The following is a 114978-nucleotide window of genomic DNA, read 5'->3' as shown; positions in this document are numbered from 1 at the left end:
CTTTGGTAAATTAAAAGTTGAAATTGGTAGTTTACAGCAATACGCAAACGCCTCAGAGCTAACCAAAGCAATCAATTCCTGGATTAATTATTCCAATCAAAAGCGAATTCAAATAAAATTAGGCGGTCAATCACCACTCGATTTCGAGCGGCAATTAACTGCCTAATTAACAAAACTATTTAGTTCCAACTTTTTGGGTAAACGTCAGATTACGCTGCGCGGTTGTGGGGCCTTTTTAGTGGCGTGTGTTTATTGATCAATAAACGGATTACTCAGAACAAACACGTTAAGCAAGGGCGCCCATTGGGTCCCATGGTTGTAATTGTTCGGGTGCTTGTTCCTGTGCTGCCTTGAGGTCGTCAGCCATGAAGGCTTTGTTGACAACAACTTGGTAGCAGTATTGGTCCATCCACGCGTCACTCATAACAAAGTAACCTTGATCGCCGACCTTGTCACCCCAGGAATTTTCGACCTTCCACTTAGTGGGTTTGCCATCGACCAAGTCGACACCAGTAAGCACCATGGCGTGCGTCATGAGACTTTCACCGTAGTCGAGGCGTTCTGCCTTACTCATGGAGAAGTCGACGTCAAACAGTTCGTCCTTGGCGTACACCTTGGTGTCCATGATGCCGGCCTTCCGATCAGAACTTTGGCCAACGTCACAACCAAACCAGACACTTTGACCAGCTTCAAGCTGCGTAATGGCAAGTTTCTTGAAGTCAGCCATAGTAACGTTTAAGTGTTTAACTTCCCGGCCGTTTACAACGTTTCCGAGCATTTCAACGGAGTAGGTCTTGTTGTAGGCCTTATCAGCGGTTGGGGCGTTGATGATGGAAACGTACTGAGAAAGGTCCCAGCCAACGTATTTGTCATAGAAGGACTTCGGTGTCAGATCACGGTCAAGGTGGTAAGCCTTTTTCTCGTCACGATACTCAAAGTCGAAGTGTTGAACGGGTTCACCGAAACTGTAAGCCAGCATCCGGTACACTTCTTGAAGTTTGCGATCTTTTAATTCATCCAGTTCGGCACGACTTGCATGTGCAGCAACGAGTTCCCGGAATTCAACGGCGTCTTTCCGTAATTTCAGGTTCAACAACCCGTTGAAGTCACTGGAACTGGTGGCACTGTAAGTTTCTGGCATAACAGACTGGGGCACAACACCATATTTTTCAATGATGGCACAGATCATGTCCCACTGACCACCATCCTGTTGTGGTGTCGTCATAAGGAAGGCAACTTTACGATCCGTTAATGGTTGATCACCGGTTGCGATGACGTTTTCATAGAAGTAATTGGCCTTTTCAAACTTATCCCAGAAGTAAGTGTACGTTTGGGAAAGTTCGAAGTCACCAGGAAGGTTAAAGGTATCCTTCATGGCGTGACGCATGGTGTTCAATGCTGCAAACATCCAACAACGCCCACTTTGCTTTTGGTTGGCCACGTGGCCAGTGTCTAAATCAATCGAAAATACGGGGGTCATGTCAACGTTAGCAGCGTTATCCTGCGCGGTGGCAAGAATCCCGTTCTTTTTAATGGCGCGTTCTAAAATGGCAGCGTCTTTGCGTTCTGATAATTCATCTTGGTAGCGGTGAATTTGATCAGGGGTAATTTCAGTAGTCAAATGACTCACTCCTTTTCTTTTACATGGAGTTAGTATACTGCATTAGAAGTTGATTAGAAAGTGGCGATCACCCGTTTATGAATGAATGCAATAAAAAAACGGCTTCATCAAGGTGATGGCCGCTAATTTGTTGAGCTTATTTAGTTGAGGACCATGTCGTAGGCGACGTTGGTCTCATCAGGCCGACCCCCGACAACTGGGACCAAGCCGATGTAATCAAATCCGTTTGTTTCAATGACATGTTGCATGCCAAAGTTTTCGGGATGTGTATCGATGCGGACGCTTTCGACGTCTGAATCCTGTCGAATTTGTTCAAGCATGAGGTCGAAGAAATCGTGGGTTAGGTGATGGCCACGGGAGGCTTTCGCCATTGCAACACGATGAATGGAAACGTAATTTGTTGGTGTTGCAGGGACCCGCCACTTGCCGTCAACGATGCCTTCGTAAGCGTCGTCGATGCCCTTAACTAGGGAAGCAATGGCAAGAATTGTACCTTCGTCATCCTTTAAGGCAACCGTTTCACCACGGTCAATGTCGGCGGCGATAACGGCATCCTCTGGATAACCATTTTGCCATTGGTCAATGCCTTGGTCGGCTAAAAAGCCGCGGGCATCCGTAATGATTTCCTTGATGGCTGGTAAATCAGTCATTTCTGCGAAGTGTAATGTAACGTTTAAAGTTGATGATGTCATGAGACTCGCTCCTTTTTCGATTGAGTCATGGCACGTTCAGGATGACCCGGTGGAAACGAACTAGTATGCTCTACCGGGTTAATCAGATTAGTTGAACTGTCACGTAAGGATGATCGGTCCAAACGTTAACTGCCATGGCCCTCACACAATGTGCCGCGATTGCGGCCAGGTTGATTCACGAGGAATCATGACAGTGACCATATTATGGGTGGGTAACTCCTCATCAGTTACACTTTTCATTGGCTGGTCACTGCCTGATGAAAAGGTCAGTTGTTGACCACGTGAGAGCATTCTACACGGTTTAAATGAAAATGGCTACTCTTTTCAACATTAATTTTTCTCTCATAAATACGGTAAATAATGGTGATTAAAACATGGCGTTAATGCCGGTTGTGTAATGTTCACATGGTTTCTTAGAAAACTGCCACTTTTGAAAACGCATAATTGTCGCCAGTGGAAACAATTGATCGTCTGATCAATTAAAAAACACGCTGACAAGACCATCATGATGTCCGTCAGTGTGTCATTAACAAAAACTAAATTGGGTTAGGCGGTTGGCTTGGTGAATAAATCGGTCAACCACTCCTGGGCCAGGGTAAACCAGTGGGCAACGTGCGGGAGGTTTGTTCCCGGTTTCCATTCGGTCACCTGGTTGGCAAGGGCCAATCCGTGTGGTCCGTGATTGAAAAGGTGTAATTCTACCGGCTGGTGATGATCGGTCATGGCTTGCACATACTGAAGCGTGTTTTTCACTGGGACTGCCTGATCTTCTGCGGTGACCCAGGCAAACGTCGGTTTATTATGCACCGAAACGTGTTGTTCAGCGGCAAACCGAGCGGGATCATCAGTCCACTGAGCCAGTGTGTGTGCGTCCTTTGGAAAGCCAAGGTTGGGACTAATAACGGGATACCCAAGGATAACACCAGTCGGTTCCAACTGGTCTGGCGTGGATGCTGAAGCCGTCGTTAGCCAGTCAGTGTGCCAGTAATCATTATATAGACTAGTCAAGTTACCACCAACGGACATCCCGAAGATAACGACCTGGTCGTTAGCAACGGGCCACGCCGGCGTGGTCTTTAGCTGATGAACCGTCTGGGCCAGTTCGATCAGTGGCGCAGGAAGGAGCGGAATGATTTCGCCGATGAAGGAATAACGTAGGTACACGGCGTTGTAACCCTGAGCGAAGAAAGCAAGTGCGACACTTTCAGCCTGTGCTTCTGGAATATGCGTGTAAGAGCCGCCGGGGACGATGACCATGGTGGGGAAGGTCGTTTGCCCGTTTTGACCGGGGACATCGTGCATAAAGCCGCGAAAGTAACTGTGATCGTTGATCATGTGTTTGATTGTTTGCATGGCATTCACCTCACTAGGTATGATAGCTCAAATGATGATGCGTGGCGAGGGAGGCGGATTGTGTTTGTCTGGCGCCTGGATTAAACTAGCATCAAATAGAGCGGTGTTTGGTAACAAACCGCTGGAGGGACGAAATGGCAACTAGGATAGAAACAGACCGCTTGGTAATTCGCTCCATGAGTGAGACGGACTTAGCCGACTTTACGGCGATCGTTGAAAATGTGAACGTGGCACAACCAGCGGGGTTTCAAGCAACCAGGACCGAATTTGAAACGCATTTTTTGCTACAACAAACCTTGCACCAGCGATGGATCTGGGGAATTGAATTAGCGGAAACACACCAGTTGATTGGGACGATCGGGCTGTATGGTCGAAGCGATGAAAATGGTCGCCTTGCCCGGGGGGAACGGGACTTGGGCTACATGTTGAACGAAGCGTTTTGGGGACGGGGCTACATGAGTGAAGCAGTCGTTGCCGTGTTGAATTACGGTTTTGATCACGGGTTACAGGCGATTTTGGGCTCGTATTTTGCGGATAATACGCGGTCAGCCGGGATTTTTACAAAGTGTGGTTTTCAGTTCACACATCAGCTTCAGCACGACGAAACGGACTTTTTTGCCCCCGGAAAAGTGGAGCGCTTTTACAAGCTGACCCCGCTTGATTTTTGGCGCGCAACGGGCCCACAGGATTCGGCGAATAACCAGTAGTTTCGGGGGTTGTCGTGAGTGTGTGGTGTGCTATGATAAAAAGACAAACTGAGCGAAATAAAGTTGAAAAATAATTAATTTGATGAGGCCATGATGGCCAGGTGAACATATGCAATTAACAAAGGGCTTCGAGCAGGCAGCCTGCATTTTGGCATTGCTTGCCACCCAAAAACAAAATGTCCCCTTGACGTCCGTTGTGATCCACACACGGTTAGGGGGCTCACAAACGTACCTGCGTAAAATCATGCGTAAACTGGTTGTGGCGGGGCTGATTCAATCTGTTTCTGGCAACCAGGGCGGCTTTACACTGGGGCGGCCAGCGGATGAAATTAGTGTTTGGGACGCTGTTGTGGCAACCGAGATCATTGATTCATATCCAAATAACGGGCTAATTGATCAAGTTTTTGACGACTTAGAACCACTGGCCAACCGGGGTTCACAAGTATTGACAGATTTATTTGCTGAGGCTGATCGGCGGTATGCCTCCGCACTTCAAGCAGTGTCGGTACACCAAGTGTTGGTCAAAATCTTTCAGTCAACAATTATCCCGACGGTGGATTGGAACGATAGCGTTGAGAACGCAACTCGTTTTACGGAGCAGCTTAAACGGTTACTTCGTGGTGGCCACATGGTGTAGGAAGAGCAAAAGAACCGTTAATGAAAGCGATAAATCGTTAATCGACTAAAAGAAGACTTGCAATTTGCAAGTCTTCTTTTTATACTGTCGTTATATCGAATGAAGAGGTTGCGGCAATCACGAGTCGCTGAGACGAGGACAAACAGGTCCACTGACTTTCAGTAAAAGGGTGCGTCGCCGAAATCACAGGTTGCTGTTTCAATCTAGTGGTTGGGCCGTTGGTTAATAGCTAACGGACTGTCGTGGCAAATAGAAACGCCACGGAGCGCTATCAACGATTGACCAGGATAGATTAAAGGTGGTCGGATTGTTTAGCGTGTCGAATTGACACTTTGTTAAGCAAGCCGACCTTTTTTGTTTGTTCAGATTACATCCGGTGCTTCTCTTTGCAAAAAATGGGAGGAACTCGATATGGCAGAAAATGAAAATCGTGCGGTTAACCGGACGTTAAAGACGCGGCATCTTTCGATGATCGCGCTGGGTGGTAGTATTGGAACAGGGTTGTTTGTGGCCTCCGGGTCGGCAATCTCGACAGCCGGGCCTGGTGGGGCATTAGTGGCGTACATTGCCATTGGGCTAATGGTTTACTTCTTGATGACAAGTCTTGGTGAAATGGCGACGTACATGCCACTGACCGGGTCATTTGCGGCGTATTCAACGAAGTTTGTTGATCCCGCATTAGGATTTGCCATGGGGTGGAACTACTGGTTCAACTGGGCCATTACGTTGGCCGTTGATGTTTCCACGGCGGCGTTAGTTATGCAGTTTTGGCTGCCACATGTTCCGGCGTGGATTTTTAGTATCATTGCGTTAGCCATCATTTTTACGATCAACGCATTATCCGTTCGCTCCTTTGGTGAAACGGAATACTGGATGTCCATCGTTAAGGTGGTCACCGTTCTTATTTTCTTAGTGGTTGGGGTCTTCACCATCCTAGGAATTATGGGCGGCCATGCAACCGGCTTTTCTAACCTGACGTACAAGCATGCGCCATTTGTTGGTGGGATTCCGGCGTTACTGTCCGTCTTCGTTGTCGCTGGGTTCTCGTTCCAAGGGACGGAGCTGATCGGAATCGAAGCTGGTGAAAGTGAAACACCAGAAACGAGTATTCCAAAGGCGATCCGGCAGGTGTTCTGGCGGATTTTATTATTCTATATTTTAGCCATTTTTGTTATTGCCTGCATCATTCCCTATACCAGCAAGGATCTTTTGGGATCAAGCGCAACGGATATCGCCATCAGTCCGTTTACGTTAGTCTTCCGCCGTGCCGGGTTGGCCGCTGCGGCTAGTGTCATGAACGCCGTCATCTTGACGTCCGTGATTTCATCCGCTAATTCGGGGTTATACGCCTCAACGCGGATGCTGTATTCACTTGCAAACGAAGGGTACGCGCCAGACTTCTTCGGGAAGACGAACAAGCGTGGCATCCCAATGGCTGCATTGATCGGAACCATGATCATTGGATTACTAACGTTCTTAACCAGTATCTTTGGGCCCCAGTTGTACTTGTACTTGGTGGCGGCGTCTGGGTTGACTGGCTTTATTGCCTGGCTCGGGATCGCCATCAGTCATTATCGTTTCCGGCGGGCATTCGTTAAGCAGGGGCACAAGGTGAGCGAATTGCGCTATCACGCAAAGTGGTTCCCGGTTGGCCCGTTACTCGCGTTTGGCCTTGGAATCATCGTGATTGCAGGCCAGGACCTCAAGTCATTTGCAAACTTTGATTTGCAGGCGATCCTGATCACGTACATGAGTGTGCCACTGTTCTTGATTTTGTGGGGTTACTACAAGATTCGGCATATGACGCACATGATTCCACTGGATCAGGTGAATCTGTCGCCGAAGACACGGTCTGAAAGCTATTCGACCGTTACTGCTGATTCAGAGGTTGCTGGGTCATCAACGGATACGAACACACATACTGATTAAGCTGCAATGCGCATGATGGTCATTGTTAAGGTTTCAAGATAAAGTAATTAAAGCGGCCGCTGTGAGGGGGAACCATTCACAACGGTCGTTTTTTAATGGATGATGATGGCATGAGGCGTTCTCACCTTTTTGTCATGAAATAAATATATTCATGGAAAGGTTGCAAACAATGTAAGCACTCCCCTGCGCTTCATGCCGGGGCTTCTTCGGTTAAACACGGTTATGACAGAACGATTACGATTTATTTTTTTGGCTACAAGATATGCCACTGATTTTTAGACGTGCTACAATATGTAGCAGATATTTAAGGCAAATAATGATTGCGCTAGCTCACGTTGCGTGGTGTCGTGGTGGTGAGCCGTTTAGTGCGCCATTAGCATGTAGGGTAGACAAATTGGCAGCTTAGGACAGAACTTAGGGGAGACAAGACATGATTGTTTTAGCAGGAACGATTGGTGCAGGAAAGACGAGTTTAACGGATCTTCTGGCCACTCATTTGAACACGCAGGCATTTTATGAATCAGTGGAGGACAACCCCATTTTGCCGTTGTTCTATAAGGATCCTAAAAAGTATGCGTTCTTACTGCAGATTTACTTTTTGAACAAACGCATGGATTCCATCAAGGCGTCATTTGCTGATGATGCCAGTGTGATGGACCGGTCAATTTATGAAGACTCACTGTTGTTTCATTTAAACGCCGACTTAGGCCGGTCAACGGAGACAGAAGTGGACATTTACGACTCCCTCATGACAAACATGATGCAAGAATTGCCAGATGCACCACATGCGAAGAACCCCGACTTACTGATTCACATTGATATTTCGTTTGACACAATGTTAGAACGGATTAAAAAACGTGGGCGTGAATACGAACAGATCGATACAGATCCAGACCTGTACGAATACTACAAACAGTTGAATGCACGTTATACGGACTGGTATGAACAGTATAACCATGGTCCAAAGATGAAGATCGATGGTGATCAATTTGACTTCGTTGAAGATCCAACGGCGGCCCAGGCAGTGTTGGCCCAGATTGACGCGAAGTTAGCCGAATTGCAAGTTGCAACGGCATAATTTTTTGAAGCTGATGCTTGCAGGAATGGCGTGAATGGCTTACACTAAAGCCAATTAATGACATAAATAAACACAGTTGTTTTATGCGATGACTTAGAAAGCCGGTGGTTGATGAAAACCGGATCATCGCGCTTCCAGCAACGAATCACGTGGGCGGGTAACTCCCGCACGGCGAAAGTCGTTATCTTGTTTGAGCGCACCAGCGATGGTGAACTTGGGTGGTACCGCGAATTGACGTCATTCGTCCCAATTGATTGGGATGAGTGGCGTCTTTTTTGACTCATTAACCGCATAAAATGGAGGTCAAGCATATGCTAGACATTAAACGAATCCGGACAAATCCGGATGAAGCAAAGGCGCAGTTAGCAACCCGGGCTGTGAAGCCGGAACAAATTGATGACGTGTTAGCGCTGGATGAGAAGCGGCGTGAACTACTTCAACAAACGGAACAATTGAAGGCGAAACGGAACACTGTGTCAGATGCCATCAGTGTTGCTAAACGGAACAAGGAAGACGCAACGGCCCAAATTGCTGAAATGCGAGAAGTGGGAAGCCAAATTAAGGCGCTAGACGTTGAACTGGATGAAGTGCTCACGACGTTTAACGACAAGATGGCGCACTTGCCAAACTTCCCCCATGACACGGACCCCGTTGGCCCAGATGAAAACTACGCCCGTGAAGAACGAAAGGTGGGGGTCATTCCGCACTTTGACTTTGAACCTAAAGCGCACTGGGACATTGGTGAAGACCTTGGAATCTTGGACTTTAAACGGGCTGCAAAGGTCTCTGGTGCCCGGTTCGTTTACTACATGGGGATGGGTGCGAAGCTAGAACGCGCCATTTATAACTTTATGTTGGATCAACATGCCGAGGAAGGCTATGAGGAAGTTATTCCACCTTACATGGTCAACAGCGACTCAATGTACGGGACGGGCCAATTTCCCAAGTTTAAGGAAGACGTGTACCAACTGGCCGATGAAGATTTAACGATGATTCCAACAGCCGAAGTGCCGCTGACAAACTACTACCGCGCTGAAGTGCTGGACGAAGCCCAATTACCGGTGTACCTGACAGCCTTGTCACCAAGTTTCCGGTCAGAAGCCGGTTCTGCTGGACGTGACACACGGGGCTTAATCCGGATGCACCAGTTTAATAAGGTTGAAATGGTGAAGTACGTGAAACCCGAAGAATCTTACAATGAATTGGAAAAGATGACGACGGACGCTGAGGACATCTTACAAAAATTGGGACTGGCTTACCATGTTATTACGTTAGCGACCGGCGACATGAGCTTTACGGCAGCCGAGACCCACGACTTAGAGGTATGGATTCCGCATCAAGAAACTTATCGGGAAATTTCAAGTTGTTCTAACTGTGAAGACTTCCAGGCACGGCGCGCACAAATTCGTTACCGTGACCACGACGGCAAGGTTCACTTGGTTCACACGTTGAATGGTTCTGGTCTTGCTGTTGGTCGGACCGTTGCCGCCATTTTGGAAAACTACCAAAACGAAGACGGTTCTGTCACCATTCCAGAAGCACTGGTTCCTTACATGCACGGGGTAACAAAGATCACTAAAGAAAACGCACGGATGAACTAGGGTTTAACTGACGTTTAAAGTGCACATCGTAAAGGTGAGTTTCCGTTTTGGGAGCTCGCCTTTTTATTATGGCAAACCAATAGGCATGTGATCCTGCAATACGGTGAACTGATTGCTAAACAATGGTGGATGGGGAAGCGCAAGGGGCTCATGAAAACGAAAAAAGTTGAAGAAATAAATGGAACAGTATTGACAGTTTTTCATTGAAAATGATATTATCTAATAGTTGTCTGATGAGGAAGAGAGTCAGATGCTGCGGATGTGGCGGAACTGGCAGACGCGCTAGATTTAGGTTCTAGTATCTTTTGATGTGGGGGTTCGAATCCCTTCATCCGCATCAGTATTTGCCGACTTAGCTCAGCTGGTCAGAGCACCGCTCTAGTAAAGCGGGGGTCGGAGGTTCGAATCCTCTAGTCGGCATTGTTCCAAGTTAATATGCGGAAGTAGTTCAGTGGTAGAACATCACCTTGCCATGGTGGGGGTCGCGGGTTCGAATCCCGTCTTCCGCTTTTCGTAACCTTGTTATGAAAATGCACCCATAGCGCAACTGGATAGAGTGTCTGACTACGAATCAGAAGGTTGTAGGTTCGACTCCTACTGGGTGCATCATTAATCGCCACCACCAATCCTGGTGGCGGCGATTTTTTCGGGATATAGCTCAGCTTGGTAGAGCACTGCGTTCGGGACGCAGGGGTCGCAAGTTCAAATCTTGTTGTCCCGATTACTAGCCATCACCGGTTACGGTGGTGGCTTTTTTTTGTTTCTGATGGGTAGCTGAACGGAGTCCATGATGAAAATGATTGGGCGAAACCTGACTTGCGTTAAAGGATTGGCTCTCCACGAACTTTTATGGCATGATGAACGTAACATTTAAAATGAGGATGGCAGAAAATATGGAAACGACTTCAGTAATTTTAGCGGCAATTCAAGCAGCCGACACGATCATCATTCACCGGCACCAACGGCCTGATCCAGATGCACTTGGTTCACAATTTGGGCTTCGAACGTTGATCAAGGCGGCGTTCCCCACCAAAAAAGTGTACGCCGTTGGTGATGTTCCAACGGATTTGGCGTGGCTCGGCTTGCCAGACCAAGTTGCTGACGCGACGTTTGCCAATGCTTTAGTGATTGTTGTCGATACGGCGAACACGGAACGCATTGATGACGGTCGCTACGTACAGGGCCGTGAGTTGATTAAGATCGATCACCATCCGAATGATGACGCATTTGGCGATCCGCAATGGGTGTTACCAGAAGCTTCCAGTACGTCGGAACTTATTATGGATTTGGTCAATGCTAGTAACGGTCAATTGCCGCTGACGGCAAAAGCAGCGCGGCTGTTATATGCCGGAATTGTTGGGGATACCGGGCGGTTCTTGTACCCAGCCACGAGTGCTCACACGTTACAGATTGCGAGTCAACTCCTGGCAACAGGGATTGATGCTGCGGAAGTGAGTCGCCACGAAACTGAACTCTCCCGCGGTGTTGGTCGGTTGATGGGTGATGTTCTGACTGATCTTGAAATTGATGTAAACGGAGCGGCTTATTTTGTGGCAACTCAAGAACGATTGACAGCGCTAAACGTAACAACGAGTGAAGCACACGCGGTGGTTTCAACACCCGGTCGGTTAGAGGATGTCATTGCGTGGCTCCTTGTTGTTGAAAACGCCGACGGAACGTTCCGGGTCCACTTGCGGTCAAAGGGACCAGTGATCAACGGATTGGCGAAGGGTCACCATGGTGGCGGACACGATTTAGCAAGTGGTGCGAATGCAGCTGATCAAAATGAATTAATGGTAATGAAGACGGAACTTGCGAACCTTGTTCAAAATTGGCGTGCTAATCAGTAATGCAAGCGTTTCACTTGGTTAATGGTTCCTAGTAATGTTACATTGACGGTAACGAACGTTTAAGGGAGTGACGCCATGCTGACACAACGTGAACATGCCGTTGAGGTTTTTGAAAACTGGTTAATACGTGAACACAAAGTGACCCGCGAATTTGAATTGGTCCGTCATTTGGCTCGGTTAGACGCTATCATGACGGGTGATCAAATTGCACCAACCGTTGCCGACCAGGCAGCTGCTCAGGCGGCCAGTCGCTTAAGTAATCATGAATTTTTGAAGTGTCTACTTAAATTACCGTTTCGCCAGCAGGCGTTGACCTCGTCCGGAAAACGGGTGCTTGAATGGTTGCACCAATCGTTGGCTACGGCCCACAGTCATGTGTTTAGCAACGTGGGATTATTACTCGAAATCGTGCTAGATCAAGAGGATAATCATTCAGTGGCACAGTGGGACGACGCAACCATTAAGACGGCGACTAGTTTAGCAAAATTATCGAATGCCCAGCTCCTCACGGTTTTTGCTGAATTGGCTGGGAGTCTTGATGACCCGATGCACTCGCCAGTGCGCCAAATGGTTGGTCGCCGTTATCATTAACGTTGGCTAAAATAGGTGATTAACTGACCTGTCATGAACATCTCGTTCTGACGGGTTCTTTTAACGGTGCGAAAGGGTGAAAATATGTCAAAAAAAGGATTACGGTTAACGGTCCTGGCCTGGGGAATTATGATCGTAGAAATGGTGTTACTCACCATGTGGCCAGCGGCGCATTACATCACGCAACAAAATCTCTGGGGCTGGTGGCTCGCGTTAGGGTGTTTGACGCTGAGCTTGTTACTCGGGATTTGGTGGAAAAAACAACGGCGGGGCTTGGTTATTTTGTCGTTGTCGATTGCGGTGGCCGTGCTGTTTAGCCTGTTTACACTTTTGGTCGGCCTATTTTCAGAAACGGGGCTAACACGGTACGCGGTTGGCTTGCTTGCGCTATTGGGGATAATTTGTGACATTTGGTGGTACGGAACGGTTTATGAACGGCGTAATCGCCTAGTAAAACAGTTTCCGTTTGATAAAACGGATTAATTAATGAAGAAATGTGTTGTGGGGTGTTACAAATGAGGGAGCGAAACGGCCACGTCTTGGTCGGAATTTTATTGGCAAGTGGTGGCGCCATGCTGTGGGGAATCTCTGGCGTTTTTGCCCAAGTGTTATTTACAGGTGCTCATCCAGTGACACCAGCATGGTTGACGGCGGTTCGGATGACGTTTGCGGGCTTATTACTCCTTACTTATAGCGTGGTGACAGGCAAGCATCCGTTTGCCGTGTGGAGGACACCACGGGCAGCAGGGCAGCAAGTTTTATTTGGGTTACTGGGACTGATTCCCATCCAATTCTTTTACTTTTTGGCAATTCGGTATGGAAATGCGGCAGTTGCAACAATTCTGCAATTTTTGGGTCCAATCGTTATCGCGTTGTACTACGTCGTGTTTCACCGGGAATTGCCGTCGCGCGCAGAAGCAATTGGCATGGTGTTAGCGTTGCTGGGGGCCTTTTTTGTCGTGACACATGGGCAGCTGAATCATTTAGCTGTTTCGCCAGCTTTGCTCTTTTGGGGATTGATGTCAGCAGTTGCCGTAGCGACGAGTACGTTACTGCCGCGTCCGTTGTTACCGACGTACGGGTCCGTTAATGTTAATGGGTGGGGGTTGTTTATTGGTGGGATTGCCATGAATTTTATTCAACCCATTTGGGTCGGCGTGCCGCCGTTAACGATGAAAACCGTTCTGTCTGTTAGCGCAGTGGTTTTGTTTGGAACGCTAATTGCGTTTGTTATGTACTCAGTTAGCTTGATGTACATTTCGCCAACCACAGCAAGTTTGCTGGATGCGTTCGAACCACTCGCAGCAACCGTCATTTCGATTACAGTGCTCCACATTCCGTTTGTTTGGGCAGATGGTGTTGGGGGATTGCTGATTATTTTAGCGGTTGTGATGCTATCACTAGGCTATCGAACGCCGAAAAAGGCAGGTTAGTCGATTGTGAGGGCGTCACGTGGAACCGACTTCAAAATTCCCATATTAGTGATATAATTAACATTGATATTAAAAATTGTTGGGGGTAACACACAGTGAAGATTATTGCTTACGGCATCCGCGATGACGAAGAACCTTACGTCGAAGAATGGGCCAAAGAACAAGGAATTGAAGTAAAGGCCGTTAAGGATCTATTAACGGAACAAACGGTTGAACAAGCCGCTGGATTTGACGGCGCCGTTGTGTACCAACAAAAGCCATATACTGGTGCAATTTTGGACCGGTTGGCTGAACTTGGTGTAAAGTACATGTCATTACGGAACGTTGGGGTTGATAATGTCGACGCCGATGCTGTTAAGCGTAACGACATGAAGGTCACAAATGTCCCAGCTTATTCACCAGCAGCCATTGCTGAATTCACAGTAACTGAATTAATGCGGTTGTTACGTCGGACACCACAATACGCACATCGCCAAGCAACGGGTGATTTACGGTGGGCACCAGACATTGCCACTGAATTGAACCAGTTGACAGTTGGTGTGATTGCGACTGGCCGGATCGGCCGCGCAGCCATCCAAATCTACCGTGGTTTTGGTGCGAAGATCGTTGCTTATGACGTCTTCCACAACCCAGAATTAGAAAAAGATGGCATCTACGTCGACACTTTGGATGAATTGTATGCCCAAGCTGACGTGATCTCACTGCACGCCCCAGCAACGAAGGAAAACTTCCACATGCTGAATGCGGAAGCCTTTGGCAAGATGAAGGACAACGTGTACATCTTGAACCCAGCTCGTGGGGACTTGATCGACACTGACGACTTGATTAAGGCCTTGGACGACGGCAAGGTTGCTGGTGCAGCCCTTGACGTTTACGAAAACGAAGTCGGGATTTTCAACGAAGACTTTGGTAGTTTCGATGCCATTCCTGACGAACGGTTGAAGAACTTGATGAGCCGCGAAAATGTGTTGGTTAGCCCACACATTGCCTTCTACACGAAGACAGCGGTGCGGAACATGGTGCAATTTGCATTGAACAACAACCGCCAATTAATTGAAACAGACACTGCCGAAAACTTGGTGTCATTTAAGTAGAAGAGAGCGAAAACTAATGCGATTAGGCCTGCTCATCTAACAGAAAACCCGCACCATGGACTGAACTTTGTCCATGGTGCGGGTTTTCTGTTAGATGAGACGAGGCTTGCATTAGGTTTCGCGTTTGCGGCGGTTAAAGTCTGCGGACGGTTTGCTATAATGATTGTTAAACAAATCGAAATCAGGGGATGTTATTAATGGCGTTTAGTATTCAAGCTAAGGCAGCGGCGTTGCCGTTATGGCAGGCAAGTTTAGACCATCCGTTTATTGAACAGTTAAGTGCGGGGACGTTACCGGAAGCCGTGTTTCGGTACTATTTGATTCAGGATCATCATTATTTACGCGACTTCGCGAAGCTACATGAATTGACCGCGGCGGCAACGACCGATCCGAAAGTGACGGCATTGCTGTTGGAACTCGCCGCTGATTTACGGGCCGGTGAAATGGCGACGCGGGCGACGTACTTTAAGACACTGAAAATCACGGATGATGAAGTCGCTACGACGCCGCTGGCACCAACGACGTATGCGTACACGTCCCATATGTACCGGACGTTGACGGAACAAGGCCCGGAAGCGGCCATTGCCGGATTATTGCCGTGTGCATGGTTATACGCCGACATCGGGGAAACGCTGACTGGTAAACAGTCACCAGTCCCAATTTATCAGGCCTGGTTAGACAGCTATCAAGCTGCGAGCTACACGGATGCGGTGGCGACGCAATTAGCTTTGACGGATCGAGTGGCAGCGCATGCTGACGAGCAAACGCAGCAAGCCATGAACGCCGCCTTTAAACGGAGCACGTTTTACGAATGTTCATTTTGGCAAATGGCTCTCGATCAAGAAACGTGGGCATAATGTTTTAGATGATTCCGAACTGCTAACTAAAAGTTAGCAGTTTGGGATCTTTTTTCTGTCACTTCATCAAAAAAACGTGTATAGTAGTCTTCCCATGAAGACCAGAAACTTTATTATGACAACGTTGAGGAAACTTTTTCATTGCAAAAGCCGCGATTCTTCGTATAATAAAGTCAATATTAGTCAAAGATTGGGGTGAGCGAGGATGGAAGGCTCAACGAACATTTCTGATGTGATTGAGAAGTACTTAAAGAGCATTTTGGAAGGCGCTGACCAGGTGGAAATTCGCCGGTCAGACATTGCTGATCAGTTTAATGTTGTCCCATCACAAATCAACTATGTCATTAAGACACGGTTTAACATGCAGAACGGTTACATTGTCGAAAGTAAGCGGGGCGGCGGTGGCTATATCCGGATTGAAAAGGTTGACCTTTTTGCGGATGCAGACATCCTTGATAACTTGTTGAATGATGTCGTGGGGGATTCAATTAACCAGCACGATGCGTATGCGATTATTAACTCTCTGTTTAACGATGGGGTGCTTAAGGAACGTGAAGCAAACATCATTTTATCAGCCATTGATAAGGATACGCTGAACGTGGGCGATCATGATGTTGAATGTACGCTGCGCGCCCGGATTCTAATTGGGGTGTTGAACCGCCTTCGATTAGAGAATTAGGTTGGTGGACCACACGTTTGTACAAACGACAAACACGGGTCATTAATGAAAGGCAGGACAGAGATGGATAATTTATTCACACCGAGTGCCAAGGACGTTTTAGTGCTGGCACAGGAACAAGCTAAATATTTCAAACACCAGGCTGTGGGTACTGAACACTTATTGCTAGCCTTAACCATTGAACAAAATGGGATTGCTAGCAAAGTCCTGGATCAGTTCAACGTGACCGAAGAAGACGTTCGTGAAGAAATCGAACGGTTTACCGGCTACGGAACCATGACCAACACAACAAAAGATACCTATTTACCATATTCACCAAAAGCCAAGGACATGTTGACATTGGCCGGTGACGAAGCAAAACGGTTGGGTGCCACTAAGATCGGAACGGAACACCTATTGTTGGCGTTGTTATCAGACGAAACAATTCTGTCATCCCGGATCTTGATGACGTTGAACCTGGATCTAGCGCAAACGCGAAAGATCATTCTACACAAGCTGGGCGTTAACGATTCACCGCGGCGGCGTCAACAAATCGCCAAAGCGAACGCGGCTAAGCAGCCAAAGGAAGGCACGCCAACCTTAGACTCACTGGCACGTGACTTAACGGCCCTGGCGGTTGAAAAACAAATGGATCCCGTGGTTGGCCGTGCTAAAGAGGTTAAACGGGTGATTCAAATTTTGAGTCGTCGGACGAAAAATAACCCCGTGTTGATTGGGGAACCTGGTGTCGGGAAGACCGCCATTGCTGAGGGCCTTGCCCAAAAGATCGTCGCCGGTGATGTGCCAGATAACCTTGCTGACAAACGGTTGATGATGTTAGACATGGGATCACTGGTTGCCGGGACCAAGTACCGTGGTGAATTCGAAGACCGGCTCAAGAAAGTCATCGAAGAAATTTACAACGATGGTCACGTGATCTTGTTTATCGACGAACTTCACACCCTTATTGGTGCTGGTGGTGCAGAAGGGGCAATTGATGCCTCGAACATTTTGAAGCCAGCTTTAGCACGTGGTGAACTCCAAACCATCGGGGCAACGACACTCAATGAATATCAAAAGTACATTGAGTCTGACGCTGCGTTGGAACGGCGGTTTGCGACCGTGCAAGTGGACGAACCAACGGAAGCCGAAGCAACCGAGATTTTGATGGGGTTGAAGGGTCGTTATGAAGACCACCACCAAGTTGAAATCACGGATGACGCGGTAACTGAAGCCGTTAAACTATCTTCACGGTACATCACCCAGCGGTTCTTACCGGATAAGGCCATTGATTTAATGGACGAGGCGGCAGCCAAGGTTCGCATTGATGACGCGGGTCACCCAACGAAGCTTGCAAAGCAAGAAGATAAGTTGGCTGAGTTACAGCAACAAAAGGAAGCGGCCATTGAAAACCAGGACTTTGAGGGTGCGGCAGCACTTCGAGAAAAGGAAATGGCGTTACGGAAACGGGTCGACAAATTGGTTGATGAAGCTGATGCTGACAAGCTTGCTGGTAAGCATCAGTATGACTTGAAGGTGACCGGTGAAGATGTCGCCGAGGTTGTTTCTGAGTGGACGGGTGTTCCGTTAACACAGTTACAGAAAAATGAAGAAGCCCGGTTGTTGAACCTTGAAAAGGTGCTTCACAAACGGGTCGTCGGGCAAGATGAAGCCATTTCCGCGGTTTCACGGGCCATCCGGCGGGCACGGTCAGGGTTGAAAGATCCAAACCGGCCAATTGGGTCGTTTATGTTCCTTGGCCCAACTGGTGTCGGAAAGACGGAATTAGCCAAGGCATTAGCCGAAGCAATGTTTGGTTCTGAAGACAACATGATTCGGGTCGACATGTCTGAATATCAAGAACGGTACAGTTCCAGTCGGTTGATTGGGGCAGCACCAGGATATGTTGGTTACGATGAGGGTGGTCAGCTGACCGAACAGGTTCGGAACAAACCATATTCCGTTGTGCTCCTGGATGAAGCGGAAAAAGCTGATACAGAAGTCTTTAATTTGTTATTGCAGGTTCTGGACGATGGCTTTTTGACGGATTCTAAGGGCCGGAAAGTGGACTTTAGAAACACGATTTTGATCATGACCTCGAACCTTGGGGCGACCGCAGTTCGTGACGATAAGGAAGTTGGGTTTGGCGCGGTTAGTGCAACGGATAGTTATAACGCCATGTCTGCGAAAATTCGTCAGGCGTTACGGCAAACATTCCGGCCTGAATTCTTAAACCGGATCGATGAAACGGTGATCTTCCACTCCCTGACAAAGCCAGAACTACACGACATTGTTAAAATCATGGCCACAACGGTCTTGAATCGGGTCGCGGAACAGGGCATCAAGGTTAAGATTACCCCGGCAGCCATTGATGTTGTCGCAGATGCTGGTTTTGATCCTGAATATGGGGCACGGCCAATCCGGCGGGCCCTTCAGACTCAGGTGGAAGACCAGTTGAGTGAAGCCTTGATTGCTGGACAAATTAAAACAAACGATGTGGTGACGGTTGGTGCCAAGGGTGGCAAGATTACGATCACCACCAAAGAACAGCCGACACAAAAAGAGCCAGTTTCTTCAAAATAACAGCGTGTTAATCATGACGTTTCGCCATGGTTAATACGCACCCACAAACAGTCACTTATGGATAATTGCCATGGGTGGCTGTTTGTGTCAGTTGAAAGATCACGCCTGCGATTAAAGTTTTATGAGGGTCAGTCGTTCGTAATTGCTTTTTCCTTAGGGAAAGCAGAAACTAAAGGTGATCTGTGAACTAAATTGAATCTATTAATAAGGAGGCGTTTAAATGAGTCGCGAAGAACAGCTGGCGCACACCCGGCGACGCATTTTGGATGCTGCCCGTGAACTGTTTTTGACAAAGGGCTATGCTGAGACCTCGACCCGAGATATTGCCGGGATTGTTGGTATCTCACAACCAGCACTGTATCATCACTTTAGCGATAAAGAACTTATCTTTTTAGAGGTAATTGAAGAGGTTGGCGGTGAACTGGCCACCACGATGACGACCATCATCACGGCAGACCAGGGAAGCGGGTTAGACGTGCTGACGGATCTCACAGCGGCCATGCTTGCGGTGCACCCGCGAGATGCGTTTTCACTGATTCACGGCAGTTTCCGCTACCTAAAGCCGGAAAATAAACGCCGTTTGGGACAGCTATTCGGCATGGACTACGTGCGACCATTGGCCCAATTCTTTGGTTCAAACAAAGTCACCCTGAAGCCAGGCCTTGATCCGCAAACGGCGGCCAGTTTTTACATGACCAGTTTGGCGCCGTTATTTGCTCAATTTCACCGGCTGGGTGATCCAGAACTGTCGGAACGCGAGCAAATTCAATTCTTGCTGAAGCTGATTTTATTTGGAGTTGCGGATGGTGTGAGCGATACCAGTAGCCCTGAGTAAAACCATTGACAACATTAACAAATCAGCGTATATTACTACCTGTATATTACTGTGAATAAAAATCGGGTTGACGATCTATTGTCCGCTAACCCCCTTATAGAAAAGCAAAAGTAGCCTTTAACTGTTTCATTATGGAAGAGCTTCTTTTGCCTTTTTTATGCTCAAAAATCGATTTACAGGTGATTTGTAATCAACTTGTAACATTGATTGGACGGGCTTATTCACCGGAAAACCTCAATCGAAGGAGTGAAGAACTTGGCAGGGCATTTAGTTAAATACGGTAAACACCGGACCCGTAGAAGTTACGCACGCATCAAGGAAGTTCTTGATCTGCCGAACTTGATTGAAATCCAAACGGATTCTTACCAATGGTTCCTAGACGAGGGACTGCGTGACATGTTCGACGACATCATGCCAATTGATGACTTCCAAGGAAACTTGTCATTGGAATTCGTTGACTACCAGTTACTCGAACCAAAATACACTGTGGATGAAGCACGTGAACATGATGCAAACTACTCTGCACCATTGCACGTGACGTTGCGGTTAACGAACCACGAAACTGGTGAAATCAAGAGCCAGGACGTGTTCTTCGGTGACTTCCCGCTGATGACTGATCAGGGGACGTTTATCATCAACGGAGCAGAGCGGGTTATCGTATCACAATTAGTGCGTTCACCTGGTGTCTACTACAACGAAGATGAAGACAAGAACGGCCGTGAAGTCTTTGGCGCAACCGTTATTCCTAACCGTGGTGCATGGTTAGAATATGAAACGGATGCAAAGCAAATTTCTTACGTTCGGATCGACCGGACACGGAAGATCCCAATGACGGAACTTGTTCGTGCACTGGGCTATGGTTCTGACGATGAAATCATTGACATCTTAGGTGAAAGTGATGCATTGATGAACACCCTTGAAAAGGATATCCACAAGAATTCTGAGGACTCACGTGTTGAAGAATCCTTGAAGGATATCTACGAACGGTTGCGGCCTGGTGAACCAAAGACGGCTGACTCATCACGGAGCTTGTTGACGGCGCGGTTCTTCGATCCAAAGCGTTACGACACAGCCCCTGTTGGTCGTTACAAATTAAACAAGAAGTTGGACTTACACACCCGTTTGCTGGGCTTAACGTTAGCTGAAACATTGGCTGACCCTGAGTCTGGTGAAGTTATTGCTGAAAAGGGTACTGTGATCGATAAGACTGTAATGGCCGAATTATCACCATATCTGGATCAGGAAGACTTTAAGGCTGTAACGTACACACCTTCTGATGAAGCCGTTGTGACAGAACCAATGACTGTTCAAGTGATCAAGGTCTTCTCAAAGAACGACCCTGAACAAGTTTTGAATATGATCGGTAACGGTCACATTGACTTAAAGAACCACACCATTCAACCAGCTGATATCGTGGCTTCAACCAACTACTTCTTGAACTTACAAGAAGGCATTGGCTCAACGGATGATATCGATCACTTGGGTAACCGGCGGATTCGTTCCGTGGGTGAACTGTTACAAAACCAATTCCGGATCGGGTTATCCCGGATGGAACGTGTGGTTCGTGAACGGATGTCCATTCAGGATGCCGCCACAGTAACACCGCAACAATTGATCAACATTCGTCCCGTTGTGGCTTCAATCAAGGAATTCTTCGGAAGTTCCCAACTGTCACAATTCATGGATCAAACCAACCCACTGGGTGAATTAACGCATAAGCGGCGTTTATCTGCTCTTGGACCTGGTGGTTTGACCCGTGACCGTGCCGGTTATGAAGTCCGGGATGTTCACTACACCCACTATGGTCGGATGTGTCCTATCGAAACACCTGAAGGACCGAACATTGGGTTGATCAACTCACTGTCCAGTTACGCGAAGGTTAACCGTTACGGATTCATCGAAACACCATACCGGCGTGTCTCATGGGACACACACAAGGTTACCGACCGAATCGACTACTTAACGGCCGATGAAGAAGATAACTTTGTTATTGCCCAAGCCAACTCACCACTGAACGACGACGGTTCATTCGTTGACGACACAGTGTTGGCTCGTTCAAAAGATGAAAATATTGAAACATCATTAGACAGCGTCGACTACATGGACGTTTCGCCTAAGCAGGTCGTTGCGGTTGCCACAGCATGTATTCCTTTCTTGGAAAACGATGACTCCAACCGTGCCCTGATGGGTGCCAACATGCAACGTCAAGCTGTGCCATTGTTGAACCCCCACGCACCACTCGTTGGGACTGGGATTGAATACAAGGCTGCGCATGACTCTGGAGTTGCATTGATCAGTAAGGCTGCCGGAACGGTTGAATTCGTTGACGCACGGCAAATTCGTGTTCGTCGTGAAGACAGCACGCTCGACACTTACAAATTGATGAAGTTCCGCCGTTCAAATGGTGGTAAGAACTACAACCAACGGCCAATTGTTAGTGTGGGTGACTCAGTTGATGCTGATGAAATCTTAGCTGATGGTCCTTCCATGGAAGGTGGGGAATTAGCCCTTGGGCAAAACCCATTGATCGCCTTCATGACGTGGAATGGTTACAACTTCGAAGATGCCATCGCCATTTCAGAACGGTTGGTTAAGGACGATGTGTACACGTCGATCCATATTGAAGAATATGAATCAGAAGCACGTGACACAAAGCTCGGACCTGAAGAAATGACGCGTGAAATTCCTAACGTTGGTGAAGATTCCTTGAAGGATCTTGACGAACAGGGGATTATCCGGGTCGGTGCTGAAGTTCAAGATGGTGACATCTTGGTTGGTAAGGTTACACCAAAGGGTGTTACTGAACTCTCTGCTGAAGAACGGCTGTTACACGCCATCTTCGGTGAAAAGGCACGCGAAGTTCGTGATACGTCACTCCGTGTTCCTCATGGTGGTGGCGGAATTATCCAGGATGTTAAGATCTTTACCCGTGAAAACGGTGATGAACTGTCTCCTGGTGTTAACATGATGGTTCGGGTCTACATCGCCCAGAAACGTAAGATTCAGGTCGGTGACAAGATGTCTGGTCGTCATGGGAACAAGGGGACCGTTTCAATCGTGATCCCTGAAGAAGACATGCCATACATGCCAGACGGAACACCAATCGACATCATGCTGTCACCAATGGGTGTGCCTTCCCGGATGAACATCGGGCAAGTGCTTGAATTACATTTGGGAATGGCTGCTCGTAAGTTAGGTATTCATGTTGCAACGCCTGTCTTTGATGGTGCGCAAGACGAGGATATCTGGTCAGCCGTTAAGGAAGCCGGAATGCCTGATGACGCTAAGTACATTCTGTACGATGGGCGGACTGGTGAAGCCTTTGATAACCGGATTGCCGTTGGTGTGATGCACTACCTGAAGTTGGCCCACATGGTCGACGACAAGATCCACGCCCGTTCAATCGGACCTTACTCATTAGTTACGCAACAACCACTTGGTGGGAAAGCGCAATTTGGGGGCCAACGGTTTGGTGAAATGGAAGTTTGGGCCTTGGAAGCTTACGGTGCCGCTTACACGTTACAAGAAATTTTAACGTACAAGTCAGATGACGTTGTTGGTCGTGTAAAGACCTATGAAGCCATCGTTAAGGGCGATCCAATTCCAAAGCCTGGTGTGCCAGAATCATTCCGTGTGTTGGTCAAGGAATTACAAGCCTTGGGTCTGGACATGACGGTGCTGGACAGCAACAAACAAGAGATCGAACTGCGTGACATGGATGAAGACGAAGACGATGTTGTCAACGTTGATGCGTTGAGTAAGTACGCTGCTGAACATCCCGTTGACGAAAAGACGGATGATCAACACCCAGCGACAAACGCAACGGAACAACCAGCACCTGTTGAAGAATCTGAACACACAACAAACGAATAGTGTGATCTGTCACCATTGAAAATGAGAGGGAGGTCAATCCTTTGATTGATGTCAACAAATTTGAAAGCATGCAGATTGGGCTTGCATCGCCCGATAAAATCCGCAGCTGGTCATATGGTGAAGTTAAGAAGCCAGAGACCATCAATTACCGGACATTAAAGCCTGAACGTGACGGGCTGTTCGATGAACGGATTTTTGGACCCACGAAGGACTGGGAATGTGCCTGTGGTAAGTACAAACGGATCCGTTATAAGGGTGTTGTTTGTGACCGTTGTGGTGTTGAAGTTACGCGTTCTAAGGTTCGTCGTGAACGCATGGGCCATATCGAATTAGCTGCCCCAGTAACCCACATCTGGTACTTCAAGGGAATCCCAAGCCGGATGGGCTTAGTTCTTGACATGAGCCCACGGGCTTTGGAAGAAGTGATCTACTTCGCTTCTTACGTTGTCTTGGAATCAGGGAACACACCATTAGAACGCAAGCAATTGTTGTCCGAACGTGAATACCGTGAAAAGAAAGCCCAATACGGGAATGAATTCCAGGCTGAAATGGGTGCCGAAGCCATTCGGAAGCTGTTAGCGACCGTTGACTTAGACAAGGAAGCCGTTACTTTGAAGGAAGAACTGAAGGAAGCTTCTGGTCAAAAGCGGACGCGTGCCGTTCGTCGTTTGGACATTTTGGAAGCCTTCCTGCAATCCGGTAACCGTCCTGACTGGATGGTTATGGATGTTGTTCCGGTTATTCCGCCTGACTTACGGCCAATGGTTCAGTTGGAAGGTGGCCGGTTCGCCACTTCTGACCTGAATGATTTGTACCGTCGGGTTATCAACCGTAACAACCGGTTGAAGCGGTTATTGGACTTAAACGCACCAGGAATTATCGTTCAAAACGAAAAGCGGATGTTACAAGAAGCCGTTGACGCCTTGATCGATAACGGTCGTCGTGGCCGTCCTGTCGCTGGTCCTGGTAACCGGCCATTGAAGTCACTGTCACACATGTTGAAGGGTAAGCAAGGACGGTTCCGTCAAAACTTACTTGGGAAACGTGTTGACTACTCCGGCCGTTCCGTTATCGATGTTGGACCAACGCTGAAGATGAACCAAATGGGACTTCCTGTGCCAATGGCCATGGAACTCTTCAAGCCATTCATCATGAAAGAATTGGTTAAGCGTGAACTCGCTTCAAACATCAAGAACGCGCGGCGGAAGATTGATCGTCAAGATAACGATGTTTACGATGTCTTAGAAGACGTTATCAAGGAACATCCAGTGTTACTGAACCGGGCCCCTACCTTGCACAGACTTGGGATTCAAGCATTTGAACCCGTGTTGGTGTCAGGGAAGGCCATGCGGGTTCACCCACTGGTGTGTGAAGCCTACAACGCCGACTTTGATGGTGACCAAATGGCCATCCACGTACCGTTGTCTGACGAAGCGCAAGCTGAAGCACGGTTATTGATGTTAGCTGCTGGTCACATCTTGGCACCTGCCAATGGTCGTCCAGTGGTTACACCATCACAAGATATGGTTATCGGGAACTACTACCTGACAACTGAAGAAGCTGGCCGTGAAGGTGAAGGGATGATCTTTAAGGATCTGAACGAAGCCCGCGTTGCCTACCAAAACGGTTACGTGCACTTGCACAGCCGGATTGGTGTGCAAACGTCATCCATGACGAACAAGCCATTTACTGATGACGAACGTCAGCACATCTTGATTACGACCGTTGGGAAGATGATCTTTAACGCCATCTTGCCAGAAGAATTCCCATACTTGAACGAACCAACGTCAGCAAACCTGACGGATGGTGTGGACGACCGGTTCTTCTTGGAACCAGGCGCTGATTTGAAGGCTGTGTTGAGCAATCAACCACTGAACGATCCGTTTAAGAAGGGCTTCTTGGCCGACATCATTGCCGAAGTTTACAAGCGTTACAAGGTAACAGCAACGTCACTTCTGTTGGACCGGATGAAGGACCTAGGGTACTACGAATCCACGAACTCCGGTCTGACCGTTGGGATTGCTGATATCTCAACGTTGAAGACAAAGAATGACATTGTGCTTGACGCACGTAAACAAGTTTCAACGATTTCAAAGCAGTTCCGTCGTGGGTTGATTACCGATGACGAACGTTACCAACGTGTGATCGACGTTTGGAACACTGCCAAGGATGACATCCAAGAGCAACTGGTTGACTCAATGGAATGGAATAACCCAATCTTCATGATGAGTGATTCTGGTGCCCGTGGGAACATTTCTAACTTTACGCAACTTGCCGGAATGCGTGGTTTGATGGCTGCGCCTAATGGTCAAACGATGGAACTGCCAATCGTCTCAAACTTCCGTGAAGGGCTCTCTGTCTTGGAAATGTTTATTTCCACCCATGGTGCTCGTAAAGGGATGACCGATACGGCCTTGAAGACTGCCCAATCTGGGTACCTGACTCGTCGTTTGGTTGACGTTGCGCAAGACGTTATTATTCGTGAAAAGGATTGTGGTACAGACCGTGGTCTGACCATTCACGCCATCACGAACGGTAATGAAATGATTGAATCATTGTACGAACGGATGCTCGGTCGTTACGCAATGAAGACAATCTACCACCCAGAAACGGGTGAAATCATTGTTAATGCTAACCAAATGCTGGATGAAGACGCTGCGCAAGCAGTTGTTGACGCCGGCGTGACGGAAGTTGTGATTCGTTCAGCCTTCACTTGTAACACCCAGCACGGGGTTTGTGAACGTTGTTATGGACGGAACATGGCAACTGGTGACCGTGTTGAAGTTGGGGAAGCTGTTGGGACAGTTGCCGCTCAATCAATCGGTGAACCAGGGACGCAATTAACAATGCGTAACTTCCATACCGGTGGTGTTGCCGGGGATGATATCACTCAAGGGCTTCCTCGTGTTCAAGAAATTATTGAAGCGCGGAACCCTAAGGGTAAGTCAGAAATTTCCGAAGTTACTGGGACGATTGTTTCAATCGAAGAAAACCCAGCTGAACGGACGAAAGAAGTTACGGTTAAGGGTGAAGCCGAAACACGGTCATACACGTTACCATTACGGGCCCGTATGCGGGTTGCTGAAGGTGACTTTATCCACCGTGGTTCAGCCTTAAACGAAGGGGCCATTGACCCTAAGGAATTACTGAAGGTTCGTGATGTGTTATCGACCGAAAACTACTTACTCCGTGAAGTCCAACGGGTTTACCGGATGCAAGGGGTTGGGATCGCCGATAAGCATATTGAAATCATGGTTCGTCAAATGATGCGGAAGCTCCGTGTTATGGACCCAGGTGACACTGATATGTTACCAGGGACGTTGATGGATATTGCTGACTTCAAGAATGCCAACACGAAGACGCTGATTGCTGGTGGGATTCCTGCCACTAGTCGGCCAGTGATCCTTGGGATTACCAAGGCTGCCCTGGAAACAAACAGTTTCTTATCAGCCGCTTCCTTCCAAGAAACAACGCGTGTCTTAACGGACGCCGCAATTCGTGGAAAGAACGACCCATTAGTTGGGTTGAAGGAAAACGTTATTATCGGGAAGATCATTCCTGCCGGGACTGGGATGCCAGATTACCGGAAGATTCAGCCTAAAGAAGCTGAAGTGACCGGAACGGAAGGCGTTTACTCCATCAGTGATTTAGAAAAGAAGATGCGTGAAGAAGACGCCAGAAACTAATGGGTGACCATTAGTGAGGTACATGTGACTTCATGTGTTAACGAAAACGGGACTCGACCATTACGGTTGAGTCCCGTTTTTTTGTGGGGTGAATAATGGGCAAGCTCTGTCGACCGAATACACAAACGTCGGACTCATGGACATGGAACCGTCCAAATGCTAGTTCTAACTGCCGAAAACGCGAGCCAAACCACAGGCCTCTGTCTCATCTAACATAAAAATGCACTTATGGACATGAACCGTCCATAAGTGCATTTTTATGTTACCTGAGTAGGCCTAACCGTGGTTTGGCTCGCTCTTTCTATCTAAACATTGTCTTTGTTGCCCGCGCCATTACCTTCGGGCTCTTTTCGTAGTGGTGCATTGGTGTCATTTCGGTTTCTGGAATTCCTAAGAACGTGTACACAGCCAGCTGCGCACAACGGAACGAATACTGTTCAGTGAAGACCATGTCAAACGGCATTTCCGCAAACTGACTGATAAAGGCCAGGTTGTGGCTGTGCTTTGGAACAACTAACGGTCTGTCACCGACTGCACGCCGGTTAAAGAGGGCGCTTGCGTAAGGCATGTAAACAGGGATGACATTGACAGTGGTTGCCATTAATTCATCGGTCCGATTAGCAATGCTATCACGGCTATCGTCCACTTCGTTTAGGTGGCCAAGAACTTCCGTTAAGATCTCTCGACCAGTCATCTTGATGTATTCCTTGTCCACATAATCACCATGGCGCCGTGGGTACATGACGTAGCCCCAGAAGACCGTTTCGTTTTCCTTTTGGGCGTGGAAGTGTGGTTGGTGATGCACCACGATGGACATCAGCCCAGTACTATCGACCCAGGTGTTGAGGGCGTTACCAGGTTGTTGTTGTGTAATCCGGGTAATTTCGTTTAGAAGGTCATGGTTGTCATTGGTGACGGTGAAACTCATCCATTCACTTTGTTGACGATCATTGAAGAATTTATCTGGATGACCCAGGTCATAGAAGTGACCGGCAGCTTGCTTCCAGAGTTGAGCACTTGGCGCATATTCATGGTTTTCAACCAGTGGCGTATCCATGTCCCCGTAAGAAGAACTGTCCGTGATGGAACCATTTGTATCAAACACAAAGTCATGTTCATCAACATCTTGATGGCCAGGCTTGTTGGCGTTATCGACTTCTTCGTAATCAAAACCAGTCACAATGATGTCGTCACGTAACGGTGTGTCCTTAAAGGTTAACGCGGTGATTTTACGATTATTAACAAACGTAACACCATGATCACTCAAGAATTTCCGCATTGGTAGAATTAAGCTTTCGTACTGATTGTACGGTGTCCGCGTGACACCCTCCAGTGTGTTGATGCGGCTAAATTCAAGGATCATCCGGTTCATATACCGGCGGAGTTCCATTGCTGAACTTTGACGTTTGAACGCGAACGTTGTTTGCCACATGTACCAGAAGTTTGTGGTAAAGAAGTGTGGGGAGTCAGCAAACCAATCGTCGATCCCGATATCATTTAGCTTAGCTTCCTTACTTTCTGGCATCATCATCAACTTGGTGAGCAAGACTCGGTCGAGGTTGTTAAACTGCATGTGTGAATAATCATTTTGGTCGCCCTTATTACGAATCCCGTTAACCTTGTCCATTAAACGGGCAACGTCGTGGGTTGGGTGCGCATGATCAAAATCAAGGATTTCTTCAGTGACAGATTTTTCAGGATGGTCTAAGGATGGGACAAACCGCATGAGATCCCAGAGATTTTCATACGTCTCTTCATTCAGCATCCGGCCACCCTTAGCAAGGTACCCCTTGGTGTTAGCGAGGGCCTGGTTACTGTATTCATTAGTGTAATCTGCGGTTGGCGCACCATCGTTTGCACCGTGCGTTTCAAGGCCGTACATGGTGATTTGGTCACCATTCCAGCCACCATCGCGAATTAAATAGAGTCCTGCGGCAAGGTTCCCGATCCCAGTTCCAATCATATAAGCATGTTGTGCCATATCTTCACTCACTCCTTTGATTGTTGTGGCGCGTGATTTCCGTTTCGAATCGTAGTTAAAAGGTGTTCGACTTGATCCAGCGCAGCAGTGACAGTTAACCGGTAACGGTGGTGAAGACCATCGCGAGTCGGTTCAACGAGTCCAGCTTGACGCAAGATCTTTAAATGGTGTGACACGGCGGGTTGTGACAGGTTCATCTGTGCGGTGAGTTCTGTCACCGTCAACCCATTTTTTAAATGGGCCCCCAGCAGGATAATTAGCCGTTGCCGGTTTGAATCCGCCAAGGTGTTTAAGAGGTCCAGGTTGGCAATGAACTCGTCCAGTGCCCGCTGTTGGCCAGCCGTTAACTGTGACTCAACCACAAAACCACCGCCTCTCCATTAATATATTTAACTACATGAATATGGTACGGCCGTTGAATCATTTTTGCAACCGTTTACACTTACCTGCCAAATGGGTGCTAGGGGAGAATCATTAACGTTAAACAACTACCGATCCAGAGGGCCGGGAAGAATGGTAGGTGCTGCCTGGAAGCCGTTCTCCAAGCGAATAGCAGAAAGACCCAGCAGGCTAGAAAAATGATTACTAACGTCCGCGTTGTGTCGAACCACAGCCAAAGGATCACCATAAGGTCGAGGTCGCCAGCACCGATCACAGGCCAATACCGACAACATGCTTGTAGAAGTAAATAACCAAGGATAACAAGCATAAGGGGCCACCACGAGCGCTGGGCACAGAGATAGTGTGTCATTGATAGACCAGCTAATTGAGTCAGCCCGCTGGCACTGACAGCTTGGGTGTGGTGGTCTTGAACACTGAGCGCTAATAAACCAAGGCAAAAAAACGCGGTTAGGATGGTTTGCGGCAGTGACTGACGAGTGACGGTCATTGCAAGTGTGCTGCCAGCGAGAATTTCAACGAGTAGGTAGTGTTCACTGATAGGGTGATGACAAAAGTGGCACCGTCCGTGCTGAATAAGCCACCCAATGCAGGGCCACAACTGCCACCAAGTTAGGGGATGATGGCAGTGATCACAGCAAGAACGGGCGACCAGTAAGGGGCGGCTAGTGAGGCAACGCTGCGTGGTGCAAACGATTCCAGACGCAAAGATCGTGCCGTAAATAAAGGTGACAAGCGGGATAAAAGCTGATATCATAAGCGTCATGCTCCCTTTCGTAGGGGTTCCGGTGGTGTTAGTAACGACATACGGTAATAAAGTCGTTTTTAATGAACAAATTTGCTGTTATTTCGCCGCTTTTTCCGCCGGAGCGCTTGACGCCGGTAGGTGAGGATGATATTCTGTTAAAGGTGCTTTTTTGTGAAAGTGTCTGCCATCCATGGCGGCTGGAGCTAAAACAGCAATCATACTGGAAAACAGATTTGGGTTTTCTTTTTTTTAATACCAAAAAAAGAACCGCCTGGATGTGTGGACTTAAACTTAAACCAAAAATTGGAAGGAGGACTTTTAGATGCCAACGATTAACCAACTCGTTCGTAGTGGTCGTAAATCTAAAACGTCAAAATCAGATGCCCCAGCATTAAACTTCGGGTATAACAGCTACAAGAAGGAACAAACTAACAACGCTGCTCCTCAAAAGCGTGGGGTTGCCACTCGTGTCGGAACCATGACACCAAAGAAGCCTAACTCAGCTTTGCGGAAGTACGCCCGTGTTCGTTTGTCTAACTTGATTGAAGTTACGGCTTACATTCCTGGTATCGGTCATAACCTGCAAGAACATAGTGTTGTTCTTATCCGTGGTGGCCGTGTTAAGGATTTACCTGGGGTTCGTTACCACATTATCCGTGGTGCTCTGGATACTGCCGGTGTTACTGACCGGAAACAAAGCCGTTCTAAGTACGGTACTAAGAAGCCTAAGGCTTAATCAAGAAAGGAAGATAAACGATGGCTCGTAAAGGACATATTCCAGCACGTGAAGTGTTGCCAGACCCAATTTATAACTCAAAACTGGTTACCCGTTTAATCAACCGCTTGATGTTAGACGGTAAGCGGGGAACTGCTTCAACGATTTTATACAGTGCCTTTGATCAAATCAAAGAACAAACTGGTAACGAACCGTTAGAAGTATTTGAAGAAGCAATGAACAACATCATGCCTGTAATGGAAGTTAAGGCCCGCCGTGTTGGTGGTTCTAACTACCAAGTGCCAATCGAAGTTCGTCCAGAACGTCGGAGCACATTAGGCTTACGTTGGTTAGTTCAATACTCACGTTTACGTGGGGAACACACCATGACAGAACGTTTAGCACGTGAAATCATGGATGCTGCCAACAACACTGGTGCTTCTGTTAAGAAGCGTGAAGATACGCACCGGATGGCAGAAGCCAACCGTGCCTTCGCACATTACCGTTGGTAAACTAAACTGGCCGAGCACCCCTTGACACCCATCTTGCAATGCGGTGTCATTTTTGGGATTTAGGCAAAACAAGCGAATTAATTTTTAAAGGAGATAACAATGGCTAACAAACGTGAATTTCCACTCGAAAAAACACGTAACATCGGGATCATGGCCCATATCGATGCCGGTAAAACAACGTTAACTGAACGGATTCTTTACTATACTGGTAAGATCCACAAAATTGGTGAAACCCATGATGGTGCTTCACAAATGGACTGGATGGCCCAAGAACAAGAACGTGGGATTACCATTACATCAGCCGCTACAACGGCTGAATGGAACAAGAACCGGATTAACATCATCGATACACCAGGACACGTGGACTTCACAATCGAAGTTGAACGTTCTCTACGTGTGTTGGATGGTGCCATTGCCGTTCTTGACGCCCAAGCTGGTGTTGAACCTCAAACAGAAACTGTTTGGCGTCAAGCATCAACTTACGACGTTCCTCGTATCGTTTTCGTTAACAAGATGGACAAGTTGGGTGCCAACTTCGACTTTTCTGTTGAATCATTAGGCGACCGTTTGGATGCGAACGCACACGCTGTTCAAATGCCAATTGGTGCCGAAGATGACTTCGAAGGGGTTATCGACCTGATCGAAATGAAGGCCGACCTTTACGATGAAGATGCTTTAGGGACTGAATGGGACACTGTTGATATCCCAGAACAGTACGTTGAAGAAGCACAAAAGCGTCGTGACGCATTGGTTGAAGCTGTTGCTGAAGCCGATGAAGCTGTGATGGAAAAGTACTTGAACGGTGAAGAAATCAGCAAGGATGAACTGAAGGCTGGAATTCGTCGCGCAACGTTGACGAATAACTTCTTCCCTGTTCTTGCCGGTTCTGCCTACAAGAACAAGGGTGTTCAGATGTTGATGGATGCCGTTGTTGACTACTTACCATCACCAATCGATGTTAAGCCTTACACGGCCATTGATCCTGAAACTGACGAAGAAGAAGATTTGGTTGCCGGTGATGACAAGGACTTCGCTGCCTTGGCATTTAAGGTTGCCACTGACCCTTACGTTGGTCGGTTAACGTTTATCCGTGTTTACACGGGGACGTTGGAATCAGGTTCTTACGTGCTGAACGCAACAAAGGACAAGCGTGAACGTGCTGGTCGTTTGTTACAAATGCACTCTAACCAACAAAACGAAATTCCTGAAGTCTTCTCTGGTGATATCGCTGCCGTTATCGGTTTGAAGAACACCACAACAGGGGACTCCTTGACTGCCGTTGACCACCCACTGCACCTTGAATCAATGGTCTTCCCTGACCCAGTTATCCAAGTTGCCGTTGAACCTAAGACGAAGGCTGACCAAGACAAGATGAACAACGCCTTGCAAAAGCTTTCTGAAGAAGACCCTTCATTCCGTGCTGAAACGAACCCTGAAACAGGTGAAACGTTGATCTCTGGGATGGGTGAACTTCACTTGGACATCATCGTTGACCGGATGCGTCGTGAATTTAAGGTTGACGCCACTGTTGGTGCACCTCAAGTTGCGTACCGTGAAACGATCACGAAGAGCGTTCAAGTTGAAGGTCGGTTTATCCGTCAGTCCGGTGGTAAAGGTCAATATGGGGATGTTTGGATCGAATTCACACCTAACGAAATGGGTGGGGGTTACGAATTCGAAGATGCCATTGTCGGTGGGGTTGTTCCTCGTGAATACATCCCTTCAGTTGACCAAGGTTTGAAAGAAGCCATGGCTAACGGGATGCTTGCCGGTTACCCAGTTGTTGACGTAAAGGCCAAGCTTTACGATGGTAGTTACCATGATGTCGATTCATCAGAATCTGCATTTAAGATTGCCGCTTCATTGGCATTACGTGAAGCTGCTAAGAAGGCTGCCCCAGTTATCCTTGAACCAATCATGAAGGTCGACATTGTCGCACCTGAAGACAACCTTGGGGATGTTATGGGTCACGTAACCGCTCGTCGTGGAACAATCGATGGGATGGAAGAACGTGGGAACTCACAAGAAGTTCACTCATTCGTACCATTGTCAGAAATGTTTGGCTACGCAACGACACTGCGTTCATCAACGCAAGGTCGTGGCACTTTCACAATGACATTCGACCACTACGCTGCCGTTCCTAAGGCTGTGCAGGAAGAAATCGTTAAGAAAAATGGTGGTAACCACCACGAAGACTAATTTTAATTAGTCGACGATATAAAAACGTGTTGAGAAATTTTCTCAACACGTTTTTTGTTGCTCAAATTTAGAGCTACTTAGTAATTATCCCGGGTGAAAGCACCAGGCACCAAGTTACCGCCCTTACCTACAAGGGTGGCCAGGAGCTTAGCAGTTTCAGCCATGATGTGATCGGCTGTTTCTTGGTTAGCAGCTGTTAGTGCAGTGGTCAAGGTAGTTCCGCTCTGATTGGCCATGACAGCGTCAATTTCGTTAACGCGGTGGTGACCATACCCCAACGTCTTTTCTTGGTAACTTTCGACATCACTGATTAAAGCTTGGAAATGGTCCGCAGTAATTAATGAAATCAACCGGTTAGCCCAGTAGGCGTTGTTACTGTCGAGCACGGCGGTGGTGTCACGGTAGCTTGCCGGGGTATCTGTGACGTTAGTAAAGAATGGCACCAACGTATTGAACGGATTGGCAGCCATGGCAACCCACTGAATGGCAGAGCGTTCAGCTGGAACGTTTGGCCGCAATTGAAGCACGCAAAGTTCTTGGGTCCGGTTAATGCCGATTGGCCGGAACGGGGCCGTTTCCTTTGTGGCACCCACAGCAAACGGATCGTACGGTGTGTCTTGGTAATGTGAACTCAAAACAAACTTGATGTCCTCAATGGTGATTTTACGATCGGCCCGGCAAATAAACGGGAGGTCGTCACTCATTGGTGTTTTATCGGTGACACTGTCAGGACTGAAGTAACGTTGTGCGTACCAAGCCCGCGGCGTGTTATAGTGATGGTCTAACTGTGAGTGGGAACCAAAGATTTCGCGGAAGTTAAAGTGATCACCAAGGTTGAGGTGGTTTTCTTCAGCAAACGTTTCAAGATCGTCGGCAAACATAAAGTTACTTGTGTCGGCAAAGTTGACTTCCTGAATTCCAGTTTGGTTAGGGGCAACGACGTAAGCATCATCGGGCACACGTTGCGCAACCCAGTGATGGCCGCCAGCCGTTTCCATGTACCAAATCTCGTTAAGATCTGAAAAGATAATGCCGTTTGTCTCGTAGGTCCCGTGGTCCTTTAGTAACTGGCCGACCCGTGTTACCCCTTCACGAGCAGAGTGAATGTAGGGGAGGGTGATGGTCAAAAGGTCTTCTTCACCCAAACCATCAGCGACAAGTGGATCAGCGCCGAGCACACGCTCATTAGTCGTAATGGTTTCGGTAGCACTCATGGCAATGTTTTCACTGTTGATCCCGGCTTCACCCCAGATCCCACTATCAGGCACCGCGTTAGGAATGGCGGTGTAGCGAAGGGGATCGTCAGGAAGTGTCAGTGTGAGTTTGCTCAGCTTGGCGTGGTAATCGCGGGGCTGATCATCCGGTTTGACAACAATAAACTTTTTGGGATCGACAGCCGTACCGGCGTCCTCATTACGCGCAATTAAGGTCGAACCGTCATAGCTGGCGTTTTTTCCAACCAGAATGGTCGTACAGGTGCTAAATTCAGATAGTGACATGAACGTAACCTCCAAAATTAGATTAAGTAACTAGTAACGAACCTAACCTCATGGTACCACTAATCAATGCTTGGCGAGTTAACCGTAAAGGAACCCTATATTATAGAAGAAACTAGTCAACAATCGTCGCACCCATGGCGTGTTCAAAGTGGTTCAGTGCCCAGGCGTGCCCGGTAGGATCAAACGATGCAACGGCAGTCCGATGAACGGTTAGGTCGTAATCAAGGTCATAGGCATCAACGGCGGTATGCAGGACACAGATGTCGGTGCAAACGCCGGCTAGATGAAGATCTGTGATCTGTCGTTGACGAAGGTAACTATCTAATCCGGTGTTCGCAAAAGCACTGTACCGATTCTTATCCATAAAGTGAACGTGTGAATCGTTTTGATGGGTCGCATACCAGTCAGCAAGCCGGCCGTAAAGTTCTCGGCCCCGGGTCTTGGCAAGGTTGTGAGGTGGATAGAGCGCGGTTTCTGGATGATACGGATCGTTTGCTTGGTGAAGATCCGTTGGTAAAATCACGGCATCACCATGATCTAAAAAAGAATTTGCAAGGTCAATGATGGGGTGCTCGAGGGCCTGGCCAGCAGAACCAGTCGTTAAGGCCCCGTCTGTTGCAACAAAATCGTTGGTGTAATCAATGATGAGTAACGCACGCATGAGCAAAACCTCCTTGGGTTGATGTGCTTTCATTATATCGGCAATGAGAGAAAAAAACTTCGAAAAACTTTTATTGAAAAAATTAGCCGAATGTCAAAAAGTTACAGATATGTTTCAATGCGGGAAAAGTAAATAAATCCTTGTCATTAAAGGTTTCAGCTGGTATAGTAATTAAGTGCTTGTGCGAGAGAAGGGGTTAAACACCCCTGAAACGCCTGGCAACAAGCGAGCGTTGATGTAAAAGATTGCGACACACCCGGCCGCTTTGCCACGGGGGTGCGTCGGTAACTTTTACGGAGTTAGCCTATTTAATAAAAATAGACGTTAGGAGGGAACAATTATGGCAAGTAAGAAAATTCGGATTCGCTTAAAGGCTTATGAACACCGGATCCTTGATCAGTCAGCTGACAAGATCGTGGAAACGGCAAAACGAACTGGTGCTGAAATCGCAGGACCAATTCCATTGCCTACTGAACGCACACTTTTCACTGTGTTACGTTCACCACATAAGTTTAAGAAGTCACGTGAACAGTTCGAAATTCGGACTCATAAGCGTTTAATCGACATCGTGAACCCAACTGCTAAAACAGTTGATTCATTGACTAAGCTTGAATTGCCAAGTGGTGTTGATATCGAAATCAAGCTTTAATTCTTGGTTTCATCTTGTTCCACGACGAGCGATCGTCGCTAAACTACAAAAATTACATTATATCGGAGGTGTATTCATGACCACTAAAGGAATCTTAGGGAAAAAGGTCGGGATGACGCAGGTCTTCACGGAAAACGGTGAATTAGTTCCCGTTACTGTTATCGACGTTACACCTAACGTAGTGTTGCAAGTTAAGACTGTTGAAAATGACAGTTACAACGCAATCCAGTTAGGTTTCGGCGACAAACGTGAAGCACTGTCTAACAAGCCCGAACAAGGTCATGTAGCAGCAGCAAAAACGGCTCCTAAGCGCTTCGTTCGTGAAATTCGCGATGTTGAGCTTGGAGACATTAAAGTCGGTGACGAGCTTAAAGCAGACGTCTTCGCAGAAGGCGAAGCAGTCGACGTCACGGGAATCACAAAGGGTCATGGGTATCAAGGTAACATCCATAAGGATGGTCAAAGCCGTGGGCCTATGGCGCATGGTTCTCGTTACCACCGTCGCCCAGGTTCATTGGGTGCCGTTATCAACCGTGTTTTCAAGGGCAAATTGCTGCCAGGCCGCATGGGTAACAACAAAGTAACCATGCAAAACCTGAAAGTTGTTCGCGTTGACTTGGAAAACAACGTTCTGTTGATCAAGGGTAACGTTCCTGGTGCCAACAAGTCATTCGTAACAATCAAGAATTCTGTTAAGGCCGGTTTGAAGAAGAACAACCGCCATAGCGAAAAATAGTTTAAGGGAAGGGAGGACAAACAGTTATGACTACCAGCGTTGATTTATTCAAGCAAGATGGTAAGAGTGCCGGAACGGTTGAATTAAACGATGCCGTTTTCGGAATCGAACCAAACAACAATGTCATCACCGATGCCGTATTGATGCAACGCGCTTCATTACGTCAAGGAACTCACGCCGTTAAAAACCGGAGTGCCGTTTCTGGTGGTGGTAGAAAGCCATGGCGCCAAAAGGGTACCGGTCGGGCTCGTCAAGGGTCAATCCGTTCACCACAATGGCGTGGCGGTGGGATCGTCTTCGGACCAACCCCACGTTCATATGCTTACAAGCTGCCTCAAAAGGTTCGCCAATTAGCTATGAAGTCAGTATTATCACAAAAGGTTTTGGACAAAGCCTTAGTTGTTGTTGATGTCTTGGACTTCAAGACACCAAAGACTTCTGAATTTGCCACGGTTTTAAACAACCTGAAAGTTGCTGAAAAGACCCTTGTTGTGGTTGAAGATGACAACGAAAACGCAGCTCTGTCTGCACGTAACTTAGCTAATGTCACTGTATTGACTGCTAAGGGCGTTAACGTTTTAGATGTTGTTAACAACGACAAGATGGTGATTACCCAATCTGCTCTTTCTCAGGTAGAGGAGGTGCTCGCATAATGGAAGCACGTGATGTGATTTTGCGCCCCGTTGTTACTGAGTCATCAATGGCCGACATGGACATGAAGCGTTACACGTTTGATGTTGATACTCGCGCTACCAAGACCCAGATCAAGAGCGCCATCGAAGAAATCTTCGATGTTAAGGTTGTCAAAGTTAACGTTATGAACGTTAAGGGCCACCTTAAGCGCCAAGGACGTTTCAGTGGTTACACAAAGAAACGTCGTAAGGCAATTGTTACTTTGAGTTCAGACTCAAAGGAAATCAAGTTATTTAACGAAGAATAGTCTTCTTCGATCTATGCGCCGATGATGTTATGGCTCCTCACAAGGGACAACCAGTCACGGCACGACAATTTTAGGAGGAAAGCATAGTGGGTATCAAGAGTTATAAACCAACCACTAACGGTCGCCGTAACATGACCGGTTCCGACTTTAGTGAAATCACTAAGACGACTCCAGAAAAGTCCTTATTGGAATCACAAAGTCACCGGGCAGGCCGTAACAACCAAGGTCGCATGACAGTGCGTCACCGTGGTGGTGGTACTAAGCGCGCTTACCGGATTATCGACTTTAAGCGGATTAAAGACGCTTACAAGGCAACGGTTAAGGCAATCGAATACGATCCAAACCGGACTGCTAACATTGCATTATTGGTTTACGAGGATGGAACAAAGTCATACATCTTAGCACCTAAGGGTCTGGAAGTTGGCACTGTTGTTGAATCAGGTCCAGATGCAGATATCAAGGTTGGTAATGCATTGCCATTGACTAACATCCCAGTTGGGACTGTTATCCATAACATTGAATTAAAGCCTGGTAAGGGTGGTCAAATCGCCCGTTCTGCTGGTGCTTCAGCACAATTGTTGGGTAAGGAAGGCAAGTACGCCTTAGTTCGTTTGGCTTCTGGTGAAGTTCGGATGGTTCTGGCTGCAGGCCGTGCAACGGTTGGTGCAGTTGGTAACGAACAACACGAACTGATCAACTTAGGTAAAGCCGGTCGGAAACGTTACTCTGGCCAACGTCCTCACGTTCGTGGTTCTGTAATGAACCCTAACGATCACCCACATGGTGGTGGTGAAGGGAAGGCCCCAGTTGGTCGTCCATCGCCAATGTCACCATGGGGTAAGAAGACTGCTGGTAAGAAGACGCGGAACCACAGTGCTCGTTCAAACAAGCTTATTGTGCGTGACCGTCGGAAGAAGTAATCTTTCTTATTCGATACACATACGACATTTAGTTGTAAAATACTTGAACGCGTTAGCTAATCGCTAACATGAGAGGAGGCCACACGATGGGTCGTAGTCTTAAAAAAGGACCTTTCGCCGATGAACATCTGTTGAAGAAAATCGCTGCTCAAGCGGATTCTGAAAAGAAGACAGTGATCAAGACTTGGTCACGTCGCTCAACGATTTTCCCAAGCTTCATCGGATACACAATCGCTGTTTATGACGGACGGAAGCATGTCCCAGTTTTCATTTCTGATGACATGGTTGGTCATAAGCTCGGCGAATTCGTTCCAACGCGGACATTCCGCGGACACGCCGGTTCTGACAAAGTAACTGGTAAATAATTAGGAGGACTGAACAATGGCTGAACAAGTTACATCTGCAAAAGCAACTGCAAAGACTGTTCGCGTCGCTGCTCGTAAGGTTCGCCTAGTTGTTGACCTTATTCGCGGCAAGAGCGTTAACGAAGCATTTGCCATTTTAAAATTCACGCCACGCGGCGCTGCCGAAGACGTAGAAAAAGTATTGAAGTCCGCTGTAGCCAACGCTGAAAACAACTTCGACTTAGATCGCGCTGATCTGGTCGTTTCTGAAGCGTTCGCAAATGAAGGACCAACCCTTAAGCGGTTCCGTCCTCGGGCTAAGGGTTCCGCATCACCAATCAACAAGCGGACTAGCCACATTACAGTAGTCGTATCTGAAAAGTAGGAGGAAACGAGCGTGGGTCAAAAAGTAAATCCAAACGGATTCCGTGTCGGTGTTATCCGCGACTGGGAAGCCAAGTGGTATGCTGATAAAGATTACTCAACTTGGTTAATCGAAGACGTGAAGATCCGTAAGTTTATCGATCAAAGACTTGCCGACGCATCTGTTTCAACCGTTGAAATCGAACGGGCTGCTGGCCGTGTGGTATTATCAATTCACACTGCTAAGCCTGGGATGGTCATCGGTAAGGGTGGGTCAGAAGTTGAAAAGCTCCGGAAGGAACTGAACAACTTAACTGGCAAGCAAGTACACATTAACATTATTGAAATCAAGAAGCCTGACTTGGATGCTCACTTAGTAGGGGATTCAATTGCCAAGCAATTAGAGCAACGTGTTGCTTTCCGTCGCGCTATGCGTGGTGCTATCCAACGCTCAATGCGTTCTGGTGCACACGGAATCAAAGCAATGGTATCTGGCCGTTTAAACGGTGCTGATATCGCCCGTAAGGAACGTTACTCAGAAGGAACTGTTCCATTGCACACTCTGCGTGCAGACATTGACTATTCTTGGGACGAAGCACGGACGACCTACGGAATGCTGGGTGTTAAAACCTGGATCTACCGTGGTGAAGTTCTTCCCGCCAAGAAGTCAGCAAATACTCAACGAGGAGGGAAATAAACATGCTGGTACCTAAACGTGTAAAGCACCGTCGGGAATTCCGCGGTCACATGCGTGGTGAAGCCAAGGGTGGTAAGTCAGTCGCTTTCGGCGAATTTGGTTTACAAGCTACAACTTCATCATGGATTTCTAACCGCCAGATTGAAGCGGCTCGTATTGCGATGAACCGTTACATGAAGCGTGGTGGTAAAGTTTGGATCAAGATTTTCCCTCATAAGTCCTACACCTCTAAAGGTGTCGGTGTTCGTATGGGTAACGGGAAAGGGACACCAGAAGGTTGGGTATCCCCAGTTAAGCGCGGCAAGGTAATGTTTGAAGTCGGTGGCGTTTCTGAAGAAGTCGCTCGCGAAGCATTGCGTCTTGCTAGTCACAAACTTCCCGTTAAGACGAAAATCGTAACACGTGAAGAAGTAGGTGGCGAATAATTATGAAAATGACTGATGTTAACAAATTAACCACTGCTGAAATGCTTGAAAAAGAAAAGGGCTACAAGGACGAATTGTTCAACCTGCGTTTCCAATTGGCAACTGGCCAATTAGAAAACACAGCTCGGTTGAAGCAAGTTCGTAAGAACATTGCCCGGTTGAAGACGGCTCTCCGTCAACAAGAATTAAGCCAAAGCAAGTAATTATTATACGAAAGGAGAACTTAACCTATGACTGAACGTAACGCACGTAAGGTTTACCAAGGCCACGTGGTTTCAGATAAAAACGATCAAACGATTATCGTTGCCGTTGATACCTACAAAAACCACCCTGTTTATGGTAAGCGGGTTAAATACACCAAGAAATTTGTTGCGCAAGATGACAACAACGAAGCCAAGACTGGCGATGTCGTACGGATTATGGAAACGCGGCCTTTATCTAAGACTAAGCACTTCCGCCTGTTGAATGTCGTTGAAAAGGCTGTTGTCCTGTAATGACCAATTAATTTCTACGTATTCTAATTAGTTGCGGAAGGAGGATATAACCGTGATTCAACAAGAAAGTCGTTTAAAAGTTGCTGATAACTCAGGTGCCCGTGAAATCTTAACTATCAAGATCTTAGGTGGCTCAACTCGTAAGTCAGCCAACATCGGTGACATCATCGTTGCTACTGTTAAACAAGCAACACCAGGTGGCGTTGTAAAAAAGGGTGACGTTGTTAAGGCCGTTATTGTCCGGACTGTATCAGGTATGCACCGTACTGATGGTTCATACATTAAGTTTGATGACAACGCAGCTGTTATCATTTCTGATGACAAGAGCCCTCGTGGCACGCGTATCTTTGGACCAGTTGCTCGTGAACTGCGTGAAGGTAACTACATGCGGATCGTTTCATTAGCACCTGAAGTACTGTAATCAATTAATCAAGCTGAATGCATATATTGAACAGGAGGTGCACAGCAGAATGTTCTTAAAGACTGGAGACCAAGTTCGCGTTATCGCCGGTAAGGACAAGGGTAAGGAAGGCACGATCAAGCAAACCTTAGCTAAGTCAGACCGCGTTGTCGTGGAAGGCATCAACATGGTGAAGAAGCACCAGAAGCCAAACAACGAATTCCCACAAGGTGGCGTCGTTGATGTTGAAGCACCAATCCACGTTTCTAACGTGATGTTAATCGACCCATCAACTAAGGAACCAACTCGTGTTGGCTTCAAAGTTGAAGACGGGAAAAAAGTTCGCGTTGCCAAGAAATCTGGCAAGACGATCGCTTAATTATTAGGGAAAGGAGGACTATCTTAGAATGACTAACCGTTTGAAAGAACGATACGAAAAGGAAATTAAACCTTCCTTGATTGAAAAATTCAACTACAGTTCAAGCATGCAAGCCCCACACATCGACAAGATCGTGTTGAACATGGGGGTTGGTGATGCAACCACTAACTCAAAGAACTTAGACGAAGCTGTTGAAGAACTTGGTTTGATCGCTGGTCAAAAGCCACTGATCACTAAGGCCAAGAAGTCAATTGCCGGCTTCCGTCTTCGTGAAGGCATGTCCATTGGTGCCAAGGTTACCTTGCGCGGTGAACGGATGTATGACTTTTTAGACAAGTTGATCAATGTGTCATTACCACGTGTTCGTGACTTCCATGGTGTTTCTAACCGTTCATTTGACGGTCGCGGAAACTACACATTGGGTGTTCGTGAACAACTGATCTTCCCTGAAATCAATTACGACAACGTTAAGCGGGTTCGTGGTTTAGATATCGTTATCGTAACCACTGCCAACACTGATGAAGAATCCCGTGAGCTTTTAGCTCAAATCGGGATGCCATTTACTAAGTAATAGGAGGTTCCACAAACATGGCTAAGAAATCTATGGTTGTTAAAAGCCAACGCCCAGCTAAGTTCTCGACGCAAGCTTACACGCGTTGTGAACGTTGTGGACGTCCGCACTCAGTTTACCGTAAATTCCACCTTTGCCGTCTTTGCATGCGGGATTTAGCCCACAAGGGTCAAATCCCTGGCATGAAGAAGGCAAGTTGGTAGGCTTCGGTCTTTACTGAGGAAATTCGATTTGGATTCCTTTCAAGTCGTTTCATTATTTTTATCTCGATACTAAAAGGAGGCAAATATCGATGTCTATGACTGACCCGATTGCAGACTTCTTAACTCGGATTCGTAACGCGAACATGGTTCGCCACGATTCAGTTGAAGTGCCTGCATCAAAGATTAAACGCGACATGGCAGAAATCTTGAAAAACGAAGGTTTCATTCGCGATGTTGAATACATTGACGACGACAAGCAAGGCATTATCCGCGTATTCTTGAAGTACGGTAAAGATGGCGAACGCGTCATCTCCGGCTTGAAGCGGATTTCAAAGCCTGGTTTACGTTCATACGTGAAGGCTGATTCAGTTCCTAAGGTTCTGAACGGTTTGGGGATTGCAATCATCTCCACGTCTGAAGGTGTGATCACCGATAAAGATGCACGTCAAAAAGACGTCGGCGGCGAAGTGCTCGCTTACGTTTGGTAATCATTTTAATTCGATCGGAGGTGTAAATCGTGAGTCGTATTGGTTTTAAGATTGTGACTCTTCCCGCAGGGGTTGAAGTTTCACAAAACGGAAACGATGTGACGGTCAAGGGCCCTAAGGGTGAATTAACCCGGACGTTCTCTGACTTGATCACTATGAGCGTTGATGGCACAGAAGTTTCATTTACTCGTGTCAACGACAACAACAAGACAAAGGCTATTCACGGAACTACTCGTGCTAACTTCGCCAACATGGTTGAAGGTGTTACTGACGGTTTCAAGAAGACGCTTAAGTTAATCGGGGTTGGGTACCGTGCACAAATGCAGGGCACTAAGCTGATCATGAGTGTTGGTTACTCAAACCCTGTTGAATTCGACGGCCGTGAAGGCGTTACTGTTGAAGTTCCTGACAACGCAACTGTTGTTTTATCAGGGATCTCAAAGCAACAAGTTGGTGACTACGCTGCGGAAATCCGTGGTATCCGTCCACCAGAGCCTTACAAGGGCAAAGGGATTCGCTATGAAGGCGAATACGTACGTCGTAAGGAAGGTAAAACTGGTAAGTAGTCTTTTGACTACACCGGTTGACTTCTGCTACTGGTTGCGGTGGTTAACACCGCAAATAAAATATGAGGTGAATTGTTGTGATTTCTAAACCAGATAAGAATAAAACACGTCAACGTCGTCATGCACGCGTTCGTGGCAAGATTTCTGGTACTGCGCAACGCCCACGCTTGAACGTTTACCGTTCTAATTCAAACATCTACGCTCAAGTAATTGATGACGTAGCGGGTGTGACGTTGGCAAGTGCCTCAACATTAGATAAAGATGTTAAGGGAACCACGAAGACGGAAAAAGCTGCTTCCGTTGGTGAAATGGTTGCCAAACGCGCTGCTGAAAAGAAGATTACTGATGTTATCTTCGATCGTGGCGGGTACTTATATCATGGACGTGTGGAAGCTTTGGCTGAAGCCGCTCGTGAAAACGGACTTAAATTCTAGAGAAGGAGGAATAACCAAATGGCTTTTATCGACCCAAGTAAGTTAGATTTAGAAGATAACGTCGTTTCAATCAACCGGATCACTAAGGTTGTTAAGGGTGGACGTCGTCTTCGTTTCGCTGCCTTAGTTGTTGTTGGTGACCACAATGGTCACGTTGGTTTTGGTACTGGTAAAGCTCAAGAAGTTCCAGAAGCTATCCGTAAGGCTGTTGAAGCTGCGCACAAGAACTTAATCAAAGTTCCTACTGTTGGTTCAACATTACCTCATGAAGTTTTGGGAATCTACTCAGGCTCAAAGGTTATGCTGAAGCCAGCCGTTGAAGGTTCTGGGGTTGCTGCTGGTGGTGCTGTTCGTGCTGTCATGGAACTCGCCGGAATCGCTGACGTTACTAGTAAGTCTCTTGGTGAAAGCACACCAATCAACGTTGTGCGTGCCACCTTTGAAGGACTTAAGGACTTGAAGCGTGCTGAAGATGTTGCTGCATTACGTGGCGTTTCAGTAGAACACTTAGCTGAATAGGAGGACGAAACTCATGGCTAATCAAGTAAAGATTACTTTAGTGAAAAGTGCCGTTCACCAGAAGCCAAAGGTTCGCAACGTTGCGTACAGCTTGGGCTTAGGTCGGATCAACAGTTCTGTTGTTCGTCCTAACAACGAAGCAACTCGCGGCGCAATCATGAAGATCGCGCACTTAGTAACAGTTGAAGAAGTTAAGTAACACAATTTCTTGTGTAAGGAGGTGCCAACCAAATGAAGTTGAACGAATTACAACCAAGTGAAGGTTCACGTAAAGCTCGCATGCGTCGTGGTCGCGGTACGTCTGCCGGAAACGGTAAGACTTCCGGTCGTGGTCAAAAGGGTCAAAAGGCTCGTAGTAAGACACGTGTCGGTTTTGAAGGGGGCCAAATGCCTCTGTACCGTCGTATTCCAAAGCGCGGTTTTACTAACATTAACCGTAAAGAATACGCAATTGTTAACTTGGCTTCTCTGAACAAGTTCGATGACGGTGCTGACGTAACAGCAGTTGCCTTAATTGAAGCAGGTTTGGTGAAGAACGACAAGAACGGTATCAAGGTTCTTGGTAACGGTGAAGTTACTAAGAAGTTGACTGTTCATGCAAATAAATTCTCAAACGCAGCAGTTGCTGCAATTGAAGCAGCCGGCGGTAAGACTGAGGTGATCTAGTTGATCTCGACGATTTCAAATGCTTTTAAAACGCGTGAAATCCGAAATAAGATCTTCTTCACCTTGTTCGTCTTAATCGTCTACCGATTAGGTTGTTACATTACAGTTCCCGGAGTCGACGCAGGTGCCTTACAGTCAGTTGCTAGCTCCGGGCTTGTTAATGTCTTGAACATCTTTTCTGGTGGCGGTTTAACAAACTATTCCTTGTTCGCGATGGGGGTTTCCCCGTTCGTGACAGCCCAAATCGTGGTGCAATTACTCCAAATGGATATTGTACCGCGTTTTGTGGAATGGAGTAAGCAAGGTGATGTTGGTCGGCGTAAGCTGAACCAAGCAACACGGTACTTAACCATCGTGTTGGCGTTCGTTCAGTCGATCGGGATCACGGCAGGTTTTAATGCGTTAAGCTCTATGCACCTAGTTAAGACACCGAACGCGAAAACGTTCATCATGATTGGGATTCTATTGACAGCCGGAACCATGTTCGCCACTTGGTTGGGGGACATGATCACACAGCGTGGTTTAGGTAACGGGGTGTCAATGTTGATTTTTGCCGGAATCATTGCGCGAATGCCTACGGGGATTCAACAACTCTGGCAGGAAAACATCAGTTCTGCTTCTAAAGGTGAGGCCTGGAAGGGTGCACTCTTTATGTTAGCAATTGCTGTGTTAGTTATTATCATCGTTATCTTTGTGACCTGGGTTCAGCAAGCAGAGCGACGGATTCCAATTCAATACACGCGCCGGGCAACTTCATCAGGTTCTGGTAGTTATCTACCATTAAAGGTGAACGTTGCTGGTGTGATTCCCGTAATCTTTGCCAGTTCATTAATTTCCACACCACAAACGATTCTGATGGCTTTCCAAAAGAATCATGGTGAGGATACCTGGTACCAGGTTATGTCGAAGATTTTCAGCATGCAAACCACACAGGGGGCCATCCTGTACACGGTTTTGATTGTTCTGTTCACGTTCTTCTATGCCTTTGTTCAGGTTAACCCTGAAAAATTGTCAGAGAATTTACAAAAACAGGGGAGTTACATTCCGAGTGTTTGGCCAGGTCATGATACTCAAGAATTCGTGTCACACCTGTTGATGCGCTTGAGTACTGTGGGTTCATTGTTCCTTGGTTTAGTTGCCTTGATTCCATTACTGGCCAGTGATATTTGGGGCCTGAATGAATCTGTTGGTCTTGGAGGAACATCTCTGTTAATCGTTGTTGGGGTTGCCATTGACATTATTCGTCAACTGGATGGCCTGATGATGAAACGGCAGTATGTTGGGTTCATCCGTGATGATGAACTAAATGAGCATCAACGAGAAGAGAAACAGGAGGATTAATCATGGCTTTCAACTTGATTCTGATGGGCTTGCCTGGTGCCGGTAAAGGTACGCAAGCACAAAAGATCGACGAAAAGTATCAAGTACCGCACATTTCGACGGGGGATATTTTTCGTGAAGCAATGGCAAACGAAACCGAAATGGGTTTGGCTGCCAAAGCTTACATTGATAAAGGTGAACTGGTTCCGGACGAAGTCACTAACGGCATCGTTCGCGATCGGTTAAGTCAACCAGACGTCTTAGCAAACGGGTTTATGTTGGATGGTTTTCCACGGAACCTTGATCAGGCTGCGGCCTTGGATCAAATGCTAGCTGACTCTGATCGTCACCTGGATGCCGTGATCAATATCGACGTCGAACCTGCCGTCTTGGTAGATCGACTCTCATCTCGGTTCATTTGCCGGGTTTGTGGGACAACCTACAACCGGTTAAGTAATCCGACGAAGGTTGAAGGGACTTGTGATGTTTGCGGATCACACGACTTTTACCAACGTGACGATGACAAGCCGGAAACGGTTAAGAATCGTTTGGCTGTGAACATTAAGATGAACACGCCACTGGTTGATTACTATAAGAAGCAAGATGTTCTGCACACCATTGATGGTGATCGGGACATCGACGACGTTTTCAAAGACGTAGCGGACGTATTACAATCAGTTGATAACTAGCCAGCCCTGGGGTTTGCAGTCCCAAACGGAATGTGATAAACTCTCTTGGTATGGTTTGCGCAGTGATTGTGCAAAAAAGGGGTGGAAACGGCTGTTTTCGCCGTTTTTCCGTCGATGAGACGCCACCGGATTAGTGAGAGACTAAAATATTGAAGTAAGGGAGGAAACCCTGTTTGGCTAGCGACGTAATTGAAATCGAAGGTACTGTTAAGGAAACGTTGCCTAACGCAATGTTTAAGGTAGAACTTGAAAACGGCCACGAAATTTTGGCGCACGTGTCTGGAAAGATTCGGATGCATTACATTCGAATTCTGCCTGGTGATAAAGTCACGGTTGAAATGTCACCGTATGACTTAACCAAGGGCCGGATCACTTACCGTTTCAAGTAACCGAGGCCTCATAATTTTTGGAGGAAACATCATGAAAGTAAGACCATCAGTAAAGCCTATGTGCGAACACTGCCGTGTCATCAAACGTAACGGTCGTGTTATGGTAATTTGCTCAGCAAACCCTAAGCACAAGCAACGTCAAGGTAAATAATTCAATTAAAAGGAGGTAATTGTTATGGCTCGTATTGCAGGAATTGACCTTCCACGGGACAAACGGATCGTGATCGGTTTAACTTACATTTTCGGAATCGGTAATACTTCAGCACAAAAGATTTTGGCTGAAGCTGGTGTTAGTGAAGACGTTCGTGTACGGGACTTGACTCCAGATGATGAAGACAAGATCCGCGCGATTGTTGATAACTACAAGGTTGAAGGGGATCTTCGCCGTGAAGTTAGCTTAAACATCAAGAACTTACAAGAAATTGGTTCATACCGAGGCATGCGTCACCGTCGTGGTTTGCCAGTGCGTGGACAACACACTAAGAACAACGCTCGGACTCGTAAAGGCCCAGCTAAAGCAATTGCTGGCAAGAAGAAGTAAATCATAAATAAAGGAGGTTAACATTCTCATGGCAGGTAGAAAAACATCGCGTAAGCGTCGTGTTAAAAAGAACATTGAGTCTGGTGTAGCACACATCCACTCAACATTTAACAACACGTTGGTTATGATTACCGACGTACAAGGGAATGCTGTTGCTTGGTCATCAGCTGGTTCACTTGGTTTCCGTGGTAGTCGTAAGTCAACACCATTCGCCGCACAAATGGCAGCTGAAGCAGCCACTAAGGGCGCAATGGATCACGGTATGAAGACCGTTGAAGTTGCTGTTAAGGGACCTGGTTCAGGTCGTGAAGCCGCTATCCGGGCTTTGCAAGCAACTGGTCTTGAAGTTAGCTCAATCCGTGACGTTACACCAGTGCCACATAACGGGTCTCGTCCTCCAAAGCGTCGTCGTGTTTAATTGATGACATCACTTATTTGGAGTGATGGGACGTCATTGATTAAATGTAGACGAGTTTTGAAAGGGGTAAACTAACAAATGATCGAATTTGAAAAGCCAAACATTCACAAAATTGATGAAAGCAACCATTATGGGAAGTTCATCGTGGAACCACTTGAACGTGGTTACGGAACAACCTTAGGTAATTCGCTTCGCCGGATTTTGCTTTCATCTTTGCCTGGTGCAGCTGTCACCAGTATTCAAATTGATGGCGTCCTTCACGAATTCTCAACTGTTGAGGGTGTCGTTGAAGATGTCACTCAGATCATTTTGAATATGAAAAAGGTTTCGTTGAAAATGGCCACCGACGAAGAAAAGGGAATGGATATCGACGTCAAGGGTCCTGCGATTGTTACCGCTGGTGACATTCAAACGGATGCTGACGTTGAAATCATGAACCCGGATCTTTACATCTGTACTGTTGCAGATGGTGCCACTTTCCACATGCACTTAACTGCTAACAAGGGCCGTGGATACGTTTCAGCTGATGAAAACAAAGCTCGTCAGGATGATATGCCAATTGGTGTGTTACCAATCGATTCCATTTATACCCCAATCGAACGTGTTAACTACCAAGTTGAAAACACTCGTGTTGGCCAACGTGATGACTACGATAAGCTGACCTTAGACGTTTGGACTGATGGTTCAATTACGCCTAGTGAAGCAATTAGTCTCGCTGCTAAGATTCTAACTGAACACTTGACGATGTTTGTCGACTTAACCGATACAGCGAAGAATGCTGAGATCATGGTTGAGAAGGAAGAAACACACAAGGAAAAGATGCTCGAAATGACCATCGAAGAGTTAGATCTTTCTGTTCGTTCTTATAACTGTTTGAAGCGTGCTGGAATCAACACGGTTCAAGAGTTAACGGATCGGACTGAAGCCGACATGATGAAGGTTCGCAACCTTGGTCGTAAGTCACTTGAAGAAGTTAAGGCAAAATTAGCTGGCTTAGGTCTGTCCTTAAAACAGGAAGACTAGTCAGACTTACCGTCAAAAGGAGGGTTAAGCATGAGCTACCGCAAATTACAACGTACCAGTTCACAACGTAAAGCCTTGTTACGCGACTTAACGACAAATTTGATCGTTAACGGTCGGATCGAAACGACTGAAGCACGCGCCAAGGAAGTTCGTAAGACCGCTGATCAAATGATCACCTGGGGTAAGCAAGGCGACTTGCATGCTCGTCGTGAAGCAGCAGCTTTCTTACGTAACGTCATTGCTGATGTTAAAGAAGATGGCGATAACGTGACTGCACAAACTGCTTTACAAAAGTTGTTTGAAGAATTAGCACCACGTTTTGCTGAACGTAATGGTGGTTACACACGGATGTACAAGACGATGCCTCGTCGTGGCGATGCCGCACAAATGGTTATCTTGGAATTCGTTGACTAATCAACGTTCGCTTCACCGGTAGTCTGAATAGCTACCCTAAGTTTATCGACGGATCGACTTAGTATTTGAATATTCAAATTAATCACTAGTGCCAATGGTATAAAGCGTTATGATGATGGCGATCGCGTTCGCCCAGTCTAGCTTGAATGAGCTTTTGCTCGAGCCGTGGTGCTAAGTGATTTTTTTGTACATAGAAATAAGCCAAGTGCTGGGTAACCGTCGTTTAATGACGCTTGCACCGGGCCAAAGACTCCGCTAAAATAATGCGGGATTGGTGATTTTAAAGTGAGGTGACAAGTGGTGCAACAACGCCATGCAAAGTTAATGACCGGGCTGGTAGTTGTCTTTTTTGCCATCTTGGCACTTGGCGCAACAGCCAATACAACGCTTAATGCGCAACGGGAGCATGAGGCCCATGAGTCTCAGCTTCGGCGTCTGAGTGAGAAGGCTGCAAAAGTCCTGCCAAAAGAAGCGTTTAAACCAGGGACATATACGTTAACGGAAAAGCATTACGATGACGGTTACCGGGTTACTGCGCAAGCTGTTGTTGATAACAACGGAACGCTGACGCACGTTGAGTATAATCGGTTGGACCATTTCGGGTTGTATGACCCGGCGACTGGTCCAACGATCAGTACGTGGAACGCGGCGCTATTGAAGGATCCGAACACTGGGAAGTTGACCCAGGGCTCGGCAGACAAAACATTGTTCATGACCTATAAAACGTACATGAGTCAGCTGATCCACGCGGCTCATACCGGTGAGAAACACGACCTCACCGTGACAAACTACGTGATGAAGGGAAAAGGAGCTGGCTAGATGAGTGCCATTATTGAAGTAAACGAACTGGCTTACCAGTACCCAGATGCTGAGGGCCAAGCACTAAATAAGGTTTCGTTAACGGTTAATGCAGGGGAGTGGGTTGCCATTGTTGGGCATAATGGTAGTGGCAAAAGCACTCTGGTTCGTGCGGTTGACGGCCTGCTAGACTTTAAACAGGGGGACGTCACCGTGGGTGGGATTCACTTAACCCCCGACACTGTGTGGGATGTTCGTCGTCAAATTGGAATGGTTTTTCAGAACCCTGATAATCAATTTGTGGGGGCGACCGTTGCTGATGACGTGGCGTTTGGTTTAGAAAACGCCGGCGTTCCCCGGGCAGAAATGCAGGAACGGGTTCAGGCGGCCCTTGAGGCCGTTGACATGTGGTCATTTGCTAACCGCGAACCCAGCCGGTTATCTGGTGGGCAAAAACAGCGGGTTGCGTTGGCCGGTGTAATTGCGATGAATCCACAAATTATCATTTTGGACGAAGCAACAAGTATGCTGGACCCACTCGGCCGCCAAACCGTTCTTGCCGTTATGGCCAAGTTACGCCAGGGGCTAGCGGGGACCATGCCAACAGTCATCTCGATCACCCATGACCTTGCGGAAGCAGCCCAGGCTGACCGCTTAATTGTGATGGATAACGGCCAGCTCGTTACGACGGGGGAGCCAGCAACAATTTTTAGCGACCAGGCACTCTTGGAAAAGACGGGACTAGACGAACCGTTTACAACCAAACTGGCGGCGGCATTGACAACCCACGGTGCGGTGGCGCCAACACAGTATCAATCAGCGGCGGAAATGGAGGACTGGTTATGGCAATCACATTCGACCATGTAAACTACACGTACCAGCCAAACACACCGTTTGAAGCAGTTGGTTTAACGGACATTAACTTTACCGTTCCAGATGAATCATTAACGGCCATTATTGGTCATACAGGTAGTGGAAAAAGCACCCTGATTCAGCACCTGAATGGTCTGTTAAAGCCGACGAGTGGGCAGGTAACGGTGGATGACTTCACGTTGACCCATGAGACGACCAACAAACATTTGAAGGCACTCCACCAGCATGTCGGCATGGTGTTTCAGTTTCCTGAAAGCCAGTTGTTTGACCAAACGGTGATCAAAGACATCGCGTTTGGTCCGCTAAACTTTGGTGCTGCTGAGGATGAAGCGGCTGACCGGGCGCGTGAAGCTGCTAAAGCGGTGGGACTAGCAGATAACCTATTGGAACGGTCACCGTTTGAACTATCCGGTGGGCAAATGCGCCGGGTTGCCATTGCTGGCGTACTTGCCAGTCAGCCGCAGGTGCTCGTTTTAGATGAACCCACAGCAGGACTCGATCCGCGGGGCCGTCAGGAAATGATGCATATGTTTGCGCAACTACAGGCGGATCAACATCTAACGGTGGTCTTAGTGACTCACCAGATGGACGATGTGGCGGATTATGCAGACCAGACACTTGTGATGGCTCATAGTCACCTAATGAAGGTGGGAACGCCGCTAGACGTGTTCAGTGACCAGCAGTGGCTGGCCGATCAAGAACTGGCGCTACCAACAGCGGCAGCGTACGCAACACAATTAATGAGCCGTGGCTTTACGTTTGATCAATTACCACTGACAGCGGATGAGTTAGCGGCTCAGTTGGCACCACAGTTACCCGCAACAAAGGGGGGCCAGTAGATGTTAGAACAAATGACACTTGGCCGGTACATTCCCGGACATTCGTGGCTTCACCGCTTGGACCCCCGGGCGAAGCTGCTTTTATCGCTATACTTCATTATTTTGGCCTTTTTAACTAGTAACTGGATGACCTATGTTTTATTGTTTGTGATTGTTGGTGCGACGATTATGCTCACTGGTTTGAGCGTGGGGTACTTTATTCGGGGCATTGGCCCACTGATTTGGCTCATTGTGTTGACCGCTGTTTTACAGCTGTTATTCACGCCGGGAGGAACCGTGTACTGGCACTGGGGGATCTTGATGGTGACGTCCACCGGGATCCAACTCGCCGTTGCTGTCTTCTTGCGGTTCTTACTGATCATCACGATGGCCACAATCTTGACCTTAACGACGGCGCCACTCGCATTAGCTGATGGGGTTGAGGCCATGTTGCAGCCGTTACGGGTGGTTCACTTTCCGGTAGCCCAAACGGCGTTAATGCTCTCCGTGGCCCTTCGGTTTGTTCCAACATTGTTGGATGAGGCGCAAACGATCATGAATGCGCAACGGGCCCGTGGGGTAGAATTTAATAACGGCGGTTTAGTAAAACGACTGCACGCCATTGTTCCCTTATTGATTCCACTGTTTGTGGGAGCAATTGGGCGGGCGGATGATCTGGCTACGGCCATGGAGGCGCGCGGGTATCAGGGCGGCGCCAACCGAACCAAATACCGGGTCCTCCAATGGCATGGTGCGGATACGCTTGCTGTGGTTGTGATGCTCATGGTTAACGTTGCGTTGATCGTGTTACGCCACGTGTAGAGAATGGAGAAGTAATCTATGTCCCAACGTTACAAGGTTGTCATTGCGTATGACGGCACCAATTTTTCCGGGTTTCAGCGACAGCCACACCGTCGCACCGTGGAGTCTGTGCTGACCAAGGTGGTCAATCAGATTGCAAAGAACCCGACACCGGCGATTGAAGTTTTCGGTTCTGGCCGAACGGATGCCGGCGTGCATGCCCACGGCCAGGTGATCCACTTTGATCTGCCCAAGCCACTGCCAGCCAGAAATTTACAGTTGGCGTTAAACAGCATGTTTCCACTGGATATGACCGTGAAGTCCGTTGAGCTGGTGGATGATGACTTTCATTCCCGGTTTTCGACCCACGGCAAGCGGTATCGGTACATTGTGTCGAACACAGCGTTTGTGGACCCGTTTAAGCGTAATTTCACCGGACATTACAAATACCCCCTGGACGTTAGCAAAATGCAACAGGCGGCTCCTGCATTGGTTGGAGAGCATGATTTCACAAGTTTCGTGGCGTCAGGGAGTCAGGCCCAGTCAAATGTCCGGACAATTTACGCGATTACGATTCATGCGGATGAAGCACAACATGAAGTGACGTTCGACTTTTACGGGAGTGGGTTTCTATACAATCAGGTGCGGATCATGGTCGCCGTTCTCCTTGAAGTGGGGAACGGGCGGCGGGCCGTGGACTCATTACCGGCTGTTCTAGCAGGAAAGGATCGCGAGTTAGCCCGTGAAACGGCACCGGCAAGTGGCCTGTACCTTGAGGAAGTTGTGTATGAAAAGCCGCCATTGACATAAATTTGTAATTGACTTATTGGGGTGTGGACAGTACACTGTTACTTGGTATTGTTTGCCCCACGATAAGCCCCGGAAAGTTTTATCGAGTGTCAAACAGACAAGAAATTGGAGGAAAATACCGTGCGTACAACATATTTAGCAAAACCAGGTGAAGTAGACCGTAAATGGTATGTGGTTGATGCCACAGACGTTCCTTTGGGACGTTTAAGCACCGTCGTTGCTTCAATCCTTCGTGGAAAGAACAAGCCAACGTTTACCCCTAATGTGGATACGGGTGACTTTGTCATTGTTCTGAACGCGTCAAAGGTTGCCTTAACTGGTCACAAAGCAACTGATAAGATCTACTACCATCACTCAAACCACCCAGGTGGCTTGAAGTCACGTACTGCAGGAAACTTACGTGACGAAAACCCAATTCGGTTGATTGAAACTTCCGTTAAGGGCATGTTGCCAGCAGGAACGCTTGGTCACAAGCAACTGCTTAAGCTGCACGTTTATGCAGGTGATCAACACGATCAAGCTGCACAACAACCAGAAGTTCTGGATATTACTAATTTAATCTAAGGAGGAAATCACATTGGCTACTGTTCAATATGCCGGCACAGGTCGTCGGAAAAACTCAGTTGCTCGGGTACGTTTAGTTCCCGGGACTGGTAAAATTACCATGAATGGTAAGGATATTACTGAATACATTCCTTTCGCTAACTTGCGTGAAGTGGTTGTTCAACCATTTGCTGCAACAGAAACGACTGGTAACTATGATGTTTTAGTTAACGTCAATGGTGGTGGCTTCTCCGGTCAAGCCGGTGCCACTCGTCATGGGATCGCCCGTGCTTTACTGACGGTTGACCCTGATTTCCGTCCCGCATTGAAGAGCGCCGGGTTATTAACTCGTGACGCCCGGATGAAGGAACGGAAGAAGCCAGGTCTTAAAAAGGCCCGTAAAGCTTCACAATTCTCAAAGCGTTAATCTTTCGATTTTCGATTTGGTGGATATGCAAAACCCCTCGCTGTTATGGCGAGGGGTTTTTGTGTGCGACATTAAATGGTTTGGGGATAGCAAAATGAAAATAAACCGCGGTGTCGATTCTCCCATTAAGAGGATCGACACCGCGGTTTATTTGTATTGTCCCGCATTTTAGCAAAACTACTCAGTTACCTCAGGGGACCAAGGTAACGCTTTGTCACTATCCAACGCATAGTCGTTATGATATTTCTCCAGGACCTGTAACCAGCCGGTCGATAAAGCTGTTAGATCGAAGGAGTCATCCCACATAACGTAAATGTTAAAACGAAACTTCTACAGTGATGCCCGCTGTTCAATCAGCGCCGGAATCTGAATCTTTTCCACCGTCAGTTTTTCGCCGGTGGTTAATGCGACCAATAGCTTGTCTGCGGCGGTTTGACCGATTGCAAGGGGATCTTGGGTGATTGCGGAAACAGCAGGGGTCACTAAATCGGCAAGACCATCGTCATCATAACCAATGAGCCCCACGGTCTCCGGAAACGACACCCCGTGGTTTCGGAGGGCACGGATAACTTTCCACAGGATTTCCCCGTTAAGAGCGTAAAGGACAGTTTCAGGGTGGGTGGTTAATTCGTCAACGGCAAGCTTGTCCCAAGCTGATGTGTGGTCGAGATCAATAATTTTGGTTGAGATGGGTGAACCAGCAATGCTTTCCGTTAAGCCATCAACCCGGTTCTTCCGGCTACTGATGGTCTGAGCACTATTGGTCAGCAAAACAACGTGTTGATAGCCCTTCGCCTTGATCAATTCGCCCACTTCAAAGGACTTTGCAAAGTTATCCGAAACGACGGACGGCCAGATGGCCTGGTTAACGTAACGGTCAACCTGGATCGTGGGAATGTCGGCGTCAATCAGATTTTGATACTGGTGCAAGTCGTTGGTGAGTGGTTGAAGAATAATGGCGTCCACTTCATCAGCAATCAATTTTTGAATGTTGAGGGCTTCCAGTTCGATTGAATTATCGGCGTCCATAATCATGATCTGATAGGGGGTGTCGGCCAGTGCGCTGTTGACCCCCTTTAAGAGACGTGATGTGTAAGGATTCGAAATGTCAGCAACCGAGATCCCGATCAAATGGGAGCGGTGGTTCTTTAAAGATTGCGCCCGGCGGTTTGGACTGTAGTTGAGGTCTTTAATCGTCTGCGCAATCTTTTTTTTAGTGTCGGCAGACATGTTGTCATACTTCTGGTTTAAAAAGCGCGAGACGGTCGTTTTTGAAACCTGAGCAGCCTCGGCTATATCATTAATAGTCGTTTTTTTCATAGTGGATTAAGTATACATCAAAAAAACAAGATTAAAAAAGTTGACAGGCAAACTGGAAGCGATTACACTGTCTTAGTAAACCGGTTTCGGAAAACGGTTCACCAAACTTGCAAGTTGGTGAATCATGCCAATAAAAGGGGTAAAAACTGATGGAAGACAACAGTGTCAAGATTGATCCAGAGCGCTTCGCAATGACGTTTATGAGCACTTTACATGCGGATGATTCGGACAAGGGCATTGAACGGTTGGCCAAGCATGAGCTTGCTGCATACTTAACGGCTTATTTCTTAATTGAAAAGTTCAACAAGTTGGATGCGCAAAACTTTAACGCAGAATCAGATCAGGATTGGCACCAATTGCCGTTTGGTGAATTACTCAGTAAAGTCAGCGAACTTAATCGCTATTAGGGTGAAAGAAAATGAAACGAAATCAAATCGTACTTAATAATCTATTGTTTGATGCAGATCATCAAGCGGGGGAACCCCAATTGGCAATGTTACAGCGCGTGGTGGACTTAAACATTACGAACGCTGAAATTCGCCGGGAATACTTTTTCGATCTGAATGCTGAAATGGCGGGGATCAAATCGTTTGCTGAAGCGCATGATCTAAAACTCTTTTACTCGGTTCCAGATGCCTTGTTAGTTGATGGGGGACTGAATCCGAAACTCGCCATGTACTTTGACGAAGCCGAAAAGATGGGCGTGTCAGTGATTAAGTTTAATGTGAATGAAAATCCGACACTGACTGAGGAACAAGCTGCACAACTGGCTGACTATGCAGCGCGCGTGGACCAAATTAACGTTGAAAACAATCAAATTAAAAGCACTGGGAGCATTGAAGCAATTTTAGCCTTCATGCAGGTCATGGAAAACCATCAGTTACCAATTGGTTATGTCTACGACATGGGTAACTGGCGCTACGTTGACGACGATGAAGTTGAAGCAGCCAAGGCGTTGACCAAGTATGTTCGGTACATTCACGTCAAGGATGATCTTGGAACTGGTAGTCAAACGAAGACCGTTCCACTGGGGCGTGGTGACATTAAGTGGCAATCAATTTTAGCCATCCTCCCGACGGACGTTCCGGTTGCGTTGGAATATCCGGTGACCAGTGAACAAGAGATTGGCGACGGGATCGAACACTTATTAAGTGAGGTATAACCATGGAAAACATTGTGATTAGCTCACTGCTATTATTAACGTTCTTGGCGTTTATTTATTACATTGTGAAGGGCGGGAACCTCACGATTGGGTTCTTCGTGATGGCAGTGTTATGGGCAGTTATTGGCCTTGTGCCAGTGAACGTGGCAATGCAAAAGGTGATTGCTGAGCCAGCGCTAAAGTACGGGCCGACAATTATTTACATTGTTTTTGGATCGTGGTTTGGCCGGGTTCTGGTGGACACTGGAATTGCGGGCTCCATTTCTTCCAAAACACAAAAGCTGGGGAAAAAGGCACCGGTTCTGGCAACAATTGTGATCGTGCTGGTGACGGCGTTGATCTTCTCGTCAGCTTATGGTGTGGGGTCCGTAATGGCCATTGGGGTCATTCTCATTCCGATCCTTCTGTCGATTGGGGTGCCTAAGCGGGTGGCCATTCCGGCATTTACAATGGCCATTGGTGCGGCAATGTACATTAATGTCGTGCTGTTTAACCAAATCAAGGCGTTCTTTCCATCGGTCAACTACTCCGGTCGCTACCTCGTCTTTGGGATCACAGCGATGGCGGTCCAATTGGTGGGTGTCATTATCTTCGTTCTTTTAAACAGTCGCCAAATTAAGGATGGTCATGTCGATTTCATCGAAGGCGAACAGGCCCCTGAGGATATCACACAGGTCAACCCAGTAACGTACATCATTCCGTTACTACCGGTCGTCTTTAACCTGTTGTTCAAGTGGGATGCCATTCCGTCGCTATTACTATCAACACTGATTGCTTTACTCTTGACGGGAAGAATGAAGAAGTTTTCCGAGCTCGTGGCGTTTATCAATAAAACAACCAGCCAGGCCATTAATGATATCTCCGGTTTAATCATGTTCTTAATGGCATTGATCATGTTCGTTGGTGCAGCCACCATTAATGTCCCACGGTTTAAGGGCCTGATCGAAGTGATTTTACCGCACAATGCGTTAGTTATTGCGATAGCCTTTGGGATTTTAGCACCACTAGCGTTGTTCCGTGGACCGTTGCACGTTTGGGGTGCTGGTGCGGCCACTGCGTCCGTGTTGGCGGCAACACATACGTTTAGCCCAATGTTTTTGCTACCACTGTTTTACACCGTCAGCATTATGGCCGTGTCCATTGATTTGACGCAGTCATGGAACACATGGGCGCTGACCTACTCAAAGTTAGAGGCAAAGACGTACCTGAAGATGGGCGTTCCCGTTATGTGGGTGATCAGTATTGTTAATACTGCGCTTGTCTACCTGTTCTTTGGTCGTTAATTAAATTGTTAAGGGAGAAAGATGATGACTGAACTATTAACTCTAGGTGAACCAATTGTCACATTTGCATCGACGGATGTTGATAAGAACCTGGTCGAAAGCATTAACTATTACAAACTACTTGGTGGTGCCGAACTGAATGTCATGATTGGGGCAACCCGTTTGGGACACTCAACGGAGTACATTTCCCAAGTTGGTGAAGACCCCTTGGGTGCGTTCGCCATTAATGGGGTTAAGGCATTCGGCGTTGGCGCAAACTACATCAGCTCAGATGAGAATAACTGGACGGCCTTTCAGTTGAAAGAACGGGTATCAAAGGGTGATCCGAAGACGTTTAATTTTCGCCGGAATTCAGCAGCCGCTCATTTGGATAAGGCAGTTATTGATACCATTGATTTGAATGGCGTCAAGATGGCCCACCTCTCAGGGATCTTCCCCGCAATTTCGGAGACGGCCCGGGAAACGTTTACCTACTTTGCAAAACGAATGCTGGCTAACCACATCCAAACCACGTTTGATCCAAACCTGCGGCCTGCTTTATGGGCGTCAACGGAACAAATGGTCACCACCATTAATGAGCTGGCCAAGTACGGGAACATCGTTTTACCTGGTGTGGATGAAGGGGAGATCTTAATGGGATCACGTGATCCAGAAAAGATTGCCGACTTCTACCTAAACAATGGGGATGTCACAGAGACCGTTATCGTTAAGATTGGGGCCGCTGGTGCCTACATTAAAAACCGTGGCGATGAGACTGGTGTTCAAATTCCTGGTTTCAATGTGGATCACGTGGTTGATACCGTTGGGGCCGGCGATGGCTTTGCCCTTGGCGTCATTACCGCGTTACTTGAGGGCCTCGATATTCAAAATGCTGTTGAACGTGGTAACGCGGTTGGCGCACTCCAGGTTCAAACACCAGGGGATAACGATGGATACCCAACTCGGGAAGCATTAGCAACGTTTTTAGCGACAAGTAAAGGAGAATAACATGACAAAACAGATGGTCTTTTTACCCGATGATGTCCCAGCAGCAGGAAAAGAAATTTTAGAAAACGCAGGGTTGGACGTTGTTGTCGGAACCGGCCGTGATAAGCAGGTCATGATGACTGAAGGGAAGGACGCAAGTGCCGTGTTGATCGGCACGCAACCGTTCGACGACGAAGTGATGGCCGGCATGCCAAACTTAAAGGTGATCGCGCGTAACGGAGTTGGCTATGACTCCGTGGATGTGGACGCAGCCACAAAGCGTGGGATTCAGGTGGTTAACACCCCCACAGCGTTGTCAGGAGCCGTTGCAGAGACTGCGGTGACAGAACTACTTGCCATCAGTAAGAACCTGTATCAGGATTCAAAGGCGTTGCATGATGACAATTGGAACTACCGGAAGACCCATCTTGGTCACGATATCTACGGGAAGACCGTTGGGATTCTGGGCTTTGGTCGAATTGGGCGGGCTGTTGCAGAAAAGTTGCAGGGCTTTGGTGTTACGCTTATTGCGGTTGATCCGTTTGCAAAGAGCACTGACACCGTAACGATTGTCGATCGGGAAACGCTGTTTAGGGAAGCTGACTTCGTGATGGTCCACCTGCCAGCAATTCCGACAACGGAGCACTCGATTGGGGCCGCCGAGTTTAAGCTGATGAAGGATGATGCATACCTGATCAACATGGCGCGGGGGAGCATCCTCGTGGAAGCTGACCTGGTCGCCGCACTGAAGAATCACGACATCGCTGGTGCAGCGCTGGATGTCTTTGAAGAGGAACCACTGCCTGTAACCAACCCGTTAGTTGGATTGGACAATGCGTTGTTAACACCACACATTGCCTCGAACACGGTGGAAACTAAGCGGCGGATGGCCATTGATGCTGCGAATGACATTGTGCGGGTGCTGAGTGGGGAAGAAGCGAAGTACCGGGTTAATGAAGTGAAGTAAAGAAACTGACAAGGATATCTCCGATGACTATGGAGAGTCCTTGTCAGTTTTTGTTTTTAAAATCCGTATTGTAATTCTTGGTCATCATTGCTTTATGGAATAACAGGGGTTACCTATTAACGATATTACGTGATATTTTGAATGTCATCATGAAAATAGCCTGCAAAACTATGAAAAATTAATTTTGTGATTTGATGTGGCTAGTTGCGAGGATTAAAAATATGAATGTTCTTAATTAAGGCGGCTGTGAATGGACTAAAACTGGCTGACGCTGGTTGACAGCTATTAAGGTATCCATTCGCTCAAAAAGATCGCCGATCAATGCTTTCTCAACATTGCTATTTGGTATTGCAATTTCGATTTTAGTGAACAAAATGATATTGGCGACCTATTTAAAAACCTCGACAACCTAATAGCTGTCAACCAACGTAAGGGCGAAGCATTGAAAAAGGTAAAAAAAGCGTTGTTACAGACAATGTTCGTGTAATTATTGGGGTTAAAAGCGCCAAATAACGTGAAAGAAGAATAAAATGGCAGAAAATAAGTTTGAAGAAGCCGTCATTAATAAGTTAAAGGATGAGGGCTGGTCTTATCGAGAAGATTTATCAAATGTGAATTACAATAAGCTTTATCAACACTGGCGCGAAATTCTTAATCGGAATAACAATATTAAGTTGCTTGGTAATGATTTAACTGATACTGAGTTTGAATTGTTAAAAGTTGAGCTCAATAAAAATCGAACGCCATACGATTCACAATTAGTTTTAGCGGGAGCTGGAAACATTGGTACATTGCCGTTAACACGTGATGACGGTACACAATTGGAGATTGAAATTTTCTACGGTGACGAGGTTGCTGGTGGCCGCTCTGAGTATGAAGTGGTTAGCCAAGTGACCTTTGATCGGTTGCCAAACACGTTAAGCAAGAAGCGGCGGATTGACTTGTTATTGCTGATTAACGGATTGCCAATTGCGCACATCGAAGAAAAAGATGAATCGCTTCAAAATCAGTGGAATGCTTTTGAACAACTTGAAAAATACGATAGTGACGGTATGTACACTGGGCTGATGTCATTTGTACAAACACAATTCATTTTGTCGCAACACTCAGCCCATTATCTAGCACGGCCTAAAAATCCAAGCTCATACAATAAGGATTTTGTTTTTGGTTGGCGTGATGATAACGGTCGCGATGTAACGAACACAATGGAGTTCATTCATCAGGTTATGGGGATTCCAGCATTACATCGGTTAGTAACGGTCAACATGATTCCAGATGCAGCCAATGACAATTTGATGGTCATGCGGTCTTATCAAATTCAGGCGACACGTGCCATCTTAGAGCGAATGAAACAGATGGATAATAATGGCCTCATCGAGAAAGAAGGAGGCTATGTTTGGCACACTACTGGTTCTGGGAAGACGGTAACGTCGTTTAAAGTTGCCCAGTTGTTGGCCTCGATGCCGCGAGTTCGGAATGTTCTGTTTATTGTTGATCGTGTGGATCTAGTTAGCCAAACGTTTGAAAATTTTCAGAGTTTTGCATACAAAACGTTTGAGAAACGAATTAAGGTTGTTAACGGAAATCAATTGAAACGTGAGTTGAAGGAAAATAACCAGGCGTCATACATCTATCTGATTACGGTTCAAGGATTGGATAAAGCAATTAAGGATAAGATCATTGGCGATAAAGTTGTAAAGGCTGGGCTACATTCTGACGAGCGAATGGTTATCTTAATGGATGAGGCTCATCGGTCTGCTAGTGGCGATTCGGTTGCTCGAATTAAGAAAGCATTACCTAAAACAACTTGGTTTGGGTTTACCGGAACGCCTAACTTTTATTCAGACGAAGTTAATGACGTAAAGACGACGCGAAACGTTTCAACACATGATGTCTTTGGACGTCGGCTTCACCGTTACACCATTAAAGACGCTATTGGTGATGGAAATGTTCTTGGTTTCGATGTTACTTATTATGTGCCAGATATTGAAGCAGACGCGGATACTAGCATGAGTGATCAAGACCTTGAACAGGCAGTATACACGAGTCTGCCATATCGGAAATCAGTGGTGAATGATATTAGCACTCACTGGTCGGATAATGCGGCAGGCCCCATTGAATATGGTGTCCGTAAACCAAATCAATTCCAAGCACTATTAGCCGTTTCCGGGAAGCAGGCGGTCGTAGCCTATTACAATTTGTTTAAAGAATTAGCACCAGACCTGCGTGTAGCCATGACGTATTCACGTGATGAAGATAATGGGCTGGGTGCTTCTGATTTACAAGAAGCTTTGAAGCAGGCTATGCAAGAGTATACACAGCGTTATAATACGACTAATTTTTTAGAAAGCCAAAATCCGGAACGTGATTACCTCAAGGATTTGTCTAAACGTTTGGCGCGTAAGAAGCCGTATAATCGTGGCGATGACGCTGATCGAATCGACTTGGTAATCGTTTCTGATCAATTATTGACTGGGTTTGATTCTAAATATGTCAACGTCATTTATATGGATAAAATCCTTAAGGAAGGCTTGCTGATTCAAGCAATGTCACGGACCAATCGAACCATTGACCGTAATGCAAAGCCGCACGGGAAGGTTCGTTTTTACCGTAAGGGTGAGATCATGGAGGAGAACGTTAAAAATGCCTTAGTGATCTATACAAAGGGTGGTAATGACACAATTGAGGATGCCGAAGAACAACCGTCTGATGAGGAGCAAAAAGAATTAATTGACGATAAGATTTTGGCACCAAAAATTGCTAAGCAGATTGATGAATTACAACCAAAAATTACCGTGTTAAAGCAACTATCTGGCGATGATTTTTCACAGGAACCAAAGGGCCAACGTGCGATGCAAGAATTTGCATTGATAGCTGCGGAAGTTAACCAAAAAGTTCAACGGCTGGTACAGCAGGGGTATAAACTCGGCTCCGAGGTTGATGCAATTGACGAACAGGGGAACACGACTGATGAAAAGATCGCGTTAGCAATCGCTTCAGAAGACGAACTAAGTGCATTGCAAGCGCGTTTAAATGACGTGAATAATAAGCTTCCAGCCGATAAACAAATTGATTTAACTAACATTCGGGTAGCTATTGAGGCTTATGCGAGTGAAATTATCGACTATGATCGACTAGTTGACCTGTTAAACCAATACATGGATGAAACGATTTCGAAAAATCGTGAAGCTGTTGAAGAGCACATTACCCCAATGGATGATAAAAGTCGTGATGAAATTAATGGCGTTTTGGATGGAATCGAAGACGGTGTTTACAAAGAACACTTTAATACCGAGACATTGAAAACAGCACGAAAATCAATTCGTAGCGAACGACGAGAATTAAAATTGCGGCGCTGGTCAGCGGATAATGACTACAACGGGAATGAGATTGTAGAAGCCTACGACCTATATATGCCAGGCGTTGACTTGAACGATAATCCAAAATTATCTGATAAGATGAGCAACATTGAGAAGAATGCCGAAATGAACTTCTTTGAGATGGCTAGTTTTGAAAAAGATTTATTGGAATTTTTTGCCACCGCTTAACAGCTATAACTGATAGTATCTACAGTAATGTAGATACTATTTTTTATGGGGGAATTGATTATGTCAGATCGTAGTGAGATGTTGTTTTATATGTATTACAAGCAGTGGGTAAAGTTGTATAAGAAGAATGCAGTCCGTGACATTACATACTTAAAATACATTCAGACGTATAAACATATTCTCATGTTAAAACCACAGTTACGTTTGTGTGATTTAACGCGTCGTGAATATCAGGAAATGCTTAATTCATATGCCGAAAATCATGAGAAACAGACGACGTTGGACTTCCACCATCAAGTAAAAGCGGCCATTTTAGACGCACTTGAAGAGGGCCTCATTCAGGTGGACCCGACACGGCGCGTTGTGATTAAAGGAACAGTAACACATCATCATAAGATAAAGTTTCTTAATCAGCAGCAACTAACAAAATTGTTGGCACAGCTACAGTTGGGTGATTCGATTTCGTGGGATTATTTCATCTTACTAATTTCTAAAACAGGCTTGCGATTTAGTGAAGCCCTTGGCCTAACGCCAGCAGATTTTGACTTAACACGGTTAACATTAAATGTTAGCAAAACCTGTTCTTATAAGGATTTTCCTGGAAGTTTTGCGCCAACCAAAAACACAGCTTCAATTCGAAAATTACCTTTAGATTGGCAGACTGCTATGCAATTTGCACAATTAGTTAAAGATTTGCCAAGTGATCAACCCATCTTTGTGTCCGCAGGAAAGAAAATTTATAACACAACGGTAAATGATAAGCTTGAACGCTACTGCAAAAGCGCGGGGATTCCGGCCATTAGTGTGCACGGATTACGGCACACACACGCTTCGTTATTGCTTTACGCGGGCGTTTCCATTGGTTCAGTCGCTAGAAGGCTAGGACATTCAAATATGGATACGACCCAACGAACCTATTTACATGTGATCCAAGAACTTGAAAACCAAGATACGGACAAAATTATGCGTTACTTGACTACGTTGATGTAAAAATAGCTCGTATGGGAAAAGCGAAAGTTGAATGAGATAGCTGAGATTCAAGGTGGGGGTACTCCTGATTCCGGTAATTCGGAATACTGGGATGGGAAAATAAATTGGTTTACCCCTACTGAAGTTACAAATCAAGGCTATCTAAGAAAGAGTAAGCGAAAAATTACCGAGCTAGGTCTTAAAAAAAGTTCAGCAAAATTACTTCCGGTTGGGTCCGTGTTGATGACTTCACGGGCAGGTATTGGGGCAATGGGCATTTTGGCAGAGAAAGCAGCAACTAATCAGGGCTTTCAATCAATAATTCCACATACTGGAGTGCCTTCAAACTTTGTCTATTCAATGCAACAAAAGGTTAGTCGCGTAGCAAATAAATTGGCTTCAGGATCAACATTTACTGAAATATCAGGCAAACAGTTAGCTAAAATCGAAATTGCAATACCAAATAGCAATGTTGAGAAAGCATTGATCGGCGATCTTTTTGAGCGAATGGATACCTTAATAGCTGTCAACCAGCGTGCACCTGATCCACCACCTCAAATGAAGATTTTGAGATGTTTACACAGGAAAATTAATTCATGAAAATGGGAGTATGCAGAAATGAGAAGTATTTTTGTTACACGGAACCGAGAAAAAGATAACGTTTCGGTTTATGAACAAGAACCAGCGGTAGTTGTGACATGTGACCGGGCTGACTTACCATATTTGAAAAGTTTGCCATATGCGAATAATTCGGGCGTTTATATTCTGATCGGTAATAACATGCGGTATGTTGGTCAAACAGCAGGACAAACCATTAATCGCCGGTTGGCTCAGCATAATCAGAATAGTGATAAAGCATGGTTTAAAAAAATTATCTTTTTTGGACGAACGGATAATCATTTGACCAAAACTCAGGCGGAATATTTAGAGAAGAAATTTGTTCAATATTATAGTGATGACGACCATCTTCAACTAATGAATGGAACGGTAGGTAATTCGGGATATATTGATCGATTATCAACGATCCAGGCAGATGAGCTGTGGAATTCATTCTTTGATATCTTGGAAGACGTGGCTAACATTGATTTATTATCCGTTAATAATGGCCTAGTGGATGAAACGTTAAACGGACATTTATTTGTTCAGTTTGACCACCAAACCATTAGCGACGGGATTTCCCGGCAGGTTCTTATTAAATTTGTGCGGCGATTACTAAAATCGTCCAAGTATCGAGAACAACTATTGGAATTTCTTGTTGATGATAAAGCAACATCGAAAAATATCCTTGGTCGCCAACAAAATGTATTCCCAAGTGGGCAAGAGGCAGCCTTTGAAATTGAACCTGACATCTTTTTATACGTTAACTTGAGTAAAAAGGGTGTTAGCAAGACAATTCAAAAAATTGCGGGTTGGCTGGGACTGACCATTGAGATTAATTTTTAACCGCCAACTGGAAAATTCACGAAGCGGACGTTTATCCTTATTTCTATTTTCAATCTGTCACAATCTTTGTTACACTAAGTGGATTGAAAATTAGATAAGAAAATCGTTAGAAAACGATGAAGGAGGAAACGCGATGTCAGCATTCAAACAGCTTTTTGTTAAGAAAGATACGACCAGCGACATTCTTAAACAGTCCGGTCTAGCTAAGACATTAACGGCGGGAAACTTAACCACAATGGGGGTTGGGGCCATCGTCGGTGCCGGGATTTTTATCACGCCTGGTGTGATTGCGTCACTGCATGCAGGACCAGCCGGCATGCTGTCGTTTGTGCTGGCAGCCATTGTGTGCGCGTTAGCGGCGCTCTGTTACTCCGAGTTCTCATCCACCATCCCGTTAGCCGGGAGCGCGTATACATACGTTTATACGGTGTTTGGTGAGCTGATTGCCTGGGTTCTGGGCTGGTCGCTTGTGTCTGAGTACATGTTCTCCGTGTCGTCGGTGGCCACCAGTTGGTCAGCGTACTTTCAAAACATCCTCGCAGGCTTTGGTGTTAAACTTCCGGTCGCGTTGCGTGCGGCGCCAGGGACGGCGAGTGTTCCTGGCGGACGGTTTGATCTGATTGCGTTTGTGATCGTCATGTTGATTGCGGTTCTCCTCCTGGGTGGGGTGCATGAATCAGCAAAGGTCAACACAGCGATGGTAATCTTGAAGATTGCCGTGATCGTGCTCTTTATTGGGGTCGCCGTTTTCTACGTCAAACCGGCTAACTACCATCCATTCATGCCGTTTGGTGTGGGTGGGGTGTTCAAGGGGGCTGCACTAGCCTTCTATGCGTACGTTGGGTTTGACGCTGTGTCCTCGGCCGCTGAAGAAGTTAAACGTCCACAGCGTGACATGCCGATCGGAATTAGTCTTTCCTTACTGATTGCGTCGATTCTGTACATTGCGTTAGCAACGGTGCTGGTTGGGGTCGTGAAGTACACCCACCTCAACGTGGCGGATCCAGTTGCGTATGCGTTAGAAGCATTACATTTAAACGCACTCTCTGGCATTATTTCACTAGGGGCCATCGTGGGGATGACCACGGTTCTTTTGGTGATGTCCTATGGTGGCACGCGGTTGATCTTTGCGATCTCACGGGATGGCCTGTTGCCACAACGGTTGCACAAATTGCACCCCAAGACACACGTCCCGGTTGCCAACACACTGATCTTCGGCTTTGTGGCCGCCGTGTTTGCGGCCCTGATTCCGATCAGTTTAGTTTCTGAACTGGTCAACATCGGTACACTGTTTGCGTTTGCGCTGGTCTCACTAGGGGTCGTTTTCCTTCGACGGAACCCACAGTTTGCAAACGCGAAGGCGGCGTTCCACGTCCCATTCTTTCCGTGGTTACCCTTATTATCATTTGTCTGCTGTGTGGGCTTAATGGTCATGCTCCAGGGCTTCACGTGGCTGGCCTTTCTAGTTTGGCAGGCGGTCGGGCTGGTGCTGTACGCAGCGTACGGCTACCATCACAGTCGGGCACGACAGGCTTTGAATAACGAGAGCGCACCCAAGAACGATTAGGAATTGTTAATTAAAAAAATGAGCCGTCACGATAAAATCGTGGCGGCTCATTTTACGTATGTGATTAATAACCGGCGTTCAAGTCGACTTCATTACGACTAACGTGGCCGTCAGCCACAAGACTAGCTAGGTTAGTGGAGAAGATTGGGAACAGGCGGGTCCCCAAGTGGTCCATGACACCAGAGATATGTGGTGTGAGTAAGATTCGTTCATGATCCCAGAGTGGTGAAGTCGTTGGCAGTGGTTCTGGTGCAACAACATCTAGGGCCGCGTACTTCACGTTGCCGTTATCAATTGCGGCGATGAGGTCGTCATTAACAACAGAACTGCCTCGGCCAACGTTGATGAACAACAATTTGTCAGTTAGCTGATCAAAGAATGCCTTGTTAAAGTAGCCCTCTGTTTCTGGCGTTCCAGGCATGATGTTCACGATCACGTCAGCCGTTTTCAATGCCGCCGCGTAGTCAGTGATAGGGAATGTTTCGTCAAAGTGGTCTGCTGGATGCCCTGTATGGTTGATTCCAGCAACATGAACGCCCATTTCCTTTAATAACCGGGCTGTTTCAGTGGCAATGTGACCGGTACTGAAAATCAGGACGGATGTTTCGTCAGCAACCAGTAAGTCAGGGGCAGACTGTTCCCAGTGGTGGGCGCTCCGGCGTTGTTCCGCCGTCCAAATCCCGCGGGTAAAGTGGAAAATGTAGCCCAAAATGGATTGTGCGATGGCGGCTGCGTGGATGCCGCTAGCGTTCGTTACCGCGACGTTATTTTTCGTTAATTCCGTCAGTGGTAAGTAGTCGACTCCGGCAGACATTGTTTGAACCCACTTGAGGTTAGTGCCAGCTGCGGTGACAACCTGACGGCCTAAGTCTGGTTGCCAACCGTAGATCATGGTGATGGTGGCTGGGTCAACGCGCCCTGTCGTAATGTCATCTGGTAAGACGATGTTCGTATCATTGTTGGCGATCACGGCGCGTTCATCGTCCGTGAGTGGCATAAAGCTAAGAAGTTGTTCCATAAAGCAATCCTTCTTTCGTTAAATAATGGGATGGTGGGATTACTGTTCATTATGATGAGTTTCGGAATAAAGTGCAATTTAATGTAATGCTCATCTGGCTCAACACGCACGGCTGTCCGGTTTCTAAAGGCCGAATAGTTAATTCACTTTATATTACGGCGACTGAATCAAGGAAAGAATTGTGAGAATTGGCCATTAATTTGACATTATATTTGAAAACTCATTTATCACTCGATATAATTTAAGTTGTGGAGAGCGGTTACATAGCGGACGAACTTTCTCGTGTGATAAGTTGTCCACAATTTAAAACAGTAACGAAGCAGATGAGAAGAGGGTTTCGGTCACTCATTAGTCCGTGAGGGGGCGGCGCACCGATCGCTTTGTGCAGCGTTACTCATTACATCAATATGCCAAAGGAGCGAAGTGTGATGTCAATTTTAGGGTTTAGCATTCTTTCATTAGCGCGATTTCAATTCGCGATGACGACAATCTTCCACTTCTTCTTCGTCCCGTTCTCAATCGGAATGGGCCTAGTAGTGGCGATCATGGAGACAAACTACGTGATCCAAAAGAAGGAAATCTACAAGAAGATGACTCAGTTTTGGGGAAAAATCTTCCTGTTGTCCTTCGCAGTGGGGGTAGTGACCGGGATCATTCAGGAATTCCAATTCGGGATGAACTGGTCACAATATTCACGGTTTATGGGGGACATTTTCGGGGCGCCCTTAGCCATCGAAGCACTGGCTGCCTTTTTCCTGGAGTCAACATTCATCGGACTGTGGATGTTTACTTGGGACCGGTTTAAGCCAGCATGGCACTGTTTGTTTATTTGGTTGACGGCGTTTGGCTCCATGCTTTCAGCTGTGTGGATTTTAGCGGCCAACTCATTCATGCAGGATCCCGTTGGTTACGCCTTAAAGACGGTCAACGGGAACACCAAAGCGGTCATGGTTAATTTCATGGACGTCGTGAAGAATCCGCAATTATGGTTAGAATTACCGCATGTTTTGTTCGGAGCCTTTATCACGGCTGCTTTTGTAATTGCCGGCTCATCTGCTTGGCGGTTACTGAAGGGGAAGAACGTTGACTTTTGGCGGAAGAGCATCAAGGTCAGCTTGATTGTTGGCCTGGTTGCTGCCATCGGTGTGACTGCCGTTGGTGACTTGCAAACACAATACATCATCAAGAACCAACCGATGAAATTTGCTGCAACCGAAGGGATTTACAAAACGACGGATAAACACGCGGCGTGGTCTGTGATCGAAGGCATGGACACGAGGAACCACAAGACGACGTGGAGCATTGAAATTCCGTACGTCCTGAGTTTATTGTCCTACCACAAGACGAGTGGGGCAGTGACCGGGGCCAACCCGTTGAACAAAGAATTGCACCAGAAGTACGATAAAAAGTTTGGGAAGGACATGAACTACTACGTTCCAACCCACACCTTGTTCTACAGCTTCCGGATCATGGCGATGTCTGCCGGGGTCTTCGGATTGCTGGCTATTCTAGGTTTGTACTGGAACCGGAAGGGCTCTGACCAAATTGTGCGGTACCGGTGGTTCCTGTACATCTTGGGATTGTCATTATGGTTACCATTCATTGCCAACACTTGTGGATGGTTGATTACAGAATTAGGACGTTATCCATGGGTCGTTTACGGGTTACTGACGATTGCGGACGCCGTCTCACCACACGTTACGGCGGGGTCACTGCTGCTCAGTAACATCATCTACTTCTTGTTGTTTGCCGGCATGGGCGCCGTGATGATCGTGTTAAGTCACCGGGTGTTAGTGGACGGACCGGACGCTGACCTGCAAAGTGGTTACGGGGTCAACAAGGACGATGATGACGGTGATTCAACCGTTGATCCATACGCGAAGGGGGCATTCAACCATGACTAGTCTACAAATTTTGTGGTTTATCTTAATCGGATTATTATTTGCCATCTTCTTCTTTTTGGAAGGGTTCGACTTTGGGGTTGGCATGAGCGCGCACACCTTGGCTGCCAATGACCATGAACGCGACGCACTGGTGCGGACCATTGGGCCCCACTGGGACGGTAACGAAGTGTACTTGATCACAGCTGGTGGGGCGATGTTTGCGTCATTTGGTGCGTGGTATGCATCACTGTTTTCAGGATTCTACATCATGTTCTTACTGGTGTTAGTTGCCCTGATCATGCGTGGGGTCTCGTTTGAATTTCGAAAGGAAATGCGGACAAACTTCTGGCGCCGGTTCTGGGATTGGGCGTTAACCATTGCGTCACTTGCTGCACCGTTCCTTCTGGGGATGATCTTTACTGACATGGTTAAAGGGATGCCAATTGACGCCCAGGGTGACGTGATTGGTCACTTCACGGACTACGTTAACTGGTTCTCCATCGTCGGTGGGGTTGCCGTTGCCTTATTGTGCTACCTGCACGGGTTAAACTTCATTCGGTTGAAGACGTTTGGAACGCTCCATGACCGGGCGCAAACGTGGGCTAAGGTGCTTTACCCAGTGCTCTTTGCCGGTGAAGTTGTTTTTGCAATTTTAGTTTACGTGTACACGGATTTCTTCGACAAGAAGCCAGTGCTCACAACACTGATTTTGGCTCTGATTGTTGCATTAAGTTTGGTGGCCTACATCGGCCTCTTACGTGGCCATGAAGTGACCGCCTTCATTAGCGGTGGTTTAACATTAGCCTCGGTTGTTCTATTATTATTTGTAGGGCTCTTTCCACGGGTTATGGTGGCAAACGACGCAACCCACAGTATTCTGATCAAGAATGCTTCCAGTTCGCCGTACACGCTTAACCTAATGACGTGGATCGCGCTGTGCATCTTGCCATTCGTTTTGGCCTACCAGATCTGGAGTTACTGGGTCTTTTACAAGCGGATCAAAGCAAGTTAAATCTGAACAACGAGGAGTGTCAAAAACATGATTGATCAGCGTGTTTTTAAATTACCAGGCATCACTAAAATGCTGATCGTGCTTGCAGGGCTTGTGGTCCTGCAAGCTTTTAGTATCCTGTTTCAAGGGGTCTACTTGTCACACACACTGACGGACCTATGGAACCGTGTTGCTGAAGCAAAAATTTGGCTACCCGTGGTGTTATTCGCGGGTGCTTTTGCGTTACGACAACTATTAGTGATGGTTAAGAACCGGGTCATGGAACCGTGGGTCGATAAAACGGTGGCGGCATTACGCCAGCAATTATTGCAAAAATTGATCGACGTTGGGCCGGCCATTGTCGCAAAACAAGGAACAGGAAATGTCGTGACCATGGCACTTGAGGGGATGAATCAGGTCAACACGTACCTGATGCTTGTCATCATCAAGGTGTTTGACATGATGATCATTCCGTTTGTTTTACTGGTCTACATGTTCACGTTACGGTGGCAGGAAGCTTTGTTTTTGCTCTGCATTTTCCCTCTGATTATCTTATTTATGATCATTTTGGGTTATGCGGCGCAGGATAAAGCAGACCGGGAATATGAAAGCTACACCCAGTTATCGAACAACTTCGTGGATGCTCTCCGTGGGTTACCAACGTTAAAACAGTTGGGGTTGAGCAAGAAGTACGCCAATAACATTTACAGTGTGTCTGAGGATCACCGTAAGAAAACAATGGGAACGCTGACGATTGCCATTTTATCGACGTTTGCACTCGATTTCTTCACCACGTTATCCATTGCGGTTGTGGCTGTCTTCTTGGGTTTAGGCTTGGTGGCCGGGAAGATTGAACTTTTTCCCGCACTGACATTATTGATCTTGGCCCCAGAATATTTCTTACCGATCCGGAATTTTGCTAATGATTACCACGCAACGTTAAACGGGAAGAATGCGTTGACCGCGGTGTTAGCGGTGCTGGACTATCCTGAACCAACGGATCAAGATGTCTTACCCGCAGCACAACCAACCTGGACGGCTGACAGTCAACTGACGCTTAGTCACGTGAACTTTGCGTATGATAATGCGCCGTCACTGACCGATATTAACGTCACGGCAACCGGGTTTCAAAAGATTGGGATCATTGGCCCATCCGGGTCAGGAAAATCGACACTGATTAACCTGCTTGGTGGGTTCTTACGACCAACTGAAGATGATGGCATGATTCAAGTGAACGGCCTGACAGTGCCTCACTTGAGTCAAAAGAACTGGCAAAATCGGTTCCTTTACATTCCACAAGCACCGTATTTATTCCATGCAAGTCTAGCGGAAAACATTAAGTTTTACACACCAACTGCGGATGATGACGCGGTGAATCGTGCTGTGAGCCAAGCGGGATTGAGCGACTGGGTTGCCAGTTTGCCCGATGGTCTCGCAACGCAGATTGGTGAAGGGGCCCGTGGTGTCTCTGGTGGTCAGGCACAACGAATTGCGCTGGCCCGGGCCTTTCTTGACGACGAGCGCCGGATTTTACTGTTTGATGAACCAACCGCTCACCTTGATATCGAAACGGAAGTGGGCCTGAAGGAGACCATCAAGCCGGTCTTTGACAACCATTTGGTTTTCTTTGCGACCCACCGGCTACATTGGTTGAATGAGATGGATTATCTTTTGGTAATTGAGCACGGAAAGATTGTGGAGCAGGGGACGCCGGATGAATTGGCAGCCCGACCAGACGGGGCCTATACGGCACTGCGCCACGAGATGGGGGGCGACGAACTATGAAGGGCTTCTTCAACACATTTCAAAGCGATTCATGGGTCATGCCATACTTGAAAAAGTACCGGCCACTCCTTTTATTGGTCCTCATTCTTGGTGCGCTGACGTCCATTACGGGATCTGCGCTCATGTTTACCTCCGGCTACTTGATTAGTCGGGCCGCTCAGCACCCGTTTAACATCATGCTCATTTACGCCACGACGGTTTTAGTGCGGGCGTTTGGGATCGCACGGCCAACGCTGAAGTATGCAGAACGGCTGACGAGCCATAACTGGGTGCTGCGGATCGTGTCTGATTTCCGAAAGAAACTGTATCAATCCGTTGAACGTGACGCGGTTGCGATTCGGCAGCGGCACCAAACGGGGGACATCCTCGGGTTACTTGCAGAAGATATTGACCACATCGAGAACCTCTACTTGCGGACGGTATTTCCACTGATTGTCGGCTGGATCTTGTATCTATTTGTTGTGATTGCCATCGGGACGTTTAGTTGGCCATTTGCTGGCTTAATGGCGCTGCTCCTGGGTGTTATTGTCGTCATCATGCCGTTACTTTCCGTGTCCTTAAACGGGGCGCGGGAGTTCAAACAGAAACAAACGCAACAAAAACTGTATACATCAATGACGGATGCAGTGTTGGGTGTTAGTGACTGGGTCATTTCTGGACGTGAGGATGATTTCATGGCCCGGCAAACGGCGCCGCTGAAGGAAATGATGACGCTACAAGATGAGGACAATCATTTTCAGTGGTGGCGTGATCTAGGCGTTCAACTGATCATTTTAGTGATTGCGATTTGCATGATCTACTGGGCCGGCGCGTACTTTAACACGTCACACTTGGCGTTGGACTGGATCGCAGCGTTTGTTTTGGCCATCTTCCCGTCCACAGATGCATTTGCCTCGATTCCGCAAGGAGTGTCAGAATGGCCGGTGTACCAAGACTCCATCAAGCGGGTCAATCAGCTCGATCAAACAACTGGGCCAGTCATTTCTCAGCAATCATTGGCGCCTGAAGCGGTCACAACCATTGCGTTGAGCCACGTGGACTTTGGCTACACCGCGGATCGACCAGTGTTAACGGACATTGATTGGACAATTCATCGTGGTGACAAGGTGGCATTACTTGGGCCATCAGGAACCGGGAAGTCCACGTTATTGAAGCTGATTTTAGGGGATGAAACGCCAACTAGCGGAACGGTCACGGTTAATGGAATCGACATTAGTCAGTTACAAGATGAGCGGGGCCAGCTGTTTGGTGTGCTTGATCAGCAACCGTACCTGTTTAATACGACAATCATGAATAACGTGCGGTTAGGGAACCTAGCAGCAACGGATGAGGCCGTTAAGGCGGCGATCGACGCCGTTGAATTGACTGATTTAGTAACGAGTCTCCCCCGTGGGTACAATACGGTGGTGGATGAAGCTGGGGCCCGCTTCTCGGGTGGTGAACGCCAACGGTTTGCACTCGCCCGGATTCTTTTGCAGGATGCACCGATCATTATCCTCGACGAACCAACCGTGAGTCTTGATCCCATTACTGAACACGAGTTATTAGACACTGTTTTTAAGGTGTTACATGACAAAACAATCATCTGGGTGACCCACCATTTGGAGGGAATTACCCACGTCAATGATGTTCGGTTTGTGGAGGCTGGTCAGTTTGAACTAGCGGGCGATCCGCACGAACTGTATAAAACCAGTGCCCGGTTTAAACGACTGTACAACCTTGATAAAGGTCGAACTGAAGCATGATTATAATCCGGTACGATTTGCCATTTTGATGGCGAGTGGTACCGGATTTGTGTTACCCGGGGAAGGGCGTATATTAAACGTAACGATTAAAAAGGAAAGGGGTGACGACATGGCGCTTTCGTATCAAGAATTACTGACAGCCATTCCGGTTGTGTTACGGGCAGGGCATGTCCCGAACATTGTGGGGGAGGCCGGAATTGGAAAATCTGCCGTGGTGGCTGAGGTCGCCGAAACGCTGCATGCGAAACTCTTTACAACCGTTGTCAGTTTATCGGAAAAGGGTGACTTAGCGATTCCCATCCCGCCGTTAACCACCGCGAGTTACATTCAAACCAAGCTGTACGGGCAGTTGGCGGATGTTCAGTTTGGCTATGCGCACACGCTGATCGCCATCATTAAGTTTGCGGAGGCCCACCCAGGCCAACCAATCATTTGGTTGTTGGACGAATTTAACCGGGGGACACAAGCCGTTCAAAGTGAGCTAATGAATTTGGTGCTCCAACGGCAAATTAACGACCTGACGTTACCCGATGAGGTGCAACTAATCCTTGCGGAAAACCCGGACGCCCAAATGGCCGGGTTTGAACAGACGTTTTACGGTGTGACTGCTGGTGATGACGCCATTAAGGATCGAACAACGCGGCTAGAAATGCGGGTGGCCGTGGCGGATTGGTTAACGTGGGCGAATGAGGATAACGGACACGGTGAGCCGAACATCATGCCGCAGATCCAGGCGTACTTAACGGACCACCCGACGGAATTACAGCCAAACGTGCATGACACGGACTTATACCCAACGCCGCGCGCATGGCAGCGGGTATCGGATAATCTACGGCAGTTGGCAAGGTTACCTGAAACGCAGCAAGACGCTTTACGTTTTGACCTGATTACGGGTGACTTAGGGATCACGGTTGGGGCGAAACTGACGGCGTTTCTTCGCCAGGGCCTCACCGTGGCCGATGTGTACACCGCGTTGGGCGAACCCGCATTACCGGCAACTGTTCACACGGCGGTACAGAAGTTAGCGCTTGGCGAACGACAGGCACTGGTCATCGCGGCTGGAATGAGCGCGACTTATCCACTAACCGTCACAGAAAACGCGTTGCGGTGGCAGGAACTATTGCGGACACTACCGGCTGACGGACAGTATGCCGTTATTCACACGTTAGGAAATCATTCTGGGTGGTTAGCACGTTTGCAACAAACGACCGGGGCGAGCGACCTTGCTCAGTATGTCGTCCAGATTTTAAACGGACAAATTGTCAGGTGAGTGAATGATAAATATTGATCAGGCGTTAACCCGCCTTCACCAAACGGCGGTGGTTTCACCAGCGGATAGCGAATCCGTTTTAAGCACCGCACTGATGGACCTGACCCGGCAATTTCCGGTCTATGGGCAGTTGTTGGTGCAACTCTCCCGGTGGCACGAGGCGACGATTTCAACCCTGTTTGCCATTGCGTGGCGTGATCATCAGTTGGGACTAATCGTGAACGACGCCAACTGGGACCAGAGTGTGAATGCGACGGTCTTGATGCAGCAGCTGATTCACATTAGTTTGCACCTGTTGTGGGGGCACCCCATCCGGTATGCAGACGAGGCGGCCACCATGAACGTTACGATTGCGACCGACGTCACGGTCAACCAAGCATTACCAAATGCGCTCCCCGGGACATGGACACTTGCTGCGTTAGAACAACAGGTGGGTCATTCACTCCCGGCAAACGCGGATTCGAGCGTCTACCTGCGCGCACTAAACGAGCAGACACAGCGTGGAGATGCACTGGCCGCACAAAACACGGCCGGCGCGCCATCATTGGACCGTCATGAGCATGCCACTCAAAACGAGAAGGCCCAGCTGGCGGCGCCAACCAAGCGCCCACAATTAGTGGACGATCATGATAGCTGGGCAACGTTTACGACGAATTCAAACCAGGCAGAAGGGCAGTTGGCGCAGCTTGTTCAAGAAACAGTGGCCCACACAACCGCTCGTCAACGTGGGCAGCTACCAAGTACCGTTCAAACGGCGCTGCAGAGGACGTCGCCGCACACGAGTTTGCCGTGGGCCGCGTTATTCGCTCGATTAGTGGGGCGATTACCGGAAGGCAAACAGGTCAGTCAGTCGCGGTTTAACCGCCGCCAGCCACAGCGAATGGAACTGCCCGGCACGCTGACCCGGTTGACGAGCCAAGTGGTCGTGTTTGTGGATGAATCGGCGTCCATCGATGCGTCAACGTTAGCGCGGCTATTGGATGAACTGGTCGCCATTGTGAGTGCCAGTGCTAAACCAGTTTTTGTCACGACCTTTGACGCGGCGGTTGGGCCCATGGTGCGTGTTGTGGCAGGAAAACTCGCTGCACAAGCGGTGATGAAAACCCGGCGAGCGGGTGGTGGGACACGCTATCAAGCCATTTTTGATACCTTAGTTCATGACCCGCGGCGAACGCAAAATGACCTGGTGATCATTTTAACGGACGGTGCCGGGGAGCGTCGGCTCAATGATCACGGCTTTCATCAGGTGACCTGGGTCCTAACGGGGACGCAAGCATTGAGCATTACGTCACCGCCGGGTGTTGTGGTGCGGTTAACGGACATGGAGGCAATTTAATGACGGCATTAACAGAGACTGACTGGCAGGACTATTTAAACCGGACGCCACGGGCCGTCCGGGCGTTGGAAATTGTTCAGGATCAGTGGCAGGACGTTGTTATGGATAATCCACTATTCATTACCCAGATAACAGCGGGGGACCTTAAGTATGCGGATCAACTGGTTACAAATAACCTTGTTGAGCCGGTGCGCCTTCCCTTAGCAACGTATGCCCAACGACAAACCGTTCGGCGTCATTACAGTACTTACCTGACGGCGGATGCCGTTACGTGGTTGAATCGTTCACAACAATGAATGAAACTAAAATAAACGCCATTACTGATAATCGTTATCAGTAATGGCGTTTATTGGTTTAATCAAGTTCTGGTTCGTGCCAGTTGGGGTTTGGCCAGTATTCAAGGCCGAGCGCACTAATAATGGCAAGGACAGCAAAACTAATGAAGAGCAATTGGTACTGTTTGTTAGAAATGATTGGTGTTGAAAAGACGTTTAGGATCCGATACCGCAAATAGTGGTTCGGGTGACCGGCAATTGCATGGTCCGCTAAGGTTAAGTACGGACTTGCGGTGGTCGGAACCGTGACATTATGCGATGTATGGTTCGTGATTTTAAACGTATAGGTGCCAGGATCCTGCAGGGTCACCGCGGTTCCATGATTGATGTCGTCAGCTGACCACTTATAGAGGGTCTGGTTGTTCAACTGAAGGTCGACGTGGAGATCTGCCGATCGGGTGGTCACATCTGGCAACTCTAATTGACTAAACGGCCGGGTCGTAACCACTTTTTGTGTCAATGATTGGTTCGGCTTTAGTGTGAGGGAATCACGCTGTGCGTAATTAGCAACCATTTGCGAGCTAACGACTTGGGTTTGGGTGACCGCAGTTTGCACTAACGGTTGGCGATCATGATGATCTGCGTAACCAAGCCCAATGGCAAACACGAGGAGGGTAACGATCCCGGTCCATGTCCGACCACGTTCACCGTAAGAAGGATGTGCAAAGAAGTTTTTGAGGGCGGTACTAATGTCGTGAAGCCCTGTCGCAGCCATCATGAAGAGGATGGGGAAGGTGACGTATGCGTAGTGTGCGTCCACCGTCCATAGCAACGTGTGCATCCCGTAAATCCCAAGTACAATTAGTTCATAAAACAGAACTTGGTTTCGCCGTGGTGCCAGCATTTCAAATAAAGAGCCAATAAACATGGCACCGAGCACCGTCAGATAAACGACCTGCGTCAGGTTGATCATTAAGAATTGTAGCTTGTTTTTATGAACTTGATAGAAGGTGGGCTGCTTGAAGAACTGGTTCGGTGATTCAAACATGTCAAGACTCCCAGTGGACCACATGGTCATGGTCTTTTGATAGCCTTGGCCCAGAACACCCCAGATGCCACGGTCTGAGAACCGTTGTTTAAGCAAGCGGCGGGTGGTGACGTTATTTTGATGCTGGTCGTGACCACTCATTTTACGGGCATCCGCGTCATTAAAGCGCCCATTACTATCTGAGTTAAGTCCCATAACGGCCCATGCAGACGTTGGCAGTTGCTTACTTTGATTGACGCGATAACCGTAGTGCCCTTGGATGGCATGGCTGACGCCAACCCCGGCGAGCCAAACGAGAAGAAAGACGCCGAGCCCCAGTAAACCACGAATGATGGACGTCCGGTTGATTTTCGCCGCCAAAAGCCAGTAAATCAAAATGGCAATGGGCACGATGATCAAGTTTGGCTTGATGAGGTAGCCGAGTGTAAAGACAACGGCCAGCAATGCGGCATAGCCAATTTTATTTAAGCGTTGTTGCCGGGAAAAATAGCGGTTTAATAACACAACGAGCATCAAGGGAATAACAACGGCCAATGTGTCAACGTAAAAGTTCAGGGCAAACCAATAAAAGGGGGCAAAAATCGCCGTTAAAATGGCAAACATGGCCGAAGAACTTGCGGCAACATACCGGCGCACCAGTCGCCAACTCATGATCAACGTAAAGTCGATCAAAATGAAGTTTAGCAGGTTAAGGACATAACCGGTCGTAACGGCAGAATGGACGTGAAACAGTTTGATGATCCATGAAAGGATGATTGCGAGGTTGACATCATGCTGGTACCACGCAAAGTAGCTAAACCAGTGATGAGAACCGTGGGCTAAGTTTAGGGCCTGAAGGCGAACTAACGCAGGGCCCGTATTGCCGATTCCAACGAACTGGAAGGCAATGTACAGTTGAACAATAATGGCGAGGCCCAAAACAACGGCACTAACCCAGTTCGACCACTTATCCGGGAGGCGCCCAAGCCACATGTTGATAACCACCATGAACACTCCGACCGTCAGCGCCATAAAAAAGAGGCTGGAGGGTTGGAGCCATAAGGAATCACTGAAACTACTTGTTTGACGAGCAAGAGCGGTGAAAAAAATCACCCCGAAAATAATGGCAGTAACGGCTGCTACCGTCCGACGCAATGCAAGTTGAATGAGAATCCCCTCCTTTTAAACATTAATAATGGGTGAACCAATTGATTCCATTCTACTCATCATGTGAACTGAATGCTACTAAAAAACGGTGCGATGATTGAAGTCGTTTGTGGACAACTGACTTTTACCATCGCACCGAGAATAAGGGCAGTTATTTTATTAGGCGTTTCGTTGTAATAATTGTGTCGTCAGCTGTGTTAACTGGTCACTAACGGGTGCTGGAAGTGTTGCAATCAGGGACAAGGCGTGGTCCGTGTACTCACGGGCAACGGTTTCTGCTAGTTCAGGTCCGTGAAGATCATGGACCCGGTTATTAATGGTCGCAACCGCTTCGTCTGTCAGGTGCTTTTGATCAGCAAGTGCCGCTTTGAACCAGTCTGGGTCTTGCTGACTGGCGAGGAGCAAAGGAAGCGTGTAAACACCCTGCCGGAGATCATGCTGCACGGGTTTGGTAGCGGTAGTGGCATCCGCCACGTAGTCCAAAATATCGTCACGAATTTGGTAGGCCGTCCCGATGGCTAACCCGATCTGACCGGCAGTAGCGGCGAGGTCAGCACGACCATGACTGAGTTCGACGGCAAACGTTGCCGCGAATTCAAATAAGCGGGCGGTTTTTCCTTGAATTTCGTTGAGGTAGGCCGTAGTCGTCACATGTGGGTCAAAATTGACCGTTAGCTGATCTAATTCGCCACCAAGAATCGCCTGCATGACGGTGTTTGCTGCCTGAATTTGGGCGGGTGTCTCGGCCGCTTTGAGAATCTCGGCAAAGTAACTGGTGAACAACAAGTCACCGGTGTAAATGGCGATTTTATTGCTGTTTTGAACCTGAAGCGTTGGTTGACCATGGCGAATTTCGGCAACGTCCAAGACGTCATCATGAATCAGCGTTGCAACATGCAGTAGTTCAATGGCTGCGGCACCAGACTGAAGCCGTGAAGGCTCTTGGTCAGGTCCTAAACCAGCAAAGAGGTAAAAAAAGCCGGGCCGTAAAAATTTACCACCATTTGTTAGAAGTGCGGTGACCTGCGCGTTGATGGCATCATTTGATGTGTCGACACATGTTGGTAAGTAAGCTGTAAGTTGCGTTAACTGGTGGTTAACGGTTGGAAATTGACGCCACAGTGGGTGTACCATGTCTTTTGAAATCCTCTCTTAATTAAAAATGGTGGCTTGTTGTTTACGCCGGCCATGATTGACACAACCCATTATGAAAAACGGCTGGTCTTATTAAAGTAAAACTTTCGGTTGTCCTTAATGCTACAAAAGCGCCGGGACGTTGTCAACGACGGGGCTTTAGCCAATGGATGATTGAATCCTTAATTTTTTGTTAGCGCGTTCGTGAGAAGCGGATGAACGGGTGTAATCTGTGTTTAAATGACCTTAACAAACAAAAAAGGACGGCACAGTGTGGCGAAGAAAAAACGACGTGGGACGGGACTAAAACGATTTCGTCGACAAATTAAAAACTTTTTTATCGATCATGGTCGACTACGATGGTTTAATACTGGACTTGTCATGGCGACGGTCCTTGTCTTAGCGCTAGCAATTAGTGGTGTGGGGGTGACAATGTTGACCCCCCAAAAGGCCACGCCGCAAGTCGATTCGGTCACTCAAGAACACCAAGCTTTCATTAAACGGGTTGCCCCATATGCGCAACAATTGCAGCAGCGGACCCACGTTTTAGCCAGCGTCCAAATTGCGCAGGCGATTTTGGAATCAGACTGGGGGAGCTCAACGTTAGCAAGCAAGTACCATAATTACTTTGGGGTGAAGGCCGGCTCGGCAGAACCCGGGGTGACTCTAAGTACCCAAGAATATGTCAACGACCATTACGAAACGGTGAACGCGCGGTTTCGAACGTACGCAAATTGGCAGGAATCATTTACGGCGCATGCGCAGTTGTTTGTGAACGGCGTGGATTGGAACGCGAACAAGTATGCGGATGTTTTGGCCGCGACAGATTATAAAGCGGGCGCCGCCGCGCTCCAGAAAGACGGGTACGCAACGGACCCCGCGTACACGAATAAAATCATCGAAGTTGTTGAAAAGTACCACCTCAACAAGTATGATCAGACCAACTAACTGGCGGGCGTAAAGCCGTCACAGTGTACATTTTGCCGTGAATTGCGGTATATTTTACTTACGATTATGAAAAGCGATTAATTATTGGAGGCTGACCCCGTGGCAGGAAATGTACTTTACCCTGGAAATACAATTGGCATTATTGGTAATAGTTCCAACGGCCCGTTACTGGTTAACGCGGCCCGGCGAGTTGGGCTGACCGTTGCTGCGTACACATCAGAAGGCGACAGCGAAATTGCAAGTTTGGCTGACGTGGTGTTTGTTGGGTCCTTTACCGATCAACAACGCTTGCAGGCCTTTGCTGAAAATTGTGACGTGGTGACGTATGAATCAGAGCACGTTCCAAGTGACATGATCGAATTTATCAGTCAGTTTACCCGGGTCCCCCAAAACTATGAAACGTTGGCGATGATGCAGGACCGCTCTTTGGAACGGGCATTTTTTGAAGAACTGAACATCAACATTCCCCCTTATGCAACAATCGTTGAATTGGACGACATCTACGCGTCCGCAGCGTCAATTGGGTACCCCGCGGTATTGAAGCCCCTTCAAAAGGGGATCGAACGCGAACAGCAGCTCACGATTCGGTCGCAGGCTGAAGTACCGTTAGCGGCGGATATGTTACAAAATGGGCCCCACATTTTAGAGGCAATGGTGCCACATACACAGGAAGTTTCTGTGCTCGTGGTCAAGGGCGACTCGAAAGAACAGGGCTCTGGCGCGCACATTCGGTTATTTCCAATCATTGAGACCAGTTATCAGCGGGGGCGGTTAATGCGCGCGGTGGCCCCAGCACGATTGGCGGACGAGGTGGAGACCGAGATTAAACGGATCACAGAAGGAATTGCCCAACATTTGAACTACTGCGGTGTTTTTCAAGTGAGTTTTCTGATCACGGAGACCGGAAATTTGTTCTTACGGGACCTTGTGCCCGCCATGGATCGCTCTGGGTTGGTCTTTGATAAAGCGGCCAACATCAACATGTTTGAAGCTCATTTGCATGCGGTGGCAGGACTACCGATTGCGGAACCAGTGCAGTATACAGCGACGGTGCTGGCTTCTTTTGACGATGACCAATTGGAAGCAATTCGCACACAATGGATCATTAAATCAAACTGGGAGTTTGTCTTTTATCACCGAAGCGGCCGAAAAATTTCACCAGCGGCCGGGCACGTGTTGATCCAGGCCCCGACCGTTCAGGATGGGTTGAACCAACTGTCGGCAACCACGATTTGGGATCCACGCCGCCCAGTGCAGCCAACGCCAAGTCGGTCAGAACGAAATGGCGCGCTTTAAATCAAGAAAAACGTGGACTGTAATGATGCCCACTTAGATGATAGTCATGACGAATGCCTTTTTGTTCGCCATGGCTATTTTGTGTTTAGAGCACCCTCATTTAGGGGAGAAACCAGTGTCGCGGCTCGAAAAATGACCGGGGAAAATTTAACGAAAACATACGTTCGCCATGATGGTTTGTCAGGGCAGATTTTGGTATACTTTAACTACTGAATTTTAACGAGAGGCGGGCATAATTCCGTGAGTGCGACCACATTATTAGAGGGATTAAACGATAAACAACAAGAGGCAGTTCAGACGACTGCTGGGCCATTATTGATTATGGCTGGTGCTGGCTCCGGGAAGACCCGGGTTTTAACGCACCGGGTGGCCTATTTAATTGAAGAGCAGGACGTAAAACCATGGCATATTTTAGCAATTACGTTTACGAATAAAGCAGCCCGCGAAATGCGTGAACGGGTAGTGGCTCTGCTTGGCACAAGTGGTGAAGATGTCTGGGTATCAACGTTCCACGCACTGTGTGTGCGGATTTTACGGCGCGATATCGACCGGTTGGCGTACAACAAGGCGTTTACAATCACGGATACCGGGGAACAACGGACGTTAGTGAAGCGGATTTTGCGTGAACAAAACATCGATCCGAAGAAGTACGATCCCCGGTCGTTACTAGGTGCGATTTCGAACGCCAAGAACGACCTGCAAACGGCAGAAGATTACGCGGCGAACGCAAACACGCCGTTTGAACAAATTACGGCAACCGTTTATGAAGCGTACCAACGTGAATTAAAGGCGAACCAGGCGTTGGATTTTGATGATTTGATCATGTTAACGATTGAATTATTTGAAAAGGCGCCAGATGTCTTAGAGTTTTACCAGAAAAGGTTTGAATACATTCATGTGGATGAATACCAAGACACGAATAATGCGCAGTATAAGCTGGTGTCACTGTTAGCTGCCCGGACGCACAACCTGTGTGTTGTTGGGGATGCTGATCAGAGTATTTACGGTTGGCGTGGTGCCAACATGAACAACATTCTTGATTTTGAAAAGGATTATCCCGAAGCACAAACGGTTATGCTGGCCCAAAACTATCGGTCCACGCAGACGATTTTGACTGCGGCCAACCAGGTCATTGAAAATAACGTTTTACGTCGGAAAAAGGAGTTATGGACAGAGAATGGTTCTGGTGAACCGATCTCTTATTACCGTGCGCAAAGTGAACGTGACGAAGCGTTGTTTGTGATTGCCCAAATTGAAAAGCAGATGCAAAGTGGCCACCGTAATTACGGCGACTTCGCCATTTTGTACCGGACCAACGCGCAATCACGATCGATTGAAGATGCATTGGTTAAGAGTAATGTGCCATATAACATGGTCGGGGGTCATAAGTTCTACGACCGTAAAGAAATCCGGGATGTGTTGGCTTACTTAACGTTGCTGGTGAACCCGCAAGATGACATGAGTTTTGAACGGATCATTAACGAACCTAAACGTGGGTTGGGGAGTGGCTCTGTGGAAAAGCTCCGGGCATTTGCCAACTATAATAATTTCAGTCTGTTGGAGGCGGCCCAAAACGTTGCCATGGCAAACGATGTTTCTGGACGGGCACGGAATTCGTTTGATGATTTTGGTCACATGATGGCCACCATCAGTGCCCACCGTTCAAGCGCAACGGTGACCGAGTTAACGGAAGAATTACTGGATAAGTCTGGTTATTTAGCAGCGCTAAAGGCGACCCATTCACTGGAAGACGATACCCGCATCGAAAACTTGGAGGAATTTCTGTCCGTTACCAAGCAGTTTGATGATCACTATGAGCCCTCAACGCCGTTACCAACGGATGCAGAAGCAGCCGGCGAGGTGGTGCCCGATGGGTCCGGTGATAAATTCGTCGACTTCTTGGCTGATTTAGCATTAGTTTCAGACTTAGATGATGTGGACGAAGAAAACGGGCAGGCTGTGACGTTGATGACGCTTCATGCGGCCAAGGGACTAGAATTCCCAGTTGTCTTTTTAATGGGGATGGAAGAGGGCATTTTCCCACTTTCACGGGCCCTTATGGAAGAAGACGAGCTGGAAGAAGAACGGCGGTTAGCCTACGTTGGAATCACCCGGGCGAAGGAAAAGCTGTTTTTAACAAACGCCTTTTCTCGCTTGCTGTACGGTCGGGTTCAAAACAACCCAGCGTCACGATTTGTCGAAGAAATTAATCCAGACCTTCTTCACTCTGAAAACCAAAGTGCAGGTGGAATGGCCAGTGCTGGTAGCGTGAAGACACCGTTTGATCGGCGCACTGCCTCAGCGTTATCCACAACCTATAAAGCTAAACCGCAGGGAACAAAATCCACTGTGGAACGGGCAAAGGGCACCGGTGCCGAACAGGTTGGTTGGGCAGCCGGCGACAAGGTCACGCACAAAAAGTGGGGCGAAGGAACCGTTGTGAAGGTTAATGGGAGTGGTGAAGACGCCGAACTCGACATCGCCTTTCCAGAACAAGGAATCAAGCGGTTGCTGGCGGCCTTTGCACCAATCACCAAAGTATAAGTCATTTTAAAGAGGAGGCCCTGATGATGGCAGATCAACCAGTTACAGAGATGACAAACGACGCTGCAGAAACAGAACTGGCAGCACTACGGAATCAGTTGAATCAGTGGCGGAATGCGTACTATGTTCAGGATGCGCCCACCGTGGAGGATCACGTCTATGACGAACGGTATCAGCGGTTACTTGCGTTAGAAGCAGCGTTCCCCGCACTCGTAACGGCAGATTCTCCCAGTCAACAGGTTGGTGACGTGACGTTGCCGGGGTTCAGTAAGATCGATCATGCTGTGCCAATGTTATCAATGGGCGATGTATTTTCTGTTGAAGAGCTGGCTGAGTTTGACGCTCGAACTAAGCAAAATTTGGGACAGGAAGAACTTGCCTACAATTGCGAACTAAAAATTGATGGGTTAGCGATTTCGCTCGTTTATGAAGATGGGGTCTTTGTTCAAGGGTCAACCCGTGGTGACGGAAACATTGGTGAGGACATTACCGAGAATCTTCGAACCGTGGCGTCCATCCCTAAGCAGTTAACAGAACCGCTCTCCATTGAAGTTCGCGGGGAGTGTTACATGCCTAAGGCGGCGTTTGCTGCATTAAACGAACGTCAGGAAGCAGACGGAAAGACACCGTTTGCCAACCCAAGAAACGCCGCGGCGGGATCTTTGCGACAGTTAGATAAACAGGTCACTGCGGAGCGGCAGTTAGCAACGTTTATTTATTACACCACAGACTTTGCCGCGCTTGGGGTTAGCACCCAACACGAGGCCTTAGCCCGGTATGAAGAACTTGGCTTTACGGTCAATCCACACAGCCGTGTTTGCACGAACATGGCTGAAATTCAGGCGTACATTGATGAATATACCGCGCAACGGGACACGTTAAGTTACGGTATTGACGGTATTGTGGTCAAGGTCAACCCGGTTGATCAACAAGACGAGTTGGGCAACACGGTTAAAGTGCCACGGTGGGAAATTGCGTACAAATTTCCACCGGATGAACAGCAAACGGTGGTTCGCGAGATCGAATGGACGGTCGGTCGGACGGGGATCGTAACACCAACGGCAGTGATGGATCCGGTTCAACTTGCCGGCACGACAGTTGCCCGCGCGTCACTGCACAATCCTGATTACTTAATGGAAAAGGGCGTTCGGATTAACGATGTTGTCACGCTCCACAAGGCGGGGGATATCATCCCTGAAATCGGTGAAGTGGTTTTGAGTAAACGGCCCACCGACAGTGAGGCCTACGTCATTCCAACGTCGTGTCCATCGTGTGAGAGCCCGTTAGTTCATCTGGATGACGAGGTGGCATTACGGTGCATTAATCCGAAGTGTCCCGCACAGATAACGGTGGGGTTGGCCCACTTTGCGTCACGAGATGCAATGAACATCGACGGACTGGGCCCGGCGTTGGTCAACCAACTCTACGACCGGCACCTATTAGATGATGTGGCTGGGTTGTACTCACTAAAAAAGGATGAATTGTTAACTTTAACTAAATTTGGTGAGAAATCTGCTGCCAATTTATTGACAGCGATTGATAATAGCCGTAATAATTCTTTGGAACGTTTGTTATTCGGCTTGGGGATTCGCCACCTAGGTTCAAAGGCGGCTCGCCAAGTTGCTGCTCATTTTCAAACCATGCAAGCGGTGATGACGGCGACGGCAGAAGACATCGCGGCAATTGATGGCATGGGTATGGTCATCGGGGATGCGGTAGCGCAGTATTTTGGCACCGAAGCAGCCCAGCAACTTGTTGAAGAATTAACAGCGGCCGGCGTGAACATGCGCTATAATGGACCAGATATTGCCCAAGGCGCGGATGACCCGTTCTTTGGTGGCAAACGGGTTGTGCTGACTGGAAAGCTAACCCAGATGACACGGTCGGCTGCCACCACTTGGTTGACAGCGCACGGTGCCAAGGTGACCGGGAGCGTGTCAAAGAGTACCGATCTGTTGATTGCTGGTGAAGCAGCGGGTAGCAAACTAACAAAGGCAACGGAATTAGGAATTGAAGTTTGGGATGAAACGCGGTTTGCGGAGACAATGGCCGCTGACTAATGAACGGTTAACGTCGGTCAAGTTAACCAAGAAGGAGCTAAATCAAGGTGAAGAAGTTTTGGATTGGGGTGGCCCTGCTGTCATCCATGGTGATGTTAGCCGCATGTGGCAACATTAGTAAAACACAGAGTGGAACAACCACAACGTCGAACTCAAAAAAGACACAGACGACGGGTGAAGCCAATAGCGGCAGTTACCAGGGTGTCATCAAAGATGGTCATTATCAGACCAGTAAGTCACGTGGGGTCACAAATGACCAAGACGACAACATTTTGAATTTAAAGAGCTTTGAAAATGGCTTGTTGAATGTGTCTAAAAAGCAATTTTCGACCAGTAAGTACATCTTCCAAGAGGGACAGTATTTATCCACTGGAACGGTGCAAAATTGGGTTGACCGGAAGTCAAAGAGCAATCCGACGGGGCTGAATCCAGAAGATAATGGTAAAAAAGACCCTGACAAGCGGAACCCGATGTATCTGCAAGCGATTGAAGAACAGGATTACATGACACAGGATGGCAGTAACTTGAAACTGTCAGGGATGACGATTGGGATCGGTCTTAACGCAGTTGACTACTACACTAAGGAACAATATGGTGCCCAGTATTCAACAAAGATTTCTGATGCCGACATGGAAGCGCAAGGAAAGGCCATTGCGGCCCAAGTTCTGAAGCGGGTTCGTGCCGAAAAAGGTGTTGGTAAGGACATTCCCATTGTGATTGCGTTGTATAAGCAAGCACCAGATGACAGTCTGGTCGGGGGAACGTTCTTCTCCTACAGTGTTAATAACGGTAGTTCATTGGGATCATGGAAGGGGATCAGCCAAAAGAACGTTGTCTTCCCAACGGCCGGTGGCTCCAGTTCATCCAGCACAAGCAACGATGAAACTAACTTTGAAAACTTTAAAACGCAGGTTCAAAATTTCTTCCCTAACCTTAGTAGTGTGACGGGTCAAGGACAATACGAAAATGGCAGCCTTACGGGGATGAATGTCACGATCACCACCCAGTTTTATAGCGAAACAGAGATTATTAGTTTCACCCAGTACTTGGCGCAGGTCGCACCGAAGTACCTACCGTCAGGGGTGCCAATCGACATTACGGTTCAGTCGACAAACGGGACCCAAGCGTTCTTGAGTCGTGACTCGGGATCAACGAAGTTTACGAGTCATGTTTTTGGTTCTTATTAACAATCTGATCATTTAAATTACTCAAATTGGTGCCCAACAGGGGTACCAATTTTTTTAAGCAATAAATAAGTTGGAAAAGGGTGCGTTTTAACGATTAAGTCGTTAAAATAGGGGCATTACGAAATGGGATTTATTGGAGGATATGAAGGATGAAGCCAACGGAACGCAACCGTCTCAGTGCTGCCGGATTACTGGTAACACTAGGAATTGTGTATGGTGATATTGGGACATCACCACTATACGTTATGAAAACGATTCTTGGTGATAACGGTGGCCTAACAACGGCTAGCCGTGAGTTGATCACCGGGAGCATTTCATTAATTTTTTGGACGGTTATGTTATTAACAACCGTGAAGTACGTGCTGATTGCGCTTCATGCAACCAACCATGGTGAAGGAGGAATCTTCGCACTGTACACGTTGGTTCGCCACCGTGCCAAGTGGTTAATTTTCCCCGCATTGATTGGGGGCGCCGCGTTACTTGCTGATGGGATGTTAACACCAGCAGTGACCGTAACGACCTCCATCGAAGGGCTAAAGGGTGTGTCGTTTCATCAGTGGATGCCCGTTCATGATCAAACGGACGTTATTATCATTACCCTAGCCATCCTCTCGTTCCTCTTTGTCATTCAACGGTTTGGGACCCGGGCCATTGGGCGCGCGTTTGGTCCGATCATGACACTCTGGTTTACGTTTATTGGTGTGGTGGGTTTACTGAACATGTTGCCTGATCTTAGCATCTTAAAGGCACTGAATCCTTACTACGCGATCAGCGTACTGTTCAGCCCGGATAACCACGTGGGGATCTTTATCCTCGGGAGTGTCTTCCTGGCCACAACCGGTGCGGAAGCCTTGTACTCTGACATTGGTCACGTGGGTAAACGGAACATTGATTGTAGTTGGCCCTACGTGTTTATCTGCCTCATGTTGAACTACTTTGGTCAGGGTGTGTGGATCATTCAACACGCTAATGATGCCAAGCTCGGGGCGGGCGCAGATTTCAACCCGTTCTTCCAGTTGTTACCGGGAGATTGGCGTTTGATTGGGATCGTTTTAGCCACCTTGGCTGCCATCATTGCGTCACAAGCATTGATTACGGGATCGTATACGTTGGTTGCTGAAGCGGTTCGATTAAAGCTGTTACCACGGCTGAAAATCGTGTACCCAACCATTAAACATGGTCAAATCTACGTGCCACTAGTAAACGGTATTTTGTGGGTTGCTTGTATCGGCATCGTTCTGTACTTCCGGACGTCTGCGCACATGGAAGCAGCTTACGGATTAGCCATCACCGTCACAATGTTGATGACCACGATCCTACTGTTCCAATACTTGCAGTTGCAGCACATCAACGTCCATTTGAGTCGCCTCATGGTGCTTTTCTTTGGGACGTTAGAAACAATGTTCTTTGTTTCATCGATGGTTAAGTTTGTTCATGGTGGGTATGTGACGGCCATTTTAGCGGGCCTGATCCTCTTAGTCATGTACATTTGGTATTACGGGAATAAGATTCGTGACCGTGATGAATTTGGCTCAGCGTACGTTGATTTGGATGACTATACCGATCAATTGGTGGCGTTGAGTCATGATGCGGATTACCCTACGTTTGCAACAAATTTGGTGTACATGGCAAAGGTTAAGCCAGGGCACCTCATCAAACGGGAAATGATTTATTCAATTTTGGATAAACGGCCAAAGCGGGCCCAGGCGTATTGGTTTGTGACGGTTAACGTAACGGATGAACCGTACACGGCTAATTACGACGTCGACATGTTGGGGACAGATAACGTTATTAACGTTCAACTGTACCTTGGTTTCCGGCGGGAGCAACGGGTCAACGTGTACCTGCGGGCGATCGTTCAGGAACTGATCAAGAGTGGTGATTTACCTGCACAACCACAGCGGTACACGATGATGAAGGGGCGCAACGTTGGTGACTTTAGTTTTGTCCTGATGCAGGAAGAACTTTCGCCGGAATCACGGTTAAAACCGTTTGACCGGTTGATGATTCAACTACGGGTGGGCTTACAAAACTTGACAAGTTCCCCGGCATCGTGGTTTGGTTTGGAGTTCGCGGACGTGATTGTTGAAAATGTTCCGCTTGTTTTGGGCCATCAACGTCGGCCGGTTTTGCGGCGCGTTAAGCATAACCGTAAGCGATCAGAACGGCCGGAAAGACCAGAATCAGACAAGTAAACGGATAAGCGATTAATGTAGATAAATGGTTGGCTTCCTGCGTAATGGGAGCCGACCATTTGTGTTAATGTTCGCTTTTTCATCGAAAAGGCGGTGTCCGGTCGTTTTATTCACGCATTTTTTTACCGGAAGCGTCCACACACTGGGTGCTTTGTCGTATAATAGACCAGATAGTGACAAGTTTTTTTAGAAAGAGGGATGAGCATGGCAGAAGAACCAATTTCACGTGCAGAAGTTGAGCACGTTGCCGCATTGGCAAAACTTTCATTGACCGACGAACAGGCCGCTAAGTTTACCAATCAATTAGATGAAATCATTACCATGATTGATGGTTTGAACGAGGTTGATACCGATGATGTTCAACCGACAACGAACATGGTTGACGCAGCCGCCATCTTGCGTGATGACGTAGCGGTTAACGCTCACCAAAAAGACGCTTTATTAAACGAAGCACCAGATACTGCGGACGGTTACATTCGGGTCCCAGCAATTCTTGACGAAAGTGAGGACGCCTAATGACTGAGCAATACAAGAACATTGCTGATTTGCACCAAGCATTGGTCAACAAAGAGCTATCGGCAACCGAACTGACGAAACAAACATTAACGAACATTCATGATCACGAAGACGCGCTGAACGCGTACGTCACGGTAAACGATGATGAAGCGTTGGCACAAGCAGCCGCCATTGACGCGGATGGCATTGACGAAAACAACGCCTTCTCTGGAATTCCTGTGGCCTATAAAGATAACTTGACGACAAACGGGTTACTGACAACGGCGTCATCAAAGATGCTGGCTAACTTTACACCCATTTACGATGCCGATGTTGTGGAACGGTTAAAGGCGAACGGGGCGATTACCATTGGTAAGACGAACCTTGACGAATTTGCCATGGGGGCATCAACGGAGACGTCCTACTACGGAACGACACATAACCCGTGGGATACGACCAAAGTTCCTGGTGGGTCATCCGGTGGTTCAGCTGCAACCGTAGCTGCAGGCGACGTTTTGGCAGCTTTAGGCTCTGACACTGGGGGGTCCATTCGTCAACCAGCCGCCTTTAACGGTATCGTTGGGTTAAAGCCAACGTACGGGCGGGTCAGCCGGTGGGGCTTAATTGCCTTTGCGTCGTCATTGGACCAAATTGGGCCAATGACGAGTAACGTAACGGATGCAGCCGCAATGATGAACGTGATCGCTGGTCGTGATGAACGTGACGCAACGTCATCAATCACGCCGGTTCCTGATTATGTTGCTGGGTTAACCGGCGACATTAAGGGTCTAAAAATTGGTGTGCCAAAGGAATTCTTCGGCGAAGGGATTGACGCCGGTGTTCGTGATCAAATTAAGGCTGCCGTAAAGCAGCTGGAAGCACTGGGCGCAACGGTTGATGAAGTGAGCTTGCCACACAGTACGCACGGGATTCAGGCCTACTACATTTTAGGACCTTCCGAAGCCTCATCGAACCTCCAACGTTTTGACGGAATTCGGTATGGTTACCGGACGCCAAGCGCCAAGAACCTTGAAGAACTCTACGTAAAGACGCGTTCTGAAGGCTTTGGTGATGAAGTTAAACGGCGGATCATGTTGGGGACGTTTGCCCTGTCAGCCGGTGCTTTTGATGCGTTCTTCATGAAGGCAGCCAAGATTCGCACGCTGATCATCGAAGACTTTAACCGGGTCTTTGCGGATTATGATGTAATCGTTGGACCAACAGCGCCAACACCAGCGTTTAACATTGGTGCTGAAACGAAGGACCCCATGACCATGTACATGAACGACATGCTTACGGTCCCCGCAAACTTAGCCGGGTTACCAGCCGTTTCATTACCAGCAGGGCTCGTTGATGGGTTGCCCGTTGGGTTACAGATCATTGGACAACGGTTTGACGAAGCACGTGTCCTGAACACGGCTTATGCGTTCGAACAACACACAAACTTCCATGAAGCAAAACCAACCATGTTTAAAGGAGGACAGGCCTAATGAACTTTGAAACGACAATTGGGCTGGAAGTCCACGTTGAACTAAAAACAAATTCAAAAATCTTTAGTCCTTCGCCCGTTGAATTCGGGGATGCAGCGAACGCCAACACAAACGTGATCGACTGGGGGTATCCTGGGGTTCTGCCAACGCCAAACAAAGGGGTTGTGGAATACGGGATGCGGGCAGCCTTAGCGCTCCATGCTAAGATCAACCAGCACACTCACTTTGATCGGAAGAATTACTTCTACCCTGATAATCCGAAAGCTTACCAAGTTTCACAATCTGATGTGCCATTGGCGCAAAACGGTTGGATTGAAATTGAGGTTGACGGAAACAAGAAGAAAATTGGGATCGAAGAGATGCACATCGAAGAAGATGCGGGGAAGAACACGCATAATCCTGATGGGTATTCATACGTCGATTTAAACCGGCAGGGCACACCGCTGATTGAAATCGTCTCAAAACCTGACATTGCGTCACCTGACGAAGCTTACGCATACCTGGAAACGTTACGGCAACGGATTCAGTTTGCCGGTGTTTCCGATGTGAAGATGGAAGAAGGGTCCATGCGGGTCGACGTTAACATCTCAATTCGGCCTTACGGTTCTGATCAGTTTGGGACCAAAACGGAATTAAAGAACTTAAACTCCTTTAACTACGTCCGTAAGGGGTTGGAATTTGAAGAGAAACGTCAGCAACAGGTGTTACTTGCTGGTGGTAAAATCGAGCAAGAAACGCGGCGTTTCGATGAAACAACCAATGAAACGATCTTGATGCGGGTTAAGGAAGGGGCGGATGATTACCGTTACTTCCCAGAACCAGATATTCCTAACGTTGAAATTGCGGATGATTGGATTGCTGACATTCAAAAGACCATGCCAGAAATGCCAGAAAAGCGGCGGGAACATTACGTTGATGAACTTGGCTTAACGGATTATGATGCCATGGTGCTGACTCAGACCAAGGAAATGTCAGACTTCTTTGAAGCGACAGTGGCTGCTGGTGCTGACGCTAAGTTGACGTCTAACTACCTGCAAGGGGATGTTAACGCCTACCTGAACGACAACAAGGTTGATTTGCAGAATACGAAGTTGACCCCAGAAAACTTGGCAACAATGATCAAGTTACAGATGGACGGGACCATTTCGTCGAAGATGGCGAAGAAGGTCTTTAAGGCCGTTACTGATGATGAAGATCCAGCAAGTTACGTGAAGGAACATGGGTTGGTTCAGTTATCAGATCCAGCGCAGTTACAACCAATCATTGACGGTATTTTGGACGCCAATGAACAATCAATTGAAGACTTTAAAAATGGGAAGGATCGTGCGGTTGGCTTCTTGGTTGGTCAAATCATGAAACAAACACACGGCCAGGCGAACCCTAAGGTGGTTAATCAACTGTTGATGGCTTCGTTAAACGCCCGTTAAGATCAGTTACAGGAAACGTTCACACACGGTGAGCGTTTCAATACATAGAACTAAATTTATTTGAATGTGTGGAGGATAGACCATGGGACAACGCGCACGGGTCATTTATAACCCGACCTCAGGACGGGAAGCGTTAAAGCGAGATTTAATTGATATTTTAAACGTCTTTGAGCAGGCGGGGTATGAGACCAGTGCGTACGCAACGACGCCGGAACCAGATTCTGCTAAGAACGAAGCACGGCGAGCAGCCGAAGAAGGGTTCGATTTAGTTGTTGCTGCTGGTGGTGATGGCACGATCAATGAAGTCGTTAACGGAATCGCTGGGTTAAAAAAGCGACCGAAAATGGCAATCATTCCTGCTGGAACCACCAACGATTACGCCCGAGCGCTGCGGATTCCCCGTGAGTCACCGTTAGAGGCGGCCAAGGTGGTTTTGAAAAATCAGACCATCAAGATGGACATTGGGCAGGCCGGTGAAACTTACTTCATCAACATTGCTGGCGGGGGCTTACTGACGGAATTGACGTATGACGTGCCGTCTGACATGAAGACCATCTTTGGTTACCTGGCGTACCTTGTTCGGGGAGCAGAGCTGTTGCCACAAATTAAGCCCATCCAGATGTCGATTGAATACGACGACGGCAAGTTTGAAGGGGAAGCCTCGATGTTTTTACTAGGGCTAACCAACTCGATCGGTGGGTTCGAACAGATCGTCCCGGATGCCTCACTTGATGACGGTAAGTTTAGCCTGTTGATCGTGAAGACGGCCAGCATGGCACAATTACTTCGTTTGATGACGCTGGTATTAAACGGTGGTCGGCACATCAATGATCCCCACATCATCTATAAAAAGACCAGTAAGGTCATTGCAAAGCCACTAAATGATGACCGGCTGATGATTAATTTAGACGGTGAATACGGTGGTGATGCACCGATGACGTTTATCGACCATAAACAACACATCGAAATGTTCGCAGATTTAGATGCCATTCCGGATGAACAAATCACCGGTGAGGACCTGGCCATTGAAGCCGATGCCAGAAAATTTGTGGAGGAAGTGGACAAACTTCCTGAAGATCAGCAGACCGAAAAATAATTAAGGAAGCGAGCGCATTTGTCTAGCGAGTGGTGGACGATGTGATCGCTTCTTTTGTTATCCAGGTGGACATGCTATACTAGGCGGGTTAGTTTTTTAAACATTGTGACTGTCGCAACTGTCGAAAGGAAATTTAAATGAAGTTTACAGCACCAGTAACAAAAAATGAGCAGTATACTGCTGACATTATTGATTTGACGTACCAGGGGATGGGTGTCGCAAAGATTGACGATTTTCCAATCTTTGTTGCCAATGCGTTACCTGGGGAAAAGGTCGTGATGGCCGTGACCAAGGTCGCGAAATCATACGCCTTTGGTCGGGTCGTTACGTTTATTGAAGAAAGTCCAGATCGGGTGAAAAACGTGGATGCTGCGTACACCCAAACGGGCATTGCCCCCTTGCAACACTTGAGTTACGAAGGCCAATTGACCTTTAAGCAACATCAAGTTAGCCAGTTATTTAAAAAGGCTCACTTAACGAACGTTGACGTCGCTGAGACGCTGGGAATGGACACACCTTACCATTACCGGAATAAGGCACAAGTGCCGGTTAGAAACATTAACGGCGTGCTTCAAACGGGTTTTTATAAGCGTGGTTCACACCAAGTGGTGCCAATTGAAGACTACTACATTCAGGATCCTAAAATTGATGAAGCCATTGTGGTCGTTCGGGATCTATTACGGCGCTTCCACATTGACGCGTACAATGAAGAAAACAATACCGGAGTTGTCAAGACGGTCATGGTTCGTCGTGGGTATTACAGTCACGAGATGATGATTGTCATCGTTACGAAGTCCCATAAGTTGTCGATGGTCAACGAACTGGTTGCTGAAATCACGAAGGCACTGCCAGAAGTGAAGAGCATCATTCAAAATGTGAACCCTAAACCAACCAACGTGTTACTGGGTGAAACAGATCGGGTTCACTTTGGTAGTCCAGTGATCCATGATCAATTGATGGGCCTAACGTTTGAAATTTCCGCGCACTCCTTCTACCAGGTCAACCCGCAACAAACGGAACGGTTGTACCAGTTAGCCATTGAAAAGGCGGCCCTCACAGGACAAGAAACGGTTATCGACGCTTACTGTGGGATCGGAACCATTTCGTTGGCTGTCGCAAGCCATGCGAAGCACGTTTACGGGGTTGAAATGGTCCAAACAGCCATTAGTGACGCAAAGACGAATGCGAACCTGAATCACATCGACAATGTCGACTTTGTGGTCGGGAAGGCAGAAACCCAGATGGCTAAGTGGCATGAAGACGGTTTAAAGCCAGACGTCATCATGGTTGATCCACCACGTAAAGGACTGGCACCTGAATTCATTACCGCTGCTGCGGATGTTGCACCAAAACGGGTCGTGTACGTCAGCTGTAACCCAGCAACGTTGGTTCGTGATGTGCAACTGTTTATGGAACGCGGTTACCACATTGAAGGTAACGTGCAACCTGTTGATCAGTTCCCACAAACAACGCATGTTGAATGTGTTTTGACGTTAGTGAAAGATTAATGAGCTTACAAAAAGGCGCCTCAATTTTAAAAATTGAGGCGCCTTTTTACGACTTATTTTTTCTCTTTAACGATGTAAACAGGGCGGTGCTTTGCCTCTAGGTAGAGGTTTCCAATGTACTTACCAACAATACCAAGGCACAGTAATTGAAGGCCACCAATGAGCAGGATAAGCATGACCAATGAGCTCCAGCCGTTAACACTGCTGTTCCAGATCAGTTTACGAACCACAATGAAAATCATCCCGATAATCGATAGGATAAACGAAAAGGTCCCGACAAAAGCCGCAAAGGAGAGGGGAACATCGGAGAAATTGATGATTCCGTCCAGTGAGTATTGAAAAAGCTTCCAGAAGGACCACGAGGTGGAGCCGGCCACCCGATCGCGGTTTTCGTAGGCTAAATATTTTGTTTTGAAACCAACCCAACTAAAGAGGCCCTTCGAAAACCGGTTATATTCAGGCATGGACAAGATGGCGTTAACGACCTGGCGCGTCATCAACCGATAATCACGGACGCCGTCAAGCATTTCGGTACTCGAAATTTTATTGATCAATTTGTAGAAGAGGTTGGAAAAAAACGAACGAATGACGGGTTCACCATCGCGGTTCACACGGCGGGTCCCCACAACGTCGTAACCCTCGTCCTGAATGCCCCGGAGCATCTCAGGAAGCTGTTCGGGCGGATCTTGAAGATCAACGTCCATAACGGCCACATAGTCCCCAGTTGCATGTTCAAGACCAGCATACAGGGCTGACTCTTTTCCAAAGTTTCTTGAAAATGAGATGTAATGGACCTGATCTGGGTGCGCATGATTAAGCTGTTGTAATTCAAGCAGAGTTTTATCTGTGGAACCATCATTGACAAAGATAAACTCGAGGCGTGCCCCATTTAGTTGGGACTCAACGGCGGTTACGGCTTCGTAAAAAAGTGGCACCATCTCCTGCTCGTTATAACAGGGAACAATAACGCTGACAATTGATTGTGTGACTGATGCTTCTTCCATGGGAATGTGGTTGCTCCTATAGGTAAACGTGTTGGTGGCGGTTAGATAATAATAGTACTAGTATAGCCAAAATGAGGGGATTAAACTAGCGTTGACGATCAGTTGCTCATTTTATAAGACAAAAAAACGGTCTGCCGTGGCAGCCCGTTTGATGTTAATTAATGAATAACCGTGTTTAATAGTAGAACCATCAGTAACCCAACGACGGAGATAATGGTTTCAAGGACGGTCCAAATACTCAACGTTTGTTTAACGGTCAGGTCGAAGTATTCTGAGAACATCCAGAAGCCGGCATCATTAACGTGTGAAGCGGCCAATGAACCGGCACCAATGGCCAGAACCATTAAGGCTGGGTCAGCACCAGTTGCGTGCATCAATGGCACAACCAACCCAGAAGCAGTCATCCCGGCAACAGTCGCAGATCCCAGTGAAACACGGAGAATTACGGCAATCAACCAACCTAGGATGAATGGTGACAGTTTTGAACCAGCCATCAGTTGTTGAACGGCTGTCCCAACACCACCATCGATCAGAACTTGTTTGAAGGCAGCACCACCACCAATAACCATCAGCAACATGGCAATCGACTTGATGGCGTCTTCAATCGTGCCACTGATTTCCTTCATCGTCCGGCCACGGTTAAAGCCCATGGACCAGATGGCAAAGAGCAGGGAAATGACCATGGCAATAACGGGATCACCCAGCATAATCATGACGGACGCTAAGCCGTGTGGATGAGTGGGTTTAACCCCATGCAAGGCAGTCATGGTGTAGATCGTTGAAATGGCCATGAAAATAACGGGGAACAGTGAGGTTAAAGCGGCGATCCCAAAACTTGGGGTGTCGTCTAGGTTGTACTGCTTAACTTCACCAAAGGCAGGTAATTCTTTTTTAACGACAAAAACGTCTGGTTCAAAGCGTTGCACGATCTTTGTGAAGATTGGTCCGGCGATGATCACACACGGAATGGCCACAATGATCCCGAACAGAAGCACCGTTCCCGTGTTGGCGTGGAGAACGGTTGAAACAGCCGTTGGTGCAGGCTGTGGGGGCAGGAACCCTTGAGTGGCAGACAGTGCGGTCGCCATGGAAATTCCCAGATAAACAAAGGGAACGTCAGCTTCTAGGGCAACGGCAAAGACGATTGGTGTCAAAAGAACTAATCCAACTTCGAAGAAGAGGGACATTCCGATGATAAATGAAGCAACAACGATGGCGACTTGAAGGTGCTTTTTACCAAAGGCGTTGATCAGTGTCTTGGCGATTCGGTAAGAACCACCAGAATCGGAAACTAACCGGCCAATCATGGCACCAAAACCGAAGACAATGGCTAACTCACCAAGTGAGCCACCGATCCCGGTTTTGATGGATGTGGCGATAGCTGCTGGGTTCATTCCTAGACCTAAGGCGACCAGGATGGACGTCACGATCAAAGAAACGAAGGTATTCAGCTTGAACTGAATGATCAGTACCAGTAGTAACGCGATTCCAAGAATCAAAACAATAAATGGCGTCATAATCTAAACTTTCCTCTCGAATGCAAAATCCTGTTGTCAATTTGGAAAACCAACTCCACCATTGTACTCGACTTACAATTAGTATGAAACCGTTTTTCTTGATTTTCTGAAAACTTTTTTCAAGTTATGAAAATGGTTATTTAGCAATAAAAAAACCTCTATTTGCGCTCAGCAAGTAGAGGTTAATCAAAGATAATTTTTAATGGAAGATGACGTTAAGAATCAGAACGCCACAAATCCCAACGACAGAAATAACTGTTTCAAGAACGGTCCAGATGCTTAACGTTTGCTTGACCGTTAAGTCGAAGTATTCGCGGAACATCCAGAACCCGGCATCGTTAACGTGTGAAGCAGCCAGTGAACCGGAACCGATGGCAATGACCATCAGTGATGGATCCACACCGGCTTGTGTCATCAATGGGGCAACGATCCCGGCAGCAGTCAAGGCAGCGACTGTTGCGGAACCAAGCGCAATCCGTAGAATAACGGCAATCAGCCAGCCCAAGAGAAGGGGACTGAAGTTGGTGTTGATAAACAGGTTCGCAACAGCTTTCCCAACACCACCATCAATCAGAACTTGCTTGAAGGCACCACCACCACCAATAACAAGAAGCAGCATTGCAATGGACTTCACGGCGTTTTCCATGGAGGTCATGATGGCCTTCGTGGAACGGTTCCGGTGCCAACCCATGGCCCACATTGCAAAGCAAAGGGACATGATCATGGCGATACTTGGACTTCCGATGAAGGCAATGAACCGGTCAAGGGTTGACGGGTTCTTTGGTAATTCACCATTCGTGAAGATCAGTTGGTATAACGTAGTGATGGCCATGAAGATCACTGGGAACAGTGATGTCAGGACAGCAAGACCAAAGCTAGGTGTTTCTTCTAACTTAAATTGTTTGATTTCACCAAAAGAAGATAAGTTTCCTTTTTGTTCAAAGGCAGATGGGGCAAACCGTTGTGCTAATCGGGTAAATAGGGGACCAGCGATGTAAACGGCTGGAATCGCGATGATGATCCCGAATAACAGGACTTTCCCAACGTTAGCATGTAAGGCTGCTGAAATGGCAACTGGCGCTGGATGAGGTGGTAAGAATCCGTGGGTAACAGATAACGCTGTTGCCATGGAAATCCCCAGATATAAAATTGGCACTTCAGCTTCAACCGCAATGGCGAAGACGATTGGAATCAACAGAACCATCCCAACTTCGAAGAAAAGGGCGATCCCGATGATGAACGAAGCAAGCACAATGGCTAATTGCAGCCGTTTTTTACCAAACCGGTGAATTAACGTTGTAGCAATTCGGAATGCACCACCGGCGTCGGCAACTAACCGACCCAGCATGGCACCAAAACCAAAGACGATGGATAGTTCACCAAGTTGGCTTCCGATCCCCGTTTGGACTGATAGAGCAATTTTGTCCATTGGCATTCCAAGACCAAGGGCAACAAGAACAGCTGTAATGACAAGGGCTAAAAATGTGTTGATTTTAAAACGAATAATAAGAACTAATAGTAATGCGATTCCTAAGAATAACACCACAAAAGGCATAGCTCCAGACATAATGGATGGCTCCTTTCGAATGACGAAAAATGTTTAATAATGACTTACTTGGAAGACAATACCAGAAAATTAGTCGTTTGGAAAGCGTTTCCACTTACAACGTGTAAATTTATTTCAATGTGGTATACCGCGAATGAGACCGTTTTCTTAGAACCACAAGGGTCTGCGATTATAGTCGTGGGTGAAGATTTATTTCAAAAAAAGTGAATTCTTGTGTGGCTAGTGGCATACGTGGTTAACCAGCTGTTTAGGATCGATTCATGATGAGACGAAAAAAACACGCCGCGGGTGCGACGTGTTTTTTAACCTTATTCGGTTGTTTCACCATGTTGCGCATGTTCCTTTTGGAAGTTGGCAATGTTGGTGTATTCCGTTTGTAACTGACGGCTTAGGCGAATGTAAATGGGAACCAATTCGCGGTACACGTCAAAGTTATCAGAATTTGGTTGGTAGGTGTGTGTTTCACCAACGAAGCGTTTAACGTCGCTCAAGTCATCGATCAAACCAAGTGACTTCATTCCAATCACAGCGGCACCCAAGCATGAGGATTCGAAGGATTCAGGAATGGTAACGGGTTGTTCGAAGACATCAGACAACATTTGACGCCATAGTTCAGAACGGGCAAACCCACCAGTCGCCATGATGGACTTAGGTTCACCAACAACTTCTTCAAGGGCTAACAGCACCGTGTAAAGGTTGTAAACGATCCCTTCAAGAACGGCACGAATCATGTGGGCGCGGGTGTGCATTTGGGTCAAACCAAAGAATGAACCACGTGCATCAGCGTCCCAGATTGGGGCCCGTTCGCCACCTAAGAATGGGTGGAATAAAAGACCGTCAGATCCGGCTGGAACACCCTTAGCGATGTCAGTCAGTAAGTCATAAGAGTCTTTATTTAACAGCGCAGCAGTACTCTTTTCGGCATCAAAGAGACTGTCACGGGCCCACCGGAAGACGACCCCACCGTTATTCACGGGACCACCAACAACCCAGAGGTCCTTGGTCAAGGCGTAACAGAAGACCCGGCCCTTAGGATCGATAACGGGATGGTCAGTCACGACACGAACGGCACCAGAAGTTCCGATCGTAACCGCAACGACACCCTTTTCAATGGCATCCACTCCAAGGTTAGAGAGGGCACCATCAAAAGCACCCTGAATGAATGGGACGTCAGTTGGGTAACCGATGACCTTTGCGTATTCTTCGCGCATGCCGGTTGACTGTGCGTAACCATCAACAATAGCTGGCAGTTGGTCGGTGGTCACACCAGTTAGGGCCAAAGCATCCTTGTCCCAATCGAGGTCAAAGATGTTAAAGATTCCGGTTCCACTAGCAACGGAAATGTCCATTTGCCAAACGCCAAGCAGGCGGTAGAAGACGTATTCCTTAATCCCACAGTAGTAAGCGGCCTGGTTGTAAACGTCAGTTTGTTCATTTTTCAGCCATAACAATTTACATAGAAGGGACATAGGGTGAATTGGCGTTCCGGTGTGCTCATAGAGCGTCTTACCAGTGCCATCAGCCTTTAATTGATCCGCGTACTTGGTTGCACGGGTATCAGCCCATGTAATAACCCGGGTCAGTGGCTTGTGGTTCTTGTCCAGTGCGATCAAACTTTGGTTCGCACTTGAGAAAGAAACACCGTGCAACTTACCGTTCTTTAAATCGGCTTTCCGGAGAATTTCTTGCAAACCGTTTACAACGGCTTCTAAGATTTCTTCAGGATCTTCTTCTGCCATCCCAGTGGCATCACGATAGAGCGGATACAGTTTGTTGGTGTAAGCCAACACGTTCCCGTCCAAGTCGTATAAAACAGCTTTGGTACTGGTTGTACCAATGTCCATTCCGACCATGTAGTCCATATTTGTAAACTCCTTTAGTAGCGTCGTTAGTTAAATCTACGCATGCTAGTATAGGCGAAATCACCGGCGTTAACAACAGTAAGTCATACATATTTTGTGAAAGTTGATGCAATCTGAAAGCGTTTGCGGCATAATAAAACTAGAAAATTTTTTACATAAATTAGAATGATAATTTTCATTCACAGAAGGGATGGCGACCATTATCGCACGCACCAGCGTTAGTACTATCAAGGCAAACTATCAACACCTGACGGGGGCTGATAAAAAAATTGCGGATTTTATTTTGGGAAATCCAGCGAAAGCCAGTGAAATGACCATTCAGGACTTGGCTGAGAACGTCAAGGTTTCAACGGCAACGGTAAGCCGGTTTGTTAAGCGAATTGGGTGGCGCTCATTTAGAGAATTTAGCTTGGGCTTTGGCGGAATTGCAAATCAAACGGACAGCTTCTTCAGCGAAATTGAAGAGGATGATGCACCAACGGTTGTGGTTGATAAGGTCTTCCAGGGGGCTGATAATGCGCTGGATGCAACCCGGGCCCTGCTAAAAGATGATGATTTGGCTGCGGCCATTAAGTTGATCAAAAATGCACATTTATTAAGTTTTTTTGGGTTCGGCGGTTCCTCAATCGTGGCGCTGGACGGCTATCATAAATTTTTACGGACCACGGTTCGCGCGCAGTTTCATCCAGATGTGGACATTCAACTGATGCAAGCAGTTAACATGACACCGGATGACGTGGCAATCTTAGTGTCGCATTCAGGGCGGAATCATGACACTTTAATGATGGCGGATCAATTACGCGCTAATCAAGTACCTATGATCGCAATCACAAGTTATCCAGCCTCACCGCTGGCCAAGAAGAGTGACATTGTCTTTCAGTCCGTTGCCGAAGAAGTTAATTATCGGAGTGAATCCATGAGCTCGCTGATCGCCCAGCTAACCATCATGGATAGTTTGTTTACATTGGTGGGGGCCCAAGGGGCGAAGACCACGGCTGGCGAGATGCTGTTAAAGGATGTGCGTCACGCCATGGAAGTTTCACGCGAATAATCAGGGATCACTTTGCCGCCAGTTTCGTTGTAAACGTGGTGGCACATTGGCTTTTCCAGTTAACGTGCTAAAATAAAGTGTACGAGCACGCAAACAGGGGGAGTGGTGAAAGGTTGATGAATCGACGACAACTGCATGAGAAACGCCGCCGTCAGCAACGAGGTCACCGTTTTTTACATTGGTTAATTGGGAGCCTCATTGTTGTCGGATTGTGCGGTGGCGGCTATGCACTGGTTCACGCGTGGCAAATGCGGCACCAAGCGACACTGGCGCGCTACCCGATAACTGGCGCAGCGATTGATCAGGAGGCCGGTTTTCTGGATTTTCAGGCGCTTGCCAAAACGGGCCTAAAGTTTGCCTACCTAAAGACAACGGTGGGGAACCGGTACCTAGATGATGCGTTCAGCGGCAACTACAATCGAAGCCTGGGTAGCACACTGAAAGTTGGGGTTTACCTGATTTATAGTCCAAGCAGTAGCGTTCAAAGCCAGGTCGACTACTTTGAGCGGCAGGTGGGGTCATCAACGGGAAGCTTGCCCATCATGATTGCGGTCCCAAATACGGGCGCAAGCTTTGATTCTGACCAGGCGGTTAAACGAACGGCCGGGCGGCTCAAACTGATGATGAAAATGTTGCAAGATGATTATCAGCAGGATGTCGGCATTTGGACCTTCCCGGCGGAGTACACCGCGTTAAAGGACCATTTGGCACTTCCTAACGTTGCGTTAGACGATGATCAGCTTAATAAGCGGTCGCCGAAACAGGTTCAGTTCATGATGTATAACGATGCTGGAACCATCGTCGTGGCGGGTAAACGCCAGTCACTGTCATTAATGGTCTATAATGGAACCAAGCAATCGTTCGAAAATGAATGAAGATAGGGTGAAAAAATAATCATGTTTGATAAGAAAAAGAAGAAAAAGGCAACACCTGAAAAAGCAAAGTCAAAGCAGAAACATTTAAGTATCAATGAGGCACAGACGTTAATGTTAGACGCCATTACCCGTCAGTTTGGTGATTCACAGACGGCCTTACCAGATTTCTCGGTAACAGCCGGCTGGGCATGTGCTGATTTCATCGCGTTTCGGAGTTTTGACGTTGCGGTAAAGGTGGGCGTCACACCAGAAAATTCACGGGATAAAAACCGCTTGAAAATTTTTGTGGCAATTGGGCCACGGCTGGTTCCGCTGAACTCACTGTTAGAAACGGCGGAACGTGCGGCGTATAAACGTGAGTGCACACCAGAGAACCTTGCCACCGACATGAAGTTGTTAGAACACTACCTGACGTGGCGGCTAACTCCGGAGCAGCGGGAAAAGTTTAATTTAACAAAGTAATCAACGAACAAAAAACGTCCACGACGATGGTGACATCGAAGTGGACGTTTTGAATTATTAATTAAAGTAACGATCAATCCGGAAGGGCGTTACCATCAACAGGTGTTTTCCCCGTCTGAACGCTTACCAATGCATACGTAGCGTTGTCTGCTTCATCATAGAGGGCAACCGGGAGTTGCTCGGTTGTTTGAACGCGCAGGTGATAGCCAAAGCTATCAAGGTAAACGAGTTCCTGTGCGTTGATGCTTTCAACCGTGGCGTTTTCAAGCCGCCCATCAATATGAAGTGATAGATCCGGGTTGATCTGCAAGTGATGGACACGGTGATCGTCGTGATTGGCATATTTCCAGGTGCCAGAATATAACATTGGTAACGCCGTCTGATTATGAGATTGCTTTTTGTTAGAGCGTGTAAAGGTACTTGTTAAACCGGCGACAACTGAGACACCAAATAATAAAATATTCCGTCTTAAAGGCACTGGATCATCCTCGCTTTCTTCCCCTAGTGTAAATTTCTTACAAATATAAATATAGCATGTTTTTAGGGAATTTCGATAGTGGAAGACTTGCCGTAATTGAATTAACATATTCTTGACACAATCTGACCTGAATACTGCAACTTAACGTTAAAATTGGTAAAATAAAAGTATTAACAGAATCGTTTGGCGATAATGAAAATCATTATCGGGATCCTGGTAACGCACAAAAAATTCATTTCCGACGGAGGTTCTATAGCATGTTAAAACTAGGGATCATTGGTACGAACTGGATTACGCAACAATTCGTGGAAGCCGCAGCAACAAGTGGGGCTTACGAATTGACGAGCGTTTACTCACGGCACGAAGACACAGGAAAAGATTTTACGGCTAAGAATGGTGGTCAGGTGTATACTGATTTAACCACTTTCTTTGCTGAAGGTGACTTTACGGTGGTTTACATTGCGTCGCCAAACAGTTTGCACGTCACCCAGACCTTGCAAGCACTTGAGGCGGGAAAACAGGTCATTGTGGAAAAGCCACTTGCATCGAACCCAACGGAATTTGCTCAGGTGAAGGCGGCCTTAGCTGCTCACCCTGAGAGTCATGTGTTTGAAGCAGCACGGCATATTCATGAACCAAATTTCCGTGCAATTCGGAAACAACTGGCAGAAATGGAGACAATCAGTGGGGCCACACTGACCTACATGAAGTATTCGTCGCGTTATGACGATTACTTGGCAGGCAAGGATCCAAATGTGTTCACGACCACTTATAGTGGTGGCGCATTACAGGATCTTGGCGTGTACGTTGTGTATGACGCGGTGACATGGTTTGGAAAACCCAACCGGGTGCATTACTATGCAACCCCACTGCGGACAGGTGCTGATGGAAAGGGAATCGCCGTGCTCGGTTACGATGGGTTTGACGTCACGTTGAACATCGGAAAGAACACGAATTCCTACCTGCCTTCAGAAATTTATGGGGTCAAGGACACCATCGTTATGGACAACGCCGCAGAACTGAAATCCGTGGTTTACCATGCAGCGGATGGGACGGTGACCCAGTTGTCTGAAACACCAGCTGACAACCCAATGGTGGCGGAAGCAACAGAATTTGCAGAGGTTTTAAACAATCCTGAGAATCCGGATAACGTCCGGCATTACCAAACCTGGCTTCATCTGAGTGAAATTGTTAATGGTGTTTTGTATGACCTCCGGCGGAAGGCAAGCATTGTCTTTCCAGCGGATAATTAATAAGAAATGAGCGTTTAAATGGACAAACGATTTGAAACACACTTTAAGGAACTTGGCTATTCAGAACAAACTGCCATCCAAACTGGCGTTTATCAACCCTTAGCGGCTGATGAAAACGTCATTGGGTTGGCACCCACTGGTTCTGGGAAAACGGTCGCGTTTACGCTGCCACTCTTAGCCAAGGTGCTCCCTGGTGATGGGACCCAATTACTTGTATTGGCACCAAGTCAGGAGCTTGCACAACAAACGACCACGGTCATGCGTGATTGGGCCGTGTTAGTTGGCCTTAAAGTGGCAGCCTTGACGGGTGGCGCTAACGTTAAGCGTCAGATTGAAAAGTTGAAGCAAAACCCTGAAATCGTGGTGGGGACACCAGGACGGGTTCTAAACTTGCTGAATGAGCACCGGCTAAAGCCACACTTGCTGGTGAGCGTCGTGATTGACGAGGCGGATGAACTTTTAGCTGGTGAAACCCGTCAGGACGTGGAAGACATCATCCGTGAAGCACCGGGCGATGTTCAACTGAGTTTTTTCTCGGCCACAAAGACAGCAGCGTTAGAACAGGTCACGGCTGAGTTCGGCATCGACGTTACGACGGTTGATGTCCGCGACGTGGACCAAACACAAGGGGTTGTTAAGCACGGTTTGATGGAATTGCCGGCAAACCAACGGGCGTCAATGTTACGGCGCTTTTCACGGGTGCCAGGGTTTCAAGCGTTGGTCTTTTTCAACCAGCTTGGTGAACTGGAGCGAGCTGCGGCGGCGATGCGTCATGAACACGTGGACGCCGTTTCACTTGCTGGGAAGCAACGCCAAGTCCAACGGGCTGACGCCATGCGTGATTTTCGGAAGGGGAAGGTTAAGTTCTTACTGACCACGGACGTTGCCGCCCGCGGGTTGGACATCCCGAACCTACCAGCGGTGATCAACTATGACTTACCTGGTTCCTTGATTACCTATACGCACCGTGTGGGTCGGACCGGCCGGATGGGTGCAACCGGGTTAGTGGTTAACTTCGGGAATGATCACGACCTTCGGCGGTTAAAACAAACGTTGCGGGGAAGTGATTATCAGCTTCAACCGCTGTACTTTGCGCATAACGCGTTTGTGGATGAACGACCTGCCCGCGAGCAACATGTGACTGGGCCGAAAATTCCGGCGGCTAAGTCTGCCACGCCTCAGCGTAAAGCGACACCGGCTACGAGCCATGCGGCGCACGAGGATCGTCAGGAGAAGCGACAATCCCATGGTGACCGTTTGCGGCCAGTAACAGAGGCTTCGACAAGTAAAAAGGTCCGAACGCATAAAAAACATTCAAAGAACAAGGGCATGCGGCACAAACGCCAAGTGCAACAAGGAAAGGATTAGTGACACATGCCATTAGTACGTTTTGATTTACAAAAAGGACGCAGTAAAGCTGAGATTAAAGCAATGCTGGATGCTGAACACAAGATTCTTGTTCAATCGTTTGGGGTTCCTGAACGTGATCGCTATCAAATTGTGACCCAACATGATCCAGAAGAAATGATCATCGAAGACACTGGCTTTGGGATCGAACGCAGCGATAAGTTTGTCATGATTCAAATCACCATTCGTGGTGGTCGGACAGAAGAACAAAAGCAAGCGTTCTATCGTGATTTAGTGGCTGAATTACAGGCCACTGCGGGAATTGAACCAAATGATGTCATGGTGTCAATGGTTGAAAACGCCAGCCCTGATTGGTCCTTTGGCAATGGTGTTGCCCAGTTTTTGAAGTAATGAACGATAAAAACAGCGCTTAATGGCGCTGTTGTGTTGGCCTTATAGTTTAACTGGATAAAACCGCCGCCTCCTAAGCGGCTGCTCCCAGTTCGAGTCTGGGTGGGGCCATTCCTATCCAAGTAAAGCAAAACAACGAGATCGCCGTTATGGCGGTCTTTTTGTTTGGTCACCCGTGTAACAATCAATTGATCTATAAAAATCCCTAAGATTAAGGCCAAAGCGGTCGACTTTATTAAATTAAATGATAAAATAAAAATCATTAACTAAGTAATTTTTTTAAAACGGATTGCGGATGCGTAATCATGATGAATGAGATGGTGTGTCATCTAAAGGGGGCCAAAGATAATGCGCTTTTTTGTTGTTTTACGTAATGCCAGCATCCCAGCAATTTTATTGTGGGGCGGGATTATCTTAATTATCCACCAGCTATTGGCGTGGTGGTAGCTGAATGAACGACGATTTTTGATGGGCTTTCAGGGACCAATGTGCTTTAATAAGATAATGAAATGGGCACGAAATCTAATTAGGTCGGAGAAAACTGCTGTGGAAAACAACGAAACGATTATTGACTATTTAATTAATGCAGCGGCACAAAACGGCCGGGCAAAACGTGTTTTGAAAAACAATAAGGCGCGTTCACTTGGCTACATCGCCAAGATGGCAGCGCCAGCGTTTACCAGTCAGCAAGTAATCAGTCTCGTGTTGAAGGCAGTTCAAGGGAACGTCATTCAGTTGGTTCGGTCTGAACCACGGTTGGAATGGAACGAATCAGACTATCCGGTTCTAGTGACGACGGTGCCACGGGCCCATGAATTGTTGGATGATACTAAATTAAGTGAATGAACTGATTCAAAATAAATAGCGATCACGGATTTGAAACAATCCGTGGTCGCTATTTTTCGTTTGTTTAGTCTTGATAAGCCCAGTGGTTAATGGGGCCAAATTTATGGCCAACCGCGATTTCATTTGCAATGGCGGTGTTAACGTAGTGCTTAGCAATGGTGATGGCATCCTTAACAGACTGACCCTTGGCAAGTTCTGCGGTGATGCAGGCAGACAATGAGTCACCCGTTCCGTTGACCCGGTCTGTGTGCACATAAGGTGCGCTAAGCCAGAAGTGTTCGCCAGATTCGAGCAGAACTAAATCACGAACTTCGGTTTGATTTTCATCATTGTGTTGCCCCTTGATCATGACGTTTTTAGCGCCCAATGCTTGGAGCTTGTTTGCTGCCGTCAACATGTCTTCTGGCGAATTGATGCTCATTTCAACCAGTTTTTCAGCTTCGTAGAAGTTCGGTGTAATCACGGCCGCTAACGGTACCAGCTCTTCACGCAATGTTTCGAACGCGTCAGTTTCTAAGAGCATGGCTCCGTGCTTTGTGACAATAACGGGGTCGACGACTAGTGGTCCAAAATCAACACGTTTATAGTTAGCAACCACGTTTTTAATTAAGGCAGCATCCGATAACATTCCGGTCTTAGCAGCCCGAAGATTAAAGTCATCGTTGAGTGATGTAAATTGTTGATCAATGAAATCTGCTGGCATGGCCGTTGCTGCTTGAATTCCGTAAGAGTTACCGGCAACGCACGCAGTTACAATTGACATACCATAAACATCACGTGTGAAGAATGTATTTAAATCTGCTTGTAAACCAGCGCTACCATCAGAATCAGAACCTGCGATGGTAACGACTTGAGGAAATTCATTTGCCATAAAGAAATCAACCCCGTTTCACGAAAGTGTGCTCTAACAATGATGTAAGCGTATCACATTCGCCTGCTGAACGAAATGTCTTTCTGAATTTCTCTTTTTTTGTTCAGAAAAAATGATGAAACAAAACGATTGACAAAAGCTTAGGCGCCTATATAATGGGAGACATATTAGGTGCCTAACTAAAATTAAGAGGAGATTTATGATGACAGAAAAAGACAATAACGAATTATTTCGGACACTGATGGACGTTGTGAAGCAGGTTCAACGGTATGGCTTTGCCAGTCGGGCACAACAGCCGGAAAATGGGCACCGGCACAGCTATGGTCGGGCCCGGTTGCTAAAGCTGATTGCCGATCACGACAATGTGACGCAAAGTGAACTGGCAGAGTTAATGGATGTTCGGCCCTCCTCATTGTCCGAGATGTTGAGTAAGTTAGCAGAGCGTGAATTGATCGAGCGGCAAACGGATGAGAATGATAAACGGGTGACCCACGTTGTCTTGACGGATAAGGGGAAAGCAGTTCTTGCAGAACGCCAGGACGCTGCTGATGACTATTTAGCAACCATTTTCGCCGGGTTAAGTGATGAAGAAACGGTGCAACTAACCCAGCTGCTGGGGAAGGTTAATGGGTCACTAAAGGATCGGTTAGCGGACATGGACGCTCCCGAGGAACCAGATTTTACAAAGTTTGGTGGGGCACGTAGTCATTTTGGCCATGGGCGGTTTAACCATCCAGACGGAGCCGGTTTTGATCGGCGCGGTTTCAGACCAGATGGTCACGGGTTCCATAACAGCATGTGGAACTAAATTATGGCAAAGTAACGGGGTGATGAGATTCAGTTGAACGCAACTGGGTGTCAGCACCCCGTTTTTTGCACTGCTTTTTTGGTGAAAGAGCAGTATGCTAAATGACATGAATTACTGGAGGTGGACAACGTGGAATTAGCGTCATTTTTAGGGAAGCGGGTAACAACGGTCAACGCCCGGGCCCTATTAGGGTGCGAAGTGATTTATCATGGGCGTCAGGGGCCAGTTGGTGGCCTGATCGTGGAAACAGAAGCGTACCTCGGCGATGCAGATTCAGCCGCTCATGCGTTTAAACACCGCAGAAGCCAAGCCAATCGGGCACTCTATAATGAACCGGGAACCCTTTATTTTTACACGATGCGTGGGCTGATTTTGATGAACTTTGTGTGCCAGCCGGCTGGCACACCCCAAGGGATTCTCATTCGTGGCTTACAGCCAACGGTTGGTGAAGACCACATGCAACAGAATCGGTCTCAGCGTGGGTATGGGGTGACCAACGGACCAGCGAAGCTCACCGCTGCCTTAGGAATCACGGATCGGCGGTGGAATGACATTGCGTTTGCTGAGAGCCCCTTTGAATTTCACGAAGCCGTGCGCACCCCGCAGCAGGTGATCGCCTCACCACGGATCGGTGTTAGCGCGGGGGACTGGCAAAATGAGCCGCTCCGATTTTATGTTTCTGGTAATCCGTACGTTTCAGCAATGCGTAAACGTGATATGGATGAACAAACGGGTGGCTGGACTACTGGTATCTAAGAAAAATATTGGCGGAACCCTTCGAGAGTGATATGATTTTTATGTAAGCGGATTCATAAAACTATCTTGGGGGAATTTTGATCATGAAACTAACGAAGAAGCTCGGCCTATTTTGTTCGGCAACGGTGGTTGCTTTAACACTTGGCATGGGCGCAACGTCACAACCCGTTCAGGCTGCTAGCAACAAGACGGTGACGATTTATTTGACCCGTCATGGTGAAACGACAGGGAACGTCATGACACGGGTTCAGGGGTGGAGTAATTTCCCACTCACAAAGAACGGGGTCAAGGTTGCGGATGATTTGGGAACTGGGTTAAAGGGGACTAAGTTTAAAGCCGCTTATTCGGGGGACTTGACCCGGCAAGAGGTCACTGCTCAGGAAGTACTGAAACACTCTGACAATAAGTCTGTGAAAGTGACGCAGAGTAAGGACCTCCGTGAAGGTGGTTACGGCAGTTTTGAAGGGGACAACATTGCTGCTGATAATAACAAGATTGCTGGTGTTTATGGCTACCAAAGTGGCGATGAATTCATGCAAAAGACGGGGAAAGACTACTGGAATAAGCTTCAAGACGCCTATTACAAATTAGATCAACAAAATAGTCAAGACACGAAGTTAGCAAAGAGTGACCGGGCGGAAGATTCTGCACAGGTTCAAAAGCGGATGACATCTGAATTAAATCACATTGCGAAAACCACTGAAAAAGATGGTGGTGGGAACGTTCTGGTGGTTAGTTCGGGCATGTCCATTAATGAATACCTATCAACGATGAGTAAGGACTACAAGGGGACACCGTTGAAAAATGCTGCGGTGACAAAGCTGACCTATAAAAATGGTAAACTGCATGTTTCTGGCCCGATCGGCACGTTGAGTTACGTTAATAAAGGTGCTAAGGCAAGCAAATAGACCGGTAACCGTGTGATATTAGCGCGTTAAAACAAGTATAAAACGACTGACCACCCAAACTTTGGGTGGTTGAAGTGAACCCCCAGAGTTGGACAAAATCCAACTCTGGGGGTTTTACTATGGCTAAATATAATTATGAATTTAAAGCAAAAATCGTCGCTGAATACTTAGCGGGCATTGGTAGTACGACACTGACCCACAGATACGATATTCCAAGTAGACAAACAATTATTGACTGGGTTAACAAATTTCAAACGTATGGTGTTGAAGGATTAGAAGGTACTCATAGGAAACAGATCTATTCTAGTGACTTTAAGCAACAAGTATTAAACTGGATGAAACAGCACCAGACTTTCTATAGAGTAACTGCGTTACATTTCAACATACCAAGTGCTGCAATAATCCTATCT

At 47.4% G+C, this 114978-nt stretch carries 112 protein-coding genes, 6 tRNA genes, 1 pseudogene and 1 riboswitch; of the genes and pseudogenes, 101 read left to right on the top strand and 18 right to left on the bottom strand.

The genetic code is table 11. The features are described from left to right. Positions 1-166, top strand: a 166-nt coding sequence (locus tag ACKTR5_RS03890) for an IS3 family transposase (RefSeq protein WP_407879349.1), incomplete at its 5' end; no start/stop codon positions are given. A 120-nt stretch (positions 167-286) separates the two neighbouring features. Here ACKTR5_RS03890 and ACKTR5_RS03885 read toward each other — a convergent pair. From ACKTR5_RS03885 to ACKTR5_RS03875, 3 genes are all read right to left on the bottom strand, one after another. Then, positions 287-1621, bottom strand: a complete 1335-nt coding sequence (locus ACKTR5_RS03885; RefSeq protein WP_407879345.1) for a C1 family peptidase — start codon at positions 1619-1621, stop codon at positions 287-289. 140 nt (positions 1622-1761) lie between these two features. Next, complete coding sequence (locus ACKTR5_RS03880) at positions 1762-2313, bottom strand: GNAT family N-acetyltransferase (protein WP_407879344.1); 552 nt, start codon at positions 2311-2313, stop codon at positions 1762-1764. Positions 2314-2859: 546 nt separating this feature from the next. Continuing rightward, the gene (locus ACKTR5_RS03875) at positions 2860-3666 is read right to left on the bottom strand and encodes an alpha/beta hydrolase (protein WP_407879342.1); all 807 of its coding nucleotides are present in this window, start codon (positions 3664-3666) and stop codon (positions 2860-2862) included. Between the two features lie 134 nt (positions 3667-3800). Here ACKTR5_RS03875 and ACKTR5_RS03870 point away from each other — a divergent pair, with 134 nt between their 5' ends. The 21 genes from ACKTR5_RS03870 (at position 3801) to rpoC (ending at position 27078) form a co-directional block, all read left to right on the top strand. Then, positions 3801-4373, top strand: coding sequence for a GNAT family N-acetyltransferase (locus ACKTR5_RS03870; RefSeq protein ID WP_407879340.1), 573 nt, complete (start codon positions 3801-3803; stop codon positions 4371-4373). Between the two features lie 109 nt (positions 4374-4482). Then, positions 4483-5010 carry an Rrf2 family transcriptional regulator gene (locus ACKTR5_RS03865; RefSeq protein WP_407879338.1) on the top strand — a complete coding sequence of 176 codons (528 nt, stop codon included), beginning with the start codon at positions 4483-4485 and terminating at the stop codon, positions 5008-5010. A 94-nt stretch (positions 5011-5104) separates the two neighbouring features. Next, positions 5105-5290, top strand: a riboswitch (Lysine riboswitch). Between the two features lie 131 nt (positions 5291-5421). After that, positions 5422-6939: an amino acid permease gene (locus ACKTR5_RS03860; RefSeq protein ID WP_407879336.1), complete on the top strand. Its 1518-nt coding sequence runs from the start codon at positions 5422-5424 to the stop codon at positions 6937-6939. A 430-nt stretch (positions 6940-7369) separates the two neighbouring features. Continuing rightward, complete coding sequence (locus ACKTR5_RS03855) at positions 7370-8017, top strand: deoxynucleoside kinase (protein WP_407879334.1); 648 nt, start codon at positions 7370-7372, stop codon at positions 8015-8017. Positions 8018-8328: 311 nt separating this feature from the next. Beyond that, complete coding sequence (gene serS, locus ACKTR5_RS03850) at positions 8329-9618, top strand: serine--tRNA ligase (RefSeq protein WP_407879332.1); 1290 nt, start codon at positions 8329-8331, stop codon at positions 9616-9618. A 255-nt stretch (positions 9619-9873) separates the two neighbouring features. Beyond that, positions 9874-9955, top strand: a tRNA-Leu gene (locus ACKTR5_RS03845). Positions 9956-9964: 9 nt separating this feature from the next. After that, positions 9965-10038: transfer RNA gene (locus tag ACKTR5_RS03840), tRNA-Thr, on the top strand. A 17-nt stretch (positions 10039-10055) separates the two neighbouring features. Further along, a tRNA-Gly gene (locus ACKTR5_RS03835) sits at positions 10056-10127 on the top strand. Between the two features lie 23 nt (positions 10128-10150). Further along, positions 10151-10224, top strand: a tRNA-Arg gene (locus ACKTR5_RS03830). 41 nt (positions 10225-10265) lie between these two features. Next, positions 10266-10339: transfer RNA gene (locus ACKTR5_RS03825), tRNA-Pro, on the top strand. A 172-nt stretch (positions 10340-10511) separates the two neighbouring features. Next, entirely contained in the window at positions 10512-11468 is a 957-nt protein-coding gene (locus ACKTR5_RS03820) for a DHH family phosphoesterase (RefSeq protein ID WP_407879330.1), read from the top strand. A gap of 75 nt (positions 11469-11543) precedes the next feature. Then, the gene (locus tag ACKTR5_RS03815) at positions 11544-12059 is read left to right on the top strand and encodes a hypothetical protein (protein ID WP_407879328.1); all 516 of its coding nucleotides are present in this window, start codon (positions 11544-11546) and stop codon (positions 12057-12059) included. An 84-nt stretch (positions 12060-12143) separates the two neighbouring features. Next, positions 12144-12542: a hypothetical protein gene (locus ACKTR5_RS03810; RefSeq protein WP_407879326.1), complete on the top strand. Its 399-nt coding sequence runs from the start codon at positions 12144-12146 to the stop codon at positions 12540-12542. 32 nt (positions 12543-12574) lie between these two features. Beyond that, positions 12575-13492: a DMT family transporter gene (locus tag ACKTR5_RS03805; protein WP_407879324.1), complete on the top strand. Its 918-nt coding sequence runs from the start codon at positions 12575-12577 to the stop codon at positions 13490-13492. A 95-nt stretch (positions 13493-13587) separates the two neighbouring features. Beyond that, positions 13588-14586, top strand: coding sequence for a D-2-hydroxyacid dehydrogenase (locus ACKTR5_RS03800; RefSeq protein ID WP_407879323.1), 999 nt, complete (start codon positions 13588-13590; stop codon positions 14584-14586). Positions 14587-14783: 197 nt separating this feature from the next. After that, on the top strand, positions 14784-15443 hold the full coding sequence (gene tenA / locus ACKTR5_RS03795) for a thiaminase II (protein ID WP_407879321.1): 660 nt from the start codon (positions 14784-14786) through the stop codon (positions 15441-15443). A 205-nt stretch (positions 15444-15648) separates the two neighbouring features. Continuing rightward, a complete protein-coding gene (locus ACKTR5_RS03790) occupies positions 15649-16122 on the top strand; it encodes a CtsR family transcriptional regulator (protein ID WP_407879319.1) in 474 nt (157 codons plus the stop codon). A 63-nt stretch (positions 16123-16185) separates the two neighbouring features. Further along, on the top strand, positions 16186-18684 hold the full coding sequence (locus tag ACKTR5_RS03785; RefSeq protein ID WP_407879317.1) for an ATP-dependent Clp protease ATP-binding subunit: 2499 nt from the start codon (positions 16186-16188) through the stop codon (positions 18682-18684). Between the two features lie 220 nt (positions 18685-18904). Then, positions 18905-19519 carry a TetR/AcrR family transcriptional regulator gene (locus tag ACKTR5_RS03780; protein ID WP_407879315.1) on the top strand — a complete coding sequence of 205 codons (615 nt, stop codon included), beginning with the start codon at positions 18905-18907 and terminating at the stop codon, positions 19517-19519. Between the two features lie 246 nt (positions 19520-19765). After that, positions 19766-23392, top strand: a complete 3627-nt coding sequence (gene rpoB, locus ACKTR5_RS03775) for a DNA-directed RNA polymerase subunit beta (protein WP_407879313.1) — start codon at positions 19766-19768, stop codon at positions 23390-23392. A 41-nt stretch (positions 23393-23433) separates the two neighbouring features. After that, on the top strand, positions 23434-27078 hold the full coding sequence (rpoC, locus tag ACKTR5_RS03770) for a DNA-directed RNA polymerase subunit beta' (protein WP_407879311.1): 3645 nt from the start codon (positions 23434-23436) through the stop codon (positions 27076-27078). A gap of 301 nt (positions 27079-27379) precedes the next feature. Here the strand turns inward: rpoC and ACKTR5_RS03765 are convergent, their stop codons facing one another. The 3 genes from ACKTR5_RS03765 to ACKTR5_RS03755 form a co-directional block, all read right to left on the bottom strand. After that, entirely contained in the window at positions 27380-29059 is a 1680-nt protein-coding gene (locus tag ACKTR5_RS03765) for an oleate hydratase (protein WP_407879310.1), read from the bottom strand. Between the two features lie 8 nt (positions 29060-29067). After that, entirely contained in the window at positions 29068-29421 is a 354-nt protein-coding gene (locus tag ACKTR5_RS03760) for an ArsR/SmtB family transcription factor (protein WP_407879308.1), read from the bottom strand. 98 nt (positions 29422-29519) lie between these two features. Beyond that, a complete protein-coding gene (locus ACKTR5_RS03755; RefSeq protein WP_407879306.1) occupies positions 29520-30215 on the bottom strand; it encodes a prepilin peptidase in 696 nt (231 codons plus the stop codon). Between the two features lie 313 nt (positions 30216-30528). Between ACKTR5_RS03755 and rpsL the strand changes: the two genes are divergently transcribed. From rpsL to fusA, 3 genes are all read left to right on the top strand, one after another. Beyond that, positions 30529-30942 (top strand): 30S ribosomal protein S12, encoded by a 414-nt coding sequence (gene rpsL, locus ACKTR5_RS03750; RefSeq protein ID WP_017262644.1) that lies wholly within the window; start codon positions 30529-30531, stop codon positions 30940-30942. A gap of 20 nt (positions 30943-30962) precedes the next feature. Further along, the gene (gene rpsG / locus ACKTR5_RS03745; protein ID WP_407879303.1) at positions 30963-31433 is read left to right on the top strand and encodes a 30S ribosomal protein S7; all 471 of its coding nucleotides are present in this window, start codon (positions 30963-30965) and stop codon (positions 31431-31433) included. 99 nt (positions 31434-31532) lie between these two features. Beyond that, on the top strand, positions 31533-33632 hold the full coding sequence (gene fusA / locus ACKTR5_RS03740; protein WP_407879301.1) for an elongation factor G: 2100 nt from the start codon (positions 31533-31535) through the stop codon (positions 33630-33632). Positions 33633-33709: 77 nt separating this feature from the next. On the opposite strand, the gene ACKTR5_RS03735 is transcribed toward fusA, so the two are convergent. Together ACKTR5_RS03735 and ACKTR5_RS03730 are read right to left on the bottom strand one after the other, a co-directional pair. Continuing rightward, complete coding sequence (locus ACKTR5_RS03735) at positions 33710-35131, bottom strand: C69 family dipeptidase (RefSeq protein WP_407879299.1); 1422 nt, start codon at positions 35129-35131, stop codon at positions 33710-33712. Positions 35132-35243: 112 nt separating this feature from the next. Next, on the bottom strand, positions 35244-35792 hold the full coding sequence (locus tag ACKTR5_RS03730) for a cysteine hydrolase family protein (protein ID WP_407879297.1): 549 nt from the start codon (positions 35790-35792) through the stop codon (positions 35244-35246). Positions 35793-36132: 340 nt separating this feature from the next. On the opposite strand from ACKTR5_RS03730, the gene rpsJ reads away from it, so the two are divergent. The 36 genes from rpsJ to rpsI all read left to right on the top strand — a co-directional run bounded on the left by rpsJ (position 36133) and on the right by rpsI (position 55450). Further along, entirely contained in the window at positions 36133-36441 is a 309-nt protein-coding gene (gene rpsJ / locus ACKTR5_RS03725) for a 30S ribosomal protein S10 (protein ID WP_407879295.1), read from the top strand. A gap of 76 nt (positions 36442-36517) precedes the next feature. Beyond that, positions 36518-37177 carry a 50S ribosomal protein L3 gene (gene rplC / locus ACKTR5_RS03720; RefSeq protein ID WP_407879293.1) on the top strand — a complete coding sequence of 220 codons (660 nt, stop codon included), beginning with the start codon at positions 36518-36520 and terminating at the stop codon, positions 37175-37177. A 26-nt stretch (positions 37178-37203) separates the two neighbouring features. Further along, a complete protein-coding gene (gene rplD, locus ACKTR5_RS03715) occupies positions 37204-37830 on the top strand; it encodes a 50S ribosomal protein L4 (RefSeq protein ID WP_407879292.1) in 627 nt (208 codons plus the stop codon). Next, entirely contained in the window at positions 37830-38117 is a 288-nt protein-coding gene (gene rplW, locus ACKTR5_RS03710) for a 50S ribosomal protein L23 (protein WP_407879290.1), read from the top strand. The genes rplD and rplW overlap by 1 nt, the downstream gene beginning before the upstream one ends. Before the next feature lie 86 nt (positions 38118-38203). Continuing rightward, a complete protein-coding gene (gene rplB, locus ACKTR5_RS03705; protein ID WP_407879288.1) occupies positions 38204-39037 on the top strand; it encodes a 50S ribosomal protein L2 in 834 nt (277 codons plus the stop codon). A gap of 86 nt (positions 39038-39123) precedes the next feature. Continuing rightward, positions 39124-39402, top strand: a complete 279-nt coding sequence (gene rpsS / locus ACKTR5_RS03700; protein ID WP_407879286.1) for a 30S ribosomal protein S19 — start codon at positions 39124-39126, stop codon at positions 39400-39402. A 16-nt stretch (positions 39403-39418) separates the two neighbouring features. Beyond that, positions 39419-39766 (top strand): 50S ribosomal protein L22, encoded by a 348-nt coding sequence (gene rplV / locus ACKTR5_RS03695; protein ID WP_017262655.1) that lies wholly within the window; start codon positions 39419-39421, stop codon positions 39764-39766. A gap of 12 nt (positions 39767-39778) precedes the next feature. Further along, positions 39779-40441, top strand: coding sequence for a 30S ribosomal protein S3 (rpsC, locus tag ACKTR5_RS03690; RefSeq protein ID WP_407879284.1), 663 nt, complete (start codon positions 39779-39781; stop codon positions 40439-40441). Positions 40442-40443: 2 nt separating this feature from the next. Then, positions 40444-40866: a 50S ribosomal protein L16 gene (gene rplP / locus ACKTR5_RS03685; protein WP_407879282.1), complete on the top strand. Its 423-nt coding sequence runs from the start codon at positions 40444-40446 to the stop codon at positions 40864-40866. A 2-nt stretch (positions 40867-40868) separates the two neighbouring features. Then, entirely contained in the window at positions 40869-41069 is a 201-nt protein-coding gene (rpmC, locus tag ACKTR5_RS03680) for a 50S ribosomal protein L29 (RefSeq protein WP_057810414.1), read from the top strand. A gap of 27 nt (positions 41070-41096) precedes the next feature. Continuing rightward, a complete protein-coding gene (gene rpsQ, locus ACKTR5_RS03675; RefSeq protein WP_407879280.1) occupies positions 41097-41360 on the top strand; it encodes a 30S ribosomal protein S17 in 264 nt (87 codons plus the stop codon). A 52-nt stretch (positions 41361-41412) separates the two neighbouring features. Beyond that, entirely contained in the window at positions 41413-41781 is a 369-nt protein-coding gene (gene rplN / locus ACKTR5_RS03670) for a 50S ribosomal protein L14 (RefSeq protein WP_407879278.1), read from the top strand. A gap of 49 nt (positions 41782-41830) precedes the next feature. After that, on the top strand, positions 41831-42139 hold the full coding sequence (gene rplX, locus ACKTR5_RS03665; RefSeq protein WP_407879276.1) for a 50S ribosomal protein L24: 309 nt from the start codon (positions 41831-41833) through the stop codon (positions 42137-42139). 28 nt (positions 42140-42167) lie between these two features. Next, positions 42168-42710, top strand: a complete 543-nt coding sequence (rplE, locus tag ACKTR5_RS03660) for a 50S ribosomal protein L5 (RefSeq protein ID WP_407879274.1) — start codon at positions 42168-42170, stop codon at positions 42708-42710. Positions 42711-42727: 17 nt separating this feature from the next. Next, on the top strand, positions 42728-42913 hold the full coding sequence (locus ACKTR5_RS03655; protein ID WP_407879272.1) for a type Z 30S ribosomal protein S14: 186 nt from the start codon (positions 42728-42730) through the stop codon (positions 42911-42913). Between the two features lie 89 nt (positions 42914-43002). Next, complete coding sequence (gene rpsH / locus ACKTR5_RS03650) at positions 43003-43401, top strand: 30S ribosomal protein S8 (RefSeq protein ID WP_407879270.1); 399 nt, start codon at positions 43003-43005, stop codon at positions 43399-43401. Positions 43402-43430: 29 nt separating this feature from the next. Continuing rightward, a complete protein-coding gene (gene rplF, locus ACKTR5_RS03645; protein ID WP_407879268.1) occupies positions 43431-43967 on the top strand; it encodes a 50S ribosomal protein L6 in 537 nt (178 codons plus the stop codon). Positions 43968-44044: 77 nt separating this feature from the next. Continuing rightward, complete coding sequence (gene rplR / locus ACKTR5_RS03640) at positions 44045-44401, top strand: 50S ribosomal protein L18 (RefSeq protein ID WP_407879267.1); 357 nt, start codon at positions 44045-44047, stop codon at positions 44399-44401. An 18-nt stretch (positions 44402-44419) separates the two neighbouring features. Continuing rightward, positions 44420-44920, top strand: coding sequence for a 30S ribosomal protein S5 (gene rpsE, locus ACKTR5_RS03635; RefSeq protein WP_407879265.1), 501 nt, complete (start codon positions 44420-44422; stop codon positions 44918-44920). Between the two features lie 13 nt (positions 44921-44933). Beyond that, on the top strand, positions 44934-45119 hold the full coding sequence (gene rpmD / locus ACKTR5_RS03630) for a 50S ribosomal protein L30 (RefSeq protein WP_407879263.1): 186 nt from the start codon (positions 44934-44936) through the stop codon (positions 45117-45119). A 32-nt stretch (positions 45120-45151) separates the two neighbouring features. Next, positions 45152-45586 (top strand): 50S ribosomal protein L15, encoded by a 435-nt coding sequence (gene rplO / locus ACKTR5_RS03625; protein ID WP_407879261.1) that lies wholly within the window; start codon positions 45152-45154, stop codon positions 45584-45586. After that, the gene (gene secY, locus ACKTR5_RS03620; RefSeq protein WP_407879259.1) at positions 45587-46927 is read left to right on the top strand and encodes a preprotein translocase subunit SecY; all 1341 of its coding nucleotides are present in this window, start codon (positions 45587-45589) and stop codon (positions 46925-46927) included. 2 nt (positions 46928-46929) lie between these two features. Next, positions 46930-47595 carry an adenylate kinase gene (locus ACKTR5_RS03615; RefSeq protein ID WP_407879257.1) on the top strand — a complete coding sequence of 222 codons (666 nt, stop codon included), beginning with the start codon at positions 46930-46932 and terminating at the stop codon, positions 47593-47595. 173 nt (positions 47596-47768) lie between these two features. After that, positions 47769-47984 (top strand): translation initiation factor IF-1, encoded by a 216-nt coding sequence (gene infA, locus ACKTR5_RS03610; protein WP_017262672.1) that lies wholly within the window; start codon positions 47769-47771, stop codon positions 47982-47984. Positions 47985-48015: 31 nt separating this feature from the next. Further along, on the top strand, positions 48016-48135 hold the full coding sequence (gene rpmJ, locus ACKTR5_RS03605) for a 50S ribosomal protein L36 (RefSeq protein ID WP_081495882.1): 120 nt from the start codon (positions 48016-48018) through the stop codon (positions 48133-48135). Positions 48136-48159: 24 nt separating this feature from the next. After that, positions 48160-48525, top strand: a complete 366-nt coding sequence (rpsM, locus tag ACKTR5_RS03600; RefSeq protein ID WP_407879254.1) for a 30S ribosomal protein S13 — start codon at positions 48160-48162, stop codon at positions 48523-48525. A gap of 28 nt (positions 48526-48553) precedes the next feature. Further along, positions 48554-48943, top strand: coding sequence for a 30S ribosomal protein S11 (gene rpsK / locus ACKTR5_RS03595; RefSeq protein WP_407879253.1), 390 nt, complete (start codon positions 48554-48556; stop codon positions 48941-48943). 78 nt (positions 48944-49021) lie between these two features. Continuing rightward, positions 49022-49966 carry a DNA-directed RNA polymerase subunit alpha gene (locus ACKTR5_RS03590; protein WP_407879251.1) on the top strand — a complete coding sequence of 315 codons (945 nt, stop codon included), beginning with the start codon at positions 49022-49024 and terminating at the stop codon, positions 49964-49966. Positions 49967-49996: 30 nt separating this feature from the next. After that, positions 49997-50380: a 50S ribosomal protein L17 gene (gene rplQ / locus ACKTR5_RS03585; RefSeq protein ID WP_407879250.1), complete on the top strand. Its 384-nt coding sequence runs from the start codon at positions 49997-49999 to the stop codon at positions 50378-50380. Positions 50381-50680: 300 nt separating this feature from the next. After that, the gene (locus ACKTR5_RS03580; RefSeq protein WP_407879248.1) at positions 50681-51199 is read left to right on the top strand and encodes a hypothetical protein; all 519 of its coding nucleotides are present in this window, start codon (positions 50681-50683) and stop codon (positions 51197-51199) included. Beyond that, positions 51200-52045, top strand: a complete 846-nt coding sequence (locus tag ACKTR5_RS03575; RefSeq protein ID WP_407879246.1) for an energy-coupling factor ABC transporter ATP-binding protein — start codon at positions 51200-51202, stop codon at positions 52043-52045. Continuing rightward, a complete protein-coding gene (locus tag ACKTR5_RS03570; RefSeq protein WP_407879244.1) occupies positions 52021-52890 on the top strand; it encodes an energy-coupling factor ABC transporter ATP-binding protein in 870 nt (289 codons plus the stop codon). The genes ACKTR5_RS03575 and ACKTR5_RS03570 overlap by 25 nt, the downstream gene beginning before the upstream one ends. Next, positions 52891-53691 carry an energy-coupling factor transporter transmembrane component T family protein gene (locus ACKTR5_RS03565; protein WP_407879242.1) on the top strand — a complete coding sequence of 267 codons (801 nt, stop codon included), beginning with the start codon at positions 52891-52893 and terminating at the stop codon, positions 53689-53691. A gap of 18 nt (positions 53692-53709) precedes the next feature. Beyond that, positions 53710-54480 (top strand): tRNA pseudouridine(38-40) synthase TruA, encoded by a 771-nt coding sequence (gene truA, locus ACKTR5_RS03560; protein ID WP_407879241.1) that lies wholly within the window; start codon positions 53710-53712, stop codon positions 54478-54480. 120 nt (positions 54481-54600) lie between these two features. Further along, positions 54601-55044 (top strand): 50S ribosomal protein L13, encoded by a 444-nt coding sequence (rplM, locus tag ACKTR5_RS03555; protein WP_407879239.1) that lies wholly within the window; start codon positions 54601-54603, stop codon positions 55042-55044. Positions 55045-55057: 13 nt separating this feature from the next. Continuing rightward, positions 55058-55450, top strand: coding sequence for a 30S ribosomal protein S9 (gene rpsI, locus ACKTR5_RS03550; protein ID WP_407879237.1), 393 nt, complete (start codon positions 55058-55060; stop codon positions 55448-55450). A 330-nt stretch (positions 55451-55780) separates the two neighbouring features. Here rpsI and ACKTR5_RS03545 read toward each other — a convergent pair whose 3' ends face one another. Further along, positions 55781-56770 (bottom strand): LacI family DNA-binding transcriptional regulator, encoded by a 990-nt coding sequence (locus ACKTR5_RS03545; protein WP_407879235.1) that lies wholly within the window; start codon positions 56768-56770, stop codon positions 55781-55783. Between the two features lie 149 nt (positions 56771-56919). Here ACKTR5_RS03545 and ACKTR5_RS03540 point away from each other — a divergent pair, with 149 nt between their 5' ends. From ACKTR5_RS03540 to ACKTR5_RS03495, 10 genes and pseudogenes are all read left to right on the top strand, one after another. Then, positions 56920-57177 carry a hypothetical protein gene (locus ACKTR5_RS03540; protein WP_407879234.1) on the top strand — a complete coding sequence of 86 codons (258 nt, stop codon included), beginning with the start codon at positions 56920-56922 and terminating at the stop codon, positions 57175-57177. Between the two features lie 11 nt (positions 57178-57188). Then, entirely contained in the window at positions 57189-57932 is a 744-nt protein-coding gene (locus ACKTR5_RS03535; protein WP_407879232.1) for a sugar phosphate isomerase/epimerase family protein, read from the top strand. 2 nt (positions 57933-57934) lie between these two features. Then, a complete protein-coding gene (locus ACKTR5_RS03530; protein WP_407879230.1) occupies positions 57935-59215 on the top strand; it encodes a gluconate:proton symporter in 1281 nt (426 codons plus the stop codon). A 24-nt stretch (positions 59216-59239) separates the two neighbouring features. Then, on the top strand, positions 59240-60202 hold the full coding sequence (locus tag ACKTR5_RS03525; RefSeq protein WP_407879228.1) for a sugar kinase: 963 nt from the start codon (positions 59240-59242) through the stop codon (positions 60200-60202). Position 60203: 1 nt separating this feature from the next. Further along, positions 60204-61148, top strand: a complete 945-nt coding sequence (locus ACKTR5_RS03520) for a phosphoglycerate dehydrogenase (protein ID WP_407879226.1) — start codon at positions 60204-60206, stop codon at positions 61146-61148. 530 nt (positions 61149-61678) lie between these two features. Next, a complete protein-coding gene (locus tag ACKTR5_RS03515) occupies positions 61679-64696 on the top strand; it encodes a type I restriction endonuclease subunit R (protein WP_407879224.1) in 3018 nt (1005 codons plus the stop codon). A 60-nt stretch (positions 64697-64756) separates the two neighbouring features. Then, positions 64757-65686, top strand: coding sequence for a tyrosine-type recombinase/integrase (locus ACKTR5_RS03510; RefSeq protein WP_407879222.1), 930 nt, complete (start codon positions 64757-64759; stop codon positions 65684-65686). Positions 65687-65710: 24 nt separating this feature from the next. Beyond that, positions 65711-66265: pseudogene (locus tag ACKTR5_RS03505) on the top strand (restriction endonuclease subunit S); the annotation flags it as partial. A gap of 18 nt (positions 66266-66283) precedes the next feature. Then, positions 66284-67108 carry a GIY-YIG nuclease family protein gene (locus ACKTR5_RS03500; RefSeq protein WP_407879220.1) on the top strand — a complete coding sequence of 275 codons (825 nt, stop codon included), beginning with the start codon at positions 66284-66286 and terminating at the stop codon, positions 67106-67108. A 133-nt stretch (positions 67109-67241) separates the two neighbouring features. Further along, a complete protein-coding gene (locus ACKTR5_RS03495; protein ID WP_407879218.1) occupies positions 67242-68675 on the top strand; it encodes an amino acid permease in 1434 nt (477 codons plus the stop codon). Positions 68676-68739: 64 nt separating this feature from the next. On the opposite strand, the gene ACKTR5_RS03490 is transcribed toward ACKTR5_RS03495, so the two are convergent. After that, complete coding sequence (locus ACKTR5_RS03490; protein ID WP_407879217.1) at positions 68740-69693, bottom strand: NAD(P)-dependent oxidoreductase; 954 nt, start codon at positions 69691-69693, stop codon at positions 68740-68742. A gap of 428 nt (positions 69694-70121) precedes the next feature. Here ACKTR5_RS03490 and ACKTR5_RS03485 point away from each other — a divergent pair, with 428 nt between their 5' ends. The 7 genes from ACKTR5_RS03485 (at position 70122) to ACKTR5_RS03455 (ending at position 78999) form a co-directional block, all read left to right on the top strand. After that, positions 70122-71597 carry a cytochrome ubiquinol oxidase subunit I gene (locus ACKTR5_RS03485; RefSeq protein WP_407879215.1) on the top strand — a complete coding sequence of 492 codons (1476 nt, stop codon included), beginning with the start codon at positions 70122-70124 and terminating at the stop codon, positions 71595-71597. Further along, complete coding sequence (gene cydB, locus ACKTR5_RS03480; protein WP_407879213.1) at positions 71590-72588, top strand: cytochrome d ubiquinol oxidase subunit II; 999 nt, start codon at positions 71590-71592, stop codon at positions 72586-72588. Before ACKTR5_RS03485 ends, cydB begins: the two co-directional genes overlap by 8 nt. Before the next feature lie 27 nt (positions 72589-72615). Beyond that, positions 72616-74352, top strand: a complete 1737-nt coding sequence (cydD, locus tag ACKTR5_RS03475) for a thiol reductant ABC exporter subunit CydD (RefSeq protein WP_407879211.1) — start codon at positions 72616-72618, stop codon at positions 74350-74352. Continuing rightward, entirely contained in the window at positions 74349-76097 is a 1749-nt protein-coding gene (cydC, locus tag ACKTR5_RS03470; protein WP_407879209.1) for a thiol reductant ABC exporter subunit CydC, read from the top strand. Before cydD ends, cydC begins: the two co-directional genes overlap by 4 nt. 109 nt (positions 76098-76206) lie before the next feature. Then, positions 76207-77367, top strand: coding sequence for an AAA family ATPase (locus ACKTR5_RS03465; RefSeq protein ID WP_407879207.1), 1161 nt, complete (start codon positions 76207-76209; stop codon positions 77365-77367). Between the two features lie 4 nt (positions 77368-77371). Continuing rightward, positions 77372-78703: a VWA-like domain-containing protein gene (locus ACKTR5_RS03460; protein ID WP_407879206.1), complete on the top strand. Its 1332-nt coding sequence runs from the start codon at positions 77372-77374 to the stop codon at positions 78701-78703. Then, entirely contained in the window at positions 78703-78999 is a 297-nt protein-coding gene (locus ACKTR5_RS03455; RefSeq protein WP_407879205.1) for a hypothetical protein, read from the top strand. The genes ACKTR5_RS03460 and ACKTR5_RS03455 overlap by 1 nt, the downstream gene beginning before the upstream one ends. A 58-nt stretch (positions 79000-79057) precedes the next feature. Here the strand turns inward: ACKTR5_RS03455 and ACKTR5_RS03450 are convergent, their stop codons facing one another. After that, positions 79058-80998 carry a glycosyltransferase family 39 protein gene (locus tag ACKTR5_RS03450; RefSeq protein ID WP_407879204.1) on the bottom strand — a complete coding sequence of 647 codons (1941 nt, stop codon included), beginning with the start codon at positions 80996-80998 and terminating at the stop codon, positions 79058-79060. Positions 80999-81331: 333 nt separating this feature from the next. Then, positions 81332-82306 carry a polyprenyl synthetase family protein gene (locus ACKTR5_RS03445; protein WP_407879203.1) on the bottom strand — a complete coding sequence of 325 codons (975 nt, stop codon included), beginning with the start codon at positions 82304-82306 and terminating at the stop codon, positions 81332-81334. A 273-nt stretch (positions 82307-82579) separates the two neighbouring features. On the opposite strand from ACKTR5_RS03445, the gene ACKTR5_RS03440 reads away from it, so the two are divergent. The 11 genes from ACKTR5_RS03440 to rlmD all read left to right on the top strand — a co-directional run bounded on the left by ACKTR5_RS03440 (position 82580) and on the right by rlmD (position 98552). Next, positions 82580-83254 (top strand): glycoside hydrolase family 73 protein, encoded by a 675-nt coding sequence (locus ACKTR5_RS03440; protein WP_407879201.1) that lies wholly within the window; start codon positions 82580-82582, stop codon positions 83252-83254. Positions 83255-83353: 99 nt separating this feature from the next. Beyond that, positions 83354-84550, top strand: coding sequence for an ATP-grasp domain-containing protein (locus tag ACKTR5_RS03435; protein WP_407879200.1), 1197 nt, complete (start codon positions 83354-83356; stop codon positions 84548-84550). A gap of 240 nt (positions 84551-84790) precedes the next feature. After that, a complete protein-coding gene (gene pcrA / locus ACKTR5_RS03430) occupies positions 84791-87094 on the top strand; it encodes a DNA helicase PcrA (RefSeq protein WP_407879198.1) in 2304 nt (767 codons plus the stop codon). 26 nt (positions 87095-87120) lie between these two features. Then, positions 87121-89154, top strand: a complete 2034-nt coding sequence (ligA, locus tag ACKTR5_RS03425) for an NAD-dependent DNA ligase LigA (RefSeq protein WP_407879196.1) — start codon at positions 87121-87123, stop codon at positions 89152-89154. A gap of 47 nt (positions 89155-89201) precedes the next feature. Beyond that, positions 89202-90341 (top strand): CamS family sex pheromone protein, encoded by a 1140-nt coding sequence (locus ACKTR5_RS03420; RefSeq protein ID WP_407879194.1) that lies wholly within the window; start codon positions 89202-89204, stop codon positions 90339-90341. Between the two features lie 149 nt (positions 90342-90490). Beyond that, a complete protein-coding gene (locus tag ACKTR5_RS03415; RefSeq protein WP_407879192.1) occupies positions 90491-92536 on the top strand; it encodes a KUP/HAK/KT family potassium transporter in 2046 nt (681 codons plus the stop codon). A gap of 204 nt (positions 92537-92740) precedes the next feature. After that, entirely contained in the window at positions 92741-93052 is a 312-nt protein-coding gene (gene gatC, locus ACKTR5_RS03410; protein ID WP_407879191.1) for an Asp-tRNA(Asn)/Glu-tRNA(Gln) amidotransferase subunit GatC, read from the top strand. Continuing rightward, complete coding sequence (gene gatA / locus ACKTR5_RS03405; protein WP_407879190.1) at positions 93052-94521, top strand: Asp-tRNA(Asn)/Glu-tRNA(Gln) amidotransferase subunit GatA; 1470 nt, start codon at positions 93052-93054, stop codon at positions 94519-94521. Before gatC ends, gatA begins: the two co-directional genes overlap by 1 nt. Then, positions 94521-95948 carry an Asp-tRNA(Asn)/Glu-tRNA(Gln) amidotransferase subunit GatB gene (gatB, locus tag ACKTR5_RS03400; RefSeq protein ID WP_407879188.1) on the top strand — a complete coding sequence of 476 codons (1428 nt, stop codon included), beginning with the start codon at positions 94521-94523 and terminating at the stop codon, positions 95946-95948. Before gatA ends, gatB begins: the two co-directional genes overlap by 1 nt. Before the next feature lie 82 nt (positions 95949-96030). Continuing rightward, positions 96031-97044, top strand: coding sequence for a diacylglycerol kinase (locus ACKTR5_RS03395; RefSeq protein WP_407879187.1), 1014 nt, complete (start codon positions 96031-96033; stop codon positions 97042-97044). A 137-nt stretch (positions 97045-97181) separates the two neighbouring features. Then, positions 97182-98552, top strand: a complete 1371-nt coding sequence (gene rlmD / locus ACKTR5_RS03390; protein WP_407879185.1) for a 23S rRNA (uracil(1939)-C(5))-methyltransferase RlmD — start codon at positions 97182-97184, stop codon at positions 98550-98552. Positions 98553-98605: 53 nt separating this feature from the next. On the opposite strand, the gene ACKTR5_RS03385 is transcribed toward rlmD, so the two are convergent. The 4 genes from ACKTR5_RS03385 to gntK all read right to left on the bottom strand — a co-directional run bounded on the left by ACKTR5_RS03385 (position 98606) and on the right by gntK (position 104502). Next, complete coding sequence (locus ACKTR5_RS03385) at positions 98606-99556, bottom strand: glycosyltransferase family 2 protein (RefSeq protein WP_407879184.1); 951 nt, start codon at positions 99554-99556, stop codon at positions 98606-98608. 158 nt (positions 99557-99714) lie between these two features. Further along, entirely contained in the window at positions 99715-101073 is a 1359-nt protein-coding gene (locus ACKTR5_RS03380; protein ID WP_407879182.1) for a gluconate:H+ symporter, read from the bottom strand. A gap of 199 nt (positions 101074-101272) precedes the next feature. Next, on the bottom strand, positions 101273-102628 hold the full coding sequence (locus ACKTR5_RS03375) for a gluconate:H+ symporter (RefSeq protein WP_407879347.1): 1356 nt from the start codon (positions 102626-102628) through the stop codon (positions 101273-101275). 320 nt (positions 102629-102948) lie between these two features. Beyond that, complete coding sequence (gene gntK / locus ACKTR5_RS03370; RefSeq protein ID WP_407879180.1) at positions 102949-104502, bottom strand: gluconokinase; 1554 nt, start codon at positions 104500-104502, stop codon at positions 102949-102951. Positions 104503-104692: 190 nt separating this feature from the next. On the opposite strand from gntK, the gene ACKTR5_RS03365 reads away from it, so the two are divergent. The 3 genes from ACKTR5_RS03365 to ACKTR5_RS03355 all read left to right on the top strand — a co-directional run bounded on the left by ACKTR5_RS03365 (position 104693) and on the right by ACKTR5_RS03355 (position 106890). Next, complete coding sequence (locus tag ACKTR5_RS03365; RefSeq protein ID WP_407879178.1) at positions 104693-105553, top strand: MurR/RpiR family transcriptional regulator; 861 nt, start codon at positions 104693-104695, stop codon at positions 105551-105553. Positions 105554-105669: 116 nt separating this feature from the next. Further along, on the top strand, positions 105670-106428 hold the full coding sequence (locus tag ACKTR5_RS03360; RefSeq protein WP_407879176.1) for a GH25 family lysozyme: 759 nt from the start codon (positions 105670-105672) through the stop codon (positions 106426-106428). 21 nt (positions 106429-106449) lie between these two features. Then, a complete protein-coding gene (locus tag ACKTR5_RS03355) occupies positions 106450-106890 on the top strand; it encodes a hypothetical protein (RefSeq protein ID WP_407879174.1) in 441 nt (146 codons plus the stop codon). 73 nt (positions 106891-106963) lie between these two features. Here ACKTR5_RS03355 and ACKTR5_RS03350 read toward each other — a convergent pair whose 3' ends face one another. Further along, complete coding sequence (locus ACKTR5_RS03350) at positions 106964-107368, bottom strand: DUF4828 domain-containing protein (protein ID WP_407879172.1); 405 nt, start codon at positions 107366-107368, stop codon at positions 106964-106966. A 257-nt stretch (positions 107369-107625) separates the two neighbouring features. On the opposite strand from ACKTR5_RS03350, the gene ACKTR5_RS03345 reads away from it, so the two are divergent. The 5 genes from ACKTR5_RS03345 (at position 107626) to ACKTR5_RS03325 (ending at position 111225) form a co-directional block, all read left to right on the top strand. Further along, positions 107626-108621, top strand: a complete 996-nt coding sequence (locus tag ACKTR5_RS03345) for a Gfo/Idh/MocA family protein (protein ID WP_407879171.1) — start codon at positions 107626-107628, stop codon at positions 108619-108621. An 18-nt stretch (positions 108622-108639) separates the two neighbouring features. After that, entirely contained in the window at positions 108640-109989 is a 1350-nt protein-coding gene (locus tag ACKTR5_RS03340; RefSeq protein WP_407879170.1) for a DEAD/DEAH box helicase, read from the top strand. A 6-nt stretch (positions 109990-109995) separates the two neighbouring features. Next, positions 109996-110379 (top strand): tautomerase family protein, encoded by a 384-nt coding sequence (locus ACKTR5_RS03335; RefSeq protein ID WP_407879168.1) that lies wholly within the window; start codon positions 109996-109998, stop codon positions 110377-110379. 38 nt (positions 110380-110417) lie between these two features. Further along, positions 110418-110490, top strand: a tRNA-Arg gene (locus ACKTR5_RS03330). Positions 110491-110925: 435 nt separating this feature from the next. Continuing rightward, positions 110926-111225: a hypothetical protein gene (locus ACKTR5_RS03325; RefSeq protein WP_407879167.1), complete on the top strand. Its 300-nt coding sequence runs from the start codon at positions 110926-110928 to the stop codon at positions 111223-111225. Between the two features lie 64 nt (positions 111226-111289). On the opposite strand, the gene thiD is transcribed toward ACKTR5_RS03325, so the two are convergent. Next, the gene (gene thiD / locus ACKTR5_RS03320) at positions 111290-112096 is read right to left on the bottom strand and encodes a bifunctional hydroxymethylpyrimidine kinase/phosphomethylpyrimidine kinase (protein WP_407879166.1); all 807 of its coding nucleotides are present in this window, start codon (positions 112094-112096) and stop codon (positions 111290-111292) included. A 199-nt stretch (positions 112097-112295) separates the two neighbouring features. Here thiD and ACKTR5_RS03315 point away from each other — a divergent pair, with 199 nt between their 5' ends. The 4 genes from ACKTR5_RS03315 to ACKTR5_RS03300 form a co-directional block, all read left to right on the top strand. Next, complete coding sequence (locus ACKTR5_RS03315) at positions 112296-112904, top strand: MarR family winged helix-turn-helix transcriptional regulator (RefSeq protein WP_407879164.1); 609 nt, start codon at positions 112296-112298, stop codon at positions 112902-112904. 129 nt (positions 112905-113033) lie between these two features. Next, entirely contained in the window at positions 113034-113660 is a 627-nt protein-coding gene (locus ACKTR5_RS03310; RefSeq protein WP_407879163.1) for a DNA-3-methyladenine glycosylase, read from the top strand. Positions 113661-113743: 83 nt separating this feature from the next. Next, entirely contained in the window at positions 113744-114568 is an 825-nt protein-coding gene (locus ACKTR5_RS03305; RefSeq protein WP_407879162.1) for a histidine phosphatase family protein, read from the top strand. A 119-nt stretch (positions 114569-114687) separates the two neighbouring features. Further along, positions 114688-114978, top strand: a 291-nt coding sequence (locus ACKTR5_RS03300) for a helix-turn-helix domain-containing protein (protein WP_407879161.1), incomplete at its 3' end; no start/stop codon positions are given.

Origin of the sequence: Furfurilactobacillus entadae (assembly GCF_045862745.1) — a bacterium.
Taxonomy (GTDB): domain Bacteria; phylum Bacillota; class Bacilli; order Lactobacillales; family Lactobacillaceae; genus Furfurilactobacillus; species Furfurilactobacillus entadae.
The sequence above is the reverse complement of the archived record's forward strand: the minus strand, read 5'-3'. Positions and strand labels throughout refer to the sequence as shown.

Excerpts from the sequence above, each read along its gene's own strand:
- ACKTR5_RS03880 (WP_407879344.1), bottom strand. The coding sequence starts at position 2,313 with ATGACATCATCAACTTTAAACGTTACATTACACTTCGCAGAAATGACT.
- ACKTR5_RS03875 (WP_407879342.1), bottom strand. The coding sequence starts at position 3,666 with ATGCAAACAATCAAACACATGATCAACGATCACAGTTACTTTCGCGGC.
- ACKTR5_RS03870 (WP_407879340.1), top strand. The coding sequence starts at position 3,801 with ATGGCAACTAGGATAGAAACAGACCGCTTGGTAATTCGCTCCATGAGT.
- ACKTR5_RS03865 (WP_407879338.1), top strand. The coding sequence starts at position 4,483 with ATGCAATTAACAAAGGGCTTCGAGCAGGCAGCCTGCATTTTGGCATTG.
- ACKTR5_RS03860 (WP_407879336.1), top strand. The coding sequence starts at position 5,422 with ATGGCAGAAAATGAAAATCGTGCGGTTAACCGGACGTTAAAGACGCGG.
- ACKTR5_RS03855 (WP_407879334.1), top strand. The coding sequence starts at position 7,370 with ATGATTGTTTTAGCAGGAACGATTGGTGCAGGAAAGACGAGTTTAACG.
- serS (WP_407879332.1), top strand. The coding sequence starts at position 8,329 with ATGCTAGACATTAAACGAATCCGGACAAATCCGGATGAAGCAAAGGCG.
- ACKTR5_RS03820 (WP_407879330.1), top strand. The coding sequence starts at position 10,512 with ATGGAAACGACTTCAGTAATTTTAGCGGCAATTCAAGCAGCCGACACG.
- ACKTR5_RS03815 (WP_407879328.1), top strand. The coding sequence starts at position 11,544 with ATGCTGACACAACGTGAACATGCCGTTGAGGTTTTTGAAAACTGGTTA.
- ACKTR5_RS03810 (WP_407879326.1), top strand. The coding sequence starts at position 12,144 with ATGTCAAAAAAAGGATTACGGTTAACGGTCCTGGCCTGGGGAATTATG.
- ACKTR5_RS03805 (WP_407879324.1), top strand. The coding sequence starts at position 12,575 with ATGAGGGAGCGAAACGGCCACGTCTTGGTCGGAATTTTATTGGCAAGT.
- tenA (WP_407879321.1), top strand. The coding sequence starts at position 14,784 with ATGGCGTTTAGTATTCAAGCTAAGGCAGCGGCGTTGCCGTTATGGCAG.
- ACKTR5_RS03790 (WP_407879319.1), top strand. The coding sequence starts at position 15,649 with ATGGAAGGCTCAACGAACATTTCTGATGTGATTGAGAAGTACTTAAAG.
- ACKTR5_RS03785 (WP_407879317.1), top strand. The coding sequence starts at position 16,186 with ATGGATAATTTATTCACACCGAGTGCCAAGGACGTTTTAGTGCTGGCA.
- ACKTR5_RS03780 (WP_407879315.1), top strand. The coding sequence starts at position 18,905 with ATGAGTCGCGAAGAACAGCTGGCGCACACCCGGCGACGCATTTTGGAT.
- ACKTR5_RS03765 (WP_407879310.1), bottom strand. The coding sequence starts at position 29,059 with ATGGCACAACATGCTTATATGATTGGAACTGGGATCGGGAACCTTGCC.
- ACKTR5_RS03755 (WP_407879306.1), bottom strand. The coding sequence starts at position 30,215 with ATGATATCAGCTTTTATCCCGCTTGTCACCTTTATTTACGGCACGATC.
- rpsL (WP_017262644.1), top strand. The coding sequence starts at position 30,529 with ATGCCAACGATTAACCAACTCGTTCGTAGTGGTCGTAAATCTAAAACG.
- rpsG (WP_407879303.1), top strand. The coding sequence starts at position 30,963 with ATGGCTCGTAAAGGACATATTCCAGCACGTGAAGTGTTGCCAGACCCA.
- fusA (WP_407879301.1), top strand. The coding sequence starts at position 31,533 with ATGGCTAACAAACGTGAATTTCCACTCGAAAAAACACGTAACATCGGG.
- ACKTR5_RS03735 (WP_407879299.1), bottom strand. The coding sequence starts at position 35,131 with ATGTCACTATCTGAATTTAGCACCTGTACGACCATTCTGGTTGGAAAA.
- ACKTR5_RS03730 (WP_407879297.1), bottom strand. The coding sequence starts at position 35,792 with ATGCGTGCGTTACTCATCATTGATTACACCAACGATTTTGTTGCAACA.
- rpsJ (WP_407879295.1), top strand. The coding sequence starts at position 36,133 with ATGGCAAGTAAGAAAATTCGGATTCGCTTAAAGGCTTATGAACACCGG.
- rplC (WP_407879293.1), top strand. The coding sequence starts at position 36,518 with ATGACCACTAAAGGAATCTTAGGGAAAAAGGTCGGGATGACGCAGGTC.
- rplD (WP_407879292.1), top strand. The coding sequence starts at position 37,204 with ATGACTACCAGCGTTGATTTATTCAAGCAAGATGGTAAGAGTGCCGGA.
- rplW (WP_407879290.1), top strand. The coding sequence starts at position 37,830 with ATGGAAGCACGTGATGTGATTTTGCGCCCCGTTGTTACTGAGTCATCA.
- rpsS (WP_407879286.1), top strand. The coding sequence starts at position 39,124 with ATGGGTCGTAGTCTTAAAAAAGGACCTTTCGCCGATGAACATCTGTTG.
- rplV (WP_017262655.1), top strand. The coding sequence starts at position 39,419 with ATGGCTGAACAAGTTACATCTGCAAAAGCAACTGCAAAGACTGTTCGC.
- rplP (WP_407879282.1), top strand. The coding sequence starts at position 40,444 with ATGCTGGTACCTAAACGTGTAAAGCACCGTCGGGAATTCCGCGGTCAC.
- rpmC (WP_057810414.1), top strand. The coding sequence starts at position 40,869 with ATGAAAATGACTGATGTTAACAAATTAACCACTGCTGAAATGCTTGAA.
- rpsQ (WP_407879280.1), top strand. The coding sequence starts at position 41,097 with ATGACTGAACGTAACGCACGTAAGGTTTACCAAGGCCACGTGGTTTCA.
- rplX (WP_407879276.1), top strand. The coding sequence starts at position 41,831 with ATGTTCTTAAAGACTGGAGACCAAGTTCGCGTTATCGCCGGTAAGGAC.
- rplE (WP_407879274.1), top strand. The coding sequence starts at position 42,168 with ATGACTAACCGTTTGAAAGAACGATACGAAAAGGAAATTAAACCTTCC.
- ACKTR5_RS03655 (WP_407879272.1), top strand. The coding sequence starts at position 42,728 with ATGGCTAAGAAATCTATGGTTGTTAAAAGCCAACGCCCAGCTAAGTTC.
- rpsH (WP_407879270.1), top strand. The coding sequence starts at position 43,003 with ATGTCTATGACTGACCCGATTGCAGACTTCTTAACTCGGATTCGTAAC.
- rpsE (WP_407879265.1), top strand. The coding sequence starts at position 44,420 with ATGGCTTTTATCGACCCAAGTAAGTTAGATTTAGAAGATAACGTCGTT.
- rpmD (WP_407879263.1), top strand. The coding sequence starts at position 44,934 with ATGGCTAATCAAGTAAAGATTACTTTAGTGAAAAGTGCCGTTCACCAG.
- rplO (WP_407879261.1), top strand. The coding sequence starts at position 45,152 with ATGAAGTTGAACGAATTACAACCAAGTGAAGGTTCACGTAAAGCTCGC.
- ACKTR5_RS03615 (WP_407879257.1), top strand. The coding sequence starts at position 46,930 with ATGGCTTTCAACTTGATTCTGATGGGCTTGCCTGGTGCCGGTAAAGGT.
- rpmJ (WP_081495882.1), top strand. The coding sequence starts at position 48,016 with ATGAAAGTAAGACCATCAGTAAAGCCTATGTGCGAACACTGCCGTGTC.
- rpsM (WP_407879254.1), top strand. The coding sequence starts at position 48,160 with ATGGCTCGTATTGCAGGAATTGACCTTCCACGGGACAAACGGATCGTG.
- rpsK (WP_407879253.1), top strand. The coding sequence starts at position 48,554 with ATGGCAGGTAGAAAAACATCGCGTAAGCGTCGTGTTAAAAAGAACATT.
- ACKTR5_RS03590 (WP_407879251.1), top strand. The coding sequence starts at position 49,022 with ATGATCGAATTTGAAAAGCCAAACATTCACAAAATTGATGAAAGCAAC.
- rplQ (WP_407879250.1), top strand. The coding sequence starts at position 49,997 with ATGAGCTACCGCAAATTACAACGTACCAGTTCACAACGTAAAGCCTTG.
- ACKTR5_RS03575 (WP_407879246.1), top strand. The coding sequence starts at position 51,200 with ATGAGTGCCATTATTGAAGTAAACGAACTGGCTTACCAGTACCCAGAT.
- ACKTR5_RS03570 (WP_407879244.1), top strand. The coding sequence starts at position 52,021 with ATGGCAATCACATTCGACCATGTAAACTACACGTACCAGCCAAACACA.
- ACKTR5_RS03565 (WP_407879242.1), top strand. The coding sequence starts at position 52,891 with ATGTTAGAACAAATGACACTTGGCCGGTACATTCCCGGACATTCGTGG.
- truA (WP_407879241.1), top strand. The coding sequence starts at position 53,710 with ATGTCCCAACGTTACAAGGTTGTCATTGCGTATGACGGCACCAATTTT.
- ACKTR5_RS03545 (WP_407879235.1), bottom strand. The coding sequence starts at position 56,770 with ATGAAAAAAACGACTATTAATGATATAGCCGAGGCTGCTCAGGTTTCA.
- ACKTR5_RS03540 (WP_407879234.1), top strand. The coding sequence starts at position 56,920 with ATGGAAGACAACAGTGTCAAGATTGATCCAGAGCGCTTCGCAATGACG.
- ACKTR5_RS03535 (WP_407879232.1), top strand. The coding sequence starts at position 57,189 with ATGAAACGAAATCAAATCGTACTTAATAATCTATTGTTTGATGCAGAT.
- ACKTR5_RS03530 (WP_407879230.1), top strand. The coding sequence starts at position 57,935 with ATGGAAAACATTGTGATTAGCTCACTGCTATTATTAACGTTCTTGGCG.
- ACKTR5_RS03525 (WP_407879228.1), top strand. The coding sequence starts at position 59,240 with ATGACTGAACTATTAACTCTAGGTGAACCAATTGTCACATTTGCATCG.
- ACKTR5_RS03520 (WP_407879226.1), top strand. The coding sequence starts at position 60,204 with ATGACAAAACAGATGGTCTTTTTACCCGATGATGTCCCAGCAGCAGGA.
- ACKTR5_RS03515 (WP_407879224.1), top strand. The coding sequence starts at position 61,679 with ATGGCAGAAAATAAGTTTGAAGAAGCCGTCATTAATAAGTTAAAGGAT.
- ACKTR5_RS03510 (WP_407879222.1), top strand. The coding sequence starts at position 64,757 with ATGTCAGATCGTAGTGAGATGTTGTTTTATATGTATTACAAGCAGTGG.
- ACKTR5_RS03500 (WP_407879220.1), top strand. The coding sequence starts at position 66,284 with ATGAGAAGTATTTTTGTTACACGGAACCGAGAAAAAGATAACGTTTCG.
- ACKTR5_RS03495 (WP_407879218.1), top strand. The coding sequence starts at position 67,242 with ATGTCAGCATTCAAACAGCTTTTTGTTAAGAAAGATACGACCAGCGAC.
- ACKTR5_RS03490 (WP_407879217.1), bottom strand. The coding sequence starts at position 69,693 with ATGGAACAACTTCTTAGCTTTATGCCACTCACGGACGATGAACGCGCC.
- ACKTR5_RS03485 (WP_407879215.1), top strand. The coding sequence starts at position 70,122 with ATGTCAATTTTAGGGTTTAGCATTCTTTCATTAGCGCGATTTCAATTC.
- cydB (WP_407879213.1), top strand. The coding sequence starts at position 71,590 with ATGACTAGTCTACAAATTTTGTGGTTTATCTTAATCGGATTATTATTT.
- cydD (WP_407879211.1), top strand. The coding sequence starts at position 72,616 with ATGATTGATCAGCGTGTTTTTAAATTACCAGGCATCACTAAAATGCTG.
- cydC (WP_407879209.1), top strand. The coding sequence starts at position 74,349 with ATGAAGGGCTTCTTCAACACATTTCAAAGCGATTCATGGGTCATGCCA.
- ACKTR5_RS03465 (WP_407879207.1), top strand. The coding sequence starts at position 76,207 with ATGGCGCTTTCGTATCAAGAATTACTGACAGCCATTCCGGTTGTGTTA.
- ACKTR5_RS03460 (WP_407879206.1), top strand. The coding sequence starts at position 77,372 with ATGATAAATATTGATCAGGCGTTAACCCGCCTTCACCAAACGGCGGTG.
- ACKTR5_RS03455 (WP_407879205.1), top strand. The coding sequence starts at position 78,703 with ATGACGGCATTAACAGAGACTGACTGGCAGGACTATTTAAACCGGACG.
- ACKTR5_RS03450 (WP_407879204.1), bottom strand. The coding sequence starts at position 80,998 with ATGTGGCTTGGGCGCCTCCCGGATAAGTGGTCGAACTGGGTTAGTGCC.
- ACKTR5_RS03445 (WP_407879203.1), bottom strand. The coding sequence starts at position 82,306 with ATGGTACACCCACTGTGGCGTCAATTTCCAACCGTTAACCACCAGTTA.
- ligA (WP_407879196.1), top strand. The coding sequence starts at position 87,121 with ATGGCAGATCAACCAGTTACAGAGATGACAAACGACGCTGCAGAAACA.
- ACKTR5_RS03415 (WP_407879192.1), top strand. The coding sequence starts at position 90,491 with ATGAAGCCAACGGAACGCAACCGTCTCAGTGCTGCCGGATTACTGGTA.
- gatC (WP_407879191.1), top strand. The coding sequence starts at position 92,741 with ATGGCAGAAGAACCAATTTCACGTGCAGAAGTTGAGCACGTTGCCGCA.
- gatA (WP_407879190.1), top strand. The coding sequence starts at position 93,052 with ATGACTGAGCAATACAAGAACATTGCTGATTTGCACCAAGCATTGGTC.
- gatB (WP_407879188.1), top strand. The coding sequence starts at position 94,521 with ATGAACTTTGAAACGACAATTGGGCTGGAAGTCCACGTTGAACTAAAA.
- ACKTR5_RS03395 (WP_407879187.1), top strand. The coding sequence starts at position 96,031 with ATGGGACAACGCGCACGGGTCATTTATAACCCGACCTCAGGACGGGAA.
- rlmD (WP_407879185.1), top strand. The coding sequence starts at position 97,182 with ATGAAGTTTACAGCACCAGTAACAAAAAATGAGCAGTATACTGCTGAC.
- ACKTR5_RS03385 (WP_407879184.1), bottom strand. The coding sequence starts at position 99,556 with ATGGAAGAAGCATCAGTCACACAATCAATTGTCAGCGTTATTGTTCCC.
- ACKTR5_RS03380 (WP_407879182.1), bottom strand. The coding sequence starts at position 101,073 with ATGACGCCATTTATTGTTTTGATTCTTGGAATCGCGTTACTACTGGTA.
- ACKTR5_RS03375 (WP_407879347.1), bottom strand. The coding sequence starts at position 102,628 with ATGCCTTTTGTGGTGTTATTCTTAGGAATCGCATTACTATTAGTTCTT.
- gntK (WP_407879180.1), bottom strand. The coding sequence starts at position 104,502 with ATGGACTACATGGTCGGAATGGACATTGGTACAACCAGTACCAAAGCT.
- ACKTR5_RS03365 (WP_407879178.1), top strand. The coding sequence starts at position 104,693 with ATGGCGACCATTATCGCACGCACCAGCGTTAGTACTATCAAGGCAAAC.
- ACKTR5_RS03360 (WP_407879176.1), top strand. The coding sequence starts at position 105,670 with ATGAATCGACGACAACTGCATGAGAAACGCCGCCGTCAGCAACGAGGT.
- ACKTR5_RS03355 (WP_407879174.1), top strand. The coding sequence starts at position 106,450 with ATGTTTGATAAGAAAAAGAAGAAAAAGGCAACACCTGAAAAAGCAAAG.
- ACKTR5_RS03345 (WP_407879171.1), top strand. The coding sequence starts at position 107,626 with ATGTTAAAACTAGGGATCATTGGTACGAACTGGATTACGCAACAATTC.
- ACKTR5_RS03340 (WP_407879170.1), top strand. The coding sequence starts at position 108,640 with ATGGACAAACGATTTGAAACACACTTTAAGGAACTTGGCTATTCAGAA.
- ACKTR5_RS03335 (WP_407879168.1), top strand. The coding sequence starts at position 109,996 with ATGCCATTAGTACGTTTTGATTTACAAAAAGGACGCAGTAAAGCTGAG.
- thiD (WP_407879166.1), bottom strand. The coding sequence starts at position 112,096 with ATGGCAAATGAATTTCCTCAAGTCGTTACCATCGCAGGTTCTGATTCT.
- ACKTR5_RS03315 (WP_407879164.1), top strand. The coding sequence starts at position 112,296 with ATGATGACAGAAAAAGACAATAACGAATTATTTCGGACACTGATGGAC.
- ACKTR5_RS03305 (WP_407879162.1), top strand. The coding sequence starts at position 113,744 with ATGAAACTAACGAAGAAGCTCGGCCTATTTTGTTCGGCAACGGTGGTT.